This window comes from Nocardioides pollutisoli, assembly GCF_040045055.1.
GTDB lineage: Bacteria > Actinomycetota > Actinomycetes > Propionibacteriales > Nocardioidaceae > Nocardioides > Nocardioides tweenelious.
Map to the genome: position 1 here is coordinate 2,826,460 of NZ_JBDZDU010000001.1, position 109,723 is coordinate 2,936,182.

At 70.8% G+C, this 109,723-nt stretch carries 114 protein-coding genes, 3 tRNA genes and 1 other RNA gene (2 of these 118 running past the window's edge); 74 read left to right on the forward strand and 44 right to left on the reverse strand.

Annotated elements, in window-relative coordinates:
• From ABLE68_RS13810 to ssrA, 4 genes are all read left to right on the forward strand, one after another.
• Nucleotides 1–553 carry the end of a peptidoglycan DD-metalloendopeptidase family protein gene (locus ABLE68_RS13810; RefSeq protein ID WP_348872070.1) on the forward strand. Its footprint begins 707 nt before the window's first position, so 553 of the gene's 1,260 nt are visible here — the last part of the coding sequence; the start codon falls outside the window, past its left edge; it ends in the stop codon at nt 551–553.
• A gap of 146 nt (nt 554–699) precedes the next feature.
• The gene (gene smpB / locus ABLE68_RS13815; protein WP_348872073.1) at nt 700–1,179 is read left to right on the forward strand and encodes an SsrA-binding protein SmpB; all 480 of its coding nucleotides are present in this window, start codon (nt 700–702) and stop codon (nt 1,177–1,179) included.
• Nucleotides 1,172–2,092 (forward strand): amidohydrolase family protein, encoded by a 921-nt coding sequence (locus ABLE68_RS13820; protein WP_348872074.1) that lies wholly within the window; start codon nt 1,172–1,174, stop codon nt 2,090–2,092. Before smpB ends, ABLE68_RS13820 begins: the two co-directional genes overlap by 8 nt.
• A gap of 20 nt (nt 2,093–2,112) precedes the next feature.
• Nucleotides 2,113–2,483: a transfer-messenger RNA gene (gene ssrA, locus ABLE68_RS13825) on the forward strand.
• Between the two features lie 149 nt (nt 2,484–2,632).
• Here ssrA and pntB read toward each other — a convergent pair.
• Together pntB and ABLE68_RS13835 are read right to left on the reverse strand one after the other, a co-directional pair.
• Complete coding sequence (pntB, locus tag ABLE68_RS13830) at nt 2,633–4,102, reverse strand: Re/Si-specific NAD(P)(+) transhydrogenase subunit beta (RefSeq protein WP_348872075.1); 1,470 nt, start codon at nt 4,100–4,102, stop codon at nt 2,633–2,635.
• A gap of 4 nt (nt 4,103–4,106) precedes the next feature.
• Entirely contained in the window at nt 4,107–5,633 is a 1,527-nt protein-coding gene (locus tag ABLE68_RS13835) for a Re/Si-specific NAD(P)(+) transhydrogenase subunit alpha (protein WP_348872076.1), read from the reverse strand.
• Nucleotides 5,634–5,781: 148 nt separating this feature from the next.
• On the opposite strand from ABLE68_RS13835, the gene ABLE68_RS13840 reads away from it, so the two are divergent.
• From ABLE68_RS13840 to ABLE68_RS13895, 12 genes are all read left to right on the forward strand, one after another.
• Nucleotides 5,782–6,360: a TetR/AcrR family transcriptional regulator gene (locus tag ABLE68_RS13840; RefSeq protein ID WP_348872078.1), complete on the forward strand. Its 579-nt coding sequence runs from the start codon at nt 5,782–5,784 to the stop codon at nt 6,358–6,360.
• Complete coding sequence (locus tag ABLE68_RS13845) at nt 6,357–7,574, forward strand: cytochrome P450 (RefSeq protein ID WP_348872080.1); 1,218 nt, start codon at nt 6,357–6,359, stop codon at nt 7,572–7,574. Before ABLE68_RS13840 ends, ABLE68_RS13845 begins: the two co-directional genes overlap by 4 nt.
• The gene (locus ABLE68_RS13850) at nt 7,571–8,347 is read left to right on the forward strand and encodes an SDR family oxidoreductase (protein ID WP_348872082.1); all 777 of its coding nucleotides are present in this window, start codon (nt 7,571–7,573) and stop codon (nt 8,345–8,347) included. Before ABLE68_RS13845 ends, ABLE68_RS13850 begins: the two co-directional genes overlap by 4 nt.
• Nucleotides 8,344–9,681 (forward strand): cytochrome P450, encoded by a 1,338-nt coding sequence (locus ABLE68_RS13855; RefSeq protein ID WP_348872083.1) that lies wholly within the window; start codon nt 8,344–8,346, stop codon nt 9,679–9,681. Before ABLE68_RS13850 ends, ABLE68_RS13855 begins: the two co-directional genes overlap by 4 nt.
• Nucleotides 9,678–9,878: a ferredoxin gene (locus ABLE68_RS13860; RefSeq protein WP_348872085.1), complete on the forward strand. Its 201-nt coding sequence runs from the start codon at nt 9,678–9,680 to the stop codon at nt 9,876–9,878. The genes ABLE68_RS13855 and ABLE68_RS13860 overlap by 4 nt, the downstream gene beginning before the upstream one ends.
• Complete coding sequence (locus ABLE68_RS13865; RefSeq protein WP_348872087.1) at nt 9,875–10,498, forward strand: nuclear transport factor 2-like protein; 624 nt, start codon at nt 9,875–9,877, stop codon at nt 10,496–10,498. The genes ABLE68_RS13860 and ABLE68_RS13865 overlap by 4 nt, the downstream gene beginning before the upstream one ends.
• Complete coding sequence (locus ABLE68_RS13870; protein ID WP_348872088.1) at nt 10,495–11,964, forward strand: aldehyde dehydrogenase; 1,470 nt, start codon at nt 10,495–10,497, stop codon at nt 11,962–11,964. Before ABLE68_RS13865 ends, ABLE68_RS13870 begins: the two co-directional genes overlap by 4 nt.
• 70 nt (nt 11,965–12,034) lie before the next feature.
• A complete protein-coding gene (locus ABLE68_RS13875) occupies nt 12,035–12,766 on the forward strand; it encodes an SDR family oxidoreductase (RefSeq protein WP_348873277.1) in 732 nt (243 codons plus the stop codon).
• Entirely contained in the window at nt 12,763–13,620 is an 858-nt protein-coding gene (locus ABLE68_RS13880) for an NAD(P)-dependent oxidoreductase (RefSeq protein ID WP_348872090.1), read from the forward strand. Before ABLE68_RS13875 ends, ABLE68_RS13880 begins: the two co-directional genes overlap by 4 nt.
• Nucleotides 13,617–14,015 carry a carboxymuconolactone decarboxylase family protein gene (locus ABLE68_RS13885; protein ID WP_348872092.1) on the forward strand — a complete coding sequence of 133 codons (399 nt, stop codon included), beginning with the start codon at nt 13,617–13,619 and terminating at the stop codon, nt 14,013–14,015. Before ABLE68_RS13880 ends, ABLE68_RS13885 begins: the two co-directional genes overlap by 4 nt.
• Nucleotides 14,016–14,076: 61 nt before the next feature.
• On the forward strand, nt 14,077–14,589 hold the full coding sequence (locus ABLE68_RS13890) for a hypothetical protein (protein ID WP_348872094.1): 513 nt from the start codon (nt 14,077–14,079) through the stop codon (nt 14,587–14,589).
• Between the two features lie 76 nt (nt 14,590–14,665).
• Nucleotides 14,666–16,621: a clostripain-related cysteine peptidase gene (locus ABLE68_RS13895; protein ID WP_348872095.1), complete on the forward strand. Its 1,956-nt coding sequence runs from the start codon at nt 14,666–14,668 to the stop codon at nt 16,619–16,621.
• Between the two features lie 5 nt (nt 16,622–16,626).
• Here ABLE68_RS13895 and ABLE68_RS13900 read toward each other — a convergent pair whose 3' ends face one another.
• Nucleotides 16,627–17,568, reverse strand: coding sequence for a quinone oxidoreductase family protein (locus ABLE68_RS13900; protein ID WP_348872096.1), 942 nt, complete (start codon nt 17,566–17,568; stop codon nt 16,627–16,629).
• 74 nt (nt 17,569–17,642) lie between these two features.
• Between ABLE68_RS13900 and ABLE68_RS13905 the strand changes: the two genes are divergently transcribed.
• Complete coding sequence (locus ABLE68_RS13905; protein WP_348872097.1) at nt 17,643–18,074, forward strand: MarR family winged helix-turn-helix transcriptional regulator; 432 nt, start codon at nt 17,643–17,645, stop codon at nt 18,072–18,074.
• Here the strand turns inward: ABLE68_RS13905 and ABLE68_RS13910 are convergent.
• On the reverse strand, nt 18,071–18,643 hold the full coding sequence (locus ABLE68_RS13910; protein WP_348872099.1) for a dienelactone hydrolase family protein: 573 nt from the start codon (nt 18,641–18,643) through the stop codon (nt 18,071–18,073). The two genes, ABLE68_RS13905 and ABLE68_RS13910, sit on opposite strands and share 4 nt — an antisense overlap.
• 77 nt (nt 18,644–18,720) lie before the next feature.
• On the opposite strand from ABLE68_RS13910, the gene ABLE68_RS13915 reads away from it, so the two are divergent.
• From ABLE68_RS13915 to ABLE68_RS13940, 6 genes are all read left to right on the forward strand, one after another.
• Nucleotides 18,721–20,112 carry a M15 family metallopeptidase gene (locus ABLE68_RS13915; protein ID WP_348872101.1) on the forward strand — a complete coding sequence of 464 codons (1,392 nt, stop codon included), beginning with the start codon at nt 18,721–18,723 and terminating at the stop codon, nt 20,110–20,112.
• Between the two features lie 9 nt (nt 20,113–20,121).
• Nucleotides 20,122–20,538 carry an HIT family protein gene (locus ABLE68_RS13920; RefSeq protein ID WP_348872102.1) on the forward strand — a complete coding sequence of 139 codons (417 nt, stop codon included), beginning with the start codon at nt 20,122–20,124 and terminating at the stop codon, nt 20,536–20,538.
• Nucleotides 20,535–22,094, forward strand: a complete 1,560-nt coding sequence (locus ABLE68_RS13925; RefSeq protein ID WP_348872103.1) for a PP2C family protein-serine/threonine phosphatase — start codon at nt 20,535–20,537, stop codon at nt 22,092–22,094. Before ABLE68_RS13920 ends, ABLE68_RS13925 begins: the two co-directional genes overlap by 4 nt.
• Before the next feature lie 10 nt (nt 22,095–22,104).
• Nucleotides 22,105–23,274, forward strand: coding sequence for a TolB-like translocation protein (locus tag ABLE68_RS13930; RefSeq protein WP_348872105.1), 1,170 nt, complete (start codon nt 22,105–22,107; stop codon nt 23,272–23,274).
• A gap of 67 nt (nt 23,275–23,341) precedes the next feature.
• Nucleotides 23,342–24,112, forward strand: coding sequence for an SDR family NAD(P)-dependent oxidoreductase (locus tag ABLE68_RS13935; protein WP_348872107.1), 771 nt, complete (start codon nt 23,342–23,344; stop codon nt 24,110–24,112).
• Between the two features lie 101 nt (nt 24,113–24,213).
• Nucleotides 24,214–25,224 (forward strand): DUF3048 domain-containing protein, encoded by a 1,011-nt coding sequence (locus ABLE68_RS13940; protein WP_348872108.1) that lies wholly within the window; start codon nt 24,214–24,216, stop codon nt 25,222–25,224.
• Here the strand turns inward: ABLE68_RS13940 and ABLE68_RS13945 are convergent.
• On the reverse strand, nt 25,214–25,921 hold the full coding sequence (locus ABLE68_RS13945) for a TetR/AcrR family transcriptional regulator (RefSeq protein ID WP_348872109.1): 708 nt from the start codon (nt 25,919–25,921) through the stop codon (nt 25,214–25,216). The genes ABLE68_RS13940 and ABLE68_RS13945 overlap by 11 nt on opposite strands.
• A 134-nt stretch (nt 25,922–26,055) precedes the next feature.
• On the opposite strand from ABLE68_RS13945, the gene ABLE68_RS13950 reads away from it, so the two are divergent.
• Nucleotides 26,056–26,583 carry a hypothetical protein gene (locus tag ABLE68_RS13950; protein WP_348872111.1) on the forward strand — a complete coding sequence of 176 codons (528 nt, stop codon included), beginning with the start codon at nt 26,056–26,058 and terminating at the stop codon, nt 26,581–26,583.
• A gap of 125 nt (nt 26,584–26,708) precedes the next feature.
• Nucleotides 26,709–27,266, forward strand: a complete 558-nt coding sequence (locus ABLE68_RS13955; protein WP_348872112.1) for a YqgE/AlgH family protein — start codon at nt 26,709–26,711, stop codon at nt 27,264–27,266.
• Between the two features lie 12 nt (nt 27,267–27,278).
• On the opposite strand, the gene ABLE68_RS13960 is transcribed toward ABLE68_RS13955, so the two are convergent.
• Entirely contained in the window at nt 27,279–28,016 is a 738-nt protein-coding gene (locus ABLE68_RS13960) for a PIG-L deacetylase family protein (protein ID WP_348872113.1), read from the reverse strand.
• A 43-nt stretch (nt 28,017–28,059) separates the two neighbouring features.
• On the opposite strand from ABLE68_RS13960, the gene ABLE68_RS13965 reads away from it, so the two are divergent.
• The 4 genes from ABLE68_RS13965 to ABLE68_RS13980 are packed head-to-tail and all read left to right on the forward strand — an operon-like array spanning nt 28,060 to nt 31,339.
• Complete coding sequence (locus ABLE68_RS13965; protein WP_348872114.1) at nt 28,060–28,617, forward strand: PadR family transcriptional regulator; 558 nt, start codon at nt 28,060–28,062, stop codon at nt 28,615–28,617.
• Nucleotides 28,618–28,630: 13 nt separating this feature from the next.
• Nucleotides 28,631–28,882 (forward strand): DUF3039 domain-containing protein, encoded by a 252-nt coding sequence (locus ABLE68_RS13970; RefSeq protein ID WP_348873278.1) that lies wholly within the window; start codon nt 28,631–28,633, stop codon nt 28,880–28,882.
• A complete protein-coding gene (locus ABLE68_RS13975) occupies nt 28,879–30,666 on the forward strand; it encodes a DEAD/DEAH box helicase (RefSeq protein ID WP_348872116.1) in 1,788 nt (595 codons plus the stop codon). Before ABLE68_RS13970 ends, ABLE68_RS13975 begins: the two co-directional genes overlap by 4 nt.
• 34 nt (nt 30,667–30,700) lie before the next feature.
• Nucleotides 30,701–31,339, forward strand: a complete 639-nt coding sequence (locus ABLE68_RS13980) for an IclR family transcriptional regulator (RefSeq protein ID WP_348872118.1) — start codon at nt 30,701–30,703, stop codon at nt 31,337–31,339.
• Between the two features lie 9 nt (nt 31,340–31,348).
• Here the strand turns inward: ABLE68_RS13980 and ABLE68_RS13985 are convergent, their stop codons facing one another.
• Nucleotides 31,349–31,828 carry a MarR family winged helix-turn-helix transcriptional regulator gene (locus tag ABLE68_RS13985; protein WP_348872119.1) on the reverse strand — a complete coding sequence of 160 codons (480 nt, stop codon included), beginning with the start codon at nt 31,826–31,828 and terminating at the stop codon, nt 31,349–31,351.
• Nucleotides 31,829–31,911: 83 nt separating this feature from the next.
• Between ABLE68_RS13985 and ABLE68_RS13990 the strand changes: the two genes are divergently transcribed.
• On the forward strand, nt 31,912–32,544 hold the full coding sequence (locus ABLE68_RS13990) for an FMN-dependent NADH-azoreductase (RefSeq protein WP_348872120.1): 633 nt from the start codon (nt 31,912–31,914) through the stop codon (nt 32,542–32,544).
• Here the strand turns inward: ABLE68_RS13990 and ABLE68_RS13995 are convergent.
• Nucleotides 32,534–33,007: an Lrp/AsnC family transcriptional regulator gene (locus ABLE68_RS13995; protein WP_348872121.1), complete on the reverse strand. Its 474-nt coding sequence runs from the start codon at nt 33,005–33,007 to the stop codon at nt 32,534–32,536. The two genes, ABLE68_RS13990 and ABLE68_RS13995, sit on opposite strands and share 11 nt — an antisense overlap.
• Nucleotides 33,008–33,089: 82 nt before the next feature.
• On the opposite strand from ABLE68_RS13995, the gene hppD reads away from it, so the two are divergent.
• Nucleotides 33,090–34,298, forward strand: coding sequence for a 4-hydroxyphenylpyruvate dioxygenase (gene hppD / locus ABLE68_RS14000; protein WP_348872123.1), 1,209 nt, complete (start codon nt 33,090–33,092; stop codon nt 34,296–34,298).
• Here the strand turns inward: hppD and ABLE68_RS14005 are convergent.
• Nucleotides 34,295–34,960: an SIMPL domain-containing protein gene (locus ABLE68_RS14005; RefSeq protein ID WP_348872124.1), complete on the reverse strand. Its 666-nt coding sequence runs from the start codon at nt 34,958–34,960 to the stop codon at nt 34,295–34,297. The two genes, hppD and ABLE68_RS14005, sit on opposite strands and share 4 nt — an antisense overlap.
• 49 nt (nt 34,961–35,009) lie before the next feature.
• Between ABLE68_RS14005 and ABLE68_RS14010 the strand changes: the two genes are divergently transcribed.
• Nucleotides 35,010–35,699: an RDD family protein gene (locus tag ABLE68_RS14010; protein ID WP_348872126.1), complete on the forward strand. Its 690-nt coding sequence runs from the start codon at nt 35,010–35,012 to the stop codon at nt 35,697–35,699.
• On the opposite strand, the gene ABLE68_RS14015 is transcribed toward ABLE68_RS14010, so the two are convergent.
• Together ABLE68_RS14015 and ABLE68_RS14020 are read right to left on the reverse strand one after the other, a co-directional pair.
• A complete protein-coding gene (locus tag ABLE68_RS14015) occupies nt 35,696–36,943 on the reverse strand; it encodes an MFS transporter (RefSeq protein ID WP_348872127.1) in 1,248 nt (415 codons plus the stop codon). The two genes, ABLE68_RS14010 and ABLE68_RS14015, sit on opposite strands and share 4 nt — an antisense overlap.
• Complete coding sequence (locus ABLE68_RS14020) at nt 36,940–37,356, reverse strand: MarR family winged helix-turn-helix transcriptional regulator (protein ID WP_348872129.1); 417 nt, start codon at nt 37,354–37,356, stop codon at nt 36,940–36,942. Before ABLE68_RS14020 ends, ABLE68_RS14015 begins: the two co-directional genes overlap by 4 nt.
• Before the next feature lie 54 nt (nt 37,357–37,410).
• On the opposite strand from ABLE68_RS14020, the gene ABLE68_RS14025 reads away from it, so the two are divergent.
• Together ABLE68_RS14025 and ABLE68_RS14030 are read left to right on the forward strand one after the other, a co-directional pair.
• Nucleotides 37,411–37,938, forward strand: a complete 528-nt coding sequence (locus ABLE68_RS14025; protein WP_348872130.1) for a DUF1697 domain-containing protein — start codon at nt 37,411–37,413, stop codon at nt 37,936–37,938.
• A gap of 105 nt (nt 37,939–38,043) precedes the next feature.
• Entirely contained in the window at nt 38,044–39,879 is a 1,836-nt protein-coding gene (locus tag ABLE68_RS14030; protein WP_348872131.1) for a bifunctional metallophosphatase/5'-nucleotidase, read from the forward strand.
• 87 nt (nt 39,880–39,966) lie between these two features.
• Here ABLE68_RS14030 and ABLE68_RS14035 read toward each other — a convergent pair whose 3' ends face one another.
• Genes ABLE68_RS14035 through ABLE68_RS14045 form a run of 3 tightly spaced genes read right to left on the reverse strand, consistent with a single transcriptional unit; the run spans nt 39,967 to nt 42,603 of the window.
• On the reverse strand, nt 39,967–40,737 hold the full coding sequence (locus ABLE68_RS14035) for an enoyl-CoA hydratase (protein WP_348872133.1): 771 nt from the start codon (nt 40,735–40,737) through the stop codon (nt 39,967–39,969).
• On the reverse strand, nt 40,730–41,305 hold the full coding sequence (locus tag ABLE68_RS14040) for an isochorismatase family protein (protein WP_348872134.1): 576 nt from the start codon (nt 41,303–41,305) through the stop codon (nt 40,730–40,732). Before ABLE68_RS14040 ends, ABLE68_RS14035 begins: the two co-directional genes overlap by 8 nt.
• Entirely contained in the window at nt 41,302–42,603 is a 1,302-nt protein-coding gene (locus ABLE68_RS14045) for a nicotinate phosphoribosyltransferase (RefSeq protein WP_348872135.1), read from the reverse strand. The genes ABLE68_RS14040 and ABLE68_RS14045 overlap by 4 nt, the downstream gene beginning before the upstream one ends.
• Nucleotides 42,604–42,629: 26 nt before the next feature.
• On the opposite strand from ABLE68_RS14045, the gene clpS reads away from it, so the two are divergent.
• From clpS to ABLE68_RS14090, 9 genes are all read left to right on the forward strand, one after another.
• The gene (clpS, locus tag ABLE68_RS14050; protein WP_348872137.1) at nt 42,630–42,920 is read left to right on the forward strand and encodes an ATP-dependent Clp protease adapter ClpS; all 291 of its coding nucleotides are present in this window, start codon (nt 42,630–42,632) and stop codon (nt 42,918–42,920) included.
• Between the two features lie 10 nt (nt 42,921–42,930).
• On the forward strand, nt 42,931–43,515 hold the full coding sequence (locus ABLE68_RS14055) for a DUF2017 domain-containing protein (RefSeq protein ID WP_348872138.1): 585 nt from the start codon (nt 42,931–42,933) through the stop codon (nt 43,513–43,515).
• A gap of 180 nt (nt 43,516–43,695) precedes the next feature.
• Nucleotides 43,696–44,043: a hypothetical protein gene (locus tag ABLE68_RS14060; RefSeq protein ID WP_348872140.1), complete on the forward strand. Its 348-nt coding sequence runs from the start codon at nt 43,696–43,698 to the stop codon at nt 44,041–44,043.
• A gap of 1 nt (nt 44,044) precedes the next feature.
• On the forward strand, nt 44,045–44,512 hold the full coding sequence (locus ABLE68_RS14065) for an NUDIX hydrolase (protein ID WP_348872141.1): 468 nt from the start codon (nt 44,045–44,047) through the stop codon (nt 44,510–44,512).
• Nucleotides 44,513–44,531: 19 nt separating this feature from the next.
• Nucleotides 44,532–44,978, forward strand: a complete 447-nt coding sequence (locus tag ABLE68_RS14070) for a M67 family metallopeptidase (protein ID WP_348872142.1) — start codon at nt 44,532–44,534, stop codon at nt 44,976–44,978.
• Nucleotides 44,979–44,988: 10 nt separating this feature from the next.
• Nucleotides 44,989–45,261, forward strand: a complete 273-nt coding sequence (locus tag ABLE68_RS14075) for a MoaD/ThiS family protein (protein WP_348872144.1) — start codon at nt 44,989–44,991, stop codon at nt 45,259–45,261.
• Between the two features lie 110 nt (nt 45,262–45,371).
• Nucleotides 45,372–45,929 (forward strand): NYN domain-containing protein, encoded by a 558-nt coding sequence (locus ABLE68_RS14080; RefSeq protein WP_348872145.1) that lies wholly within the window; start codon nt 45,372–45,374, stop codon nt 45,927–45,929.
• Nucleotides 45,926–46,876: a PLP-dependent cysteine synthase family protein gene (locus ABLE68_RS14085; RefSeq protein WP_348872147.1), complete on the forward strand. Its 951-nt coding sequence runs from the start codon at nt 45,926–45,928 to the stop codon at nt 46,874–46,876. Before ABLE68_RS14080 ends, ABLE68_RS14085 begins: the two co-directional genes overlap by 4 nt.
• An 86-nt stretch (nt 46,877–46,962) precedes the next feature.
• Nucleotides 46,963–47,940, forward strand: a complete 978-nt coding sequence (locus ABLE68_RS14090) for a ribose-phosphate diphosphokinase (RefSeq protein WP_348872150.1) — start codon at nt 46,963–46,965, stop codon at nt 47,938–47,940.
• On the opposite strand, the gene ABLE68_RS14095 is transcribed toward ABLE68_RS14090, so the two are convergent.
• Together ABLE68_RS14095 and ABLE68_RS14100 are read right to left on the reverse strand one after the other, a co-directional pair.
• Nucleotides 47,937–48,959: an alkaline phosphatase family protein gene (locus ABLE68_RS14095; RefSeq protein WP_348872152.1), complete on the reverse strand. Its 1,023-nt coding sequence runs from the start codon at nt 48,957–48,959 to the stop codon at nt 47,937–47,939. The two genes, ABLE68_RS14090 and ABLE68_RS14095, sit on opposite strands and share 4 nt — an antisense overlap.
• 27 nt (nt 48,960–48,986) lie before the next feature.
• Nucleotides 48,987–49,844 (reverse strand): SDR family oxidoreductase, encoded by an 858-nt coding sequence (locus ABLE68_RS14100; RefSeq protein ID WP_348872153.1) that lies wholly within the window; start codon nt 49,842–49,844, stop codon nt 48,987–48,989.
• A gap of 102 nt (nt 49,845–49,946) precedes the next feature.
• Between ABLE68_RS14100 and ABLE68_RS14105 the strand changes: the two genes are divergently transcribed.
• The 3 genes from ABLE68_RS14105 to ABLE68_RS14115 are packed head-to-tail and all read left to right on the forward strand — an operon-like array spanning nt 49,947 to nt 51,977.
• Nucleotides 49,947–50,336 (forward strand): winged helix-turn-helix transcriptional regulator, encoded by a 390-nt coding sequence (locus tag ABLE68_RS14105; RefSeq protein ID WP_348872155.1) that lies wholly within the window; start codon nt 49,947–49,949, stop codon nt 50,334–50,336.
• A gap of 52 nt (nt 50,337–50,388) precedes the next feature.
• Complete coding sequence (gene murI, locus ABLE68_RS14110) at nt 50,389–51,210, forward strand: glutamate racemase (RefSeq protein ID WP_348872156.1); 822 nt, start codon at nt 50,389–50,391, stop codon at nt 51,208–51,210.
• Nucleotides 51,207–51,977, forward strand: coding sequence for an MBL fold metallo-hydrolase (locus ABLE68_RS14115; protein ID WP_348872157.1), 771 nt, complete (start codon nt 51,207–51,209; stop codon nt 51,975–51,977). Before murI ends, ABLE68_RS14115 begins: the two co-directional genes overlap by 4 nt.
• Nucleotides 51,978–51,979: 2 nt before the next feature.
• Here the strand turns inward: ABLE68_RS14115 and ABLE68_RS14120 are convergent, their stop codons facing one another.
• Entirely contained in the window at nt 51,980–52,645 is a 666-nt protein-coding gene (locus ABLE68_RS14120) for a response regulator (protein ID WP_348872158.1), read from the reverse strand.
• Nucleotides 52,642–53,796, reverse strand: a complete 1,155-nt coding sequence (locus ABLE68_RS14125; RefSeq protein ID WP_348872159.1) for a sensor histidine kinase — start codon at nt 53,794–53,796, stop codon at nt 52,642–52,644. Before ABLE68_RS14125 ends, ABLE68_RS14120 begins: the two co-directional genes overlap by 4 nt.
• Nucleotides 53,797–53,925: 129 nt before the next feature.
• Here ABLE68_RS14125 and ABLE68_RS14130 point away from each other — a divergent pair, with 129 nt between their 5' ends.
• The 7 genes from ABLE68_RS14130 (at nt 53,926) to ABLE68_RS14160 (ending at nt 59,178) form a co-directional block, all read left to right on the forward strand.
• Complete coding sequence (locus ABLE68_RS14130; protein WP_348872160.1) at nt 53,926–54,828, forward strand: ABC transporter ATP-binding protein; 903 nt, start codon at nt 53,926–53,928, stop codon at nt 54,826–54,828.
• The gene (locus tag ABLE68_RS14135) at nt 54,825–55,634 is read left to right on the forward strand and encodes an ABC transporter permease (protein ID WP_348872163.1); all 810 of its coding nucleotides are present in this window, start codon (nt 54,825–54,827) and stop codon (nt 55,632–55,634) included. The genes ABLE68_RS14130 and ABLE68_RS14135 overlap by 4 nt, the downstream gene beginning before the upstream one ends.
• Before the next feature lies 1 nt (nt 55,635).
• Nucleotides 55,636–56,430, forward strand: a complete 795-nt coding sequence (locus ABLE68_RS14140) for an ABC transporter permease (RefSeq protein ID WP_348872165.1) — start codon at nt 55,636–55,638, stop codon at nt 56,428–56,430.
• Nucleotides 56,431–56,500: 70 nt separating this feature from the next.
• The gene (locus ABLE68_RS14145) at nt 56,501–57,271 is read left to right on the forward strand and encodes an SGNH/GDSL hydrolase family protein (protein WP_348872167.1); all 771 of its coding nucleotides are present in this window, start codon (nt 56,501–56,503) and stop codon (nt 57,269–57,271) included.
• Entirely contained in the window at nt 57,268–57,990 is a 723-nt protein-coding gene (rph, locus tag ABLE68_RS14150; protein ID WP_348872170.1) for a ribonuclease PH, read from the forward strand. Before ABLE68_RS14145 ends, rph begins: the two co-directional genes overlap by 4 nt.
• Nucleotides 57,991–58,000: 10 nt before the next feature.
• On the forward strand, nt 58,001–58,606 hold the full coding sequence (gene rdgB, locus ABLE68_RS14155; protein ID WP_348872171.1) for an RdgB/HAM1 family non-canonical purine NTP pyrophosphatase: 606 nt from the start codon (nt 58,001–58,003) through the stop codon (nt 58,604–58,606).
• Nucleotides 58,603–59,178, forward strand: a complete 576-nt coding sequence (locus ABLE68_RS14160; RefSeq protein ID WP_348872173.1) for a lysophospholipid acyltransferase family protein — start codon at nt 58,603–58,605, stop codon at nt 59,176–59,178. The genes rdgB and ABLE68_RS14160 overlap by 4 nt, the downstream gene beginning before the upstream one ends.
• A 1-nt stretch (nt 59,179) precedes the next feature.
• On the opposite strand, the gene ABLE68_RS14165 is transcribed toward ABLE68_RS14160, so the two are convergent.
• The 3 genes from ABLE68_RS14165 to bcp form a co-directional block, all read right to left on the reverse strand.
• Nucleotides 59,180–59,253, reverse strand: a tRNA-Leu gene (locus ABLE68_RS14165).
• Between the two features lie 105 nt (nt 59,254–59,358).
• Nucleotides 59,359–59,949: a maleylpyruvate isomerase N-terminal domain-containing protein gene (locus ABLE68_RS14170; protein WP_348872174.1), complete on the reverse strand. Its 591-nt coding sequence runs from the start codon at nt 59,947–59,949 to the stop codon at nt 59,359–59,361.
• Nucleotides 59,949–60,425: a thioredoxin-dependent thiol peroxidase gene (gene bcp / locus ABLE68_RS14175; RefSeq protein WP_348872175.1), complete on the reverse strand. Its 477-nt coding sequence runs from the start codon at nt 60,423–60,425 to the stop codon at nt 59,949–59,951. Before bcp ends, ABLE68_RS14170 begins: the two co-directional genes overlap by 1 nt.
• A gap of 81 nt (nt 60,426–60,506) precedes the next feature.
• Here bcp and ABLE68_RS14180 point away from each other — a divergent pair, with 81 nt between their 5' ends.
• Genes ABLE68_RS14180 through ABLE68_RS14205 form a run of 6 tightly spaced genes read left to right on the forward strand, consistent with a single transcriptional unit; the run spans nt 60,507 to nt 63,488 of the window.
• Complete coding sequence (locus ABLE68_RS14180; protein ID WP_348872177.1) at nt 60,507–61,196, forward strand: energy-coupling factor ABC transporter permease; 690 nt, start codon at nt 60,507–60,509, stop codon at nt 61,194–61,196.
• Complete coding sequence (locus ABLE68_RS14185; RefSeq protein ID WP_348872179.1) at nt 61,193–61,447, forward strand: PDGLE domain-containing protein; 255 nt, start codon at nt 61,193–61,195, stop codon at nt 61,445–61,447. Before ABLE68_RS14180 ends, ABLE68_RS14185 begins: the two co-directional genes overlap by 4 nt.
• 1 nt (nt 61,448) lies before the next feature.
• Nucleotides 61,449–62,117, forward strand: a complete 669-nt coding sequence (gene cbiQ, locus ABLE68_RS14190) for a cobalt ECF transporter T component CbiQ (RefSeq protein ID WP_348872180.1) — start codon at nt 61,449–61,451, stop codon at nt 62,115–62,117.
• Complete coding sequence (locus ABLE68_RS14195) at nt 62,114–62,869, forward strand: energy-coupling factor ABC transporter ATP-binding protein (RefSeq protein WP_348872182.1); 756 nt, start codon at nt 62,114–62,116, stop codon at nt 62,867–62,869. Before cbiQ ends, ABLE68_RS14195 begins: the two co-directional genes overlap by 4 nt.
• Before the next feature lie 37 nt (nt 62,870–62,906).
• Nucleotides 62,907–63,161 (forward strand): DUF3618 domain-containing protein, encoded by a 255-nt coding sequence (locus ABLE68_RS14200; RefSeq protein WP_348872184.1) that lies wholly within the window; start codon nt 62,907–62,909, stop codon nt 63,159–63,161.
• A 27-nt stretch (nt 63,162–63,188) separates the two neighbouring features.
• The gene (locus ABLE68_RS14205; protein ID WP_348873279.1) at nt 63,189–63,488 is read left to right on the forward strand and encodes a GroES family chaperonin; all 300 of its coding nucleotides are present in this window, start codon (nt 63,189–63,191) and stop codon (nt 63,486–63,488) included.
• A gap of 6 nt (nt 63,489–63,494) precedes the next feature.
• Here the strand turns inward: ABLE68_RS14205 and ABLE68_RS14210 are convergent, their stop codons facing one another.
• The gene (locus ABLE68_RS14210) at nt 63,495–65,573 is read right to left on the reverse strand and encodes a phosphoinositide-specific phospholipase C-related protein (protein ID WP_348872186.1); all 2,079 of its coding nucleotides are present in this window, start codon (nt 65,571–65,573) and stop codon (nt 63,495–63,497) included.
• 72 nt (nt 65,574–65,645) lie between these two features.
• On the opposite strand from ABLE68_RS14210, the gene ABLE68_RS14215 reads away from it, so the two are divergent.
• Together ABLE68_RS14215 and ABLE68_RS14220 are read left to right on the forward strand one after the other, a co-directional pair.
• Nucleotides 65,646–68,045: a penicillin acylase family protein gene (locus tag ABLE68_RS14215; protein WP_348872187.1), complete on the forward strand. Its 2,400-nt coding sequence runs from the start codon at nt 65,646–65,648 to the stop codon at nt 68,043–68,045.
• A gap of 41 nt (nt 68,046–68,086) precedes the next feature.
• A complete protein-coding gene (locus ABLE68_RS14220; protein ID WP_348872189.1) occupies nt 68,087–68,632 on the forward strand; it encodes a GNAT family N-acetyltransferase in 546 nt (181 codons plus the stop codon).
• Here the strand turns inward: ABLE68_RS14220 and ABLE68_RS14225 are convergent.
• The 7 genes from ABLE68_RS14225 to ABLE68_RS14255 form a co-directional block, all read right to left on the reverse strand.
• Nucleotides 68,618–69,526: a S1 family serine peptidase gene (locus tag ABLE68_RS14225; protein WP_348872190.1), complete on the reverse strand. Its 909-nt coding sequence runs from the start codon at nt 69,524–69,526 to the stop codon at nt 68,618–68,620. The genes ABLE68_RS14220 and ABLE68_RS14225 overlap by 15 nt on opposite strands.
• 100 nt (nt 69,527–69,626) lie before the next feature.
• Nucleotides 69,627–70,934, reverse strand: a complete 1,308-nt coding sequence (locus ABLE68_RS14230) for a hypothetical protein (RefSeq protein ID WP_348872191.1) — start codon at nt 70,932–70,934, stop codon at nt 69,627–69,629.
• Between the two features lie 127 nt (nt 70,935–71,061).
• On the reverse strand, nt 71,062–71,478 hold the full coding sequence (locus ABLE68_RS14235) for a PPOX class F420-dependent oxidoreductase (protein ID WP_348872192.1): 417 nt from the start codon (nt 71,476–71,478) through the stop codon (nt 71,062–71,064).
• Between the two features lie 23 nt (nt 71,479–71,501).
• A complete protein-coding gene (locus ABLE68_RS14240) occupies nt 71,502–71,858 on the reverse strand; it encodes a hypothetical protein (protein ID WP_348872194.1) in 357 nt (118 codons plus the stop codon).
• A 27-nt stretch (nt 71,859–71,885) separates the two neighbouring features.
• Entirely contained in the window at nt 71,886–77,099 is a 5,214-nt protein-coding gene (locus ABLE68_RS14245) for a beta strand repeat-containing protein (protein WP_348872195.1), read from the reverse strand.
• A gap of 122 nt (nt 77,100–77,221) precedes the next feature.
• A tRNA-Lys gene (locus ABLE68_RS14250) sits at nt 77,222–77,297 on the reverse strand.
• Nucleotides 77,298–77,370: 73 nt separating this feature from the next.
• Nucleotides 77,371–78,714 (reverse strand): phytoene desaturase family protein, encoded by a 1,344-nt coding sequence (locus ABLE68_RS14255; protein WP_348872197.1) that lies wholly within the window; start codon nt 78,712–78,714, stop codon nt 77,371–77,373.
• Between the two features lie 178 nt (nt 78,715–78,892).
• On the opposite strand from ABLE68_RS14255, the gene ABLE68_RS14260 reads away from it, so the two are divergent.
• Together ABLE68_RS14260 and ABLE68_RS14265 are read left to right on the forward strand one after the other, a co-directional pair.
• A complete protein-coding gene (locus tag ABLE68_RS14260; RefSeq protein WP_348872198.1) occupies nt 78,893–80,854 on the forward strand; it encodes an ATP-binding protein in 1,962 nt (653 codons plus the stop codon).
• A gap of 25 nt (nt 80,855–80,879) precedes the next feature.
• Nucleotides 80,880–82,925 carry a penicillin acylase family protein gene (locus ABLE68_RS14265; RefSeq protein ID WP_348872199.1) on the forward strand — a complete coding sequence of 682 codons (2,046 nt, stop codon included), beginning with the start codon at nt 80,880–80,882 and terminating at the stop codon, nt 82,923–82,925.
• On the opposite strand, the gene ABLE68_RS14270 is transcribed toward ABLE68_RS14265, so the two are convergent.
• Nucleotides 82,912–83,778: a bifunctional helix-turn-helix transcriptional regulator/GNAT family N-acetyltransferase gene (locus tag ABLE68_RS14270; RefSeq protein WP_348872202.1), complete on the reverse strand. Its 867-nt coding sequence runs from the start codon at nt 83,776–83,778 to the stop codon at nt 82,912–82,914. The genes ABLE68_RS14265 and ABLE68_RS14270 overlap by 14 nt on opposite strands.
• A 67-nt stretch (nt 83,779–83,845) precedes the next feature.
• On the opposite strand from ABLE68_RS14270, the gene ABLE68_RS14275 reads away from it, so the two are divergent.
• Entirely contained in the window at nt 83,846–84,343 is a 498-nt protein-coding gene (locus ABLE68_RS14275) for a hypothetical protein (RefSeq protein WP_348872203.1), read from the forward strand.
• Here the strand turns inward: ABLE68_RS14275 and ABLE68_RS14280 are convergent.
• Together ABLE68_RS14280 and ABLE68_RS14285 are read right to left on the reverse strand one after the other, a co-directional pair.
• Entirely contained in the window at nt 84,331–85,515 is a 1,185-nt protein-coding gene (locus tag ABLE68_RS14280; RefSeq protein ID WP_348872204.1) for a cation:proton antiporter, read from the reverse strand. The two genes, ABLE68_RS14275 and ABLE68_RS14280, sit on opposite strands and share 13 nt — an antisense overlap.
• Nucleotides 85,516–85,528: 13 nt before the next feature.
• Nucleotides 85,529–86,476: a catalase family peroxidase gene (locus tag ABLE68_RS14285; RefSeq protein WP_348872205.1), complete on the reverse strand. Its 948-nt coding sequence runs from the start codon at nt 86,474–86,476 to the stop codon at nt 85,529–85,531.
• 233 nt (nt 86,477–86,709) lie between these two features.
• Here ABLE68_RS14285 and ABLE68_RS14290 point away from each other — a divergent pair, with 233 nt between their 5' ends.
• Nucleotides 86,710–87,726, forward strand: coding sequence for a DUF4331 family protein (locus ABLE68_RS14290; RefSeq protein WP_348872206.1), 1,017 nt, complete (start codon nt 86,710–86,712; stop codon nt 87,724–87,726).
• Between the two features lie 7 nt (nt 87,727–87,733).
• Here the strand turns inward: ABLE68_RS14290 and ABLE68_RS14295 are convergent, their stop codons facing one another.
• From ABLE68_RS14295 to ABLE68_RS14325, 7 genes are all read right to left on the reverse strand, one after another.
• Nucleotides 87,734–90,499, reverse strand: coding sequence for an AAA family ATPase (locus ABLE68_RS14295; RefSeq protein ID WP_348872208.1), 2,766 nt, complete (start codon nt 90,497–90,499; stop codon nt 87,734–87,736).
• Nucleotides 90,500–90,560: 61 nt separating this feature from the next.
• Nucleotides 90,561–91,472, reverse strand: a complete 912-nt coding sequence (locus ABLE68_RS14300) for a helix-turn-helix transcriptional regulator (protein ID WP_348872210.1) — start codon at nt 91,470–91,472, stop codon at nt 90,561–90,563.
• Between the two features lie 48 nt (nt 91,473–91,520).
• Nucleotides 91,521–92,432 (reverse strand): NADP-dependent oxidoreductase, encoded by a 912-nt coding sequence (locus ABLE68_RS14305; protein WP_348872211.1) that lies wholly within the window; start codon nt 92,430–92,432, stop codon nt 91,521–91,523.
• Between the two features lie 71 nt (nt 92,433–92,503).
• Nucleotides 92,504–93,829 carry an NAD(P)/FAD-dependent oxidoreductase gene (locus tag ABLE68_RS14310; protein WP_348872212.1) on the reverse strand — a complete coding sequence of 442 codons (1,326 nt, stop codon included), beginning with the start codon at nt 93,827–93,829 and terminating at the stop codon, nt 92,504–92,506.
• Entirely contained in the window at nt 93,826–94,179 is a 354-nt protein-coding gene (locus tag ABLE68_RS14315; RefSeq protein WP_348872213.1) for a hypothetical protein, read from the reverse strand. The genes ABLE68_RS14310 and ABLE68_RS14315 overlap by 4 nt, the downstream gene beginning before the upstream one ends.
• Nucleotides 94,179–94,985: an alpha/beta hydrolase gene (locus ABLE68_RS14320; protein WP_425475633.1), complete on the reverse strand. Its 807-nt coding sequence runs from the start codon at nt 94,983–94,985 to the stop codon at nt 94,179–94,181. Before ABLE68_RS14320 ends, ABLE68_RS14315 begins: the two co-directional genes overlap by 1 nt.
• Before the next feature lie 61 nt (nt 94,986–95,046).
• Nucleotides 95,047–95,796: an alpha/beta fold hydrolase gene (locus ABLE68_RS14325; protein ID WP_348872217.1), complete on the reverse strand. Its 750-nt coding sequence runs from the start codon at nt 95,794–95,796 to the stop codon at nt 95,047–95,049.
• A 585-nt stretch (nt 95,797–96,381) separates the two neighbouring features.
• Here ABLE68_RS14325 and ABLE68_RS14330 point away from each other — a divergent pair.
• Nucleotides 96,382–97,893 (forward strand): aldehyde dehydrogenase family protein, encoded by a 1,512-nt coding sequence (locus ABLE68_RS14330; protein WP_348872219.1) that lies wholly within the window; start codon nt 96,382–96,384, stop codon nt 97,891–97,893.
• Between the two features lie 98 nt (nt 97,894–97,991).
• Here ABLE68_RS14330 and ABLE68_RS14335 read toward each other — a convergent pair whose 3' ends face one another.
• Complete coding sequence (locus ABLE68_RS14335; protein WP_348872221.1) at nt 97,992–99,230, reverse strand: NAD(P)/FAD-dependent oxidoreductase; 1,239 nt, start codon at nt 99,228–99,230, stop codon at nt 97,992–97,994.
• A gap of 101 nt (nt 99,231–99,331) precedes the next feature.
• Between ABLE68_RS14335 and ABLE68_RS14340 the strand changes: the two genes are divergently transcribed.
• From ABLE68_RS14340 to ABLE68_RS14350, 3 genes are all read left to right on the forward strand, one after another.
• Nucleotides 99,332–99,703 (forward strand): hypothetical protein, encoded by a 372-nt coding sequence (locus ABLE68_RS14340; protein WP_348872222.1) that lies wholly within the window; start codon nt 99,332–99,334, stop codon nt 99,701–99,703.
• A gap of 106 nt (nt 99,704–99,809) precedes the next feature.
• Nucleotides 99,810–100,667 carry an alpha/beta fold hydrolase gene (locus ABLE68_RS14345; RefSeq protein WP_348872223.1) on the forward strand — a complete coding sequence of 286 codons (858 nt, stop codon included), beginning with the start codon at nt 99,810–99,812 and terminating at the stop codon, nt 100,665–100,667.
• Nucleotides 100,668–100,794: 127 nt separating this feature from the next.
• Nucleotides 100,795–101,166, forward strand: coding sequence for a hypothetical protein (locus ABLE68_RS14350; protein ID WP_348872225.1), 372 nt, complete (start codon nt 100,795–100,797; stop codon nt 101,164–101,166).
• Between the two features lie 134 nt (nt 101,167–101,300).
• On the opposite strand, the gene ABLE68_RS14355 is transcribed toward ABLE68_RS14350, so the two are convergent.
• A tRNA-His gene (locus ABLE68_RS14355) sits at nt 101,301–101,376 on the reverse strand.
• A 40-nt stretch (nt 101,377–101,416) separates the two neighbouring features.
• Nucleotides 101,417–102,073 carry an oligoribonuclease gene (gene orn, locus ABLE68_RS14360; RefSeq protein ID WP_348872226.1) on the reverse strand — a complete coding sequence of 219 codons (657 nt, stop codon included), beginning with the start codon at nt 102,071–102,073 and terminating at the stop codon, nt 101,417–101,419.
• 69 nt (nt 102,074–102,142) lie between these two features.
• On the opposite strand from orn, the gene ABLE68_RS14365 reads away from it, so the two are divergent.
• The 4 genes from ABLE68_RS14365 (at nt 102,143) to ABLE68_RS14380 (ending at nt 105,198) form a co-directional block, all read left to right on the forward strand.
• Complete coding sequence (locus ABLE68_RS14365) at nt 102,143–102,631, forward strand: MauE/DoxX family redox-associated membrane protein (RefSeq protein ID WP_348872227.1); 489 nt, start codon at nt 102,143–102,145, stop codon at nt 102,629–102,631.
• Nucleotides 102,631–103,374 (forward strand): DsbA family protein, encoded by a 744-nt coding sequence (locus ABLE68_RS14370; protein WP_348872228.1) that lies wholly within the window; start codon nt 102,631–102,633, stop codon nt 103,372–103,374. Before ABLE68_RS14365 ends, ABLE68_RS14370 begins: the two co-directional genes overlap by 1 nt.
• Nucleotides 103,375–103,386: 12 nt before the next feature.
• Complete coding sequence (locus tag ABLE68_RS14375; protein ID WP_348872229.1) at nt 103,387–104,415, forward strand: adenosine deaminase; 1,029 nt, start codon at nt 103,387–103,389, stop codon at nt 104,413–104,415.
• 123 nt (nt 104,416–104,538) lie between these two features.
• Entirely contained in the window at nt 104,539–105,198 is a 660-nt protein-coding gene (locus tag ABLE68_RS14380) for a response regulator transcription factor (protein WP_348872231.1), read from the forward strand.
• Between the two features lie 3 nt (nt 105,199–105,201).
• On the opposite strand, the gene ABLE68_RS14385 is transcribed toward ABLE68_RS14380, so the two are convergent.
• Both ABLE68_RS14385 and ABLE68_RS14390 read right to left on the reverse strand, forming a co-directional pair.
• Nucleotides 105,202–107,592, reverse strand: a complete 2,391-nt coding sequence (locus tag ABLE68_RS14385; RefSeq protein WP_348872233.1) for an SCO7613 C-terminal domain-containing membrane protein — start codon at nt 107,590–107,592, stop codon at nt 105,202–105,204.
• Nucleotides 107,593–107,641: 49 nt separating this feature from the next.
• Nucleotides 107,642–108,508, reverse strand: a complete 867-nt coding sequence (locus ABLE68_RS14390) for a LysR family transcriptional regulator (RefSeq protein ID WP_348872235.1) — start codon at nt 108,506–108,508, stop codon at nt 107,642–107,644.
• Nucleotides 108,509–108,640: 132 nt separating this feature from the next.
• On the opposite strand from ABLE68_RS14390, the gene ABLE68_RS14395 reads away from it, so the two are divergent.
• Nucleotides 108,641–109,723, forward strand: partial view of an NtaA/DmoA family FMN-dependent monooxygenase gene (locus ABLE68_RS14395; protein WP_348872236.1) — the 5' portion only. Its footprint extends 255 nt past the window's final position; the window shows 1,083 of its 1,338 coding nt (coding positions 1–1,083); it begins with the start codon at nt 108,641–108,643; its stop codon lies beyond the right edge, outside the window.

Genomic DNA, 109,723 nt, shown 5'->3' on the forward strand with positions numbered 1-109,723 from the left:
CGTGCAGGACCGCCGCGACGCCACGGAGCGCGCCAGGTCCATCAAGCGCCACGACCTCCGCCAGCTGCAGGCCGCGAAGACGCGCGAGCAGCAGATCCGCCAGCAGATCCTGGCCGCCGCGCGGCGCGCCAAGGGCGGCTACACCGGGTCGACCAACGGCCTGCTGATCAAGCCGGTCGACGGCCCGGTCACCTCCCCGTTCGGCTACCGGATCCACCCGATCTACCACTACTGGGGCCTCCACGACGGCACCGACTTCGGCGTCTCCTGCGGCGAGGGCATGCGTGCCGTCGCCAGCGGCACCGTCATCGAGCGCTACTACTCCGAGGTCTACGGCAACCGCCTCTACCTCAGCCTCGGCATGATCAACGGCAAGAACGTGACCGCGGTCTACAACCACGCCACCGGCTACCGGGTCGACGTCGGCGACCACGTCAACCAGGGCGAGATCGTCGGGTACGTCGGCTCCACGGGCTGGTCGACCGGCTGCCACCTGCACTTCACGATCCTGGTCAACGGCACCGCGGTCGACCCGATGAACTGGCTGTCGTAGGCGTCGTCCGTTGGTTGAGGAGGTTGCGCAGCAACCGTCCTCCTGTTGGTTGAGGAGGTTGCGCAGCAACCGTCCGCCCGTTGGTTGAGGAGGTTGCGCAGCAACCGTCTCGAAACCGTTTTGCCCGTCTCTGAGAGAATGGCCGGATGGCCAAGGAGACCGGGCAGAAGCTCGTCGCGCAGAACAAGAAGGCGCGGCACGACTACCTCATCGAGACGACCTACGAGGCCGGCCTGGTCCTGATGGGCACCGAGGTCAAGTCGCTGCGCCAGGGACGGGCGTCGCTGGTCGACGGCTTCGTCGACATCGACGGCCACGAGGCGTGGCTGCACGGCGTCCACATCCCGGAGTACTCCCAGGGCACCTGGACCAACCACTCCGCGCGACGCAAGCGCAAGCTGCTGCTCAACCGCGAGGAGATCGACAAGATCGAGCGCCGCGTCAACGAGAAGGGCCTGACGGTCATCCCGCTCTCGCTCTATTTCAAGGACGGCCGCGCCAAGGTCGAGATCGCGCTCGCCAAGGGCAAGAAGTCGTGGGACAAGCGGCACGCCCTCGCCGAGCGGCAGGCCACCCGCGAGACCGAGCAGGCGATCGGCCGCCGCGCCAAGGGCATGGGTGACTGACCCGTCGGTGGTCGAGGAGGTTGTGCAGCAACCGTCCCGACACCCCGACACCCCCGCCGTCCGGGACTTCTGGCAGGGGCTGGGTCTTCCGGGCCTCTTCGACGTCCACACCCACTTCCTGCCGCCGAACATCCAGCGTCGGGTGTGGGAGCAGTTCGACCTCGCCGGCCCGAAGATCGGTCGCGAGTGGCCGATCCGCTACCGGCAGTCGACCGAGGAGCGGGTCGAGATCCTGCGCGGCTTCGGCGTACGCCGGTTCTCGACGCTGCCCTACGCCCACCGGCCCGGCATCGCGACCTACCTCAACGACTGGGCGGCGGGCTTCAAGCGCGACGTCCCCGAGTCGCTGTGGTCGGCGACGTTCTACCCCGAGCCCGAGGCGGCGGCGTACGTCGAGCAGCTGGTCGCCGACGGCGTCGAGATCTTCAAGGTGCACGTGCAGGTGGGGGAGTTCGACCTCGACGACTCCCTCCTCGACCCGGTCTGGGGTCTCCTCGCCGACGCCGGGACGCCGATCGTCATCCACGCCGGCGGCGCCCCCGTCGGCAACGCCTTCACCGGTCCGGCCCCGCTCGCCCGCGTCCTCGACCGGCACCCGCGCCTGACGGCGATCGTCGCGCACATGGGCGCGCCCGACCTCGTGGAGTTCCTCGAGCTCGCCGAGGGCTTCGAGCGGGTCCGTCTCGACACGACGATGGTCTTCACCGACTTCTGGCCGCAGCCCTACCCGACCGAGCTGCTGCCGCGCCTGGTCGACCTGCAGGACAAGGTCCTGCTCGGTACCGACTTCCCGACCATCCCCTATCCCTACGCCCACCAGCTCGAGGGTCTGGCCCGTCTGGACCTCGGCGACGACTGGCTGCGGGCGGTCTGTTGGGGCAATGGGTTCGATCTGTTCGGTGCTGCCCCGTAGACTGATCCCACAACTCAAGAGGGGCTGATCGGTTTCGACTTGGGACGTTAGTTCCAGATGAAGCGGGTCGAGAAGCCAACGTCATCTCGTAAACGATCGTTGGAAACCTATAACTGCCAACAACCATCGCAGTTCCTTCGCTCTCGCTGCCTGAGCAGTGATCGAAGCGTCAGACCGGGCATCCGTCTCCGTCCCGGACCCTGGCGTCATCTAGGAGACTTGCTGCTCACTCCGTGTCGCGGAGGGTGAGCGGGACTTTTCCGTGACTGAGCCTGTCGGGGACGTGTCTGTGCGAGCCCCGGGGCTGAGAAAAGCGTCAATACAGACTGCACCCGGAGAAGACCTGGATCGACGCTCGAGGACCGGGGTTCGATTCCCCGCAGCTCCACCAACCGTGACGTCTTCGCAGCAGGAACGCGAAGCCTTCGCAGATCCACCGGTCACCGTGGCGTACGCCGCGGAGCCCAGCCCTCTTGGACGAGAGCCGCCCCGACATCCGTCGGAGCGGCTCTCGCTTTGTGCTGTCCCGGTCGCGCCGGGTCAGGCCGGCAGGTTGCGGATGATCTCCTCGACCTTGTCCTTGGCGTCGCCGAAGAGCATCTGCGAGTTCTCCTTGAAGAACAGCGGGTTCTGGACGCCGGCGTAGCCGGTGGCCATGGAGCGCTTGAAGACGATGACGTCGCGGGCCTTCCAGACCTCCAGGACGGGCATGCCGGCGATCGGGCTGCCGGGCTCGTCGAGGGCGGCGGGGTTGACGGTGTCGTTGGCGCCGATGACCAGCACCACGTCGGTCTCGGCGAGGTCGTCGTTGATCTCGTCCATCTCGAGGACGATGTCGTAGGGGACCTTGGCCTCGGCGAGGAGCACGTTCATGTGCCCGGGCAGCCGCCCGGCGACCGGGTGGATGCCGAACCGGACGTCGATGCCGCGGGCGCGGAGCCGGGCGGTGAGCTCGGCGACGGGGTACTGCGCCTGGGCGACGGCCATGCCGTAGCCGGGCGTGATCACCACCGACGATGCGTTGGCCAGGAGGTCGGCGGCGGCGTCGGCCTGGATCTCGCGGTGCTCGCCGTAGTCGCGCTCCTCGCCGGAGACCGCTCCGTCGGAGCCGAAGCCGCCGGCGATGACGGAGACGAACGAGCGGTTCATCGCCTTGCACATGATGTAGCTGAGGATCGCGCCGGAGGAGCCGACCAGCGAGCCGGTGATGATCAGGAGGTCGTTGTCGAGCAGGAAGCCGGCGGCGGCCGCGGCCCAGCCGGAGTAGCTGTTGAGCATCGAGACCACGACCGGCATGTCGCCGCCGCCGATGGCGGCGACGAGGTGGAAGCCGAGGAACAGCGCCAGCGCGAGCATCACGAGCAGGGGGACCAGCGCGGCGTGGTCGGTCGACCACCCGTCGTACGACATGAACCAGACCAGCAGCGCCAGCGAGGCCAGGATCACCAGCAGGTTGAGCAGGTGGCGGTGCGGGAGCACGAGCGGGGACGACTTCATCCGGCCGCTGAGCTTGAGGTTGGCGACGATCGACCCGGTGAAGGTGACCGCTCCGATGAAGACGCCGAGGAAGACCTCGACGTCGTGGATGGTCGCCTCGGCGCCCACCTGCGGAGCGTGCGGGTCGAGGAAGGAGTTGATGCCGACCAGCACGGCGGCCAGGCCGACGAAGCTGTGCAGGATCGCGACCAGCTCGGGCATGCCGGTCATCTCGACCGTGCGTGCCCGCCAGGCGCCGATCGAGCCGCCGGCCGCCATCGCGAGCACGACGATCAGCAGCGTGATGCCGACGCCGTTGAGGCGGTCGTCGTAGTCGAGCTCGGCGTTCTGCGCGGCCTTCAGCAGGGTGGCCACCAGGGCCAGCGCCATGCCGGTCATCCCGGCGAGGTTGCCGGTCTTCGCGGTCTCGTGCTTGGACAGGCCGGCGAGGGCTCCGATGAAGAGCACGCCGCCGACGATGTAGAGGCCCTGGATCAGGCCGTCGAGGTGGTCCCAGGTCAGGAAGTCGGACATGCGCTCAGTCCTTCCTGAACATCTCGAGCATGCGGAGGGTCACGAGGAACCCGCCGAAGATGTTGATGGACGCGACCAGCACCGCGAGGGTCGCCATGATCGCGATCGCGGGGTTGGTCGACCCGACCTGCAGGATGCCGCCGACCAGGATGATCCCGGAGATCGCGTTGGTCTCGCTCATCAGCGGGGTGTGCAGGGCGTGGGCGACGTTGGAGATCACGTAGTAGCCCACGAACACCGCCAGCGTGAAGACCGTGAAGTGGCCCAGGAAGCTGGGCGGCGAGTACGTCGCGGCCAGGATGAACAGCACGGCCGCGACCCCTCCGACGTACAGCTTGCGACGTGGGTCCGGCGGCGGTTTCGGCGCCACGGGTTCGCGTACGGCGGGGGCGGTGGTCGGCGCCGCGGAGACCTGCACCGGGGGCGGCGGCCACATCGACCCGCCCTCGTGGGCGACCGTGATGCCGCGGACGATGACGTCCTCGAGGTCCAGCACCAGGACGCCGTCCTTCTCGGGGGTCATCAGCTTGAGCAGGTTGACGATGTTGGTGCCGTAGAGCTGCGAGGTCTGCGCCGCGAGCCGTCCGGCGAGGTCGGTGTAGCCGATGATCGTGACGCCGTTGTCGGTGACGACGACCTCGTCGGTGCGGGTGAGCTCGGTGTTGCCGCCGTTGGCAGCGGCCATGTCGACGATGACCGAGCCGGTCCGCATCCCTGCGATGGTCTCGGCGGTGACCAGCTTGGGAGCCGGGCGTCCCGGGATCAGCGCGGTGGTGATGACGATGTCGGCGGCGCGCGCCTCCTCGTCGTACATCGCGGCGGTCGCCGCGACCTGCTCGGCGGTCATCTCCTTGGCGTAGCCGTCGGTCGAGACCTCCGACTCCATGTCGACGGTGACGAACTGGGCGCCCATCGACTCGACCTGCTCGGCCACCTCCGGGCGCACGTCGAACGCGCGCACCATCGCGCCCATGCTGCCCGCGGCGCCGAGCGCCGCCAGTCCCGCGACACCCGCGCCGACCACGAACACCTTCGCCGGCGGGACCTTGCCCGCGGCGGTGACCTGGCCGGTGAACTGCCGCCCGAAGGCGTGCGCGCCCTCGATGACGGCGCGGTAGCCCGCGACGTTCGCCATCGAGCTCAGCACGTCCATCGACTGCGCCCGCGAGATCCGGGGGACCGCGTCCATCGCCAGCGCCGTCACGCCCGCCGCGGCCAGGGCGTCGACCAGCTCCGGGCTGCGGGCCGGTGCCATCATCGAGACGACCACCGTGCCGGGGCGCAGCCGGGCGATCTCCTCGGGCGTCGGTGCGTTGACCTTGACCACGACGTCGCTCGACCAGACCTCGTCGGGGCTGCCGACCGGGACCTCGGCCGCGACGTACGCGTCGTCGGGCTGCGCGGACGCGATGCCCGCGCCGGACTCGACGACCACGTCGTACCCCAGCTTCTGCAGCTGGCCGGCCGTCGCGGGGGTCGCCGCGACCAACGTCTCACCGGGCCTGGACTCGCGGGGAATTCCGATGCGCACAGATGCTCCTTGATCGTGATCGCCGAAGCCTCGCCGAGCTCGGCGAGAAGCGGTGCTGGCGACGAGGTTGTCAGGTGCAGCCGCTTCCCGCAGCCCCTGGACGGCCAGATGCTTGCGTGATCTGCGTTGCGTACGACACACTAGACACATGTCCAGCCACGTGTCTGCCCTGCCTCGTCAGGGTCTCAACGCGCGGCAGGCCGAGACCGTCGAGCGACTGCTCACGGCGGGTCTCGAGGAGCTCCGGGCGGTCGGGCACGACGCGCTGACGGTGCGCACGGTCGCGACCCGGGCCGGAGTGTCGCCGGCGACGGCGTACACCTACTTCGCGTCGAAGAACCACCTCTTCGCCGAGCTGTTCTGGCGCTTCCTCGCCGAGGACGCCGATCGCGAGCCCGCGGGCGCGACCCCTACGGAGCGCCTGCAGCTTGCCATCCGCCACCTCACCCTCCGACTGGCTGGGGCGCCCGAGCTGGCCGCAGCGGTCACACCGGCGCTGCTCGGCACCGACCCGGACGTCGAGCGACTGCGTCTGCGGATCGGCGCGGAGTTCGTCAACCGCTTCCGGGCGGCGCTCGGGGACAAGGCCGAACCGGCGCTCGTCGAGGCCGTGACGCTCGCGTTCTCGGGAGCGCTGCTCCAGGGGGGCATGGGCCTGATGACCTACACCGAGATGGGCGACCGGCTCGACGCCGTGGTCGCCGTGATCATGAAGGGCAACGCATGAGTGTCGTCCAGAGCAGGCCGGTCCTGGACCCGTACGACTACGGGTTCCAGAACGACCCCTATCCCGTCTACGCCTGGCTCCGCGAGCACGAGCCGCTCCACCACAACCCGGACCTCGACCTCTGGGCGCTGACCCAGCACGCGGACATCGCCGAGGCGCTGCGGACGGAGGGCACCTACTCCAACTCGTACGGCGTCGCGATCGAGAAGTCGGCCTGGGGTCCGTCGGCCTACAAGGTGATGTCGATCCTCGGCATGGACCCGCCGCGGCAGAAGCGACTGCGCTCGTTGGTGTCCCGCGGCTTCACGCCGCGCCGGGTGCACGACCTGCTCCCGCGCATCCAGGCACTCACCGACCGCTATCTCGGCGAGTGCCTCGAGATGGGCAGCTTCGACTGGATCTCCGACTTCGCCGGCAAGCTCCCGATGGACGTCATCTCCGAGATGATGGGCGTCCCGGAGGAGGACCGCGCCGAGGTCCGGCGCCAGGCCGACATCGTCGTCCACCGCGAGGACGGCGTGTACGACGTGCCGCAGGCCGGCGCCGAGGCCTCGCTCTGGATGGTCACCTACTTCATCGACATGGTCACGCAGCGCCGGCGCCAGCCGACCGACGACCTCACCAGCGCGCTGATCGAGGCGGAGGTCGACGGCGAGCGGCTCGACGACGACGACGTCATCGCCTTCCTCTTCTTGATGGTGGTCGCCGGCAACGAGACCACGACGAAGCTTCTCGGCCACGCGGCCTTCCACCTGACCCGCCACCCGGACCAGCACGACCTCGTCTTCGGCGGTGCCGGCAACACCGACCTGGTCGCGCCGTGGGTCGAGGAGACGCTCCGGTTCGACACCTCGAGCCAGCTGCTGGCGCGCTACCTGCTGCGCGACGTCGAGCTGCACGGGCGGGTCGCCCCGCAGGGATCCAAGCTGCTGCTGTGCCTGGGCTCGGCCAACCGGGACGACTCGGTGTTCAGTCGGCCCGACGAGTACGACATCACCCGGGATGCCGACGAGCTGGCCAAGATCCTGTCCTTCGGCGGCGGCCGTCACTTCTGCCTGGGCGCCAACCTGGCCCGCCTCGAGGCGAGGGTCGCGCTGACCGCGCTCGTCGAGCGCGCTCGATCCATCGAGGTCGACCACGACGCGTGCCGCCGGGTCCACTCGGTCAACGTCCGCGGCTTCAACCTCGAGCCGATGACGGTGGTTCCGCGATGAACAAGTACGCCCAGCCCGAGCGCCGGCCGGCGGTCGTCACCGGCGCCTCGTCCGGCATCGGCGCGGCCACCGCGCTGGCCCTCGCGGCAGCCGGACACCCGGTGGCGCTCGGTGCGCGGCGTACGGACAGGTGCGAGGAGGTCGCGACCGCGATCCGCGAGGCCGGGGGAGAGGCCTTCGTCCACGCCCTCGACATCACCGACGCCGACTCGGTCGAGTCCTTCGTCAAGGCCGTGAGCGCCGACCTCGGCGACATCGAGGTGCTCGTCAACAACGCCGGCGCGGTCGGCCCGGGCATCATCCACGAGGTCGACAGCGAGCGGTTCGCCCGCGAGCTCGACCTCAACGTGGTCGGCGCCCACCGGATGGTGCACGCGATCGCACCCGGGATGGTCGAGCGGCAGCGCGGCGACATCGTCTTCGTGTCGTCCGACGTCGCCGTGCGGGCCCGGCCCTTCATGTCGTCGTACGCCGCGGGCAAGTGGGGGCTCGAGGGCATGGCGCACGCGATGCAGATGGAGCTCGAGGGCACCGGCGTGCGCGCCTCGATCGTGCGACCCGGTGGCACCTGGAGCGAGATGGGCAGCGACTGGGACCCCGAGGCCGGCGCCGACGTGCTCAACCACTGGGTGCGCTTCGGGTTCGCCCGGCACCCGCACTTCCTGAAGCCCGCTGCGATCGGCGAGGCGATCACGACGATCGTCTCGGCCCCGCGCGGCGTGCACCTCAACCTGGTCGAAGTGACCCCCGAGGCTCCCGTGGAGGACCGATGACTACCGAGCAGATCCCCGAGGTCTCGTACGCCGTGCCGGACGACGGCTACGGCCACCTGGCCGAGATGCGGGTCGACCCGATCGGTCTCTTCGAGCGGTTGCGTGCGGAGTGCGGCGACATCGGCCGCTTCCGGCTGGCCGACAAGGACGTCGTGCTGGTGTCGGGCGCCGAGGCGAACGAGCAGTTCTTCCGGGCGCCGGACTCGACGCTCGACCAGGCGGCGGCCTACCCCTTCATGACGCCGATCTTCGGCAAGGGCGTGGTCTTCGACGCCTCGCCGGAGGAACGCCAGCAGATGCTGAAGAACCAGGCGCTGCGTGGCGACATGATGCGCGGCCACGCCGCGACGATCGAGGCCGAGATCAACCGGATGGTCGGGCAGTGGGGCGACGAGGGTGAGATCGACCTGCTCGACTGGTTCGCCGAGCTGACCATCTACACGACGTCGGCCTGCCTGATCGGCAAGCCGTTCCGTGAGGAGCTCGACGGTCGGTTCGCTGCGGAGTACCACGAGCTCGAGCGCGGCACCGACGCGCTGGCCTACGTCGACCCCTACATGGACATCGAGTCGTTCCGCCGCCGCGACGCGGCGCGCGAGAACCTCGTTGCGCTGGTGCAGGGGATCATCGACAAGCGGATCGCGCGGGGCAAGGTGCCGCGCGAGGACCGCGACCTGCTCGACGTGCTGATCTCGATCGACATGACCGCCGACTACATCACCGGGATCTTCATCTCGATGATGTTCGCCGGGCACCACACCTCGTCGGGCACCGCCGCCTGGGGCCTGATCGAGATGATGCGCAACCCCGAGGTGATGAAAGACGTCGTCGCCGAGCTTGACGACCTCTACGCCGACGGCTCGGAGGTCTCCTTCCAGGCGCTGCGGTCGATCCCGCGGCTCGAGGCCGCTCTCAAGGAGACGCTGCGCCTCCACCCGCCGCTGATCATCCTGCTGCGCGTCGTGCAGGAGGAGATCGAGCTGGCCGGGCACACGATCGCGCCGGGCACCATGGTCGCCGCGTCGCCCCGGGTCTCCAACCGGATCGCCGAGGACTTCCCCGAGCCCGAGCTCTTCGACCCCTCGCGCTACCTGGACCCGCGCCAGGAGGACCTGCAGAACCGCTGGACCTGGATCCCGTTCGGCGCCGGCAAGCACCGGTGCGTCGGCAACGCCTTCGCGATGATGCAGATGAAGGCGATCTTCTCGGTGATCCTGCGCGACTACGAGTTCGAGATGGTCCAGCCGGCGGAGACCTACCGCGACGACACCTCCAAGATGGTGATCCAGCTCGCCAGCCCCGCCACCGTCCGCTACCGCCGGCGGCAGAAGTGAGGGTCGTCGCCGACCTGGGTCTCTGCCAGGGCCACCAGATGTGCACGGGCGAGGCCCCGGACGTCTTCGAGTTCGACGACAGCACCGACCAGGTGGTCGTCACCCAGGAACACCCCGACGAGTCCCTGCGTCCGCAGGTCGAGTCGGCCGTCAGGTACTGCCCAGCCATGGCGCTGGCCATCGAGGAGGAAGCATGACCACCCTGACCCGGGCGGAGATCGAGGAGTTCTGGGCCACCTGGCTCGACATCAACCGGAAGGTCGAGGCCACCGGCGACTGGCGCCCGATGGCCGAGTGGTACGCCGAGGACGCGACGTACGGCTGGATGTACTCCGTCGACGAGCACTTCATGGCGGTCGGTCGCGACCAGATCCGCGACTACGCCATCGGCATCGAGATGGACGGCCTCGACGGCTGGCACTACGACTACCAGGTCACCATGATCGACGAGGCCAAGTCGATGGTGCTGGGCTTCTGGAAGCAGCGGTCCGGGATCATCAACGACGCGACCGGCGAGGAGTACGAGATCCTCGGCATCGGCGGCTCGTGGTTCGGTGTCGAGCGCCAGGTCGGCGGCGCCGACGACGGGCTGATCAAGTTCGCCTGGCAGCGCGACTGGTTCGACATGCCCTCGACCGCGCACACCTTCGTCGAGATCATCAAGGCCGACAAGGCGCCCGACACGCTGCTCAAGCGGATGTCGGTGAGCGGCCTCGACGTGCCCGGCCACTACCGCTACCAGGACCTCCCGTCGAGCGTCTGGCCGCCGCCGGTCGAGCGCGGCGACTACATCGAGCAGAAGCCGCCGGGCGCATGAGCGACTCGATGACCCGGGTGCCCGCCGCCCAGCAGCTGATCGACGGCAAGCTCGTCGGGGCCTCCGACGGCACGACGTACCCGATCCTCAACCCGGCCACGGGTCGGGAGATCGGCCAGGCGCCGGACGGCACCGCGGCGGACGCCGAGGGGGCGATCGCCGCGGCCCGTCGGGCCTTCGACGAGACCGACTGGTCGACGAACACCGAGCTGCGGGTGCGCTGCCTGCGTCAGCTGCACCAGGCACTGCTCGACCACGCCGATGCGTTCCGGGACCTCACGACGGCCGAGGTCGGCATGCCCGGCTTCATGATGGGCGCGGCCGGCTTCGACGTCCCGGTCGAGGGACTCAAGTGGGTCACCGACCTGCTGGAGTCCTACGAGTTCGAGACCGACCTGGGCGTGGCCGCGCCGATGGGGATCAAGAGCCGCCGGACCGTACGCCGCGAGCCGATCGGCGTGGTGGCCGCGATCTCCCCGTGGAACGTCCCGACCCAGATCAACCTCGCCAAGATCGGTCCGGCCCTCGCGGCCGGCTGCACCGTGGTGCTCAAGCCCGCGCCGGACACCCCGTGGGTGGCCGCCGAGCTCGGGCGGCTGGTCGCCGAGCACACCGACATCCCGGCGGGCGTCTTCAACGTGGTGACCCCACGGTCCAACGAGGTGGCGGCGCTGCTGACCACCGACCCGCGGGTCGACATGGTGTCCTTCACCGGCTCGACGGCGGTCGGCAAGGCGATCATGGCCGCGGCCGCCCCGACCCTGAAGCGGGTCTTCCTCGAGCTCGGCGGCAAGTCCGCCGCGATCGTGCTCGACGACGCCGACGTCACCGCGGCGGCGGGCGCCACGGCGTTCACCGCGATGATCCACGCCGGTCAGGGGTGCGCCATCACGACCCGGCTCGTGGTCCCGCGGGAGAAGTACGACGAGGCGGTGCAGGTCGCGGCGGCGACGATGGAGTCCATCGGCGCCAAGGACCCGGCCGACCCGGGCGCGATCTGCGGTCCGGTCATCTCCCAGCTGCAGCGCGACCGGGTGGAGGGCTACCTCAAGCTGGCCGAGGAGGAGGGCGGCACGTTCGCCACCGGCGGCCACGTGATCGACCAGGACGGCTTCTGGATCGAGCCGACCGTCATCTCCGGCCTCGACAACTCCTCGCGCCTGGCGCAGGAGGAGATCTTCGGACCGGTGCTGGTCGTCATCCCGCACGACGGTGACGACGACGCGGTGCGGATCGCCAACGACTCGCCGTACGGCCTGTCCGGCTCGGTGGAGTCGGGCGACCTCGAGCGCGCGAAGGCGGTGGCGGCCCGGATCCGCACCGGCACGATCGCCGTCAACGGAGGCGTCTGGTTCAGCCCGGACGCACCGTTCGGCGGCTACAAGCAGTCCGGCATCGGCCGCGAGATGGGCGTCGCCGGCTTCGAGGAGTACCTCGAGACGAAGACGGTCGCCGAGCCCGCATGACGTTGGTTGAGGAAGGCGCGCTAGCGCCTGTCTCGAAACCTAGTGAGCCAAGAGGAGACAGCAAGTGAACATGCGTTTCGAGAACAAGGTCGTCGTCGTCACGGGGGCGGCCCAGGGCATCGGTGAGGCCTACGCACGTGCCCTCGCGGCGGAGGGTGCATCGGTCGTCGTGGCCGACCTCAACGTCGAGTCGGGCCAGAAGGTGGCGGCCGACATCGGCGGGCTCTTCGTCCGCTGCGACGTCTCGTCGCACGAGGACGCGGCGTCGCTGGTCGAGGCCACCGTCGCGGCGTACGGCGGGATCGACGGGCTGGTCAACAACGCCGCGATCTACGGCGAGATGGCGTTCGACCTGCTGATCAGCGTCGACTGGGACTACTACAAGAAGTTCATGTCGGTGAACATGGACGGCGCGCTGGTGATGACGCGCGCGGTCTACCCGGAGATCCAGAAGCGCGGCGGCGGCTCCATCGTCAACCAGAGCTCGACCGCGGCCTACCTCTACGCGGGCTTCTACGGTCTCGCCAAGGTCGGGGTCAACGGCCTGACCCAGCAGCTCGCGCACGAGCTGGGCGGCCTGAAGATCCGGGTCAACGCGATCGCGCCCGGCCCGACCGACACCCAGGCTACGCGCACCCAGGCGGGCGACGCGGCCAAGGACCTGGTCAAGGGCCTGGCCCTCAAGCGGATGGGTCAGCCGAAGGACATGGTCGGGGCCTGCCTCTTCCTGCTGTCCGAGGAGTCGGCGTGGGTCACCGGCCAGATCATCGCCGTCGACGGCGGACAGACGTTCCGCGCATGAGTCTCGACAAGCTCGACCACCGGAAGAAGGTGGGCTTCATCGGGCTCGGCAACATCGGCAAGCCGATGGCACTGCGGCTCGCGTCGTCCCCGGGCATCGAGCTCACGGTGTACGACGTCGCGCCCGATCCGGTCGCCGAGCTCCAGAAGGCGGGCGCCCGCGCGGCCGACAGCGTCGCCGCCCTCGCCGCGCAGGTCGACGTCATCTGCGTGATGGTGCGCGACGACGACCAGGTCCGCGACGTCCTGGGGGAGATCCTCGGGGTGTCGGGCGACGGGCAGACCGTGGTCATCCACTCGACCGTCGCACCCGGCACGCCCGCCGTACTCGCGGACACCGCGGCCCGGCACGGCGTCGAGGTGCTCGACGCGCCTGTGAGCGGCGGTTCCATGGGGGCCGCCGAGGGCACCCTCGCGATCATGGTGGGCGGCTCCGAGGAGGCGTTCGCAGCAGCACGTCCCGCCCTCGACGCGATGGGGTCGCTGGTGACCCACGCCGGACCGATCGGGGCCGGCACGAGGTTCAAGCTCGCGCGCAACGTGATGCACTTCGTGGCCTTCACCGCCGCGACCGAGGCGCAGCGCCTGGCCGAGGCCGCAGGTCTCGACCTGGTCGAGCTCGGCAAGGTCGTCCGCCACACCGACGCGATCACCGGCGGTCCGGGCGCGATCATGCACCGCGCCACGACCGCGCCGATCGACCCCGAGGACTTCTGGTACGGCGTGTTCACCCACGTCACCGCGCTGGGGGAGAAGGACCTGACGTTCGCGATCGCGCTCGCCGACGAGCTCGGGGTCGACGTACCCCTGGCCCGCCAGGCACTGCCCACACTGGGGAAGGGACTCGGAGTATGAGCAAGTTCGACGATCTGCCGGAGAAGCGCCGGATCGGCCTGGAGAAGATGGAGGACGTCTACGGCTTCGAGATGACCGACGGGGCCGGTGACTTCTTCGGGATCACCGCCGACCACCTCTTCGCCGACATCTGGACCCGGCCCGGCCTCTCCGACCGCGACCGCCGGCTGCTGCTCATCGGCCTCCTCGCCGGCACCGGCGGCCACGACGTGCTGACGATCCAGATCCCCGCGGCGTACAAGAACGGCGAGCTCGACGACGAGCAGCTCCGCGAGATCGTGATCTTCCTCTGCCACTACGCCGGCTGGCCCAACGGCGCCCGGATCAACTCGGTCGTCGAGGACACCATCGCCAAGGCGGCCCGGGCGAAGGCGAAGGCCGCCGACCAGTCCTGACGCTCAGAAGACACCCTCGCCTCGACGCAACCAAACCACGCGTCCGGTGCGTCAGAGGGGCATGAACCTTCGTCTCGGAACTGCCCACCTGCCCCTGCGACTGCTCCTCGGCGCCGCCCTGGCGATCACGCTGTGGTCCGCCGGAGGTGCGCCGGCCCATGCGAGCGCCGGCGACAAGCCCCATCTGATCGTGTACGCCGGGGGCGAGTCGCCCGGCGTCGAGGTGCAGTCGCGGGCCGACGCCAAGAAGCTGCGCGGGGCGCCGAAGGCCTTCAAGCGCTTCATCGGCAACAAGGCCCAGCGGGTCGCCGACCACTCGACCTGCTCCGGCGGCTACGTCGGGGTGACCGTCGAGCGGGTGCGCACCGACGGCTTCGCGGTCGGTGGCGTCAACGACTGCGGAGGCTACGAGGCCCTCTGGGCGGTCGTCGACGGTCACTGGAAGCAGATCGCCGGCACCCAGGAGATCTGGGGCTGCGGCGTCCTGGCGCGGCACGCGGTGCCGAGCAGCATCGCGGGCCACACGTGCTACGACTACCAGGCGAAGAAGACGCGGCACTACCACCAGCGCTGAGCAGCCGGGCTAGCCCAGCCGCCGCCGCGTTGTGCGTTCGGCGGCGGCTGGGTCCGGCGATCCCTAGCGTTGGACGATGGCTACTGACTGCGGGCGCTCACGCCTCGTCGTCGCGATCGCGGCGCTCCTCCTGCTCACCGCTGCGTGCAGCGGAGGCGGCTCCGACACCGACAGCGACGGGGACGCGGCCCCCGCCGGGCACACCGGCCGCGAGGGCGAGGGATGGACGGTCCTCCACTACTCGATGGCCGACACCAACCTCGAGCCGTTCATGGTCGCCGACGTCAACGAGCTCGGCGAGGTCGGCTCGACCGACACCCTCCACGTCCGCGAGTTCATGGACCGGTCGGCGGACTACGGCGACGACGAGCTGCTCGACCAGGGCAGCTGGGTCGGCGGCCGGGTGCTCGACCTCGGCGCACCGGGGACCAGCGAGGTCGTCGAGGACCTGGGCGACGTCGACTCGGCCGACCCGGACGTGCTCGCGGACTTCATCGCCGAGGGCATCAAGGCGCACCGGGCCGCGCACTACGCGCTGATCATCTCCGACCACGGAGCGTCCTGGCCGGGCATCGGACCCGACGAGGGGACCGCGCCGGACTACGACGTCCTCGACCTGGCCGAGATCACCGACGCCATCTCCTCCGGTCTCGACGCAGCAGGCGTCGACAGCCTGGACGTGCTCGGCTTCGACGCGTGCCTGATGGCCAACTACGAGGTGGCCAGCGCCGTCGCGCCGCTCGCCGACCGCCTGGTCGCGTCCCAGGAGCTCGAGCCCGGCCACGGATGGGACTACGGCGCCCTGCAGGTGCTGGCCGACAACCCGGACACGACCGCCGACGAGCTCGGCACGGCGTTGATCGACGGCTTCTCCGGCCAGGCCCAGGAACAGGGCACCGAGGACCAGATCACGCTCTCGATGATCGACCTGACCCAGATGGCCGACGTCGACGAGGCCGTCACCGACTTCGCGACCGCCCTGTCCGACCAGGTCGCCGACGTCGCGCCGGCCGTCGGCCAGTCCGAGGCGACGACCCTGGCGTTCGGCAAGAACCCCGACCAGACGCAGGACAAGCACCTGAGCGACCTCGGGCTGCTGGCGACGGCGATCGGCGAGTCCGCGCCGGAGGTGTCCGAGCAGGCCGACGAGGTGATCGCTGCCCTCGACGAGGTGGTCCTCGACGAGGTCTTCGGCACCGCGACCTCGGGCGCGACCGGTCTGTCGATCTACCTCCCGCCGGTCCGCGACCTCTCGGACGGCGCCTACGTCGACGTCTCGAGCGCCGGGGCCTGGGCGACGTTCCTCGACACCTACTACAGCGCCGGCGACGCGATCCCGCCCGCCGAGCAGCCCGCGTTCACCGAGCCGAGCGACGAGCCCGACGTCAGCTTCGACGAGGACGGGGTGACGCTCACCGGCGCCTTCGATCCCGCGGGCCTCGACAACATCACCCAGGCGACGATCAGCTACGCCCTCCTCAACGACGACGGCTCCATCACCTACTTCGGTGAGGAGGCCGCCGACTACGACGACACGGGTGCCGCGCCGACGGCGACCGGCACCTACGACCTGTCCTACATGGAGATCACCGACGGCGAGGACTCGGCGTACGCCTATGTCGACCTGGACATCAGCGACGACCTCAAGACCGCGTTCTTCGACGTCCCGCTGACCTACTACTCCTCGACCGACCCCGACACGGCGCAGGACGCGCTGCTCTCGCTGGTCCTCGACATCGACAAGCGCAAGTTCGACAGCGAGACGCTCTACGTCTACGACGAGCAGTCCGGCGGGTACGGCGAGCTCGCACCCGACCCCGACGGGATCATCGTCCCCGACGTGCTGACCATCGGTGCGGACGGCGAGCAGGTCTGGGAGCCCACGTCCGACGTCGGTCTCTACGCCGACATCGCCCAGCTGACGTACAGCTTCGTGCCGCTCGACTCCGGCACGCAGATCCAGACCGACCTGACGCTCTACGACTTCGGCGGCAACTCCAGCAGCCTCAGCACGGTCATCGAGGTGCCGTAGGTCGCCTAGGGCAGGAGCACGATCCGCTGGCGTGAGGCGGCGGCGTCGGCCCATGCCTGCTCGGCATCGGCCAGCGGCATGGTCCGAGCGTCCACCGCGAAGGTCCCGTTGCCGATCTCGGCGGCCAGTGCGGGGAGCTCGGCCAGGATGTCGCGGGTCGCGACCGAGCCCTGACCGCTGCCCACGATCGCCAGCCGCGAGGCCCGCAGCGCCGCCGAGGGGATCGCCGCGTCCGGGCCGGCGACCGAGCCGATCTGCACCCAGGTCAGTGGCTGGGCGTCGTCGGCGCGGTTCGGGATGATCGCCCGCAGCGCGTCGACGGTCGGCTCACCCCAGACGTAGTCGATGACGAGGTCGACGTCACGGCCGGTGCTGCCGAGCTCGGCCGGATCGAGGGAGACGGTGCGGTCCGCTCCCAGGGCATCCAGCCCGGCGAGCAGCCCGGCGTTGCGGCCGGCCGCCGTCACGTGGCTCGCCCCGAGTCGACGCGCGACCTGCACGGCCATCCGCCCGGCGTTGCCGGTCGCGCCGAGGACGAGCACGCGCTGGCCGGGCTGGAAGTCGATGCGCCGGCGCAGGGCCACCCAGGACGACATGGCCGGGTTCATCGCGGCGGCGATCGCGACCGGGTCGGCGTCCTCGGGCAGCACGACGCTGCGGCGTACGTCGATCACCGTGCGATCGGCCATCGCGCCCATCGCTGTGTCGGGCAGGACGAAGTAGCGCAGCGCGCCGTCCTGGGTGCGACCGACTCCGTCGATGCCCGGGACCAGCGGCAGCTGGTCGGAGCTCGTGTAGTGAGACCCGGCCGCCTGTGAGCGGACGCGGGGATGGAGCCCGGCCGCGAGCACCTCGATCAGCACGTCGTGCTGGCCGGAGGGAGCCGGGGTCGGGAACTCCTGGTAGCGCGGGCTCTGGTCGAAGGCGGTGACTACTGCCGCGTGCATGACAACCTCACAAGTAGTTGGTGTTACCAATCAAAGTAGTTGGTAAGACCAAGCAGATCAAGTAGGGTTGCGCCATGACCTCCGCCCCTGGGAGCGCTGCTGAGGACCGTGCGTTGACCGATGCGGTCGCTCAGGCCTCGTTCGCGATGACCGCGCTGCTCACCCGGGTCGGTGCGGCTCACGACCTCTCCCTGACGCAGGTGCGAGTCCTCGCGATCCTGCGCAACCACGAGCCGACGATGGCCCAGCTCGCCGACCACCTCGGGCTCGACCGGTCGACCGTGAGCGGCCTGGTCGACCGGGCGGCGAAACGCGGCCTCGTCGAGCGCGTGTCGAACGACGAGGACCGGCGCTCGAGCCGGGTGCGGCTCACCGCAGCCGGCCGGCGGCTGGCCGAGGACGGCGCGGACGAGATCAGCGAGGCGGTCGCCGCCATGGCCGTGGGCCTGGACGTCGACGAGCGGCGTACGTTGCGCGACCTGCTCGCGCGGATGCGCCCCGCCTAGCGGGCGTCGAGGAAGGCGAGCACCCGCTCGACGAGCAGGTCGGTCTGCTCGGGGGAGTAGGACGCGAGCGAGCTGTCGGTGAAGAGGTGCACGTCGCCGGGATAGACGAACAGCTCGGCGTCGGCCGACTCAGCCGCGAACGCCCGGGCGGCGTCGATGTCGCCGTCGCCGGCGAAGAACGGGTCGGCGTCCATCCCGTGGATCTGAGCCGGCACGCCATCTGGCCAGGAGCCGAACTCCGACGGCGGGACGAAGGACTCCAGGAACAGGCCGCCCACGGCGCCTGGTCGGGTCTGGGCGAGCTGCTGGGCGGCCATCACCCCGAGCGAGACGCCTGCGTAGACGATCTCGGACGGCAGTCCATCGGCCGCCTGGACGCCACGCCGGACGACGACGTCGAAGCCGACCTCGCGGGCGTGGGCCAAGCCGTCGTCGAGCGAGTCGAACGTGTGCCCGTCGTAGAGGTCGGGCGTGTGCACGGTGTGGCCCGCCTCGCGGATCCGGTCGGCGAGCGCCGTGATGCCGGGCGTGAGCCCCTGTGCGTGGTGAAAGAGCAGGATCTCCGTCATGGCACGATCCTGCATCATCGCGCCGACACACCGTCAGCCTCGCGATTGGAGTCGTCCCACCTGGGCACACTCGGGCCATGTCGCTCGGGTCCCGACTGCTGGTCGTGCTGTCCTCCATCGCGCTCCTGACCGGTCTCGGCTCGCCGGCGGGAGCTGCCGACGAGACGACGCCGACGACCGTGACGATCACGGCCGCACCGGCGTACGCCGACGCGACGACGACCCTCGTCGTCGACCTCGTCGACCAGTCGGGTGCTCCGGTCGCCGGTGCGTCGGTGCTGCTGGAGCGCAGCTCCGACGGCGCCTGGACCCCGAGCGGCACCGTCACGACGGGTGCGGACGGTCGTGCGACCAGCGACGTGCCGGTCGGTCGTGACCCGGCCGACAACGCCGTGCGCGCGACGTACGCCGGAGACGCGGTCCACTCGCCCTCGACCGCCGAGACCCGGCTGCAGATCCAGCGGCGCTCCAGCACGCTCGCGATCAGCGGCCCCAGGTCGGTCGTCGACGAGCGGCAGGTGACGCTGACCATCCGCTGGCGGACCGGCAGCGGGCAGCCGATCGCGGGCGCCGTCCGGGTCTACCGGGCGCTCGGCCGCGGCGACTTCAAGCCCTACCGCACGGTCCGCACCGGCGCCGACGGCCGCGCCGAGCTCCGCAGCACGCCGCGCAGCGACTCGCGGTGGCGAGCGCGTGCTCCCCAGCTCGCCTGGGTCGACGCCGCCCGGAGCTCCGTGCGCCGGATCGACAACCTCGCGCCCGGCGATCGGGTGACCCTGCCGAAGGGAGCGCCCAGCCCGAGGATCAGGTTGCCCCGGCAGCCGCACGCCACGGGCGACGGTGCCCACGTCGTCGTACGCCGGATCCCCGACGCCGTCTGGCGCCAGATGACCGGCGTGACCTGGCACTCGGGGTGCCCGGTCGGACGCACCCAGCTCCGGCTGGTGCGGGTCAACTACTGGGACTACTCGGGCTACCGCCGCCGAGGCGAGCTCGTGGCCAACGTCGACGCGGCCCGCGCGATGGGTGCCGCGCTGGCCGACCTCTACGACCACGAGCTCCCGATCCGGGCGATGTACCGCGTCGACCGCTTCGGCTGGGGAAGCCGGTCCCGCGGTGGCGACGACTACGCCTCGATGAAGGCCGGCAACACCTCGGCGTTCAACTGCCGCGACGTCACCGGTCGTCCCGGCGTCCGCTCGCCGCACTCCTACGGACGCGCCATCGACATCAACACCTGGGAGAACCCCTACCGCTCCGCGCAGGGCACCGTCCCGAACACCTGGTGGCAGCCGCGGTCCCATCCCCTGGTCGCCTGGCGCACCACGTCCCACCCGGTCGTCGAGCTGATGGCCCGTCACGGCTTCCGCTGGACCTACGGGACGGGCGACACCCAGCACTTCGACTACGTCGGCAGCCGGTCGCGCGCATCTGCCCTTCCGGAGGAATGCGAGCGCTTCTGCGACTAGCCTTCGGGCATGGCCGCCGGCGGGGATTGTGTCTTCTGCGCGATCGTCTCCGGTGAGCAGCCGGCCGACGTCGTGCTGGACGAGCCCGACTTCGTGGCGTTCCTCGACCGCCGCCCCGTCTTCAAGGGCCACGCCCTCCTCGTCCCGCGCGAGCACGTCGTCACGCTGCCCGACCTCCCGGCGGGGCTCCGCGACGGGTTCCTCGAGGCGGCGCAGCGACTCGCGACCGCGGTCGTCACCGGCCTCGGGGCCCAGGGCAGCTTCGTCGCGATGAACAACGTCGTCAGCCAGTCCGTCGCCCACCTGCACCTGCACGTCGTGCCGCGCACCAAGGGTGACGGCCTGCGCGGCTTCTTCTGGCCCCGGACGACCTACGCCGACGGCGAGGCAGCCGACTACGCCGCCCGGCTGCGGGGAGCGCTGTGACGCGTCCGCCGCGCTCGGCACGCGTCATCGTGCGCTGGGTCGCCGTCGCCGTCGCGCTGCTCAGCGTCGTGGTGGGGACCATGCTCGCGGTCACCGCCGTCCAGGTCGCCTCGGCGCAGGACCGGCTCGAGGACCAGCTCAACCCCGCGCGGGTCGAGCTCGGCACCCTCCTGGCCCTGTACGTCGATCAGGAGACCGCCGAGCGCGGCTACATCCTCACCGGGAAGCCCGAGTTCCTCGAGCCGTACGACGCCGCCGCTCCGGAGATCGAGCGCAACGTCGCGCTGCTCCGCAGGCAGGTCTCGCCGGAGGTGCGCGGCGCCCTGGACGCCATGACCGGCGCCCACGAGACCTGGCTGACCGAGTCGGCCGAGCCGGAGCTGGCCGCCGTACGCGACGGGGACCGTGCCGGGGCCGCCCGGCTGGTGGCGACCGGTCGGGGCAAGGAGCTCTTCGACGCCGTACGCGTCGCCCACACGAAGGTCGACGACCAGATCGCCGCCGAGCAGCTCGCCGCGACGCAGCGCGCCGACTCGCTGCTGCAGCGGCTCTCGTGGCTGCTGGCCCTCACGATCGCGGCCTTCCTCGGCACGACGCTGCTCGCGACGGTCGCGTTCAGCCGCACGGTGCTGCGGCCGCTGTCCGTCCTGGGCCGCGACTCGCGAGCCGTCGCCGGCGGCCGGCTCGACCAGTCCGTCGGCGCGCACGGGCCGCGGGAGGTCGCCCAGGTCGGGGAGGACGTCGACACCATGCGGCGGCACCTGCTCGACGAGCTCGACGCCTCCCGTCGCGCCACCGAGGCGCTCGTCCTCGGTGAGCCGGCGGTCGCTGCCCTGCAGGACGCGCTCACCCACCGTCCGCTCCAGCGTTCGGGGCTCGAGGTCGCCGGACAGATCGAGTCGGCGCTCGGGGTGCTCGCCGGTGACTTCCTCGACATCGTCGAGCTCGACGGCGACCGGGTCGGCGTGATCCTCGGCGACGTCTCCGGGCACGGACCGGCCGCCGCCCTGGTCGGCCTGCGTCTCAAGATCGCGATCGGCTCGATGCTCGGGCGGGTGTCGCTCGAGGAGCTGCTGCCGCGGGTGCGCGGCAGCCTGGCCGACCAGCCGGAGATGTTCGCGACCGTCTTCGTCGCGATCGTCGACCTCGCCGGCGACACCCTGTCCTACGTCAACGCGGGCCACCCGCCGCCGCTGCTGGTCCGACCGGCGGGCACCGGCGAGGGGCCGGAGGAGCTCGACCCGACCGGCCCGCTGCTCAGTGCCGTCCTCGCGGACGTCACCTGGGACACCGGGCTGCGCAGCTTCGGGTCGGGCGACTCGCTGATCGCCTTCTCCGACGGCGTCCTCGAGGCGCGCGACGGTGGGGGAGAGGAGTTCGGCGTCGACCGCCTCCTCGACGTGGTGGCCGGCGTCCGGGACCGCACGGCCACCGACGTCGTCGACCGGGTGCGCAGCCGGGTGCGCGACCACGCGGCGCGGCCGCGCGACGACGTGACGATCCTCGTGGTCCGGCGTGGTGTGCCCTCATCGGTGTCGCCCGGGGTGGCAACCTGAACGGTCGGTCGTGCGTCTCTCCTCAGACACCACCGCAGCCGTCCACCACTCGGGAGGAACCATCGTGATCCAGGTCCGTTCGCTCGTCGCAGCAGCAGCAGCCGCGCTCGCCGCCGCCACCACCACCCTCGGGGTGTCACCGGCGACCACCGCGACCGCCGCGCCGCCCACCCCCGGCGAGGGCTGGTACCTGACGACGATCGAGCACGGCAGGCCCGGCCCGTACGGCATCGTGGCGGACCGCCAGCGGCTGGTCCTGGTGTCGCCCGACGGTCATCGCACCCGGCTGCTCGACCAGCCGGCGCGCAAGGCCGGCCGGCTCGTGGACTGGTCGCCCGACGGCTCGGTCGCTCTCCTGGTGTCGCAGGACGAGAAGCACCCGCAGGCGACCCGGGTCGACGTCACGACCGGGGACACCACGGTCCTGCCGCTCCCGACCGACGTCGCCGACGTGGTGCTGGCCCCGGACGGAGACGGCGTGCTGGCCGTCGCCTACCAGGACGAGCACTCCGACCAGGCGCCGCTGTCGGAGATCACCTGGGACGGCACCCGCACCACGATCTCCGACGACGTCGACGGACCGGTGCTGCCGTCGCCGAACGGCGACAGCCTGGTGACCCACGGCGCGAGCTGGCACGCGAAGGTGATCCGCGTGCTCTCGACGAGCGAGGGCACGGTCCTGCAGAAGGTGAGGACGCCCACGCACTGCCTGCCCGTGCGCTGGTGGGACGACCAGCGGGTGCTGGTCGACTGCTCGGCGAAGAAGGGCACCACGACGCTCTCCCTGGTCGACGTCCACGCCGGCACCGTGACCCCGCTGACCGGGCGCACCGACCCCCAGCCCGAGGACCTCGGCCACCTCGACGCGCGCCGCATCGACAGCGGGCTCTACGTCCAGGTCGCCGGCCCGTGCGGCTACGTCTACCTCGGCCGCCAGCACCACGGCCGGGTCACCCAGGTCCGGGTCCCGGGGGCGGTCGGCAACGTGCTGCTGATCGACGGCAGCGGCAGCCGGCTCACGCTGGAGCACGCGATCAGCTGCGACGGCGCGACACCGCGCTCGGCCCTGACCCGGTTCGACCCGGTCACGAAGAAGGAGCGCACCCTCGTGCTGCTCCCGAAGCGCGAGGCCTTCGGCACCGTGCTTCCGTACGGCGAGCGCCGGGCCACCGGCTTCTGATCAGCCGCCCTGTCCTAATGTGTCGGTCGACAGGTAGCGAGAGTCACCGACACGAGGAGCCAGACCGATGGGTCGTTTTGACGGGCGAGTAGCAGTCGTCACCGGAGCAGCACGAGGCATCGGGTTCGGCATCGCCACCCGCTTCGCCGAGGAGGGCGCGTCCGTCGCGATCCTCGACCTCGACGAGGCTTCCGCTGCCGAGGCCGCCGCGAAGCTCCCTCTGGTCGACGGCGCCAAGGCGATCGGCGTCGGCTGCGACGTCAGCAACACCGAGGCCGGCGAGTCCGCCGTGGAGCGGGTCGTCGCCGAGCTCGGCGGGATCCACATCCTGGTCAACAACGCCGGCGTCACCCGCGACAACCTGCTCTTCAAGATGACCGACGACGACTGGGACATGGTCATGAACGTCCACCTGCGTGGCGCGTTCGTGATGACCCGGGCCGCCCAGAAGCACTTCGTCGCGCAGAAGTACGGCAAGATCGTCAACCTCTCGAGCGTCTCCGCGCTCGGCAACCGCGGTCAGGCCAACTACTCGGCCGCCAAGATGGGCATCCAGGGCTTCACCCGGACCCTCGGCATCGAGCTCGGCCGCTACGGCATCAACGCCAACGCGATCGCGCCCGGCTTCATCGCCACCGAGATGACCGACGCCACCGCAGCCCGGCTGGGCGTCGCCGTCGACGACTTCCGTGCGGCCGCTGCCGAGCAGAACCCCGTCAAGCGCGTCGGCTACCCCGAGGACATCGCGGCCGCCGCGGCGTTCCTGTGCAGCGACGAGGCGTCGTACATCACCGGACAGACGCTGTACGTCGACGGCGGAGCCAAGCTCGTCTCCTAGCCGTTCACCCGCTGTCCGGGCGCGCCTCCCCACGGGGTACGGTCGCGCCTGCACACTTGAAGTCGACCATGTCACATGAGTTTCACGAACGGAGCGTTCTCGTGCGCCGTGCCCACCTGACCACTGCCCTTCTCGCGGCGGCGAGCCTGGTTCTCGTCGGCTGTGGCGGATCCGACAAGCCGGCGGACGACGAGTCCCCGGCGGCCCAGCAGGTCGCCGGCTCCGACGAGGTCGCCTCGACCTGGCCACTCACCGGTCTGCCGGTCACCGGCGACGAGAGTGCGTCGACGACCCACCCGGTCCTCGTCACCAAGATGGACAACACCGAGTCGAGCTCGCCGCAGATCGGGCTGGGCTCGGCCGACATGGTCGTCGAGGAGCTGGTCGAGGGCGGGCTGACCCGCCTCGCGGCGTTCTACTACTCCGACCTGCCCACGCGGGTCGGGCCGGTGCGGTCGATGCGCGCGAGCGACGTCGGCATCGTGTCGCCGGTCGACGCCTCGGTCGTGACCAGCGGTGCGGCGTCGAAGACCATCGCGATCATCAAGGGCGCGGGCATCAAGTACTACCCCGAGGGCTCGGCCGGCATCTCGCGCGACACCACGCGCAGCGCGCCGTACAACGTCTTCGCCGACCTCACGACGATCGCGAAGACGGCGGAGACCGACGAGGCGCGACCGGCCGACTACCTGCCGTGGGGCTCCGAGGGCGACTTCCCCGGCGGCCAGGCCGCGAAGACGATCGCTGCGTCCTTCGGTGGCGGCCACACCACCAACTGGACCTACGACGGCAAGGGCTACGTCAACGAGAACACGTACGCCGACCAGGGTGACGAGTTCCCGGCCGACTCGGTGCTGGTGCTGCGGGTCCAGGTCGGCGACGCCGGCTACCTCGACCCCGCCGGCAACCCGGTGCCCGAGACCAAGCTGACCGGAAAGGGCCAGGCGATGCTCTTCCACGACGGCAAGGTCGTCCGGGGGACCTGGACCAAGTCCTCGCTCAGCGCCCCGATCAAGCTCTCGACGGTCGGCGGCGACCTGACGGTCCCCGCTGGTCACACCTGGATCGAGCTGGTGCCGGCCGCCAACGGGAACGTCACCTTCACGAAGTAGGTGCGTCCGGCACGCCGGTGACACCCGGCACCAGGTCGGTGCCGCTCTCGGCGAGCGCCTGGAAGCCGGCGAGGATGAACCCGATCGCGGTCTCGACGTTGGCCGCGGCCACGATCGGGTCCTCGGCACTCGAGACCGACTCGCCGGCCGACGACATCGCGCCGAAGAAGATCCGCGCGAAGGTCTGCTGCAGGGCCTCGTCGAGTTCCCACTGGCCTGCGGCGAGCACGGACCGGACGATGTCGAGGACGTTGGCGAACGTCGAGCGCTCCTCCTGCTCCCGGTAGCGCTCGTAGCCCAGCACCGACGGCCCTTCCTGGATCACGATCCGGCGGTAGCGCGCCTCCTGGACCACGGAGAGGAAGGCGCGGAGCCCGGCGGTGGCCTTCTCCCACGGGTCCTTGTGACCCTTGAGCGCCTTCTGGATGGCGCGCGACGCGTCGTGCTCGACCCGCTCGAAGACCGCCTCGAAGAGCGCCTGCTTGCCGCTGAAGTGGTGGTAGAGCGCACCCTTGGTGACCCGCGCGCCGGCGACGATCGAGTCGAGCGAGGTCGCGGCGTAGCCGTTCTCCGTGAAGAGCTCCTCGGCGACGTCGACCAGCGCCCGCTTGGTGGAGGCGGAGTACTGCTGGCGGCGGCTCGCGCCGGGCACGCCGGGGACCTTGGGCACCAGCTTCGAGACCGAGGACTTGCTCATAGTTCCGGCAGCCTAATACCGACCGTCGGTACGGGTGACTCGGATCACCGCGGGGGCAGTTGCATACCGTCGGTACGGCGGCATACCGTGAGTACGTACTTGCGGTATGCAAGTCCTCCCCGAAGGAGAAAACCATGACCTGGAAGTCCTTCCACAGCCGCGGAGAGATCCTCCGCGACGTGATCACGAGTGCGAACCGCCGCCGCGACGGGCTCCTCCCGATGGACGTCGACGGCGTGGCCGAGACGTTCGGCGACGAGCTCACGCTCCTCGGCGCCCTCCAGCTGCGCTGGCACACCCGACTCGCCGGCCGCATCGAGCGGGAGCTGATGCGCCAGCCGATGGAGCTCGAGGACGCCGTGGTCGCCGCCTGGCACGCCACTGCCGAGGAGCTGCCGGGTGTGCGGGCGATCGTCGACCGCCAGCGCGCCGAGCCGGCCGATGCGGCCATCGCCGAGGCGATGGCCAAGTCCGCCGCCAAGGAGCAGATCCTGCTCGCCATGATGTCCGGTCGCGTCAGCGCGCCGGGCCCGGACGCCGTCCGCGTGGGTGCGGAGATCGAGCGCCGCGCACGGGCGTCGTACGTCGCGACGCCGATCGTCGACGAGCCGACCAGCCGCGACAGCCTGCTCGAGCGGCTCAAGGCGGTCCTCGCCGCCTGACCCGCCCCACCAGACCAGACAGCCCCGGCGTCGACACCTCCCTCCCTCCCACGTCGCCGCCGGGGCTGTCGTCCGTCCCTGGCCACTGGCCGCCGTCGGAGAACGCGGTGGGAGATGATGGAGCCATGAGCGAGGCGCGAGCGGGCATGCTGCTCGTGGCGACGCCTGCGCTGGTGGACCCCAACTTCGCCGACAGCGTCGTGCTCCTCCTCGACGTCGACGCCGAGGGCGCGCTCGGCGTCGTCCTCAACCGGCCGTCCGGGGTGCCGGTGGGCGAGGTCCTCGACGCCTGGTCCCACGTCGTGGACGAGCCGGACGTGCTCTTCCAGGGCGGCCCGGTCGGCGCCGACGGTGCGCTCGCGGTCGCGCTCCTCCGCGATCCCGAGGTCGTCCCGGTCGGGTTCAGGCCGATCGACGGGCGGCTCGGGCTGGTCGACCTCGACGCCCCGGTCGAGCTGCTCGCGGGCAGCCTCTCCGCGCTGCGGATCTTCGCCGGCTACGCCGGCTGGGGAGCCGAGCAGCTCGCGGGCGAGATCGCCGAGGGGAGCTGGTACGTCGTGCCCGGCGCAGCCCCCGACGTGTTCCGGGCCGACACCGCCGAGCTGTGGCGCGATGTGCTGCGCCGCCAGCCCGGGGAGCTCGCCTGGAACTCCACGCGGCCGATGGATCCCGAGCTGAACTAGGGCTGGTGCGCGCTACCCCCGCAGCAGGTGGTCGCGGGTCAGGAAGTCGCGACGTAGGTCGTCGGGCAGTCCGTCGTACGGCGAGGTCTGGGTGCGGTGCAGGGCGATCGCCTGCTCGCGGACGGCGAGGTGGGCCGTGGTGTCCAGGACGATCGCGATCAGGTCGTCGGGTGTGCCGAGATCCGCGTAGGCAAGGTGAGCCATCTCGGGCCGGACGTCGATCATGTGAGCGACCCATCGTGACATCAGGCTGCGTGGCAGTGCCTGGAGGTATGCCGGGACGCTGCGCTCGACGGCGACCGTGACCGCGGCGTCCCGCATCCGGGCGTGGTCGCGGTGGCCGTCCGCGGCGTCCAGGCTGATGACGACGTCGGGGTCGACCTCGGCAGCGACCGCGCGGAGGGCGTCGGTCGCGGCGGCCGGGTCGGCGGCGCAGAGCGAGTTCGGCGGCGGGGTGCCGTCCATGCCGGAGTCGAGGAAGTCGAGGACCACCAGCCGCGACACCCCGAGCAGGTCGGCCGCCTGGCTCAGCTCCTCGGCCCGGGCCTCGCCGAGCGATCGGCCGCCCAGGTCGACGCCGGGGGTGAGCTCGCCGGCTTCTCCGCGGGTCGCGCACACGACCGTCGTCTCCCAGCCCCGGCTCGCAGCCTCCAGCAGCAGCGACCCGCATCCGAAGGTCTCGTCGTCGGGGTGGGCCACCGCGAGGAGGAGGCGGGGCGGTTCGTGTCGGCTGCTCGCGTCCGGGAACATGCGAGGAGTAGATACTGCCAATGACAGTATGTCAAGATGCGCCATGACCACCACCAGCTACGCACTGCTCGGGCTCCTTGCGGTGCGCCCGTGGACGACGTACGAGCTCGCCCAGCAGGTGCGTCGCAGTCTCAACTGGTTCTGGCCCCGCGCGGAGCGCCGGCTCTACGACGAGCCGAAGCGGCTCGTGGCGGAGGGCTACGCGACGGCTCACGAGGAGTTCACCGGACGCCGCAAGCGCACGGTCTACGAGATCACCCCGGCGGGACGCCTGGCGCTCGCGGCCTGGCTCCGTGAGGAGTCGTCGCCGCCGATCTGGGAGTCCGAGGCGATGGTGAAGGTGTTCTTCGCGGACGCGGGCGACCTCGATGCACTGCACGGCACGCTCGACCAGATGGCGGCGGCGGCGCGCTCGAACCTGGCCGAGCTGACCGAGATGGGAGCAGCCGAGCCGCTCTTCCCGGAGCGCCGCCACATCAGCGTGATCACGATGCGACTGCGGGTGCAGCAGGAGCAGATGACGATCGATTGGGTCACCTGGGCGAAGGCGGAGGTGGAGCGGTGGCGGGCCACCGACGACCCTGGCGTGACGTACTCTTGACCCCGTGACCACCATCGGATTCTCGACCGACACCGACGTCCTGGAGGACCGGCGTACCGTCCCGACCGACGAGGGTGACCACGAGCGGTTCTCCCACTACGTGGAGAAGGACAAGCTCACCGAGGCCATGGTGATGGGCACTCCCGTCGTCGCCCTCTGCGGCAAGGTCTGGGTGCCGAGCCGGGCGCCCGAGAAGTTCCCGGTCTGCCCGGAGTGCAAGGAAGTCTGGGAGTCCCTCAACGACGAGTCGGGCGCCGGCGAGTGACGGGTCGGCCCGAGGCCGACCCCCAGCCGAACGCGCTGACGCCTGCCTGGCCGGAGCGCGCCGCCTGGGGTACGGCGCCGTCGCTGCGTGCGTGGCAGACCGCGGCCATGCGGCAGTACTTCGACGGTCTCCCGCGTGACTTCCTCGCGGTCGCGACGCCGGGCGCCGGCAAGACGACCTTCGCGCTGTCGGTCGCGGCCGAGCTGATCGGGCGCCGGCTCGTCGACCGGATCACGATCGTCGCGCCGACCGAGCACCTCAAGCTGCAGTGGGCCGAGGCCGCAGCGCGGGCGGGCATCCCGATCGACCCGACGTACTCCGCGGGCAAGGGCAAGACCTCGCAGGACTTCGTCGGCATCGCCGTCACGTACGCCGGGGTCGCGGTCAACCCGCTCGCCATGCGGATCCGCACCGAGCGCTTCAAGACCCTGGTCATCCTCGACGAGGTGCACCACGCCGGCGACGCCCTGTCGTGGGGCGAGGGCGTCCGCGAGGCCTTCGAGCCGGCGGCCCGCCGGCTGGCGCTGACCGGCACGCCGTTCCGCTCGGACATCAACCCGATCCCGTTCGTCACCTACGCGCCCGGTGGCGACGGGGTGCCGCGGTCGGTGGCCGACTACTCGTACGGCTACTCCCACGCCCTGGCCGACCACGTCGTCCGGCCGGTGCTGTTCATGGCCTACTCCGGCGAGATGCAGTGGCGCACCCGCGCCGGCGACGAGATCGCCGCGCGCCTCGGCGAGCCGCTGACCAAGGACCTGACCAACCAGGCGCTGCGGACGGCGCTGGACCCCAAGGGTTCGTGGATGCCGTCGGTGCTGACCGCGGCGGACATGCGCCTCGACGAGGTGCGCCGACACGTCCCGGACGCCGGCGGGCTGGTCATCGCCACCGACCAGGACTCCGCGCGCGCCTACGCAAAGCTGCTGCGCCAGATCTCGGGCGAGGCCGCGGTCGTCGTGCTGTCGGACGAGAAGGCGGCCTCGAAGAAGATCACGGAGTTCAGCGAGGGCGACCAGCGCTGGATGGTCGCCGTGCGGATGGTCTCGGAGGGGGTCGACGTCCCGCGCCTCGCCGTCGGTGTCTACGCGACCACGACCTCGACGCCGCTCTTCTTCGCCCAGGCCGTGGGTCGCTTCGTGCGCGCCCGCAACCGCGGCGAGACGGCGACCGTCTTCCTGCCGTCGGTGCCGCACCTGCTCGGCCACGCGTCCGAGATGGAGATCGAGCGCGACCACGTGCTCGGCCGCAAGATCAACGACGAGGGCGACATCTTCGCCGCCGAGAACGACCTGCTCGCCCAGGCCAACGCCGGCGAGGGCGCCTCCGACGAGCTCGACATGTCCTTCGAGGCCCTGGGCTCCGAAGCCCGCTTCGACCGGGTGCTCTTCGACGGCGGCGAGTTCGGCCACGCCGGCGAGGTGCACGTCGGGTCGGAGGAGGAGATGGACTTCCTCGGCATCCCCGGGCTGCTCGAACCGTCGCAGATGCGCGAGCTGCTCCAGCAGCGCCAGACCGACCGGGCCAAGAAGCAGAAGGCCGCAGCCGACCCCGAACCCGACTCGGTGGCCGAGGTGTCGACGTACGAGCAGCTGGCCGTGCTGCGCCGCGAGCTCAACGGACTGGTGGCTGCGTGGTACCACCGCACCGGCCAGGCCCACGGCATCACCCACGCCGCGCTGCGCAAGGAGTGCGGGGGGCCGGCGGCCGCGGTCGCGACAGCCGAGCAGCTGCACGCGCGCATCGACCGCGTGCGCGAGTGGGCGACCCGCAAGTCGTCCTAGGGCACGGCTCCCTATCCATCCCTAGACTCGGCTCGTGCCGTCCGAGACCTCGCAGACCCTCGATCGCGGGCTCCGGGTCCTCGACGTGCTGGCCGCGTCTCCCGACGGGCTGACCGTCACCGAGCTCGCGGCCCGGCTCGACGTCAACCGGACGATCGTGCACCGGCTGGTCAGCACCCTCGAGCAGCACGCGCTCGTACGCCGGGACCCGCGTGGCCGCCTGCGCCTCGGGCTCGGCGTCCTGCGGCTCGGCTCCTCGGTCCAGCCGGTGCTGCGCGACGTCGCAGTGCCCGTGCTCCGCGAGCTGGCCGACGAGGTCGGCTGCACCGCGCACCTCACCGTCGCCGAGGGCGACGACGCGCTGGCGCTGGCCGTGGTCGAGCCGACCTGGACCGCCTTCCACGTGAGCTACCGGGTCGGCTCGCGCCACCCGCTCGCCCAGGGAGCCGCCGGCAAGGCGATCCTGATCGGGCGGGCGAACGACCCCACGCCGTACGCCGTGACGGCGGGGGAGCTGCAGGCCGGCGCCCGGGGGCTGGCCGCCCCGGTGCGGGGCGTGCCCGGTCTCGAGGCCAGCGTGGGCATCGTGACCCTGGATCCCGACATCGACCGCGCGACCATCGGGCCGGCCGTCGAGCGCGCCGCCGCCGAGATCGCCGAGCGCCTCGGCTGACCGGACGGCCTAGCCGCAGTCCCCGGTGCAGCCGGGGTCGTCGATCGCGGTGACGACCGCGCGCGCCGCGTCGCCCAGCACCGCCAGCTGAGCGGCGTCGAGCGTGTCGACGACCAGGCGGCGCACCTCGCGGACGTGACTGGGCGCGGCGTCCTCGAGCTTGGCGCGGCCGGCCGGGGTCAGGTGCGCCGCCGTACGCCGTCCGGCCTCGACGCAGGCCCGTCGCTCGACCCAGCCGGCGTTCTCCAGGCGGGAGACCGCGTGGGAGAGCCGGGAGGGGGAGCCCTGGGACATGCCGGCGAGGTCGCTCATCGGCAGCGCCTCGTGCTCGGCCTCGGAGAGGGCGGCGAGCACGTGGTACTCGAACATGTTCAGCCCGGTGTCGCGCTTGAGCTGGGCGTCGAGTGCCGCCGGCAGCGTCATCACCAGTGCGACGACCGACCGCCAGTCACGCAGCTGGTCGTCGTCCAGCCAGAGGTCGTCGGTCACGTCACCAGCGTACTGACTTGAACATTCAAGTCGAGGGGTTTACCGTGGAGTTGAACATTCAAATCCAACTCCGGGAGATTCCAGTGACCCTGCTCCGCATCGACGCCACCATCCAGGGGCCGGCCTCGGCCAGCTCGTCGCTCGCCGACCTCGTGCTCGACGAGTTCCGGATCGTCCGCCCCGACGTGCCCGTCGTCAGCCGCCACCTGGCGGCTGAGCCGTTGCCTGCCGACGCGTGGGCGACGGCGATCAGCGGCTACTTCAGCCCCGAGGACCAGCGCACCCCCGAGCAGGCCGCCGCCCTCGACCTCGCGGCGAGCCTGGCGCAGGAGCTGCGCGACGCCGATGCAGCCGTGCTCGCTCTGCCGCTCTACAACTTCGGTGTCTCGCAGCACGTCAAGACCTGGATCGACCTCGCCTTCGCCGGTGCACCGAACGGGACGCGGCTCCTCGAGGGGACGCCGGTCGTCCTGGTCGTGACCAGGGGTGGGGCGTACGGCGAGGGGACTCCCCGTGAGGGCTGGGACCACGGCACCGACTTCGTGCGCCGGATCCTCGTCGACGTCTGGGGCGCCGATCTCACCGTGATCGAGCGGGAGTTCACGCTCGTCGGCGTCAACCCGGCGCTGGACGAGTTCACCGAGCTCGCCGCGCTGATGAAGAAGGAGGCCGAGGAGGCCGCCGTCGTCGCCGGCCGGGAGCTCGCTAGCCGCTGAGCCCGGCGCGCGCGAGCGGCCGGACCCGGTAGGGGACCTGGGTCGCGAGCGCGATGACCGTCGAGGAGCGCACGATCGCCGGGGTCTCGAGGACTCGGTCGATGACGCGCTGGAGGTCGGTGTTGGAGCGGGCCACGACCCGCGCCCACATGTCGCCGGCCCCGGTGATCGTGTGCACCTCGAGCACCTCGGGGATCTCGGCCAGGTGGGTGCCGACCGTGTCGTGCCCGCCCTGGCTGGTCTCCTGGCGGATCTCGAGGGTCAGGAACGCGGTCACCGGGTAGCCCAGGGCCTCGGGGGAGAGGTCCGGCCCCCAGCCCGTGATCACCCCGGTCGCGGCGAGCTTGTCGAGCCGGGCCTGCGCCGTGCCCCGCGCGATGCCGAGCCGCCGTGACGCCTCCAGCACGCCGATGCGTGGGTCGTCGGCGAAGAGATCGATCAATCTGCCGTCGAGCTCGTCCATGATCGCCTCCGGGAGTGGACAGGTTGTGCAGCGTTTCCGCACACGATTGCACAGTCTGCGCTGTCCCGGCAGGGTTCGCTCCATGACGACGACCCACCACGCCCTCACCGCCGACGAGCTCAAGGCCGACCTCACGCTCGAGCAGCTCCAGCAGCTGGTCGGGCTGGTGGAGTACGACGAGGAGGGCGACGTCTTCCCGGTCACCGGGTGGGACGCGATCGTCTTCGTGGTCGGCAACGCGACCCAGGCCGCTCACTACTACCAGTCCGCGTGGGGCATGGAGCTCGTCGCCTACTCCGGTCCGGAGAACGGCAACCGCGACCACAAGTCCTTCGTGCTGCGGTCCGGCTCCATCAAGTTCGTGCTCAACGGTGCGGTCGACCCCGACAGCCCGCTGGCCGACCACCACCGCCGCCACGGCGACGGGGTCGTCGACATCGCCCTCGAGGTGCCCGACGTCGACAAGTGCATCGCCCAGGCCCGCAAGGCCGGCGCCACGGTCGTCCGCGAGCCCGAGGACGTCACCGACGAGCACGGCACGGTCCGGATCGCCTCGATCGCGACGTACGGCGAGACCGTCCACACGCTCGTCGACCGTGCGCGGTACGACGGTCCCTACCTGCCCGGCTACGTCGCGCAGACGTCGACCATCCAGCACAAGCCCGGCCAGCCGAAGCGGCTCTTCCAGGCCCTCGACCACATCGTCGGCAACGTCGAGCTCGGCCACATGGACGAGTGGGTCGAGTTCTACAACAAGGTCATGGGCTTCACGAACATGGCGGAGTTCATCGGCGACGACATCGCCACCGACTACTCCGCGCTGATGAGCAAGGTCGTCGCGAACGGCAACCACCGGGTGAAGTTCCCGCTCAACGAGCCGGCGATCGCGAAGAAGAAGTCGCAGATCGACGAGTACCTCGAGTTCTACCGCGGCGCCGGCGCCCAGCACCTCGCGGTCGCGACCAACGACATCCTGGCCTCGGTCGACGCGCTGCGCGCCAACGGCGTGGAGTTCCTGGCGACGCCCGACTCCTACTACGAGGACCCCGAGCTGCGCGCCCGCATCGGCAACGTCCGCGTCCCGATCGAGGAGCTGCAGAAGCGCGCGATCCTGGTCGACCGCGACGAGGACGGCTACCTGCTGCAGATCTTCACCAAGCCGCTCGGCGACAGGCCGACCGTCTTCTTCGAGCTGATCGAGCGGCACGGCTCGCTCGGCTTCGGCAAGGGCAACTTCAAGGCGCTCTTCGAGGCGATCGAGCGCGAGCAGGACGCCCGCGGCAATCTCTAGCTTGCGATGAACCGGGCGTCGACGGTCGCGGAGACCGCGATGTCCTCCGGCGTGAAGGCGAGTCCTTCGCCGCCGCCGGCCGAGGCGGCCCGGGCGTACATCGCGGGGCCGCCGCCGGCGCCGTGGGTCTGCTCGCCGAGCATGCCGGGGTCGGCGATCGCGATGCAGCGCAGGCCGGTGAGGTCGAGCGCGTCGGCGTACGCCTCGGCCTTGGCGCGCGCCTCCGCGACGGCCCGGGTGCGGACGGTCGCGATCGCGTCCAGCTTGGTCTGCTCGGTCAGCGCCCACTCGACGCCGTCGATGCGTACGCCGGGGTAGGTGGCCGCCCGCTCGACCCAGCCCGCCAGGTCGTCGAAGTCGCGGAACTTCGCCCGGGTCCGGGTCTGCGCGTGGTGCACCAGCGGCAGCTGCTCACCCTTGTTGTTGAACGGCCGGTTGGCCCACACCTGGATCCGGTCGGTGGCGTACCACGTGACCGGTCCCTGGGCCGGGTCGTGCCGCGCCGCGATCCCGCCCACCAGCGCGGTCGTGCCCTGCGTCGTCCGGGTGACGACCGCCGCCCGGTCGGGACCCTCGAAGCCGACGACGACCGTCACGGTCGCGCGCTCCGCAGGATGGAACTGGTCGTAGGTCCCCTGGACGGTGATCACGGTCTCGGCCATGTCGATGATTGTGCCCACCGGGACCCAGGCGAGCGCTAGCGTGCGAACCATGTCGACACCAGCTGGCTGGTACCCCGACCCGCAGGCGCCGCCGGGCGTGCCGCCCGCGCAGCGCTGGTGGGACGGCAACGCCTGGACCGATCACCTGGCGCCCGCGGCACCGGTCGCGCCGGTCTACCAGGCGCCGCTCCCGGCGACGACTCCCGATGGCGAGCCGCTGGCCAGCTGGGGCGTGCGGCTCGGCGCCTATCTGCTCGACGGGCTGTTCCTGCTGCCGTTCATGGTCCTGGCGAGCGTGCCGTTCTGGGGCCGGATCGGCGACGCCTTCGGCGACTACTGGGACGACCTCCGCGCATCGACCGACGCAGGAGCCGACGCGCCGTCGGCGACCTCGCTCCAGAGCGACCTGGCCGGCACCTTCCTCGCGATCGGGCTGATCTCGATCCTGCTCAGCCTGATCTACCACGTCGGCTTCCTGGTGTGGAAGCAGGCGACGCCCGGCAAGCTCTTGCTCGGACTGCGCGTACGACGTCGCGAGGTCCCCGGTCCGATGCCGCTCGGCACGATCCTGCTGCGCTGGCTGACGCAGTTCGGGCCGAGCGTGCTCGGGTCGATCCCGTTCGTCGGCTACTTCACCGGGATCTACAGCCTGGTCGACGGGTTGTGGCCGTTGTGGGACGACAAGCGACAGGCGCTCCACGACAAGGCCGCGAGGACCAACGTCGTCCGGATCCGTTAGGCGAGGTCGCCCACCAGCTCGGCCTCGGCCTCGGCCGCGCTGTGCGCCGCCGGGGCGTGCGTACCGGCGACGACCTTGCGGCCGGCGGTGAGGATCACGACGCCGACCAGGACGGCGCAGGCGCCGAACCAGAACGGCGCGTGCGGGCCGACGTTCTCGCCGAGCTTGAGCGCGACGTAGGGACCGACCGCGCCGCCGCAGAAGCGGAGGAAGGAGTAGGCCGCCGACGCGACCGGGCGCTCGACCGGGGCCGCACCCATCACGATCTCGGTGATCAGGGTGTTGTTGATGCCGATGAAGGCGCCCGACAGCACGATGCCCGCGATCACGACCGGCGTGTGCTCGGTGAAGACCGCGATCATCGCGAGGTCGAGCGCGAACAGCACGAGCATGGTGATCACGCTCGGCACGGTGCCGATCAGCTTCTGCACCTGCGGCGCGACGAAGACCGACGTGAACGCCAGCAGCAGGCCCCAGCCGAAGAAGATCCAGCCGATGTCGATGATGCTCGCGTCCGGAAGCGCGAACGGGCCCGCGGCCAGGATCGTGAAGAAGCCGATGTTGTAGAAGATCGCGGTCAGGCCGGTCAGCAGCAGCGCGGGGTAGCGCAGCGCGCGGAACGGGTCGGCGAGCGACGTACGACGTCCGGTCGGGGGCGTGCTCGGGAGGAAGACCGACGTCGCGATGAGCGCGATGACCATCAGCACCGAGACACCGAAGAACGGCGCGCGCCACGACTGCTCGCCGAGCAGCCCGCCGACCAGCGGGCCGGAGGCGATGCCGATGCCGAGCGCGGCCTCGAAGAGGATGATCGCGCGAGCAGTCGAGCCGGACGCGGCCGTGACGATCGTCGAGAGCGCGGTGGCGACGAAGAGCGCATTGCCGAGGCCCCAACCGGCACGGAAGCCGACGATCTGGCCGACGGTGCTGGAGGAGCCGGCCAGCGCGGCGAAGACGATGATCAGGACCAGGCCGGTGATCAGGGTGCGCTTCGCACCGATCCGGCTGGAGATCACGCCGGTGACCAGCATCGCGACGCCCATGATCGCCATGTAGCTGGTGAACATCAGCGAGACCTGGCTCGGCGTCGCGTCGAGCTGGGCGGCGATGTCCTTGAGGATCGGGTCGACGAGCCCGATGCCCATGAAGGCGATCACGCAGGCGAAGGCGACCGCCCAGACGGCGCGGGGCTGCTTGAAGAAGGAGCCCTGGTCGGGCTCGGTGGACGTGGCGTGGTGACTCACGAACTTCCTTCCGAAAGGATGCCCCGGAGCACGGCCACGGCCGTCGCGAGGTCATCGGTGGTGAGGTCGGGGTGGGCGGCGACGAGCTCGGCGACCCGCTCGCCGTGGCGGCGGCGGACCCGGTTGAGCTCGTCGCGACCGGCGTCCGACAGCGTGATCACGCTGCTGCGTGCGTCGTCGGGGTTGCGCTCCTTGGTCACCCAGCCCTGCTCGACCAGCTGGCTGACCGCGGCCGACATGGTCGGCTGCGAGCAGCGGTCGAGGTCGGCGAGCTGGGTGATGCCGAGCGGGCCGTACTGGTCCAGGAGCGAGATGACCCGTGTCCCCGCAGGCAGCTCGAGCTCGCGGCGTACGGCGCGCACCAGCCGGGCCGCGTAGACGACCAGGTCGCTGGCGAGCTCGGTGTCGGTCATGGCTCCCACATTACATAGGGAACCTATGTAAATCTAGTCCGGCAGGATGTGACCATGCCGACCTACGTGGCGTTCCTCCGGGCGATCAACCTCGGTGCGACGCGCAAGTTCCCGAAGGACGCGATCAAGGCCGCGGTCGAGGCCGCCGGCGGCACCGACGTCGAGACCTACATCAACACCGGCAACGTCCGCCTGACCACGTCGATGCGATCACGCGCGAAGGTCGAGGCGGCCCTGGAGAAGGCGTTCCTCGCCGACCGCGGGTTCGAGGTCCCGACGATCGTCTTCACGCCGAAGGAGCTGGTCGAGATCGCCGAGGAAGCGGCGTCCTTCGGGCACGGCGGCAAGCACTACGTCTCGCTGCTCAAGGAGGCACCGTCGGCGGCCGCGGTCGAGAAGCTGGGCGAGGTGTCGACCGCCGACGAGGTCGCGAAGGTCGGCGGCCGCGCGATCCACCTGCTGCTGGGCGAGAACTACCACGAGGCCAGGCTGACCAACGCGATCGTGGAGAAGCACTGCGGTGTCGCGACCAACCGCAACCTCACCGTCATCGAGGCGCTCGCGAAGAAGTGGGGTTCGTGAACTTCGCGTGTCGACACGCCTGAGGTCCTTGTCCTCGACGGACGCTCCGGGATAGAACGTCCTGTCAGTTGGTCCGTTCTCGGGAGGAACACCTTGTCTGAAGCCATGCCGTCGCGCCGTGCCGTCCTTGCTGGTGGAGTCACCGGAGGCGCCGCGCTCGCGGCCGCCGGCTACGCCACCCCGTCGTACGGCGATGCCTACGACCGGGCCAAGCCGAAGAAGCGCGTGCGCCTGACCGTGCTCGGGACCACCGACCTGCACGGCAACGTCTACAACTGGGACTACTTCAAGAACGCCGAGTTCGACAACGCCAAGCACGACGACATCGGGCTCGCGAAGGCGACCACGCTGATCAAGGCGATGCGCAAGGAGCGGCGCGGGGAGCCGATCCTCACCCTGGATGCCGGCGACACGATCCAGGGCACGCCGCTGGCCTACTACTACGCCAAGATCGACCCGATCTCGACGACCGTGAAGCACCCGATGGCGCGGGCGATGAACCTGGTCGGCTACGACGCCGCCGCGCTCGGCAACCACGAGTTCAACTACGGCATCGACACCCTGCGGACCTTCGAGGAGCAGCTCGACTTCCCGCTGCTCGGTGCCAACGCGGTCGACCCCGCGACCAAGCGCCCGGCGTTCCAGCCCTACGTGATCAAGACCTTCAAGGTCGGTGGCGGGCGCACCCTCAAGGTCGGAGTCCTCGGGCTCACCAACCCCGGCATCGCCATCTGGGACAAGGCCAACGTCGAGGGGAGGATGGAGTTCCCCGGGCTGGTCGAGCAGGCGAAGAAGTTCGTGCCCGAGATGAAGAAGAAGGGCTGCGACCTCGTCATCGTGTCGGCCCACTCCGGGGCGAGCACCTCCTCGTCGTACGGCGACGCACTGCCCTACCCGGAGAACGCCGCCTCGCTGGTCGCGGCCCAGGTGCCGCACGTCGACGCGATCCTGGTCGGCCACGCGCACCTCGAGGTCCCGCAGTCGTTCGTCCGCAACGAGAAGACCGGCCAGCAGGTGCTGCTGTGCGAGCCCTACTACTGGGGCATGCGGGTCGCGGTCATGGACCTGATCGTGCAGGAGACCTACACGAAGCACGGCAGGTCGAAGTGGCTGCTCGTCGCGTCCGGCTCGCAGCTGCTCAACTCCAACACCGTCGACGCGGACCCGGCCGTCGCGGCTGCGGTGCAGAGCCAGCACGACACCGTCGTCGACTACGTGAACTCGCCGGTCGGCACCTCGACCGAGGAGCTGCTGGCCGCGCGCGCCGTCGTCGAGGACGTGCCGATCATCGACTTCGTCAACTTCGTGCAGGCCGACGCGGTCAAGGCCGGACTGACCGGTGCCGATGCGTCGTTGCCCGTGCTGTCGATCGCGGCGCCGTTCAACCGGGCGGCGTCGTTCCCGTCCGGCCAGGTCACCGTGCGCGACGTCGCGGGGCTCTACATCTACGACAACACGCTGCTCGGCGTGAAGGTGTCCGGGGCCGACGTGAAGGCCTACCTGGAGTACTCCGCGCGCTACTTCAAGCAGGTCTCCGGCACCGGCCCGTTCACGATGGACCAGGTGACCAACGCGGTCACTCCGACCGCCCCCAACGGCACGCCCGACTACAACTACGACGCGGTCGCCGGCCTCGACGCCCCGCTGACCTACGACATCGACATCTCGAAGCCGGTCGACAGCCGGATCCTCGACCTGAAGTACGACGGCGTCGCCGTGACCGACGACCAGCAGTTCGTGATGGCGGTCAACAACTACCGCCAGTCCGGTGGCGGCGGCTTCCCGGCGGTCTCCACCGCCCCGGTCGTCTACAACCGGCAGAACGAGATCCGGCAGCTGCTCATCGACTGGGTCACCGCCAACGAGACCATCGACCCCGCCGACTTCGCCTCCGTCGACTGGCGGCTCGTCTCGGGGGGCGCCGCGATCACCGTCAGCTGAGTCGCGGCGGGCCGGGGTCCGTCGCACCTGACGTAGATGTCGCGGTTCCGGCCGGATCGGAGCACGTACGTCAGGTGCGACGCCGGCTCACTCGCCGCGGAAGACCGGCTTCCGGCCCCCGGTGAAGGCATCGAGCCCCTCGGCGAAGTCGGCCGTGGTGAAGAGGGCGCGCTGGCCGGAGTGCTCGCGGTCGAGGGCGGCCTCGAGGTCGGGGAGGGTGGCGGCGTTGATCGCCTTCTTGATCGCGCTCTGGGCGATCAGGGGACCGCGCGCGAGTCGGCGGGCCAGGCGAGCGACCAGGTCGGCGAACTCCGCGTCGGGTGCGACATGGGTGATCAGGCCCGCAGACAGGGCCTCGGCCGCCGAGAGCGGTTCGGCGAGCAGCGCCATCCGCATCGCGCGCGCCCGGCCGATCGACGCCGCGACGGTGTACGACGACCCGCCGTCGGTCATCAGCCCGAGGCGTGTGAAGGGCAGCAGGAAGGCGGCGGACTCCGCGGCCACGATGATGTCGGAGGCCAGGGCGGCCGAGCAGGCGACCCCGGCCGCGATGCCGTTGACCGCCGCAAGCACCGGGACCGGGCAGGAGACGACGGCCCGGATCACCCGGTTGGCGCCGTCCATCGTCTCGACCGGGTGCTCCGGTGCGAGCCGCAGCGAGGCCATGTCGGCTCCGGCGCTGAAGCCCGCGCCGGTGCCGGTGATGACGACGACCCGCACGTCCTCACGCCCGCGCACGCCCTCGAGCTCCGAGGCCAGCGCCACCATCATGGCGCCGTCGACGGCGTTGAGGATCTCGGGCCGGTTGAAGGTCAGCCACAGGGCGTCGTCCTCGACGCGGACCTCGAGGTCAGACAACGTCGACACCCGCCGCGCGCATCTCCGCGAGAGCGGTCGCGGTCGTGTCCGGAGCGACGCCGGCGGCCAGGTCGACGAGCAACCGGGTCGAGAACCCCGCGGCCACCGCGTCCAGGGCGGTCGCCCGGACGCAGTAGTCGGTGGCGATCCCGCAGACGTCCACCTCGACCACGTCGTGGGCGTGGAGCCAGTCGGCGAGACCGACGCCGTCCGGGTCGACGCCCTCGAAGCCGGAGTACGCCGCCGCGTGCTCGCCCTTGAGGAAGATCGCGTCGAACGGCTGCGGGTCGAGGTTCGGGTGGAACGCCTCCCCGTCCGTGCCGACCTCGCAGTGGACCGGCCACGACGCCGCGAAGTCGGGGTCCGCCGACCAGTGCGAGCCCGGGTCGACGTGGTGGTCCTTGGTCGCCACGACGTGGGAGTACGTCGGCGCCTCGGGTCCGGCCGCCACCCACGACCGCAGCAGCGTCCCGATGTCGGCGGCGACGGCAGCGCCGCCGGCCACCGGGAGCGAGCCGCCCTCGCAGAAGTCGTTCTGGACGTCGGTCACGATCAACGCGCGCGTCATGGTCCGACAGTAACCGTCGGGATGACGGGCTCCCCGCGCGACATCTGCTGGATCTCGACGGGCAGCTCGGCCCGCGCGGCAGCGTGCCGGTCCCGCGCCGCCTCCAGCGACTCGCGCCCGACGACCTCGCCGTCGCGCACGAGGGGGACCAGCAGCGGGCGGTCGTCGCCGTCGTCGACCGGAGGTGAGCCGACCCCGATCACCTCCGCCTCGGCCACCCCGGCGGCGGAGCGGCGGCGCAGGGCGTACTTCCGCCCGCCCGCCGACTCCTTGTCGACGCTGCGCTTGGCGACGGAGATCATCTCGCCCGACTCCGACTCGCGGGCGACGAGCTTGTAGACGAACCCGCAGGTCGGGTGGCCGCTGCCCGTCACGAGCTGGGTCCCGACGCCGTAGCCGTCCACCGGGGCCGCCGCCAGGGCGGCGATGGCGAACTCGTCCAGGTCGCTCGTCACGATCACCCGCGTGCCGGTCGCGCCGAGCGAGTCGAGCTGCTCCCGCACCTGCTGGGCGAGCACGCCGAGGTCGCCGGAGTCGATCCGGACCGCGCCGAGCCCGGGGCCCGCGACCTCGACCGCGAGCCGCACGGCCGCGGCGATGTCGTAGGTGTCGACGAGCAGCGTGGTCCCGACCCCGAGCGCGTCGACCTGCGCGCGGAAGGCCTCGGCCTCGGTGTCGTGCAGGAGCGTGAAGCTGTGCGCGCTGGTGCCGGTCGTCGGCACGCCGTACCGCTGCCGGGCCGCGAGGTTGGAGCTCGCGGTGAAGCCGGCGACGTACGCCGCGCGCGCGGCCGCCACCGCCGCCTCCTCGTGCGTACGACGCGAGCCCATCTCGATGCACGGGCGCCCGCCCGCGGCGAGGGTCATCCGGGACGCCGCGGACGCGATCGCCGAGTCGTGGTTGTAGATCGACAGCAGGACGGTCTCGAGCAGCACGGCCTCCGCGAACGACGACTCCACCATCAGCACGGGGGAGTGCGGGAAGTAGGCGTCGCCCTCGGCGTAGCCCCACACGTCACCGGTGAAGCGGTACGACGCGAGCCAGTCGAGCGTGGGCGCGTCGACCACGCCCTCCAGGGCCGCCAGCGTCGCCGCGTCGAACCGGAACGCCTCGATCGCGTCCAGGGCTCGGCCGACGCCCGCGACCACGCCGTACCGCCGACCCTCCGGCAGTCGGCGCGGGAAGAGCTCGAAGACGGAACGACGGCTCGCGGTGCCCGAGCGCAGGGCAGCCTGGAGCATCGTCAGCTCGTAGTGGTCGGTCAGGAGGGCACTGCTCGGGGCGGTGGAGTGGGCCACGACCGACAGTGTGCCAACATGGTTTCGTGTCTGCCCCCGTCGAGGTCGAGCCGACCCTCACTCCCGACGAGATCACCCTCACTGCCAAGCCGTGGGTGACGATCGTGTGGAACGACCCGGTCAACCTGATGTCCTACGTCACCTATGTCTTCCAGAAGTACTTCGGCTACCCCGAGAAGAAGGCGGAGAAGCTGATGATGGAGGTCCACGAGGACGGCAAGTCCGTGGTCAGCCACGGCACCCGCGAGGCGATGGAGCGTGACGTGCAGGCGATGCATGAGTACGGCCTCTGGGCCACGATGGACCGTCAAGAGTGAGCCGCCGAGGATGACCGGTTTCCACCGTCACCGCCGCAGCAGGCTGATCATCGCGAACTTCGCCGGATTCGAGGCCGACCTGCTGCGCTCGCTGGCCTCCCAGCTGGTCGAGCTGCTCCGCAACGAGGCAGCCGTCCCGCGCGAGGGCGTGGACCCCCTCGAGGCGATGCTCGACTTCTCCGGCCCCACCCAGGAGCCCGAGGACCCGGTGCTCGCCCGGCTCTTCCCGACCGCCTACCCCAGCGACGAGGAGGCGGCATCGGAGTTCCGCCGCTTCACCGAGGGCACGCTGCGCGACGGCAAGGCGGCCGCCGCGGTCGCGATCATCGACGGGCTCGAGGAGGCGGGGCTGCCGCCCGAGCTCAGCGAGGACGGTCTCGTGATCGACGTCGAGCTCGACGAGCCGACGGCCGAGACCTGGATGCGGTCGTTCACCGACCTGCGGCTCGCGCTCGCCACCCGGCTCGAGGTCGAGGAGGGTGACGAGCTGTACTGGCAGAACCTCCCGGACGACGACCCACGCGCCCAGGCGCACGACATCTACGAGTGGGTCGGCTACCTCCAGGAGACCCTCATCGGCGCTCTGACCGACTGACGCTGACCGGTTGGGCACGGTGCCCAGGCGTCTGCTTGACTCGGGCGCATGACCATGACCCGCAACGTCCTGGCCGTGACTGCAATCTGCGCACTTCTCGGCTCCGTGTCCGCCTGCAGTGGAAGTGACAGCGACGGCGACAGCCCGTCAGCAGCGTCGTCGTCCTCGTCCGGATCGGGCGTGAGCGGACGTGAGAAGACCTCGGACTGCACGGCCGACGTCACGCTGACCGGCGACGTGAAGGCGACGTGGTCCGGCGAGGCGACGTCGGCCACGAGCAAGGGCCGCGGGGCGTCGTACAGCACCTCCAGCAAGGACAGTGCCACGACCGTGTCGGTCCTGCCGAAGGAGCAAGACTTCCCGGCGACCGTCACCGTGTCCGCGGACGGTGCGACCTACACCTCGCAGACCGGCGACGGCATCAAGGCGGACAAGAAGGGAACCGGGGCGACTGCTGACGCGGACGCGGTCACCCTGGTCGACGGCAAGCAGAAGACCGTCCACGTCGTCGCCGAGTTCGACTGCTGACATGCCGATCCCGCCGTTCGTCGCCGCGCTCCGGGAGCTGGTCGGCACCCACGAGCTGTGGCTGCCCGCCGTCACGGCGGTCGTTCGCCGCGAGGGTGAGGTGCTGCTCACCCTGCGCGCCGACAACGGTGAGTGGGCGCCGGTCACCGGCATCCTCGACCCGGGGGAGGAGCCCGCGATCGGGGCGGCCCGCGAGGCCCTCGAGGAGACCGGCGTCGTCGTCACCGTCGACCGGCTGGTCTCGGTGAGTGCCAGCCCTCAGGTCGAGCACGGCAACGGCGACCTCGGCGTCTACCTCGACCTGACCTTCGACTGCACCTGGGTGAGCGGTGAGGCCCGGGTCGCCGACGACGAGAACACCGACGTCCGTTGGTGGCCGGTCGACGCGCTGCCCCCGATGGCGGACTGGTTGCGGGAGCGGATCGACGATGCGCTCGCGGGTGAGACCGCGGCGCGCTTCCGGACCTGATCCCCCTAGTCTTGTCGCCGTGCTGACCATCGACCGCGCGACGTACGACGCGATCGTCGCGCACGCCAAGCGCGACCACCCCGACGAGGCCTGCGGCATCGTCGCCGGCCCGGAGGGCAGCGACCGCCCGGAGCGGTTCGTCGAGATGGTCAACGCCGCGGGCAGCCCGACGTTCTACGAGTTCGACTCGACCGACCTGTTCCAGCTCTACAAGGAGATGGACCAGAACGACGAGGAGCCCGTGGTCGTCTACCACTCCCACACCGCCACCGAGGCCTACCCCAGCCGCACCGACATCGGCCTCGCGAGCGAGCCGGGGGCACACTATGTGCTGGTGAGCACCCGTGAGCACGGGAATAACGACGGTCCCGTGGAGTTCAGGTCTTACAGAATCGTCGACGGCGAGGTGACCGAGGAAGACGTCACCGTGGTCGACGATCTCGAGCCACGCAACGAGAGCAGCTGAGGAGCAACCCATGGCCATCGAGGTCCGGATCCCGACCATCCTGCGCACCTACACGGACGGGGAGAAGGCGGTCAACGGCGAGGGCGCCAGCCTGACCGCCCTGATCGACGACCTCGAGGTCAACCACCCCGGCATCAAGGACCGCCTGATCGAGAACGGCGACCTGCGCCGCTTCGTCAACGTCTACATCAACGACGAGGACGTCCGCTTCATCGGCGGCCTCGAGGCCGAGCTCAAGGACGGCGACCAGGTCGTCGTCCTGCCCGCTGTCGCCGGGGGGTAGCGAGGACGCGTCAGCGAACTCGCTGATGGTGGTCGAGCGAGCGGCACGGCTGAGCTTGCGAAGCCGTGACCCGCGTGTCGAGACCCAGTGACTGACAGGATCGAGCAACTATGAGCGAGCGTCGCACCTTCGTCCTCGTCGACGGCGAGAACATCGACGCGACGCTCGGCAACTCCCTGCTCGGCCGGCGTCCTGCTCCCGAGGAACGACCGCGCTGGGAGCGGTTGACGGCGTACGCCGAGCAGGTCCTCGACCAGCCCGCGACCGGACTGTTCTTCCTCAACGCGTCGGGCGGCCACATGCCGCAGGCGTTCGTGCAGGCACTGCTCGCGATGGACTACCGGCCGGTGCCGCTGGCCGGGTCCGGCGACGAGAAGGTCGTCGACATCGGCATCCAGCGCACCCTCGCTGCGCTCGTCGACCACGACGACGCCGACGTGCTGCTGGTCAGCCACGACGCCGACTTCGTGAAGTCGCTCGCGGGCCTGGTCGACGGGCACCGTCGGGTCGGCCTGATCGGCTTCCGCGAGTACATGAGCTCGCAGCTCACGGCGCTCGGCCTTCCCCTCTACGACCTCGAGGACGACGTCCGCGCTTTCACCCAGCCGCTGCCGCGGGTCCGGATCATCCCGCTGGCAGACTTCGACCCGGAGACCTTCCTGAGATGACGCGCTACGACAACCTCCTCGCCTCGGTCGGCGGCACCCCGCTGGTCGGGCTGCCGCGGCTGTCCCCCCACCCCGACGTGCGCCTCTGGGCGAAGCTCGAGGACCGCAACCCGACCGGCTCGATCAAGGACCGCCCGGCGCTGCGGATGATCGAGGAGGCGGAGAAGGACGGCAGCCTCCGCCCCGGCTGCACGATCCTGGAGCCGACGTCCGGCAACACCGGCATCTCGCTGGCGATGGCGGCCAAGCTCAAGGGCTACCGGATCGTCTGCGTGATGCCCGAGAACACCTCGGAGGAGCGGCGTCAGCTGCTGCGGATGTGGGGCGCGGAGATCGTGTCCTCGCCCGCGGCCGGCGGCTCCAACGAGGCGGTCCGGGTCGCCAAGCAGGTGGCGGCGGAGCACCCCGACTGGGTGATGCTCTACCAGTACGGCAACGCCGCCAACGCCCTCGCCCACGAGCAGGGCACCGGGCCCGAGCTGCTCGCCGACCTGCCGTCGATCACCCACTTCGTGGCCGGCCTCGGCACCACCGGAACGCTGATGGGCGTCAGCCGCTTCTTCCGGGCGGCCAAGCCCGAGGTCAGGATCGTCGCCGCCGAGCCGCGGTACGGCGAGCTCGTCTACGGCCTGCGCAACCTGGACGAGGGCTTCGTCCCCGAGCTGTACGACGCGGACCTGATCGACTCGCGCTTCTCGGTCGGTCCCCGCGACGCCGTACGCCGGGTGCGCGAGCTGCTCGAGCTCGAGGGCATCTTCGCCGGCATCTCGACCGGCGCGATCCTCCACGCCGCGCTCGGTCAGGCAGCCAAGGCCGTCCAGGCCGGCGAGAGCGCCGACATCGCCTTCGTGGTCTGCGACGGTGGCTGGAAGTACCTCTCGACCGGCGCCTACGAGGGCACCATCGACCAGGCCGAGGACCGGCTCGAGGGCCAGCTCTGGGCCTGATCCACCCCGGACGGACTATGGGCGGCAGACCCTCCCTCAGGTTACGTTGAACGCACCACGGCCCGGCCCTGCTTCCAGGAGCACCTTTGCGCGAGATCGTCGTCTTCAGCGGCAGCGCTCACCGTCCCCTCGCCACCGCGATCTGTGACGCCCTCGGCGTCGAGCTCTCCTCGGTCGAGATGACCCGGTTCAGCAACGACTGCCTCCAGGCCCAGCTGCAGGCCAACTGCCGCCAGCGCGACGTCTACATCGTCCAGCCGCTGTCACCGCCCACGCAGGAGCACCTCATGGAGCTCCTGCTGATGGTGGACGCAGCACGGGGCGCGTCGGCCGCCCAGATCTCGGTGGTCATCCCGTACTACGCCTACGCGCGCTCCGACAAGAAGGACGCATCGCGGATCTCGATCGGGGGTCGGCTGGTCGCCGACATGCTGGTCGCGGCCGGCGTCGACCGGGTGCTGACGATGACCCTCCACGCTCCACAGGTGCACGGCTTCTTCTCGGTCCCCGTCGACCACCTGACCGCGCTCGGCGTCCTGGCCGACCACTTCCAGGGCCAGGACCTCACCGACGCCGTCGTCGTCTCGCCGGACTTCGGCAACGCCAAGACCGCCACCCAGTTCGCCCGCCTGCTCGGCCTGCCCGTGGCGGCCGGCAGCAAGAAGCGGCTGGCCGACGACCAGGTCGTCATCGACGCGATCGTGGGCGACGTCGCAGGCCGCAGGGCGATCATCCTCGACGACGAGATCGCGACGGGCGGCTCGATCTTCGAGCTGCTCGACCGCCTCGCCGACCAGGGCTGCACCGATGCTGCCGTCGCGTGCACGCACGGCCTCTTCGTCGGCAAGGCGCTCGAAAGGCTCCGCGGGCACCCGATGATCACCGAGGTCATCACGACCGACACGGTGCCGCCACCCACGGACTGGCCCGAGCTCACGGTGCGCTCGGTGGCCGGCCTGTTCGCGCAGGCGATCGAGCGGATCCACGCCGGCGAGTCGGTGAGCAGCCTCTTCGACGGCGTCGACCCGTCGCTGGGACCGCCCCAGCCGCGTCTGTTCGACTAACGGGTCGGCTCGGCCGTCACGACCAGCGACTGGTCGGCGTCCATCTCGCTGCCCGGCACGGCCTCCAGCCCGAGCAGCCCCGCCGCGAGGTCGGCGACGTCGGCGTTGCGGACCGGCTGCCTCTTCGCGGCGTACGTCGGCCGCTTGGTGCCCGGGTCCTTGTAGGCGGGGTTGAGGTCGTAGAGGTCGCCCTGGGTGACGCCGGCACCCCAGACCAGGAACGGGATCCGGTAGTTGGCGAGCGTGGTCCTGCCCGAGTGGTCGAGCAGGCCGGGTGCGAAGCCGTGGTCGGCGGTGAGGACGACCACCAGGTCCTGGCGGAGCCCTGCGTCCTTGCGGATGGTCTTCAGCAGCCTGCCGAGCTGGGCGTCGGTGCGCTGCACGGCGGCGAGGTACTGCGGTGACATCCCGCCGTACTGGTGGCCGAAGCGGTCCGGCAGCGACACGTGCAGGAAGGTGAACGTCCGGTCGGCGCTGACGAGGTCGGCCCGCACGTCCTTCACCAGCTGCGCCTGGTCCTCGTCGACCTCGTAGCGGTCGATGCCGGCACGCCACGACCTCTCGTAGAGGCCGAACTTCTCCTTGGTCGTGAAGAGCGCGGTGGCACCGCCGGCCGCGTGCGCGACGGTGAAGACCGACGACACCGGGTGGCCTGCCGCCTTCTGCACGGTCATCGAGGTCCGGTCGTCGTCCCAGGTGACGCCGTGGCCGCCCCGGGCCGCGTCGACCCGGCGGCCGGTCATCATCCCGGTGTGGTTGGGCAGCGTGACCGTCTGCTCGTGCTCCGTGCGCGCGTTGAGGGTGCCGGCCCCCTCGTCGAGCAGGCGGTGGAACGTGGGTGCGCCCTCGGCGCCGAGCTCGCTGATCGCGTCGGTGTTGAGCCCGTCGACCGAGATCGCCAGCACCCGGGTCGTGCTCGTCGGAGCGGGGCGCTCCACGGGCTGGCTGCACGCCGCGCCTGCGGGCACGACCAGGGCGAGGGCGGCCGTCAGGGCCAGGGCTGCAGGAGTACGACGCACCCGCCCCACGCTACGGGGGAGCGGGGCTCAGCCGTCGATCCCGCGCACCGCGTCGGCGAGCCGGGTGGTCGGACGCCCGATCAACCGGGCGAGGTCGCCGGAGTGGTCCTCGAGCTCGCCCCGGGAGATGCCGTGGTCGGAGTCGGCGAGCACCTGGGCGAACGCCGCGGGCACGCCTGCCGACGTCAGGATCGCGGCGTACTCCTCCACGGGCAGGTCGGTGTAGCCGATCTCGCGCCCGGTCGCGGCGGAGAGTGCAGCGGCGTACTCGGTCATCGTGAAGGCCTCGTCGCCGGCGAGCTCGTAGACGGCCCCGCCGTGCTCACCGCCCGCGAGCACCACCGCGGCGGCCTCGGCGAAGTCCTGGCGGGCGGCGGCGCTGATGCGGCCCTCGCCGGCCGAGCCGATGACCTGACCGGTCGCGAGGGCCGGGGCGGCGTTCTCGGTGTAGTTCTCGAGGTACCAGCCGTTGCGCAGCAGCACGACCGGCAGGCCGCTCTGCTTGAGCAGGTCCTCGGTGGCGACGTGGTCCTCGGCGAGCGCGAGGGCGCTGGTGTCGGCGCGCAGGATGCTCGTGTAGGCGAGGAGGTCGACGTCCGCGCGGGTCGCGGCCTCGATCACGGTGCGGTGCTGGGTCAGGCGACCGCCGACGGCGTTCGAGGAGATCAGCACGGCCCGGTCCACGCCCGCGAAGGCCGCGTCCAGCGAGGCCGCGTCCTCGTAGTCGGCCCTACGGACCTGGACGCCGAGATCGGCGAGGTCCTGGACGGTGGCGAGGTCGCGGGCGGTGGCGACGACCTCAGCCGCGGGGACACCGCGGTCGAGGAGAGCGAGGACGGTGAGTCGGCCGAGGTGGCCGGAGGCGGCGGTGACGAGGACGGTCATGGAGGGATCCTTCGATCGGTGCGGAGCTGTCACCCGGTCCAACTATCCGTCGTGGCCCATACTTCCCTGGAGTTAGTACCCACTTTGAAGTAAGGTACTGGCATGGGAGTGAGTGTGGCGTCGGCGTTCCCCGACCAGGCCTTCACCCGCGGGTGCCCGACCCGCGAGGTCCTCGACCACGTGATGAGCAAGTGGGCGCCGCTCGTGCTCGCCTCGCTCTCCGACGGTGCGCCCCTGAGGTGGAGCGAGCTGCGGCGACGGGCGGAGGGGGTGAGCGAGAAGATGCTCGCCCAGACGCTGCGGACCCTCGAGCAGGACGGGCTGGTGCTGCGCGACGCGCGCCCGGTCGTGCCCCCGCACGTGGAGTACTCCCTCACCCCGCTCGGCCGCGAGCTGACCGACCAGCTGATGCCGCTGATGGTCTGGGTGGCCCACCACGCCGACCAGATCCTCGCGCGACCCGACGCCCAGGGTGACGACGAGCACGCGTGACCTGCGTCGCGACGCGGTGCGCCGGTCGGTGGCAGCCCCTAGCCTTGCCTTCGTGCCTGACCAGACCGCCGCGCTCCGAGACGCTCCGATCGGGATCTTCGACTCCGGGTTCGGTGGGCTGACCGTCGCGCGGTCGGTGATCGACCAGCTGCCGCACGAGTCGATCGTGTACGTCGGCGACACGGCCCGGCAGCCCTACGGACCCAAGCCGATCGGCGAGGTGCGTGAGTACGCCCTCGAGTGCCTCGACCACCTGGTCGAGCGGGGCGTGAAGGCGCTGGTCATCGCGTGCAACTCCGCCAGCGCGGCGATGCTCCGCGACGCCCGTGAGCGCTACGACGTGCCGGTCGTCGAGGTGATCTATCCCGCGACCCGTCGCGCCGTCGCGGCCAGCCGCACCGGACGGATCGGCGTGATCTGCACCCGGGCCACCGCGGAGTCGATGGCCTACGAGGACGCCTTCGCCGCCGCACCCCACGTCTCGCTGTCGGTGCGCGCCTGCCCGACCTTCGTCGACTTCGTCGAGCAGGGCGTGACCTCCGGCGACGAGCTGCTCGGCTACGCCCACGACTACCTCGATCCCCTGATCTCCGAGGGCGTCGACACGCTGATCCTCGGCTGCACCCACTACCCCCTCCTGACCGGCGTGATCTCCTACGTCGTGGGCGACAACGTGACCCTGGTCAGCAGTGCGGAGGAGTGCGCCAAGGACGTCTACAAGATGCTGGTGCACACCGACCTGATCCGGCCCGGCGGCGTGCCGACGTACTCCTTCCTCACCACGGGCTCGCCCGACGAGTTCGAGACGATCGGCCGCCGCTTCCTCGGGCCCGAGATGGTCGCTGCCTCCCAGTTCGTCGGGGGACTGGCATGAAGGTCACCATCGTCGGCTGCTCGGGGAGCTACCCCGGACCGGAGTCGCCGGCCAGCTGCTACCTGGTCGAGGCCGACGCTCCGACGCCCGAGGGCGACGTCCGCACCTGGCGGGTCCTGCTCGACCTCGGCAGCGGTGCGCTCGGTGCCCTGCACAAGTACGCCGACCCGCTGGCGGTCGACGCGGTGCTGCTCAGCCACCTCCACGCCGACCACTGCCTCGACCTCGCGGGCTACTACGTGCTCCGCAAGTACCACCCCGACGGCGCCCAGCCGCGGATACCGGTCTGGGGACCGGTCGGGACCGCCGACCGGATGGCCCGCGCCTACGACCTGCCGCTCGACCCGGGCATGACCGAGGAGTTCGACTTCCGGGAGTGGGAGGGTCCCGTCGAGCTCGGACCCTTCACGATCGAGCCCGTGCCGGTCGCCCATCCGGTGCCCGCGTTCGGCCTCCGGGTCAGCGCCGACGGCGCGACCGTCGCCTACACCGGTGACACCGGTCCGTGCCCGGCCCTCGACGACGTCGCCCGCGACGCCGACCTCCTGCTCGCCGAGGCGTCCTTCCGCTCGGCCGACTCCAACCCACCCGACCTGCACCTGACCGGCACCGACAGCGGCCAGGTCGCCGCCCGTTCCGGCACCAAGCGCCTGGTGCTCACGCACGTCCCGCCCTGGCACGACCCGCAGGACGCGCTCGCCGAGGCGGTCACGGCCTACGCCGGTCCGGTCGAGCTCGCCCGCGCCGGAGCGACGTACGACCTCTGAGGTCAGCTCGCGTCGTGGACCGTGATCGCGATCTGCACCCGGTTGGTGACCGCGAGCTTGTCGAATAGCCGGGAGACGTGCGCCTTCACGGTCGGGACCGAGAGGTAGAGCTCGCCGGCGATCTCCGCGTTGCTGAGCCCGCGTCCGACCGCTCCGGCGACCTCGCGCTCGCGCTCGGTCAGGGTGGCGAGGAGGTCCCGGGCCTGCTCGGCGCGTTCGCGCCCCGCCTCGTCGGCCTCGTCGGAGTCGGTGCGCAGTCGCCGGATCAGGGTCCGGGTCGCCGACGGGGAGAGCATCGGCTCGTCGTCGACGACCTTGCGGATCGCCTCGATGATCTGGGGCGGCGGGGTGTCCTTGAGCAGGAAGCCGTCGGCTCCCGCAGCCAGCGCCTCGACGACGTGCTCGTCGGCGTCGAACGTGGTCAGCACGATCACCCTCGGCGGGTCCGGCCGAGCGTGCAGCTCCCGGGTGGCGCCGAGACCGTCGAGGCGCGGCATCCGGATGTCCATGAGCACGACGTCGGGGTGCAGCTCGCCGGCGAGCCGGACACCCTCCAGCCCGTCGCACGCCTCGCCGGCCACCTCGATGTCGGGCTGGCCGCCGAGCATCAGCCCGAGCGCCGAGCGCACCAGCGGGTCGTCGTCGACGACCAGGACCCGAGTGATCATGCCGCCCACGGTATCCAGCCGTGCAGCACGAACGTCGGGCCCTCACGACCTGCAGTGAGCCGGCCGCCTCGCAGCTCGGCGCGCTCGGCGAGCCCGATCAGCCCCAGGCCCGACCCCGGCGTCCTCGTCGGTCCGAACCCGACGGGGTTGCACAGCAGCACCTCGAGCCCGTCGTCGGGCGTGCCGCTGATCCGGATCGTGAGCAGCGCCCCGGGTGCGTGCTTGCGGGCGTTGGTCATGCCCTCCTGCACGATCCGGTAGATCGTCCGACCCGCCGCCTCCGGCACGGCCTCCTCGACGAGGTCCTCGAACTCGGTCCGGAGCCCGGACTCCTGGGCCTCGGCGAGCAGGCACGAGAGGTCGGCGTACGTCGGCTGCGGGGCCAGCGTCGGCTCGCCGGTCGTGCCGTCGCGCAGCACGCCGAGGACGCCGCGCAGGTCGCTCAGCGCCTCGTGGGCCTTGTCGCGGATCACCTCGGCGCTGTCGCGGACCTCCTCCGGGGTCAGCCCGTCGCGGTAGGCGAGTGCGCCCGCGTGCATCGAGATCTGGGAGATCCGGTGCGCGAGCACGTCGTGCATCTCGCGCGCGATCCGCGCCTGCTCCTGGCTGCGGGCCTGCCGCACCCGCAGCTCCTGCTCGGCCTCGGCCCGCTCGGCCCGGTTGCGCAGGGTGTACATCAGCTCGCGTCGCGACCCGATGTACATGCCCGAGGCGAGGACGGCCGTCGTGGAGATGACGTTGACGGTGAGGGAGACCCACACCGTGTCGTCGCCGGTCGGCAGCACGGTGGCGAAGAACTGGCTGGCCGCGAAGGCGACCGACCCGACCAGGGCGATCTCCCGCCACCGCCGCCGGGTCGCCACGGAGACGACCGCGAGGACGGCCGGTCCCGAGGCGGTGCCCGACACCGCGCTGGCCAGGGTGAGCGCGAGGGCGACCGGGACCGGCCACCGGCGTCGGTAGAAGACCAGCACGACCGACGCCGCGCCGAGCGTGAGGTCGGCCAGCACCCAGAGCTCGGAGATGTGCGCCTGGTCGGTCGAGATCGGGAGCCAGGCCACGGCCGAGATGGCCAGGATGAGCGCGAGCCGCCACGCGTGGCTCCACAGCCGCAGCGGCGGCTGGTACTCCTCGGGTGCGGGGCGGTCCACCCCGCAAGGCTAGGCGTCGTACGACGCGGGCGGAGGCTGCTCCGGTCGCTGCCTGACCCCTACTTTGGTCGCCGCGTGTCGCGCCTCGGGGTCGATGCGCGACGTGGCCGGGTCAGGCAGGCTGGGGTCATGATCACGGTCGAAGGGCTCACCCGTAAGTACGGCACGTTCACAGCGGTCGACGACGTCAGCTTCGTCTGCCAGCCCGGCACGGTGACCGGTTTCCTCGGTCCCAACGGCGCCGGCAAGACGACCACGATGCGCGTCATGGTCGGCCTCACGCCCCCCAGCTCGGGGCGCGTCACCATCGGCGGGCACCTCTACAAGGACATCCCCAACCCGGGTCGCCACGTGGGCGTGCTCCTCGACGCGTCGGCGCAGCACGCCGGCCGCACCGGCCGGGAGATCCTCGAGATCGGCGCCCGGACGATGGGCCTGCCGGAGACGCGGGTCGACGAGATGCTCGCCCTGGTCTCGCTGACCCCGCAGGAGTCGAAGCGTCGGCTGCGCAACTACTCCCTCGGCATGAAGCAGCGGCTCGGGATCGCCCACGCCCTGCTCGGCGACCCGTCCGTGCTGATCCTCGACGAGCCGGCCAACGGGCTCGACCCGGCCGGCATCCGGTGGATGCGTGGCCTCCTGCGCGGCTACGCCGAGCGCGGCGGCACGGTGCTGCTCAGCAGCCACCTCCTGCACGAGGTCGAGCAGATCGCCGACGAGATGATCCTGATCGGCAACGGCAAGATCGTCGCCCAGGGTGACAAGAAGTCGCTGCTCGCCGGTGCTGCCAAGGGTGTCGCGACGTCGTTCGTCACCGCGCTCGACAACGCGGCGCTGAGCGCCGCGCTGTCCGCCAAGGGCATCACCGTGGCGAGCGCGGGCGAGGGGCTGCGTGTCGAGGCCGAGACGGTCGAGGTGGGCCGCACCGCCCTCGAGGCGTCCGTGGTCCTCACCGACCTGCGCAGCGCCGAGGGTGGCCTCGAGGACCTCTTCCTCGAGCTCACCGCCGAGACCCAGCGGGAATCGGCATGAGCGCCACCGCTCCCGCCGTCGGCCCGACGATCGACGTCTCGTCGACCGAGCCGACGCCGTTCCTCCGACTGGTCCGGGTCGAGATGCGCAAGGCGTACGACACCCGCGCCGGCATGTGGCTGCTGATCTCCACCGCCGTCCTGTGCGCAGCGGTCATGGTGATCCAGACGATCGTCGGGGTCGTCCAGGACGACGTCTTCCTGAGCTACAACAGCTTCCTGACCTCGACGAACTTCTCGATCGCGCTGCTGCTGCCGGTGATCGGCATCATGCTGCTGACGAGCGAGTGGAGCCAGCGCACCGCGATGGTGTCCTTCTCCCTCGAGCCGCGGCGACCGCGGATCATCCTGGCCAAGCTCGTCGTCGGCCTCGTGCTGGCCGTGGCCGCGGTCGCGATCGCCCTGGTGCTCGCGACGATCTGCAACGTGGTCTACGGGGCGCTGTCGACCGACCCGACCGTGTGGAACGCGAGCGTCGCCCACACCGCCGGCTTCGTCCTGTTCCAGATCGTCGGCATGCTGACCGGGTTCGCGTTCGCCGCGCTGCTCCTCAACACCCCCGCCGCGATCGTGATCTACATGGTCTACTCGTTCGTCCTGCCGGGGCTGTTCGCTCTCGGTGCGGCGCTGATGGACTGGTTCTCCAAGATCCAGCCGTGGATCGACTTCAACGACGCCCAGGGTCCCCTGGTCGACGCGACGATGACCGGCAAGGACTGGGCGCAGTTCGCGGTCTCCGGCTTCATCTGGCTCGTCGTACCGCTCGCCATCGGCTTCTACCGTGTCCTGCGCGCGGAGGTGAAGTGAGATGACGACGGCACAGCTCGGCGTGCTCGACATCTCGCAGACACCGCGCACGCCCTTCCACCGGCTGGTCATGGTGGAGCTGCGCAAGTCCTACGACACCCGGGCCGGCTTCTGGCTCCTCGCCGTGATCGGGCTGCTCGTCGTGGCCACCGAGGGCATCGTGCTCGCGATCACCGTGGTCCAGGACGAGGCCATGGACTACGGCACGTTCGTCGCGGCGGCGGCGTTCGTCACCTCGATCCTGCTGCCCGTCCTGGGGATCATGGTGGTCACCACCGAGTGGAGCCAGCGCACCGCGATGGTCACCTTCGCGCTCGAGCCCCGGCGGCCGCTGGTGATCGCCGCCAAGGCGGTCGTCGGCGTGATCCTCACCTTCGCGACCATCGCGATGGCGCTGGTCGTGGGGCTGATCTGCAACCTGCTGTACGGCGCGCTGCAGGGCAGCTTCGACTGGACCTTCGGGTGGGCCGGCTTCTTCGGCTTCCTGATCACGCAGAACCTCGCGATGCTCGGTGGCTTCGCGCTCGCGGCGATGCTGCTCAACACCCCCGCGGCGATCGTGGTGTTCTTCGTCTACCGCTGGGTCCTGCCCGGGCTGATCGCGCTCGGAGCGGCGCTGATGGCGTGGTTCGACAAGATCGCGCCCTGGATCGACTTCCAGTCCGCGCAGGGACCGCTCTACGACATGTCGCTCGACGGGTCGGAGTGGGGACAGCTCTTCGTCTCCGGCTTCATCTGGCTGGTCATCCCGCTGGCGATCGGCATCCGCCGGGTGCTGCGCGCCGAGGTGAAGTAGTTCATCGAGGGTTGCCCGACACGACACCTCGCGGCAGTGGCCGCGCACCGGGCCGGGCAACGCTGAGGGCATGTACCTGCGGCTGGCAGCCCTCGGTGACAGCACGACGTACGGCATCGGCGACCCGGTCCCGGGCGGGTGGCGCGGCTGGGCCAGGTTGCTCGCCGACGCGCTCGGGACGTCGTACGACGTGTCGTTCTGCAACCTGGCGGTCTCGGGTGCGACGTCCGCCGACGTCCGCCGCGAGCAGCTCGCCGACGCGGTCGCGCACCGGCCGGACGTCGCCTCGCTGATCGTCGGGGTCAACGACACGATGCGGTCGACGTGGGACCCGGAGCGGATCCGGGGCGACCTGATGACGTCGGCCGAGGCGCTGCACGACGCCGGCGCGCTGCTGGTGACCGCGCGGTTCCACGACCACGGTGCGGTCTTCGGCCTGCCGGGGATCCTGCGCCGCCCGCTCGCCGCGAGGATCGAGGCCGTCAACCGTGTCTACGACGAGGTCGTCGCGACGTACGGCGGGGTGCGGCTGGACCTCGCGACCCGGCCCGAGGTGCTCACCCGGCGGTTCTGGTCGGTCGACCGCCTGCACCCCTCCGAGCTGGGGCACCGGGCGCTCGCGCATCTGTACGCCGACCTCCTCCGCGACGAGGGACTGGCCTGCGGGGTGCCGAGCCTGGAGCCCGACGGCGGCTGCGACCCGAGCTGGCGTCGCGACGTCGCCTGGATGGTCGCCGAGGGTGGACCGTGGGTCGGCCGACGGGCCCGCGACCTCGCGCCGTGGGCGGTCCGGATGGCCGTCGCGGACCGGAGGGTGGGGCGCACTAGGGTCGGTGCATGACTGCACGCGAAGACGGCCGCGCCGACGACGAGCTCCGATCCATCACGATCACCCGCCACTGGCTCGACCACGCGGCGGGCTCGGTGCTCGTGGAGTTCGGCAAGACGAAGGTGCTGTGCGCGGCCTCCGCGTCCGAGGGCGTGCCGCGCTGGCGCAAGGGCTCCGGCCTCGGCTGGGTCACCGCCGAGTACGCCATGCTCCCCGCGTCGACGAACACCCGCTCGGACCGCGAGTCGGTCAAGGGCCGGATCGGTGGTCGCACCCACGAGATCAGCCGGCTGATCGGCCGCTCGCTGCGCGCCGTCATCGACTACCAGGCGCTGGGGGAGAACACCATCCAGCTCGACTGCGACGTGCTCCAGGCCGACGGCGGCACCCGCACCGCCGCGATCACCGGGGCGTACGTCGCCCTCGCGGACGCCGTCAGCCACCTGCGCTCGACCGGCGCGCTGAAGGGCGAGCCGCTCACCGGCTCCGTCGCGGCCGTCAGCGTCGGCATCATCGACGGCACACCGCGTCTCGACCTGCCCTACGTCGAGGACGTCCGGGCCGAGACCGACATGAACATCGTGATGACCGGCGAGGGCAAGTTCGTCGAGGTGCAGGGCACCGCCGAGGGGGCGGCCTTCGACCGCGCCGAGCTCGACGCACTGCTCGCCCTGGGCGAGAAGGGCTGCGCAGACCTGACGCGCATGCAGCAGGAGGCGCTGCGGTCATGAGGGGGCAGCTGTGAAGGTCTTCCTCGCCTCGCGCAACGCCAAGAAGATCGAGGAGATGACGCGCATCCTGCGTGAGCACCTCCCCGAGATCGAGGTGCTCGGGCTCGACGACGTCGAGCACTACGACGAGCCGGTCGAGGACGAGGCGACGTTCGAGGGCAACGCGCTGCTCAAGGCCCGCGCCGGCCTCGCTGCCACGGGTCTGCCCTCGCTCGCCGACGACAGCGGGATCTGCGTCGACGCGCTGAACGGCATGCCGGGCGTGCTTTCCGCCCGCTGGTCCGGTCCCCCCAAGAGCGACGACCGCAACAACGAGCTGCTGCTGGCCCAGCTGGCCGACGTACCCGACGAGCGGCGTACTGCTCACTTCAAGTGCGCCGTCGCCTTCGTCCACCCCGACGGCGAGGAGTGCGTCGTCGACGGGGTGATGCCGGGCCGGGTGATCCGCGAGGTCCGGGGGAGCGGCGGGTTCGGCTACGACGTGCTGTTCGAGGCCGAGGACCGGCCCGGGTTCACGACCGCGGAGCTCTCGCGCGAGGACAAGGACGCGATCTCGCACCGCGGCTGGGCGCTTCGTCGGATGGCGCCGATCGTCGCGCGGATGCTGACGTCATGAGGCGCCACTTCTTCGTCCGGCGCAACCTCGCCCGCCTGCTGCTGAAGCTCTCGCGCTGGAAGACCGTCGGGGAGGTCCCGCGCAAGGGCATCCTGGTCGGGGCACCGCACACGTCCAACTGGGACTGGGTGCTCACGATGCTGCTCGCGTGGGACAACAGCGTGCAGATCCGGCTGCTGGTCAAGGACTCGTTCTTCAAGGGGCCGCTCGCCCCGATCATGCGCGCCAGCGGAGCCGTCGAGCTCGACCGCGACAACCCGGGTGCCACGATCCGGGCGCTGCTCGAGGACGCCGAGACCGACGAGACCTTCCTGCTCGGCATCGCCGCCGAGGGCACCCGCAGCAAGGGTGACTACTGGAAGTCCGGCTTCTACCGGATCTCCCAGCAGACCGGCCTCCCCATCACGCTGGCCTTCCTCGACGCCCCGTCGCGCACCGTGGGCTGGGGTCCGACGTTCCCGCCCACCGGCGACGTCTCCGCCGACATGGACCGGATCCGGGAGTTCTTCGCCGACAAGACCGGCTTCAAGCCCGAGCAGACCACGATCCCGCGGCTGCGCGAAGAGGGCTGAGTGCGCCCGGCGAGAGTCGAACTCGCACTGGCCAGGACCTAAACCTGGTGCCTCTGCCAATTGGGCTACGGGCGCGCGGGAGCAGTCTCCCAGAGGCGCTGGTCGTCCGCGCACCTGACGTAGGTGTCGTGGGTCGGGCGATTTCGCGACACGTACGTCAGGTACGACGAGGCGCCCGGGTCAGACGATCGAGATCCCCGCGGTAGAGCGGCCCGTCGCGAGCCGGAGCAGGTCGACTCCCGACCCGGTGAGCACCGCGACCTCGGCCGCGAGCGAAACCGCCTCCGCGAGGGCATCCGGCGGCGGCGTCCACGAAGAGCTGGTGGCGGACGCGATGTCGAGCCCGTGCACGACCAGCTCGAAGGTGCGGGTGGGCAGGTAGTCGCTGAGCCGCATCCCGCCCGCGGCGGTGGTGATCACCGGGTCGCCGTCGACCGCGGCCAGATCGGCGGTCACCCGGTCCAGCAGGCCGTCGACGTACGCCGCCGGGTCGGCGCCCATCGCCTCACCCGCCGCCACGCCACGCGCCGTCACCTCCTCGCCGGCGGTCACCCCGGAGGACCCGAGCAGTGCGAAGTACGCCGCCGCGCTCTCGACCGCGACGTCGTCCACGGGCTGCTGCAGGTAGGTGATGACCGTGACCAGCGAACGGCTCGTGTGGCCGGCGAGCGCGCGCAGGTCCCAGTCGCCGAGCCCCGGACCGGAGAGGTCGTCAGGGAGCGCGCGGACCTGCGCCGCGAAGGCCCGCGCGGCCGACAGGTAGGTCGACATCAGGCGAGGTTGAGCTCGAGGTCCTTGCGGAGCTTGGCGACGTGGCCGGTGGCCTTCACGTTGTACTGCGCGAGGAAGACCTTGCCGTCCTCGTCGACGACGACCGTCGAGCGGATCACGCCGGTGACGGTCTTGCCGTAGAGCTTCTTCTCGCCGAACGCGCCGTACGCCTCGAGGACCTTCTTGTCCGGGTCGGACAGGAGCGTGATGGTCAGGCCATCGCGCTCGCGGAACTTCGCGAGCTTCTCCGGCTTGTCCGGAGAGATGCCGACGACCTCGTAGCCAGCGGCCTGCAGGGAGTCGAGGGAGTCGGTGAAGTCGCAGGCCTGCTTGGTGCAGCCCGGGGTCATCGCAGCCGGGTAGAAGTAGACGATCACCTTGCGACCCAGGAAGTCGCCGAGCGCCACCTCGGCGCCGGTGTCGTCGAGCAGGGTGAACTCGGGGGCGGTGTCACCGGGGGAGAGGCGCTGGCTCACGGTTCAGAACTCCTTGTCGCAAACGATGTGCAATAACGTAGGGTCGGCACCAATACAACCAGCCGTACTCCAGGAGACAGCATGCACGTCCCGGACGGGTTCCTCGACGCCCCCACGTCCGCCGCCACCGGCGCGGCCGCTGCGGTGTGCATCGGCGTGGCGCTCGCCGGCGCCCGCAAGGAGCTCGATGACAAGACCGCGCCGATGGCCGGCCTCGTCGCGGCGTTCATCTTCGCGACCCAGATGCTGAACTTCCCGGTGGCCTCCGGCACCAGCGGTCACCTGCTCGGCGGTGCGCTCGCTGCGGTCCTGGTCGGGCCGTTCACGGCCGTGCTCTGCATGAGCGTCGTCTTCCTCGTGCAGTGCCTGCTCTTCGCCGACGGCGGCATCACCGCTCTCGGCACCAACATCATGCTGATGGGCGTCACGACCGTCGTCGTCGGCTGGCTGGTCTTCAAGCTCGCCCAGATGGTCCTGCCCAAGCGGCTCTCCGTGGTGCCGATCTGCGCCGGCGCGGCCGCGCTGGTCTCGGTGCCCGTCGCGGCCACCTTCTTCGTCGCCCTCTACGTCGTGGGCGGCACCGCCGACATCCCGCTCCACAACTTGGCGACGGCGATGATCGGCGTCCACGTGCTGATCGGCATCGGCGAGGCCGTGATCACCTTCGCGGCGGTCGGGAGCATCATCGCGATCCGCCCCGACCTCGTGTACGGCGCTCGGCCGGTCCTCGCGCGTCGCGAGCTCGAGATCAAGCCGAAGGCCGTCGCATGAAGATGCGCTGGGTCCTCGTCGGGCTGCTGGGAGTCGCCCTCGTCCTCGCGGGCGTGGTGAGCCGCTTCGCCGACAGCGACCCCGACGGGCTCACCAAGGTCTCGCAGGACCACGGGTTCGCCCACACCGAGAAGGCGCACGGCGCGCTCTTCAGCGGCTACGGCAGCCTCACCGGGGTCATCGGCGTGCTCGTCGTCCTCGCCCTCGGGGCCGGGATCGCGTACGCCGTACGCCGCCGCGGGTCCGACTGACGTGGGTGCCGGGCACGGTCACAAGCTGCACTTCCACGGGCACTCGCCCGTGCACCGGGCACCCGCCCACCTGAAGGTCCTGACGCTGCTGACGTTCATGATCGTCGTGGTCGCCACGCCGCGCGACTGGTACGCCGCGTTCGCGGTCTACCTGGCGATGGTCGTCGCCGTCATCGCGGTCTCGCGGGTGCCGGTCACCTACATCCTGAAGCGGTCGGTCGTCGAGGTCCCGTTCCTCTTCTTCGCGCTGCTGCTGCCGTTCGTCGCGACCGGACCGCAGACCGAGGTCCTCGGCGTGAGCGTCAGCCAGCACGGTCTCGAGGCCGGCATCGCGCTTCTGATCAAGGGCACCCTCGGCGTGCTCGCGAGCCTCACCCTGGCCGCGACCACCGAGCCCCAGGCGCTGCTCGCCGGGCTGGAGCGGCTGCACCTGCCGCAACAGCTCGTGCAGATCATGTCCTTCATGGTCCGCTACCTCGACGTCGTCACCGGCGAGATGCAGCGGATGAAGGTGGCCCGCGAGTCCCGCGGCTTCACCGCCCGCAACCCGAAGCACTGGCCCGTCCTGGCCCGCTCGGCCGGCGCGCTCTTCATCCGCTCCTACGAGCGCGGCGAGCGGGTCCACCTGGCGATGCTGTCGCGGGGCTACACCGGGAGGATGCCCAAGTGAGCACTCCCGTCCTCGACGTCCAGGGCCTGGCCTACGCCTACCCCGACGGCCACCAGGCCCTCTTCGGCGTCGACCTGCACGTCCACCAGGGCGAGCGGGTCGCGCTCCTCGGCCCGAACGGCGCCGGCAAGACCACGCTGGTGCTCCACCTCAACGGCATCCTCACTGCCGGCGCGGGCACCGTCTCGGTCAGCGGGCTGCCGGTCGAGAAGGCCAACCTCCAGGAGATCCGGCGCCGGGTCGGCATCGTCTTCCAGGACCCCGACGACCAGCTCTTCATGGGCACCGTCCGCGCCGACGTCGGCTTCGGGCCGGCCAACCTCGGCATCAAGGGCGCCGAGCTCGACCGGCGGGTGATGGCGGCCCTCGACCAGGTCGGGATGGCCGACTTCGTCGACCGTCCGCCCCACCACCTCTCCTTCGGCCAGCGCCGCCGGGTCGCGGTCGCCACGGTGCTGGTGATGGAGCCCGAGATCCTGGTCCTCGACGAACCGTCGTCCAACCTCGATCCCGCCTCGCGCCGCGAGCTCGCCGACATCCTGCGCTCGCTCGACGTCACCGTCCTGATGGTCACCCACGACCTGCCCTACGCGCTCGAGCTGTGCCCGCGGTCGGTGGTGCTCAGCGGCGGCAGCGTGGTCGCCGACGGGACGACGTACGACGTCCTCACCGACGACGCGCTGATGCGCGCGCACCGCCTCGAGCTGCCGTTCGGGTTCGACCCGCGCACGGCAGGACCGCGCGCTGGTTGATAGCCTCCAACCCGGACCTGTCGACAGAGGAGAACCCGTGCCCAAGGACGAATCGCTGTCCGCTCTCGAGGTCGAGATCGAGGAGACCCGGGAGCGCCTGGCGACCACGATCGACGAGCTCATCTACCGGGCGCACCCCAAGACGATCGTCGGCCGCGAGGTGAGCAGCATCAAGGCTCACTTCGTCGACTCGCAGACGGGTCAGCCCCGCACCGACAACATCCTCAAGGCCGTCGGTGGCGTCGTCGGCGTGATCGCGGTCTTCGTGGTCATCCGCAAGGTCGTCCGCTGAGCGGTGACTGACAAGACCCCCATCAAGATGCTCCACGACCGGATCCTCGTGGAGGTCGACCGGGACGCCGGAGAGCGGCGCTCGTCGGGCGGCATCGTGATCCCGGCGACCGCTGCCATGGGCGCGCGCCGGCTGGCCTGGTCGCGCGTGGTCGCGGTCGGCCCGCACGCCCGTGCCGTCGAGGTCGGCGACAAGGTTCTGTTCGATCCCGAGGACAAGTCCGAGGTCGAGGTCCACGGCGACCTCTACGTCGTGATGCGCGAGCGCGACGTGCACGCCGTCGCCGCCGATCGGATCGCCGACGAGTCGACCGGTCTCTATCTCTAGGGATCTCTAGAAGCCGTTCATCGCGTCGACCGCGCCGAACAGGTCACCCTGGTCGTAGAAGTCGACCGCCACGTAGTTCGGCAGCCGGTCGCGCTCGGACGCGCACTCCTGCAGTCGGGGGAGCAGGACGTCGAGCGCGTTGACCTGGGCCGCGTTGGTGACCGTCGCGGTCTTGTCGTCGATCCAGTGGTTGACCAGGAAGACCGGCAGGTCCGGCGTGCCCCGGTTGAGGTCGCAGCTGAACTCCGACGGGTCCTCGAAGAGGTACGGCGTGTCCTGCACCTGCTGGAAGCCGTCGAGCAGCCAGGGGTACGTCGTGCCGCCGCCGTGGTTCTCCATGAGGACCACCAGCCGGTGGCCGGAGTCGATCATCGAGCCCAGCGTCGGCCAGCTGCCGTCGGCGGTCGGCGTGTAGACGTAGGGCAGCAGCCCGGCATCCTCGACGACCTCGGCGGTGTCGGCGGGACTCACCTCGTCCTGCACGAACAGCGTGACGACCTCGCGGGGATGCGCGTCCATCCAGGCCCGGACCTGCTCCATGAGCGGCTCCCACTTGGTCGAGCCGAGCTCGCACAGCGCGTGGCAGAGGTAGGGCTCGACCGGACCGGTCGGCGCGAGCTTCGTCGCGTCCCGTAGCCGCAGAGCGCTGTTGACCGCTGCGTCCCCGAAGGACTCGCGTGCCTCCGCGATCCCCGCAGCCCGGCTGCCCTCGCTCGTGGCGACGACCCCGGGCCGGGACGTCTCCTGGCCGTACCAGCTGTCGATCAGCAGCACCCGCACGCCGTGGTCGAGTTGGCTGATCACCCCGTCCGGCTGCTCGGCGAAGAACCAGCCCGGCTGGTCGGCCGCGGACATCGAGTTGTGGGTGGCCGGGAACGCGACCTCGTCGTACGTCCGGTCGCAGAGCTCGTCGTGGCCGTTGCAGGCGGTCCCGTCGACGGCGACGGCTCCGGCGAGGTCGTCGCTGCCCGGCCACGCGCCGGCCAGCAGCGCGGTCACGAGGGCGAGGACGCCGACGGTCCCGACCAGGATGCGGGGCAGGTGGTGCGTGCGGTCCTCCCGCCCCCGGACCAGGTCGCCGACAGCCGTGACGAGCGCTCCGAGCGCCAGCAGCACCAGGGCCGCGCCCACCACCCTCAGGACGATCTGGACGACCGCGAGCGGTTGGAGGAGGAGCGCGATGCCGAGCAGCAGCAACGTGACCGCGCGGCCGACGCGCGGCCACGGCTCCGGACCGGGGTCGACGATCCAGGTGGTCGCGCCGCGGAGCAGCGACCGTGGTGCGAGGTCGGTCCCCGGCCGGGCTGCGAGGGCGATCGCAGCACCGGCCACGGCCAGCACCCCGACCGCGACCCAGAAGGCGCCGGACAGCTCACCCCAGACGGCCTGGGCCAGTGCTCCGGACAACGTGCCGTCATCGGTGCGGCCGACCAGGAAGCCGACGACGACCAGGGCCAGGGCGAGCACCCCACCGGCGACGACCGACCCCCGCCCGGCGTACCGCGCCGCCCGGCGCACCCGTCCCGGGGCCGGGATGACGGAGCCCGCCGTCACGAGGAGGAGCACGCCGAGGAGCGGGGCCAGCCAGGCCAGGAGGTCGACGACGTGCACCTGGTGCAGGACGCCGTTGGTGTGGTCCTGTCCCGCGAAGTCCGACAGGCGTACGTCGAGGTCGGGCGGGAGCGTCGCGTGGACGGCGGGCGACAGCGTGGTCACCGTCGCGACGACGAGCGCTGCGACGTCGGCGAGCCGGAGGACCATCGCCCCGTCGCCGCCGTCGAGCACGTCGAAGGTCGGCGCCACCGCGAGCCCGACGACCGGCCCGAGCGCCGGACTCGCGACCAGGCTCTGGGCGGTCGACTCGAGCAGCGGGCGCAGCGCCACGAGATCGGGCTCGGCCGCGATGATCTGGTCGGCCACCAGCACACCGAGCTCGCGCGAGACGGCGTCGTCGGTGCGCACGGCCTCGACGTGCGCGGCGAACCGGTCGGCGTCGAGCACCTCCCGGTGGACGACTCCGGAGACCGCGCCGATCACCAGGAGGGCGACGCCCACGACGGCCAGCGCGCGCGACAGGTACCTCACGGGCCGACTATGGCAGGGAGAGGTGGTCCGTCGTCGGCATAACTCCGATGGTGGACGGGCCGTTGTCGAGGCATGCTCCGACGCTTGCTCGCCCTGTCCACGGTCACCGCGCTGCTGCCTGTCGTCGTCGCGGTGGCTCCGACCGGGGGCGCCGACGCCGTCGCAGCCAAGCCCGACCGCTACCGCGCCACGATCGCGATCACCCGGCACGGGATCCCGCACATCACGGCCTCCGACTTCGGCTCGCTCGGCTTCGGCAGCGGGTACGCCGCGGCCGAGGACTCGATCTGCACGCTCGCCGACACCCTGGTCACGGGGCGCGGCGAGCGCTCCCGCTGGTTCGGCCCGAAGGGCCGTTACAACGACCAGGTCACGCTCAATGCCTCCAACCTGCAGGTCGATGCCTTCGTCACCGACCTCCACCAGCGGCACGTGGTCGAGAAGCTGCTGAAGGACCCGGTCGCGGGGCCCGGCGCCCAGGCTCGTCAGATGGTCGACGGCTACGTCGCCGGCGCCAACACGTGGCTGCGCACCCACAAGGTCACCGATCCCGCGTGCAAGGGTGCGGGCTACCTGAAGCCCGACGTGAAGCCGATCGACCTCTGGTACGGCGTCTACCTCGCCAACCTGCTCGCCTCGAGCGGCGTCTTCGTGAAGGAGATCGTCGACGCGTCGCCGCCCAGTGCCGACGACCCGGGCCTGCCCGAGGTGCCGGTCTCCGCGGACGCCGTCGACCGCGACCGGCTGCTCAAGGCCCTCGGTCGCGACCCGGAGTCGCCGTTCGGATCCAACGCGACGGCCGTCGGCGGTGCGTCGTCCACGACCGGCAAGGGGATGCTGCTCGGCAACCCGCACTTCCCGTGGCGCGGTCGCTACCACTTCACCGAGCAGCACCTGACGATCCCGGGGAGGTACGACGTCGCCGGGGCCTCGCTGATCGGGTCGCCCGCGATCAACATCGGCTGGAACAAGGACGTCGCCTGGAGCCACACCGTGTCGACGGCCTACCGGTTCACGCCGTACGAGTACAAGACGGTCGGTCCCGGCACGACGTACCTCACCGACGCCGGTCCGCAGCAGCTGATGCACGACACCGTGAAGGTCACCGTGCGCAAGAAGAACGGCACGCTGGGCACCGCCTCCGAGGACCTCTACCGGACGCCGCAGGGCTTCGTGATCGACGCGCCTGCGCAGCTGATGCCGTGGGGCCCCGCGAGCGTCTGGGCGATCCGGGACGCCAACGCCGAGCACCTGCGCACCATCGACACGTTCCTGAACATGGGCAAGGCGACCGATGTCCGCGACCTGATCCGTCGTCAGGACGCGGGCGGCGGGATGCCCTGGGTCAACACGACGGCCGCCGACCGCAACGGTGACGTCGTGTACGCCGACCACTCGGTCGTCCCGAACGTCCCCGACAGGCTCGCCGCCGCCTGCATGACTCCCACCGGACGCGTCCTCGACGAGGTCGCCGGGCTGCCCGGGCTCGACGGCACCTTCGCCGACTCGACCTGTGCCTGGGGCGCCGACGACGACGCGGAGCGGCCCGGCATCTTCGGTCCGGCCAACCTGCCGATGGAGGTCCGTCGCGACTGGGTGATGAACGCCAACGACTCCTACTGGCTGCCCAACCCCGACCAGCCGCTCGAGGGCTACGCCGGGATCATCGGCTGCGAGCAGTGCGTGCGCACGATGCGGACCCGGATGGTCTCCCACTACGTGATCGACCGTCTTGCGAAGGGCAAGAAGGAGTCACCGGCCAGTCTGCGCGGCCACGAGCACGAGAACCGCGTGATGGCCGCCGAGGTGATGAGCGAGAACGGCGACCTCGACGCCGTCTGCGACGCCACCGGCGAGACGAGGGCCTGCGCCGTGCTGGAGAAGTGGGACCGGACGTCGAACACCGACGCCCGGGGCAACCAGATCTTCGAGGAGTTCATCACCCGGCTGCCGAGCCTGCCGGTGGACGCCGCTGACCCGGTGTGGCTCACGCCGTTCGACCCGAACGATCCGCTGAACACCCCGCGCGACCTCAACGTCTCCAACCCGCAGGTGGTGCAGGCCATGTCCGACGCCATCGCCGCGCTGCGCGAGAAGCACATCGCGTTCAACGCGACCTGGGGCTCGCTCCAGGTCGCGGGCGACCGAGGTGCTCCGCCCATCCCGCTGGGCGGCGGCACCGGCGACGCGGCCGGCAACGCCAACGCGCTCGCGTCGCGGTGGGCGAAGGACAACAAGGACCACTACCGGCCGATCACCTACGGCTCCTCGCACATCCAGGCGATCTCGTTCCTTCCGGGCGGGCGGGTCGATGCGCGCACGATCCTGACCTACGGCCAGTCGGAGAACCCGCGCTCGCCGTACTCCACGGACCAGACCCGGATGTTCTCGAAGAAGCACTGGGTGCACTTCGCCTGGACCGACGCGCAGATCCGCAAGGACCTGCTGCGCCGCTTCACGATCACCGGGTAGGCGCGGAGACTGCTCGACGGGCAGCATGCGACCATCCAGCGGTGGGTGCGCAGGAGATCAGGACCGAACGGCTGCGGTTGACCCGGCCCGTGGCGACCGATGCAGCGGGCGTGCTCGCGATCCTCGGGGACCCCCGCACCGTCGAGCACAACCCGTCCGACCGGCTCGAGGACCTCGCTGCGGCGACCGCCCTCGTGGCGCGGTGGGTAGACCACTGGGACGAGCACGGGTTCGGCTACTGGTGCGTGCGTGCTTCAGGTGCGGACCACGTCATCGGCTACTCGGGCGTGAAGCGAATGACGATCCACGGACGCCCCGTGCTCAACCTGGTCTACCGCTTCGTGCCGGAGGTGTGGGGACAGGGCCTCGCCACCGAGGCCGCCTCGGCCGTCGTGTCGGCCACCGTGGACGAGCTGCCCGCGGAGACGATCGTGGCGCGGGTGCGGCCCGACAACCACGCCAGCCGCACCGTGGCACTCAAGGCCGGACTGCACCGCGATGCCACGATGGACTGCCAGGGCGACGACGGCATCGACTGGGTCTTCACGAGCGCAGACCCGGCGGCACGAGGGTCAGGAGACGCCTGACGGGGTCGACGAGAAGGCCTTGGTGCCCTTCGTCAGTCGGAGTCCCTTGATGCCGGAGTGCTTCTTGGCGAAGGCGAGCTCCTTGGCCAGGTCGCCGATGTTGTTGGACGCCGGCAGCGGGGCGAGGCCGAGCGTGGAGAGCACGCCGATCGCCGTGCCGTCGGCGCTCAGGAAGCCGGAGCCCGAGTCGCCGGGGACGCCGGGGGAGGCGGTGTAGAGCGGGTGCGACCAGCCACCGTCGGCGGGCTGGTCACCGAGGCTGACGCCGGTGTGCGGCGAGAGGACCGTCGCGCCGCCGCGCAGGCTGGAGTTGCCGTAGGTGAAGACCTGGTCGCCGGCGGCCGTGCCGTCGGTGTCGATGCCGGTCGGTCCGCCCCAGACGGGCACCGACGGGTTGACGAGGTCGACGTCCTTCGCCCTCACCCGCACGAGGGCGAGGTCGTTGTAGGCGCAGGTGTTCTCGGCCTTCGTCCCGAGCTTCTGCATCGTCCGCCAGGACGAGTAGGCGAGCCGGCCGGTGGCCAGGAGCGTGCCGTCGTCGGCGACGCTGCCGCCCTCGCGGAAGGCGACCTTGGTGCCCAGCGGCAGGGACTTCGTGCTGCAGCCGTCGGTGTCGGTCGACTCGCCGAGACCGGCGCAGTGAGCGGCGTAGCCGACGAACACGTGACCGACGGCATCGGTGTAGACGAAGTTGGCGGTGCACTGGGCACCCTTCGTGTACATCATCGTGCCGGGGTGGAGCGTGGCCTTGGCGGCCGGCGCCCAGTCGTGGACCCGCCCTCCGTGGGGGTGGTGGCCCGCGGCGTCGGCCGGCGATGGCGCGGTGACGGCGAGCGCGGTGGCGAGCGCGGCGGCTCCGAGTGCGGCGGTGGTGCAGATCGTCCGTGCGGACATGATGCTCCCTCTCCTGTGGATGTCTCCCACCAGGCGAACGAGCCGTCGCCGCCCGGGGTTACGTGACCCCGGGCGGCGACGTGGAGCGTCGGCGTACTGCTCAGTGGACCTTGAAGGTCACCACGCCGCTGCAGCTGGTGCTGCCGTGCGAGGACGGCAGCGAGAGGCGGAAGGCGTAGGTGCCGGCCTTCTTGAGCTTCGGGAAGGTCACGCTGGCGATGCCGTAGTCATCGGCGGACACGACCTTGACCCGCTGCCAGGTGCCGTGGACGCGGCGCTCGAGCACCAGCGAGTCGGCGCCGTCGACGGTGATGATGCGGGCACTCGGCGCGCTGCCGCGGGCCACCGTCACCACGTCGTCGTCGAACCCACTGACCGACGCGGCCGGAGCGGGGTCGGCCGGAGCGGGGTCGGCGGGTGCCGGGTCAGCCGGAGCCGGGTCCGCGGGGGCCGGTGCCGCCGCGCCGCACGCGACGTCGCCCTGCCAGTGGTAGTTGGTGCCGCCGACCTGGGTCCACACGACGTGGTAGCTCGTGACGCCCGCGGGCCAGCTCGGGTGGCTCGTGTAGTCGAAGGAGTGAGCGCCCGACCAGGTGCCCGTGTTGTTGTGGAAGTTCAGGGTGAACTGCCCGACGTTGCTCTCGAAGCGGATGTTGGCGTCGTTCGCCTGGCCGCTCGGGATGTTGGACGGATAGGTCACGCCCAACGAGGTGCAGGTCGGGGTGGGGTACTGCCAGTTCCAGTCGAACGGCGTCTCCGGCGTCGTCGGCGTGGTCGGCGTCGTCGGGGTGGTCGGCGTCGTCGGGGTGGTCGGCGTCGTCGGGGTGGTCGGCGTCGTCGGGGTGGTCGGCGTCGTCGGGGTGGTCGGCGTCGTCGGGGTGGTCGGCGTCGTCGGGGTGGTCGGCGTGGTCGGCGTGGTCGCGCACGGTCCGACCCAGAAGGTCTTGGACTTGCTGTCGTTGCCGTGAGCGGCGCTGCCGTTCGCGCCGGTGGTGTTCGTGGTGACCTTCACGTGGTAGCCCTGGTTCGCCTGCGGCGTGCCCACGAAGCTCAGCGTGTAGATCTGGCGACCGTCGAGGTCGGAGTTGCCGCCCGCCGTGTCGTTGTCGAGCGTCACCTGCGTCGCGCCCGAGGCGACGGTCAGCACCGCGTCGTTGGTCGGCGCCTGGCTCTCGAACGAGACCGTCGAGACGGCCGCGGCGTCGAAGTTGTACCACTCGAGCGCGAAGGTGCAGGCGACGTGCGGGTCGTTGCTCTCGGTGCCGACGGCGTTGACCTCCGCCACCTTGATCGTCCCGTTGTTGCCGGGAGCCGCAGATGCGGGCGCCATGGCGAGCACGGCTGCGAAGGGCAGGACCGCGACGCCGGCGAGGCCGATGACCGCGGTGGAGATGAGACGACTGCGCACGAGGTTCTCCCTGGTGGAATGACGAGACACCCCGAGGGTTTCAGTCGTTCGCGCCGCCGTACATGGATGTTGACGAACCTTGTCCGCTCGCTGGAAGAACCTTGCGGATGCCTTGAGATTCGAGCTCTCAGACGGTCCCGTAGGCGTGTGTCGGGGTGATCCGGACGACCACACGCCGGTCGCGCACCATCGCCGCGCGGTAGTCGTCCCAGTCCTCGTGCTCGCCGCCGAGGGCGCGGTAGAGCTCGACCAGCTCGTCGACGGCGGCGTCGTGCGGATCGGCGGCGACCTCCGAGAGCTCGACGTCGCCCTCGACCACGGCGTAGGACCAGAAGCTCTCGCCGTTGACGTGGATCGCCGCCCACGGCGTACGCCGGAGGTTGGCGTACTTCGCGCGGTCGGCGGTCGTCGACACCCGCAGGACGCCGTCGTCACCGACAGCGACCACCACGTTGGACAGCTGAGGTCGCCCGTCGGACTTGATCGCGGTCAGGACGGCCTGGTTGTTGGCGCGCACGGCGCCGAGGGCAGCTTCGATCTCCATGGGACCAGCATGCCCCTCGTCGGTCAGAGGTGCCGGCGGATCAGGGCGTACGTCGCGCCCGCGACGGCGAGCCCCGCGAGCGCGAGCGCGGGAGCTCCGAGCCTCGGCAGGTCGCCCTGCTCGCGGGCGCCGAGCGCCGCGTCGTGGCTCTGCGACGACAGCACCGAGTGCTTCGACTGGTGCGACAGGACCGACCCGTCGCTCTGGAAGGAGAAGGCCGAGACCCGGCTCATCGACGACCCGAGCGAGAACATCGACGCGAAGGAGCCGACGCTGCCCAGCGACGCGACCGACCCGATCGAGCCGATGCTCAGCACCGAGCCTTCCGACCACAGGGACAGCACGCTGTTGCTCGACCCGATCGACCACCGGTTCGCCATGAGACGCAGCCTAGGCGGTCGCGAGGCTCACCGGGCGATCACGTCGTACGGCTGGGTGATCGCGCCACTGACGTCGGAGCTGCCCTCGACCCGGAGCCGGAAGCTGGTGCGCCCCTTCTCCGTGACCTTCGGGAAGGTCACCTGGGCGGTGCCCCGGTCGGTCGTCGGGACCGTCTTGATCCAGCGCCAGCCGTTGGACGTGAGCTGCTCGAGCTCGAGCGCGCCGTACCCGATCTGCTTGACCTCGACGGCGTCGCCGCCCGGCGCCTGCCCGACCTTGAGCGTGGTGGATCCGGTGCGCCAGCCCGTGATCTGCGTGAGCGCCCGCGACTCCTGCGCGGTCGGCGTGCCAGCACCGCCGCCACCGACGAGGCAGCGGACCGCCCCCTGCCAGTGGTAGTTCGTGCCGGCCACCTGGGTCCACTCGACGGTGTACGACGTGACGCCCTCGGGCCAGCGCGGGTGGGACAGGTAGGCGAAGCTGGTCGTGCCGGACCAGAAGCTCTCGTTGTTGTGGAAGTTGAGGGTCACCTCGCCCACGTTGGTCTGGATGCGGACGTTGATGTCGTTGGACTGCCCGCTCGGGAGATCCTTCGGGTAGGTCACCGTCAGCGCGTCACAGGTCGGCGGGGGGTACTTCCAGTCCCAGTTGAAGGGCTGGTCGGGATCCGTGGGCTCGTCCGGCGTCTCGAGCGACGGCGTCGGCATGGTGGCGGTGTCCTGGTCGGTCACCGTCGAGCCGTTGTAGCTGCCCGAGGCCGTCGCGGTGTTGTCGACCGAGCCGGCTGCGACGTCGTCCGCGGTCACCTGGTGGGTGAGCGAGCCCGACAGCAGCGGGCAGGTGGTGCTCGCCCCGGGGGCCAGGGTGGCGACGCAGGCGGCGCCGTTGAGGTTGAGCCGGGAGTCGGAGATCGTCACGGCCGACAGCGGCACGTTGCCGTTGTTGGTGACCGTGAAGCCGTAGGTCAGCGTCTCGCCGAGCGATCCGAGCACGTCGGGGTCGGCGGAGTCGCTGACCGACTTCGCGAGCGTGATCGCCGGGGCCGACACGTCGGTCGGGATCGAGGCGCTGCCCGAGCTGCCGACCACGCCCGCCGCCGAGGTCGCGCTCGTGGTGGCGGTGTTGTCGACCGACCCCTTGGCCACGTCGCCCGAGTCGACCACGTGGGTGCGGCCGTCGAGACAGGTGGCCGAGGCACCGACCGCGAGGCTGCCCGTGCAGGTCACGGCCTTGATGCCCAGCATCGGGTCGGTGATGGTCACGTTGGTGAGCGGCAGGTTGCCGTTGTTGACGACCTTGAATGCGTAGGTCAACGTCTCGCCGAGCCCAGCCGTCGAGCCGGCGTCGGAGGAGTCGCGCACGGTCTTCTCCAGCGCGACCCCGGGGAGCGCGGCCTCGGTCGGGAGGCTCGCGGAGTCCTGGCCGGTGACGTTGCGGCCCGTGCTCGACGTACCCGTGACCGTGGCGGTGTTCTCCACCGTCCCGCGGGCGAGGTCCTCGGCGGTGACCGTGTGGGTCCGGCTCCCGACGCAGGTCGCGGTCGCCCCCACCGGGAGCGCCGCCACGCAGGAGGCGTGGCTGAGTCCGAGCAGGGTGTCGTCGAGGGTCACGTCGCGGAGCGGCTGGTTGCCGTTGTTGGTGACCTTGAAGGTGTAGGTGAGCTGCTCGCCGAGTGAGCCCACGGAGTCGGCGTCGCTCGAGTCGGCGACGGTCTTGTCGAGCACGATCGACGGCGCGGCCGGGGTGTCGGTGACGACCCGGTCGTCGTCGGTCACGGCCGGTCCGGTCGCGGGCTTGCCGCTGGCGGTCGCGGAGTTGGCGACCGAGCCGGCGTCGATGTCCGAGGCGTCGACGACGTGGGTGTGGCCCGGCTGACAGGTGGTCGTCGCGCCGGGCGCCAGGGTGCTGACGCAGGTGGCAGCGACCATGGCGAGCCTCGGGTCGTCGATGGTGACGTTGGACAGCGCGACGTTGCCGGTGTTGGTCACGCTGAAGGCGTAGGTCAGCGTCTCGCCGAGGGAACCGACCGTGTCGGCGTCGTCGGAGTCGGAGACCGTCTTGTGCAGGATGATCCCGGTCGTCGGCGCCTCCGTCGCGATGGTCGCGCTGCCGCTGCCGGTGACCGATCCGCCGCCGGGTGCCGTGGCGGTGGTGGTGGCGGTGTTGCGCACCGCACCGGCCTCGATGTCAGAACCCGTGACCGTGTGGGTGCGTGCGCTCGGCGTACACGTCGCGCTGGCGCCGACCGCGAGGGTGGCGGTGCAGGAAGCGCCCTGCACACCCAGGCTCGGGTCGGACAGCTTCACGTCGGTGAGCGGCACGTTGCCCGAGTTGGTGACCGAGAAGCTGTAGGTCAGCGTCTCGCCGAGGGAGCCGAGCGCGTCGGCGTCGTTGCTGTCGGCGACCGTCTTGGTCAGGGCCACGGCGGGTACGGCGGGCGTCGCGATCGTCGCGGTGTCCTGGGCCGACACCTTGGTGCCGTTCTTGTTGCTGGCCCCGGCGGCCTTGGCGGTGTTGGTGACCGAGCCCGCCGCGACGTCGTCGGCGCTGACGGTGTGGGTCCTCGCCGGCAGCAGCGGGCAGGTCGTCGTCGCCTTCGCGGCGAGCTTGGCGACGCAGTCAGCGGCAGACAGCCCGAGCAGGCTGTCGGTGATCGTCACATTCTTCAGCGTGACGTTGCCGGTGTTGGTCACCTTGAAGCCGTAGGTCAGCTTCTCGCCGAGCGACCCGATCCCGTCGCCGTCCCCGGAGTCCTTGACCGACTTCACGAGGCCGATCGAGGGTGCGGACGCGTCGGTGATGATCCGGGCGGTGTCGCTGGCGCTGACGCCGGTGCCGGCAGGCGAGTTGGCGCCGGCGGTCGCGGTGTTGACGACCGTCCCGTCCTCGACGTCGTCCGAGGTCGTGGTGTAGGTCGCCGTCGGACAGGTCGCGCTCGCGCCGACCGCCAGGCTGGAGACGCACGCCGCCTTGTCGAGGCCGATCTTCGCGTCGGTGATCGTCACGGTGCTCAGCGGCACGTTGCCGGAGTTGGTGACGACGAACGTGTAGGTGAGCGTCTCGTCCGGAGATGCGACGCTGCCGGCGTCGGGGGAGTCCGCGACGGTCTTCTTCAGGGTGACCGCGGGCGCGGCCGGGGTCGAGATGGTGGCCGTGCTCGAGGAGGTGACGGTCTTGCCGCCCGACGTCGCCGCGGTGGCGGTCGCCGTGTTGTCGACGGATCCCTTCGCGATGTCGGCCGCGGTCACGACGTACATCGGCTTCTGCGGGCAGGTCGCGGTCGCGCCCGGTTCGAGGGACGCCACGCAGGCGGCGTTGGACAGCCCGGTCTTGGCATCGGTGACGGTCACCCCGGTGATCGGCACGTTGCCGGTGTTGGTGACCTTGAAGCCGTAGGTGAGCCTCTCGCCGAGGGAGCCGATCTGGTCGGCGTCGTCGGAGTCGGCGACGGTCTTGGCCAGCATGACTGCGGGCGCCGCTGCCTCGGTCGCGATCGCGGCCGTGCTGCTGCCGGTGACCTTGGTGCCGCTCGGGGCGGTGGCCGAGGTGCTGGCCGTGTTGGTGACCTCGCCGCGACCAATGTCGGCCGTGGTGACGACGTACGTCGGCTTCTGGGTGCAGGTCACGCTCGCGCCCACGTCGAGCGAGCTCGCGCAGGCGACGTTGCTGAGGCCGAGCATGGAGTCGGTGATGGTGACCGCGGACAGCGCCACGTTGCCGGTGTTCTTCACGGTGAAGCCGTAGGTGAGCGTCTCACCGCGCGAGCCGATCGTGTCGGCGTCGTTGGAGTCCTGCACCGACTTGGTCAGCTGCACTGCCGGTGCCGCCGGCGTCGAGATGGTCTCGGTGTCGCTCGCCGTCACGGCCGCCCCGGACGCCGGGGTCGCGGACGCGGACGCCGTGTTGACGACCGATCCCTTGGTGATGTCGGCGGCGACGACCTTCTTGGTGGTGCCCGTGAGCTGCGGGCAGGTCGAGCTGGCGCCCGCGGCCAGCGTCGACACGCAGGCGGCGTTGGTCAGGCCGAGCATCGAGTCGGTGACGGTCACGTTGCTGAGCGGGAGGTTGCCGGTGTTGGTGACCTTGAAGCCGTAGGTGAGCGTCTCGCCGAGGGAGCCGATGGTGTCGGCGTCGTCGGAGTCGGTCACGGTCTTGTCGAGGGCGAGACCGGGCTTGGCGACGTTGGTGGGCTGGAAGTAGGAGTTGTTGTCGGTGTTCGGGTCCTTGGTGTTCGCGGTGACGTAGACCTTGTTGCAGAGGTCCGAGGTCGGGCAGGTGAACCCGACGCCGCCCGGCTGGGCGCCCGACCCGGCGTACGCGTCGCCCGTGGCGTTCGTCGGGGTGCTCACCACGATCGTGATGGTCTTCGACGTCCCGGGAGCGATGGAGCTGATGCTGCAGCCCACGACCGTGCTGCCGAAGGCGGCCGACGAGGCGCAGGTGCTGCCCGTGCCGGTGGCGGACACCAGGCCCGTGGTGGCGTCGAGCACGTCGTAGACCGACACCGACGACGAGGTCACCGTCTGGGAGGTGTTGCGGATCGTCAGGTTGTAGGTGACGTTCTCACCTGCGCGGATCGGGTCGTTGACGTCGGTCTTGGTGATCTCGAGATCCGCGCCGTAGCCGCCCAAGCCCTCCGGGGTGACGGACTTCGTCGAGCTCCACGCGCTGCCCACGCCGACGACGTTCTTGGGCCCGCTCGTCGGGCCGTAGTGCCAACGGACGTCGTAGGACTTCGTCGAGTTGGAGTAGAAGTCGGCGGTGAAGGGACCCATGGTCGCTCCGACGACCATCGTGGTGCCGCCGCAGAAGTCGCCCAGCACGAGCGAGCCCTGGTAGGACGCCGAGTCCTTGGTGTCGTTGGACGGCATCCACGAGCTGGCGTGGTCGGGATACTCCTGGTGCCCGATCGGGATCGTGACCGACGTCTGGGTCGGTGTCCGGCCGTTCTTGCACGACACGGAGAGGACGGCAGACGCGTTGTCGACGACCGTCGAGGCCGCCTGGCCCGCGTTGAAGCCGTAGCCCGCGATCACGGTCATGCCCGGGGTGGCGTCGAACGACTGGTTGCCGGTCTGGGCCGGGATCGTCACGGTGCCGGTGGTGTCGTACGTCGCCTGGGCGGGGGCTGCGAAGCCCACGACCACGAGTCCGGCGGCCAGCACGGCGATGATCGCCAGCAGCGTGAGAGGTCGGCGTGCAGAAGGGCAGGCGGCAGTGAGCCCGGGACGGCTGGTCATGGTGCCTCGATCTTCGGTTGGAGGGAGCGCCCTCACCGTCTCACCCACGAGAGAGGGTGCCAACCCCCGTTGGGGTAAATGCAGCGAGAGCCGGACCTGTCGGACCGGCTCTCGCTGGGTGGTGGTACGGCATCAGGGACTCGAACCCCGAACCCGCTGATTAAGAGTCAGCTGCTCTGCCAATTGAGCTAATGCCGCGCGTGGTGAAGCGACGTGAACGATACCAGCGGGTGCCGCGCGGGAAAAATCGAGGTCCCATCCCGGCCCGACGTCAGATCGAGGCCAGCACGGCCTGAGCCGCGGAGTGCCCGCCTAGCCCGGCGATCGGGCCGCCGCGACGAGATCCGGAACCACAGACGAGGACCGACGCGACGTCGGTCTGGACGCCCCACTGAGCTGCCGGGGTGTCCAGGCGGGCCCGGTTCGAGGCCCACGGCCACTCGAGGTCGCCGTGGTGGACGTGACCGCCCGGCAGCGCCAGGTCGCGCTCGAGGTCGCGCGGGTCGCGCACCTCCACCGGGCCCGCGAGGTGGGGCCCGACCGGTTCGACGAAGAGCGCGTCGATCGCCGCCATCGCGCGCGTGACCGCTGCATCCCGGGCGGCGGGTTCGGCGTCGAGGAGGGAGACCGGCGCGCCCCCGCCGATGTAGGTCAGCGTGTGCTGTCCGTTCGCTCGGTCGAGCTGCGCCCGCGCCAGGCGGCCGTCGGCGTACGCCGAGAGGATGAGCCCCTCGGCGAGCGCGGCCTCCGGGTCGTGACCGGAGCGGAGCTGCGGGAGCCGGTCGAGCGTCAGCGTGACGGTGAGCTGCGACCCCTCGGGCTTGGTCGTGGGGTCCTCGGGCTCGCCGAGCAGGATCGACAACACCCAGGGTGCGACGTCGGAGAGCACGTGGCGCGCGGAGACGGTGTGGGTGGTGGTCCCGTCGTGCCAGGTGACCTCGGCTCCGTCGTCGGAGGCGTCGATCGTGCTCACCCCGGCCGAGGTGACGACCTCGGCGCCGGCCGAGGACGCGGCGCGGGCCAGCGCGTCGACGGTCGCGCGGTGGCCACCCACCGTCGCGCGCCGCCGGCCGGGGCCGTGCCCGAGCAGGTGGTGGAGGAAGGCACGGTTCTGCTGGAGGGACGGGTCGTGCGGCCCTGCGGATGTCGCGAGCAGCGCGTCGGTGACGGCGAGGCCGCGCTCGGTGTCGTCGGCGAGCCGTTCCTCGACCGTCTCGCCCAGCGGGGTCGTCACGAAGTCGCGCCAGAGCCCGGGGTCGACGAGGTCGCGGACCGCCCGCTCGAGGGGGAGCGGCTGGAGCAGCGTCGGCGACACGGCGTGCGCGAGGTCGGCGAGGTCCGCCTGGAGCTCGCGCCAGGCGATCCGAACGCGGTCGTCGAGGACGAGCGGTCGCGACTGCGTCGTGAGGTCCAGGCCGAGGTCGGCGACCACCTGGTCGGGCAGGGGAGCGACGAGCACGGACCCGGGTGCGGAGCGGATCGCGCCGCCGACCTCACCGAGCCGTTCGAGCACCAGGACGCGCAGACCGGCCCTGGCGAGATAGGCCGCGGAGACCAGTCCGTTGTGACCGCCGCCGACGATCACGACGTCGTACCCGCTCCGCGCTGAACCCATCGGGTCAACCTAGTACGCGGGTTGCCCGCCTCCACGACCGGCACGTCGCGTGCCAGAAGTCGTCGCCCACGCCAAGATAGGGGCGTCGGTCGACAGACCACTCGGGGAGGTGAGCGTGGCGACCAGGTCCTGGGTGCCCTCATTCGGGGGGTTGCTTGCGCTCACTGCACTCTTCGGGATGCTCGCCGTCTACGGAGCACCCGACGGGGCGTACGGCATCGGCGTGTGGCCGGTCGCCCTCGCGTCCGCCGTCCTCCTGGTGTCGCCGAAGCCGGGCACCCCGGTCGTGCTCGCCGCGATCTTCGCGATCGCCTACCTGACCATCTGGTCCGGCGACCGCCCCCCGCAGGTCGCTCTCTGCCTCGCGATCGGCATCACGCTCGAGACCTGGGTGGTGTGGCGGATCCTCGCGCAGGGCGTGCGCGCGCGGCCGACGCTCTACACCATCGTCGACCTGGCGCGGTTCATCACCGCGGCTGCTGCCGGTGCTCTGCTGATGGCCGGAGCAGGTGCCCTGACGAGCCTTCTGACCTGCTGGGGCAGCCCCGGGCTACTCGCACTCTCGGTCGGCGCCTCCAGCCTGGCCTCCCAGCTGTCGGTCACGCCGTTCTTCTGCCACCTGCGGGCGCACCGCGGCCAGGCGCCCGTCTATGAGCGCGTGGCGCAGTGGGCGATGATCCTGACCGTCACGCCGATCGTCTTCTGGCTCGACGACTTCCCGGCCATGGTCTTCATGGTCATCCCGCTGCTGGCCTGGGGAGCGCTGCGCAGCGGTGCCTACGAGTCGATCGCCCAGCTGTTCGCCACGCTCGGCATCGCGATCACCTTGACGACCCGGGGACACGGGCCCTTCGCGATGGTCAACCCCCGCTACGACCTGCCGCCCGACGTGCAGGGCATCGTCCTGTCCGTCTTCATCGTCGACTGCGCACTGATCGTGGTGCCGTTCGTGCTCAGCGTCGGCGAGCAGCTCGAGAACGCCAGCCAGGTCGCCGCGGAGCGCGACAAGGTGCAGAACATCGTCAACGGCATGACGGGCGTCGCGGTCATCGTCGCCGACGAGACCGGTCGGATCACGTTGTTCAACCCCGGCGCCGAGCGCCTGCTCGGCTACTCAGCCGACGAGGTCATGGGTCAGCTGACCCGGAGCTTCCACTCCGACGCCGGCGTCAGCGAGAAGGCCGCCGAGCTCGGCGTCGCCGACGACTTCACCGCGGTCGCCCAGGCGCTGATGGGCCGGGGCGCGAGCGACATGAAGTTCGTCCGCAAGGACGGCGTCGAGCGCAGCCACTCGATGTCGCTCAACCGGATCGTCGACGACCGTGGCCAGACCATCGGCTACGTCAGCACCTCCGAGGACATCACCGATCGCGTCGAGGCCGAGAACAAGCTGGTCGAGGCGCTCGAGACCGAGCGCAAGGCCGTCGAGCGGCTCCGCGACGTCGACCAGGTCAAGGACGCCTTCGTCTCCAGCGTCAGCCACGAGCTGCGCACCCCGATCACCAGCATCCTCGGCTACATCGAGATGCTCGAGGAGGGTGCGTACGGCGGTCTCGGGCCCGAGCAGCTCGATGCGGTGCAGCGCGTCGCGGCCAACAGCACCCGGCTGCTGTCCCTCATCGACGACCTCCTCACGCTGTCGCGGATCCAGGAGGACGGTCTCAGCTTCGTCGACCGGGTCGTCGACCTGCGCAAGATCGTGGCGGCCGGGTGCGGGGTCGTCGCCCCGACCCTCGAGCGCCGCGAACTCGAGCTCGACGTGGACCTGCCCGACGAGCCGATCCCGTTCCTCGGGGATCGCGACATGCTCGAGCGGGTCGTGATCAACCTGGTGAGCAACGCCGTGAAGTTCACCCCCGAGGGCGGCCACGTCGCGGTCTCCCTGAGCGTCCGCACCGGCTCGGTCGTGCTCGAGGTCACGGACACCGGCATCGGCATCCCGCTCCAGGAGCAGGACCGCTTGTTCACCCGCTTCTTCCGGTCCTCGCTCGCGCAGGAGCAGGCGATCCCGGGCAGCGGCCTCGGCCTCTCCATCGCCCACGCCATCGTCGAGCAGCACGGCGGGTCGATGTCGGTGGAGTCCGAACCCGGCGAGGGGACGACCTTCCGCGTCACGCTCCCGGTCCTCGCCGCAGCCTGACCCGCATCGGTTAGGGTCCCCTCACATGGCCGAGATCCTGCGCGACGCGTACGGCGTTCCGCACGTCCGGGCGAGCTCCGTCTCCGACCTCGCGGGCGGCCAGGGCGAGGTGACCGCCCGGGACCGGTCGTGGCAGCTCGAGCTCCTGCGCCGTCGGGCGACCGGCACCACGGCCGAGCTCCTCGGCGCGGCGGGCCTGCCCTGGGACCGCTTCGCGCGGCGCACCCGGATCGCCCAGACGGCGCGTCGCGCCCACGCCCGGCTGCGCCCCGAGACGGCCTCCTTCGTCGCGTCGTACGTCGCCGGGGTCAACGAGGGCCTGCACGCCGGGTCGCCCGAGTTCGAGCAGGTCGGCGCCAGGCCGGGGGAGTGGCAGCCGTGGACGCCGCTCGCGGTGTTCCTCGCGCAGCACCTGCTCTTCGCGAGCCTCGGCACCAAGCTCTGGACCGCTCGGGCGACCGAGGTGCTCGGCGAGGACGCACGTCTGCTGTCCCACGAGGGTCCGCACACCAGCGGCAGCAACGCGTGGGCGGTCGGCGGCGACCGCACCGCGTCGGGCTTCCCGCTGATCGGCGGCGACCCGCACCGCGCGCTCGAGTCGCCCGGGGTCTACCAGCAGGTCCGGCTGTCGTGCGACGAGTTCGACGTGCTCGGCTTCGCCTTCCCGGGTGTGCCCGGCGTCCAGCACTTCGCGCACGCCGGCGATGTCGCGTGGGCGATCACCAACGCGATGGCCGACTACCAGGACGTGTACGCCGAGCAGCTCCGCCGTACCCCGGACGGAGCCGAGGCCCTCGGGCCGGAGGGCTGGGCCCCTGCCGACCTCCGGGTCGAGACGATCGGGGTCGCCGACCGTCCCGACGAGGAGGTGGAGGTGGTCGCGACCGACCGCGGCCCGGTCTTCGACGGGTCGGTCGACGCCGGTCGCGGGCTCAGCCTCCGGGCGGCCTCGACGGTCCTCGGTGACCTCGGCTTCGACGCGATCCTCCCGCTCCTGCACGCCCGGTCGGCCGACGACGTGATGACCGCGCTCGACGACTGGGTCGAACCCGTCAACAACGTGGTCGCAGCCGACCGCGACGGCTCGGTCCGCTACCGCGTCGCGGGGCGGATCCCGGCCCGGGCCGACGCCAACCGCCGCGGCGTCGTCGACGCCGCCGACCCGGAAGCCACCTGGACCGGATGGGTCACCGACCTGCCGCACCACGACGTGCCGCCCGGCGGTCAGGTGGTGACCGCCAACGAGCGGCGTGGTCCGGAGAGCGACGCGATCGGTCCGGTCTTCGCCGCTCCCCACCGCGCCGTGCGGATCCACCAGCTCCTCGACGGACGGACCGACCTGACCGGTGCCGACTTCGCGGCCGTCCACGACGACGTCGTGCTCCTGAACGCCCCGCTCTTCCAGGACCTGGTCCGCGACCTCGAGCCGACGCCGGAGGGTGCCCGGGTCCGCGAAGCAATCGTGGAGTGGGACGGCCGGATGGACGCCGACTCCGCGGGGGCTGCTGCGTTCGCCGCCTGGCGGACCGCGTTCACCGTCCGGATCGCTGCCCAACCGGTGCTCGCACCCCTGGCCGAGCCGCTCGTCGACGACCCCGTGCTCGCGCCGGCGCTCGGCCCGACCGATCGGATCGGTCGGGCGCTCGAGTCCCTGGTGGTCGCGGGTACGCCGTACGGCATCGACCTGGTGGCGCTCGCACGGCTGGCGCTCGACGACGCCGCGCACCACCCTCCCACCTGGGGATCGACCCACGTCGTGCGACCGCTGCACGCCTTCGATGCTGCGGGAGTGGACCTCGAGCCGCCGGCGGTCCCTCGGCTGGCGGTGTCGGGTGACAACGACTGCGTGCGGTGCGTCGGCTCGCAGCCGGGGCTCACGGACGTCTCGAGCCGGGGATCGGTCGCCCGCTACGTCTGGGACCTCGCCGACCGGGACGCCGGTGGCTGGGTGGTCCCGCTCGGCGCCGTCGACGACGCACGCCACCCGCACCACCTCGACCAGCTGCCGCTCTGGGTGGCCGGTGACCTCGCCCCGATCACCACCGACTGGGAGCGGCTCACGCCGGAGTGACGTCCTTCGCGAACCAGGCCTGGGCGTACGGGTTGTCGTTGTAGCGCTCGATCGGGGTGTAGCCCGCGCGGCCGTACATCGCGATCGCCTCGGTGAGGGTGCCGTTGGTGTCCAGCACGACCCGCCGGTGTCCGAGCCGCTGGGCGAGCGCCTCGAGCTCGCGGAGGATCCGGGACCCGAGGCCGGCACCACGCCAGTCGTCGTGCACCCACATCCGCTTGATCTCGGCGGTCGCTGCGTCGAGGGGTCGCACTCCGCCGTACGCCACCGGACGGCCGTCGCTGGTCGCGACCACGAACGTGCCCGCGTGGTCCGGCTCGCCGGGGTCGAAGCCGTGGGGGAAGCGTCGGTCGAGCTCGGCGAAGTAGTGGCCGACCGCCTCGAGCGCCACCGGATCGGTCGGCGGCACCTCCCGCAGCTGGACCGTCGCCGCGCGGACCAGGAGGTCGGCCGTCGCGAGGGCCTCGGCGAGGCGGTCGCGCTGTCGCTCGGTCAGCGCTCCGACGAGGGTGCGCGCCAGGTCCTCGGACCTGTCCTCCAGGTCGTGCCAGGTGCGCCGGCCCGCGGCGGTGAGGGTGGCGACCCGGCGCCGACCGTCGACGGGGTCGGCCTGCAGGTCCACCAGTCCCTCGTCGGTGAGGCGGCGCAGCAGGCGGGTGAGGTAGCCCGAGTCCAGGTCGAGGCGCTCACGCAGCTCGCGGACGCCCGCGCCGTCCGGCCCGATCTCGAAGAGCAGCCGCGAGACGGCGAGCGGACGACCGGTGCCGAGGAACGACTCGTCGAGGGCGCCGATCCGCTGGGTGTACGTGCGGTTGAAGCGGCGCAGGGTGTCCGTGTGCAGGTCCGACGACATTCGCTGACCATAGTCAGATAATTCGGTGGGTGTCGACCCTCCGCCGGAAACGCGAGATGGTGAGCACATGCGCGCACACGTGACCGGCCTGGCAGGTTCGATCGTGCTGCTCGCGGCGGTGGTCTCGGGCTGCGGGTCGGACTCCGGAGCCGAGGCCCTCGACCCGAGCCCGTCGGTGCTCGACTCGGTGTCTCCGTCGGTCACCGACTCGCCCACGCCCACGCCGCTGGCCAGCATCACCCCGAACGGCAAGCCGGTGAGCGTCCAGAAGACCTGCGCCGAGCTCTACCACCCGCCCGCGCAGTGGATGCCGCGCGCGAACGAGTTCGTCAACGGCTCGCCCTCCGCCGACCCGGCGGCCGAGGCCGGCGAGATCGTCGAGGGTCTCGCCGACGTCGCCGGCCACGCGCTGGGTCCGCTCGCCGACGACATCACGATCATCCGGATCGCGGTCGACGACCAGCGGGCCAGCCTTGAGTCCGGGTCCGGTGCCGGCCCCGACGTCCGCGCCTTCAACGCGGCGGGGCGTCGTCTCGCGCACCACTGCGAGTTCTACAACGACTGACCCGCCACCGCGGCGTCCGCTGCGCGTCGCAGCATGCGGGTGCCGATCGCCGGGAACAGGCAGACCCCGAGCAGCCCCGCTGTGGTCATGGCGGCGGCGGTCGGCGCATCCAGCCGTCCTTGCGCCACACCGACCTGGGTCGCGGTGACGATGAAGGGCAGCGAGGTGGCGAACAGCAACCCGGACCCCACCGTGGTCTCGAGCGAGCCGAGCCGGAGAAGCACCGTCGGCGCTCCACGGGCGACGAGCAGGGTCAGGGTGAGCAGGGGCACGACCGCGAGCGCGTCGGGCCACCAGCTGAGCGCCGAGAGGTCGAGCCGAGCCCCGCTCACGATGAAGAAGACGGGCACGAGGAACCCGTAGCCGATCCCGTCGAGCCGCCCTCGGAACTCGCGGTCCCGCATCCCGTGGTCGAGCACGTTCAAGATGCCGCCGGCGAAGAACGCGCCCAGCACGACCTCGAGCCCGAGATGCTGCGCGAGCGCGGCGAGCCCGACGACCAGCGCGACGCTCAGGCGCACCCGCAGCTGCGTCGTACCGTCGGAGAGCCGGTCGATCGCGCTGGTGACCGCTCGGGTTGCGCCGAGCCGGCGGGCGGCAAAGGTGACGACGAGGGTGAGGGCGACCAGCAGACCGAGCAGGCTGAGGTTCAGCAGCGGGCTGTGTCCACTGCTGAAACCAAGGGCGAGGACGACGACGGCGGCGAACTCGGCGACGCTGGCCGCCGCCGCGACGGTCTGCCCGATCGGGGTGCCGAGGAGGCGGGCATCCCGCAGCAGCGGCACGACCAGCCCCAGGCCCGTGGCCGACAGTGCGACGGCGACCAGGACGGGAGAGGAGACGAGACCGGCCGCGTGGAGCGCTGTCGTCGCTGCGACTGCGAGGAGCAGACCGACGACGTAGGCGCTCAACGACCGCACGAGCAGCAGGCCCCGGATGACGCCGAGGTCGATCTCCAGACCGGCGAGGAAGAACAGGAAGGCCACCCCGAGAAGGGCAAGCGTGTTGCTCGGGCCGTCGATGCTGATCCAGCCCAGTCCGTGCGGGCCGACGACCAGCCCTGCGAGGAGCTCGACCACGATGCCGGGTAGGAGACCCCTGGGCGCCGCTCGGGCCACCAGCGGCGAGGCCGCGGCCATCGCGACGACGACTGCGACGTTGACCAGGCTCATCTCCGTCTGCGACTCATCCGCCGCTGTGGCGACGGGCCAGGGACAACGGGTAGGCCCGCGTGCGACCGACCAGCAGCGGGTCGTCGGACAGCGTGATGCCGTCGATGAGGCGGACCGGGTCGAAGAAGAGCCCCTGCTCGGCGTACACGCTGTCCGGCACGAGGTGGGTGAGGTGCAGGGTGCCGAGCTCGACGCGCCGCCGGTCGCTCGGCCACTGGGCGTTGGCGTCGTCGGTGACGTCGCCGGGCTCGGCCACCTGCAGCTCCAGCACGAACGAGATGACACCGCGGGTCAGACGGGTGCGCAGCTCGTCGGTCAGGAAGTCGTCGGACATGACGGCGGCTTCGTTCCCTTCGAGGACGTGGTGACCTGCGACGGGAGTCCAGATGTAGCGACCGATGCTCTCTGTGCCGTCGGCGGCCTGGAAGCAGAACGCGTTGACCGGGAAGTAGCTGAGGGTGGCGAAGCTCGCCGGGACACCATGGGTCTGGATGGCGTGCACGAACGCCGCGGCGGCAGGGTGGGTGGCGAGGTACGCCTCCGGCCCGGCTCCCCCGGGAGCGATGGCCGCGAGGAAGTCGACGAAGTCCTCCACGACCCGGCCGGGGAAGCCGTTGATCGAGTGGGCGAGCAGGTCCGTCGTCGAACCGTCGTCAAGACGGAACTGGACCGCGAGTCCGCGCGGGTTGCACTCCGGTGCGGCGTCCGGGTGGGCGAGGCCACCGGGGAAGCTGGAGAAACGCGCCACGACCGGGACCCGACCGGCGTTGAGGTGCGGCGCGCGGGTGACGCTCGCGGCCTCCGGGGAGGCGTGGAAGGTGCCGGTCAGCACGACGCCCTTGGCATGCGCGGCACGTCGGGTCGGGGCCGCCCCGAAGTTGGCGTCGAGGTTGTCGATGACACGCTCGTAGGCGTCGGCGTGGTCGATCTCGGGGGCCGGCTGGCCCAGCGTGGTCGTCATGGTTCCTCCGTCGATTCGGGTGGTGACCGTCGACCAGGACGCTAGGAGCCGGCGCTTCCTCGTTGCTTCGGTCATCTGACGCAATCGGCGGCTGACTCGCCGTACGGACTCAGTCGTGCGACTCAAGCCCCCCGACGCGACTCGGACCTACGTTCCTCGCACGCGATGGGTTGGCCGGGTGTCCTCGAACGTCACCGGCGTCACCACCCGATGAGCTGAGAGCGAGAACTCCCATGTCCCACCACCTCGAGCTGGCACCGGCACACCGGAACCGTCGCCTGGACATCGCGGACCTGTACGTCTTCGACGCGGGTGCGACGACCGTCCTCGTGATGAACGTCAGGACGCTCCTCGCTGACGAGGACCGGGACCCGTTCCACCTCGGAGCCCGCTACGAGTTCAAGGTCCACTTCGACCACCGCGAGCGTGAGGACCTCACCTACCGGATCACCTTCTCCCCGGCCGAGAACGACCAGCAGCCCTTCGTCGTGGAGCGACTGCTGGACGCCGATGCGGACGACGACGAGGCAACCGGAACCGTGCTCGCCCGAGGGCTCACGAACCAGGACACAGACACCCAGGAGGGTGGGCAGGTCTGGGCGGGGCGGGCAGTCGATCCGTTCTACCTCGACCTCCGGCAGCTGGACGACATCGACGCGCTGGTTCGCGACGGTGCGGATCTCGACAGGTCGCGATGGGTCCGTGGCACTGCCGAGGACAGCTTCGTGGGCTCGCGGGTCCAGTCGATCGTCCTCACCGTGCCCGTGGGATCCGACGGGCTCACCACTGGCCGCCAGATCGGCGCCTGGGCGACGACGAAGGTCGCGACCGATGTGCGCGGCTGGCGGCAGGTCGGACGCAGCGGCCTGCCCTTGATCTGCGAGATCTTCCGTCCTCTCGACAGTGAGGACGCCGCTCCCCACCAGCGGAGCCATCCGGCCGACGACGCCGTGACCTATGGGCCCGAGGTCGCCGACCTCGTCGCGTCCACCGTCGAGCGCCTGGGTACGTCGGACCGCCCCGGTGCGTACGCCGACAGCGTCATGGAGCGGATCATCCCTGACGTGCTCCGCTACGTGGTCGGCTCTCCGGCCGTTTTCGGGTTCGCCCGATTCAACGGTCGCGCGCTCGCCGACAACGCACCGGAGGTCGTGTTCTCCCTTGCGACGAACTCCGCCGTCACGACCGGGCTGAGAGCCACCGACGTGCGACGCAGCAGCGACACGTTTCCGTTCGTGCTGCCCGCCTAGGACACCTCTACTCCTGCCCACCCTCGGCGGGGACGGCGTCGTGCAGCTGGGCGCGCGCCGTGATCTGAAGCACGGGGAAGATCGCGTAGAGGTGGGTGCTGATGGTGCGCGGTGAGAGAAACAGTCGCTCGCCGATCTCGCGGTTCGTCAGGCCCGAGGCCGCCAGCCGCGCGATCCGCTGCTGCTGCGGTGTCAGCTGGCCGAAGAGGTCGGGGCCTCGCTCGGCCTGCCTGATGCCGGAGGCGCGCAGCTCGTCCATCGTGCGCTCGAGCGAGGGAGTGGCGCCCAGCCGCTCGAACGTCTCGCGGGCCGCCTCGAGCAGCGTGCGCGCCTCGATCACCCGCCGACGGCGACGGAGCCACTCGCCGTAGTCGAGCCGGGCCTGCGCGAGCTCGAACGGGACCTGCAGCTCGGCACCGGCGATCGCGCTGCGGAAAAGCTCCTCGGCAACGTCGTCGGACTCCGCCAGGAGAGCGCGCGCCCGGTCGACGTGCAGCTGCACCCGTGGCCGCATCGGGGCGGTGAGGTGGGGCAGAGCCCCCTCGACCAGCGACCTGGCCGCGTCGGTCGCCCCTGACCGGATCCCGGACGCAGCAAGGTCAGCCAGGGCGTACCAGGACAGCTGGTAGTGCGTCGGCGCACCGTTGACGGCGAACAGCTGGGACAGCTCGTGAAACGCATGAGCATGGTCACCGTCTGCGGCAGCAGCGAAAGCGGCCGCTTGCCGCGTCCGCGCCACGATCCCGCCCGTGTCGTACGGGTCGATGGTGGTGAGCACCGAGGAGATGCGACTCCGCGCGAGACGGACGTCGCCACGCAGTGCCGCGACCATGCCTTCGGCGGCGACGGCGTTGAGCAGGTGCATCTCCTGGCGTCCGGCGAGTGCGATCTGATAGCCCTCGCTCGCGATCGCGAGTGCCTCGTCCCACCGCCCGCGCAGGATGCACGACCACGCCAGACCGTTCAGCGTCGCCGCGCTGGCGTACCCGGTGCTGCGGCCCCGGTCCGCCGCCAGGGTGAGGAGGCGCACCGCTGCATCCGTCTCGTCCAGGACCTGTGCGGCCGCGCCCAGTGTCATCGCCACGTCCGGGTCCGTGATCTCGCCGCCCATCAAGGCGTGCAACCGGGCGACGAGCGGCCCCTGCTCGCCGGTGCGGGAGAGGGCAGCGTCGATCCACAGACGGGCTGTCGACACGATGGGGAGGGCCGCGGCCGGGTTGCCCATGAGCACCCGGTCCATCTCGGCCGCGAACTCCACGACCTCCTGCCGAGTGGACTCGTCCCCGGTGAACTGGGTGACGAGAGCCGCGGTCGTGAGGGAGCCCAGTGACGACAGGGGGTCCTCGGCCATGGAGATCCGGATGCTGTGCCGCAATGCCTGGCGTGCCGCGTCGTGGTCGAGAGTGGTGGCGAGCGCGAACGCTTCCATGTGCGCGGTCACCCGGAGGAGCTCGGCGTCCTGGGTCGATTCGCGCACCTGTGCGACGAGCTCTCGCACCCAGGCAGCGTCACCGGCCTGGATCGCTGCATCCACGGCCCGAACCAATCGGTGGGAACGGCTCGAGGCGTCCCCACTGAGCTCGGCCGCACGTTCGAGGGCCCGTGCCGCTGCGGCGTTTGCACCCCGGCGGCTGCTTTGGAGCGCACTCGTCTCGAGTCGCTCCGCGACTGCCTCGTCCGGTGCCACGGAAGTGACAGCGAGGTGCCAGACCTGGCGGTCGGGATAGTCGACAAGCAGGTCGGCGACGGTCCGGTGGGCGTCGCGCCGCTCGGCGGTCGACGCCGCGCGGTAGACCGCCGCGCGCACCATGGGGTGGCGGAACCTGACGACGTCGTCGACCGTGACCAGCCGGGCGTCCTCGGCCGGGCGCCAGTCCTCGGTCGGCACCTGGGCGGTCGCGACCTGCAGGACTGCTCGATCTCCGGCGTCGGCGACCGCGGCCAGCAGCAAGGCCCGGCGCGTGTTCGCCGGCAGCTCGACCAAGCTGTTGCCGTAGATCTCGTAGAGACGATCTGTCAGCGGCAGCGGCGTGAGCGCCCAGCGCAGCGCGGCGCTCGGCTTGGCGGACAGGGCGCGGGCCAGCTCCACCAGCGCCAGTGGGTTGCCGTCCGCCTGCGACAGCACCTCCTGGCGGTCGGAGCTGCGCAGGGGTGCCGACAGGCTGTCCAGGAGGCTGGCGCTGCTCCGTGGTCCGAGCGGCTCCAGCACGAGCCGTGAGAGGGGAGCGAGGGACCGCGGGGGTACGTCTCCACGCGCGCCCGCGAGCAGCACGATCGGCTCCTCCTCGGCGCGGCGTACGACGAACGCCAGCGCGTCGAGCGACGCGGAGTCGACCCACTGGGCATCGTCGACGACGAGGAGCAGCGGCGCCTCCGAGGCCACGGCCGACAGCAGCGACAGCAGGGAGACAGCGACGCGAAGTGGTGTCGGCTCGTCGTCGGACTCGAGGCCGAGCGCGGTGCGGAGAGCCGAGCGCTGGGCCTCGGGGAGCTGGTCACTGCGATCGAGCACTCCGTGCGCCAGCTGATGCAGACCGGCGAACGCGAGCTCTGTCTCGCTGCGCCCGCCACGGGAGTGCAGCACCGTCCAGCCGTTCTGAGCGGCTGCCTCCGCTGCGCTGTCCAGCAGCCTGCTCTTGCCCAGCCCCGCGTCGCCGACGATGACGAGGCTCTCGCCGGTCGTCCTGTCCGGGTCGAGCAGGCGCCGGAGGAGGTCGAGCTCGTCCTCGCGTCCGATGAGGGGAAGGTGTTGGTCAGCACGGTCGTTGCTCACGGCGCTTCGCACCTACCCTCGTTCGAGGCTCCAGGACCGTGCGCGGTCGGGACCGTTGAGTTCATCTTCGCAGATATGTGCTCCCGTCGAGCACGTCTCGGAGCTGCGATCTCGCGGCGACGCCGAGCTTGGGAAAGGCCCTGTAGAGGTGCGAGCCGATGGTCCGGTGCGAGAGGAAGAGCCGCTGTCCGATCTCGCGGTTCGAGAGGCCCTGGGCCGCCATCTGGACGATCTGGAGCTCCTGGGCCGTCAGCGTCTCGGCGTCGCCGAGGTCTCGGCGGACTCGTCGCTCACCGGTCGCGCGCAGCTCCCCGCGCGCCTGGTCGGCCCAGGCCGTCGCGCCGAGCCGCTCGAACGCGACCAGTGCCTCGAGCAGCGGGGCCCGCGAGTCCGAGACCCGGCGTTCGCGACGTAGGCAGACGCCCCAGGCCAGGTTGATCCGGGCTCGGTCGAAGACCCGGTCGACGGGACACGCGTCACGGGCCAGTTCGAACGTCGTGGCCGACGCCGACTCAGCGCCGCAGTGGAGCGCTGCCTCGGCCAGGTAGCTCTCCGCGGCTGACCGGATCCATCCCGATGACGTCGCCACGGTGTCGACGAGCTGACGCAGCTGGGCCCAGGCCTCGTCGTACCGGCCGGCACTGAGTGCCTCGACGCCACGACCGAGCTGCACCAGGTCGAGAAGGCCGCTGACGCCGCGTCGGGTGGCTATGCGCTCGCTCCGGTCCAGCAGGGCGCGAGCGGCGTCCGCGTCGCCCTGCACGGCGGCGACGATCCCGGCTGCTGCCTCGGCTCGTGCGACCGTCTCCGTCCGCCCCGTGGTCTCGGCGACCACCAGGTAGTCCTCAGCCGCCGCGCTGGCACCTGGCCAGTTGCCGACCGCGATCTCCGAGAAGACCGACCGATCGAGCAGCTCGACCTGATCGCCGTCGAACCGACTCGAGGCGGTGACTGGTGGTGTCGTGACGGACATGGTGACCTCCCGGTAGTGCGGCACTGCCACCGTAGGAAGTCGAGCGACTCAGTCGCGTACGTCATCTGACGTATATGTGCGATCTCGGACGACCAGGACGGTCTTGCCGGGCGCGCGCCGGGGACCGGAGCCGCTCTCGAAAGCCGCGCGTCCCTCGATGAGCGGGTATGCCGCCGCGACGGTCACCCGCAGCTGCCCGGAGTCGACCTCGGAAGCCAGCTGACGCAGGCTCTCGCGTTCCGGGGTGACGACGAAGAACGTGGCGGTGACGCCGAGCTCCGCGGCCCGATCCGCGGGTGCCGGCTCCTGGAGCGAGATGTAGGTGCCGCCGGGGCGGGCGAAGGCCATCGCGTCCCGCATGCCCAGACCGCCGACGGTGTCGAGGACGACGTCGTACGACCCGGTCGCCAGCGGCGCGCGGTGCGGTTCGTCCGGGGTGTGGATCCGATGGGCACCGAGCGCGGCGACGTACTCGTGGTCCTTCGCGAACGTGGTCGCGGTGACCCTGGCCCCGAGCCGGAGCGCGAGCTGGACGGCGAAGGCCCCGACGCCCCCGGCAGCTCCGATCACCAGGACGTCGTCCCCGGGACCGACGCCACCGTGGTCGACGAGCGCCTGCTGAGCGGTCAGACCGGCCAGGGGGAGGGCGGCCGCCTCGACGTGGGTGAGGGACACGGGTTTGGGTGCGACCAGCTCGCTGGGCACGACGACGTACTCCGCTGCGGCACCGTCCCGGTCGAAGGCGACCATGCCGAACACCTCGTCGCCCACCGTCAGACCGGACGTGCTGGAAGCGCTGCCGCCGAGGGCGGCGATCACGCCCGACCACTCGTGGGACGGCGTGCTGGGGAGGTGTGACCACGTCTCGTCCCAGCGCAGCTCGTCGAAGGTGATCGCGGCCGCGTGCACAGCGACCAGGACCTCGTCCGGGCCTGGCTCTGGTGCGACGGTCTCCTCCACGACCAACGCTTCGGGTCCTCCGCGTTGGTGCGCGCGGAGCGTGTGCATGGTTCGAGGCAGCTGGGCGCCGGTCATCGGGTCCTCCGTCGTAGGTCGCCGTGGTCGATCGAGTGATGGCCCTGGAGGGGCGTGGCGGCTCTCTCTGCTCGTCCGTTCAGCACGAACGTGACTGCCCAGTGCATCGTCACGGTCGCCCGGTTCCGGTAGCCGTTGAGGGTGACGAGGTGGACGCCGAGCCACAGCAACCAGGCAAGCGTCCCGGAGACCCGCAGCCTCCGAACATGGGCGACAGCCCGAAACCTCGCGATCGTGGCGAGCACACCCTTGTCACGGTAGAGGAAAGTCGTTGGTGGCGTTCGCCCGGCGAGTCTGTCGCGGATCACGGCGGCGGCGAAGCGCCCGCTCTGGATCGCCACCTGTGCCAGGCCAGGCACGCCCGGCACGCTCATCAGGTCGCCGACGACGAAGACCTCCGGATGACCCGGGACCGTGCAGTCCGGCTGCACGACGAGCTGCCCCGAGCGTGTCGGGGTACCGCCAGAGGCGGTGGCGAGCAGCCCTCCCAGGGGTGACGCCGCGACGCCGGCAGCCCACACCTTGGTGGTTGCCTCGATCTCGTGGTCGACCTCGCCGATCAGGTAGCGGACCCGGTGCTCGTCGATGTCGACCACCCGGGCACCGGTGAGGACCTCGACTCCGAGGTCCTCCAGATCAGTGCGTGCCCGGGCCGAGAGGCCCTCGCCGAACGCAGGCAGGATCGCCGCCCCTGCCTCGAGCACCACCACTCGGGCGTCGGCAGGGTCGACTGCCCGGAAGTTGCGACGCAGGCTGTGCTCCGAGAGCTCCGCGATCTGACCCGCGACCTCGACTCCTGTCGGACCACCGCCGACCACCACGAAGGTGAGGTGCCGACACCGCTCTTCGTGGTCCGAGGCGTTCTCGGCGAGCTCGAAGGCCTCGAAGATCCGGGCCCGGATCTCGAGCGCGTCGTCGATCGACTTCAGGCCGGGCGCGTGCTCGACGAAGGCCTCGTTCCCGAAGTGCGAGTGAGTGGCGCCGGCCGCCACCACCAGGCTGTCGTACGGCGTGACCGTCGTGCGCCCGAGCGCCGTCGACGTCACCGTCCGACGGTCCAGGTCGATGGAGTTCACCTGGCCGAGGAGGAACCGTGCGTTGCGCTGTCGGCGCAGGATCTCGCGCAGCGGCCGAGCGATCTCGCCCTGGGACAAGATGCCTGTCGCCACTTGGTAGAGCAGCGGCTGGAAGAGGTGGAAGCCGGTGCGATCGACCAGCACCACCTCGGCTGGTGCTCGGCGCAGTGCCTGGGTTGCGAAGAGTCCGCCGAAGCCGCCGCCGACGACTACGACACGATGTCTGGTCTGGGTCGCGTCACTCACGACGCACTCATCGCCATCTCGGTGCCGGGTGCCGCTCGGTGCTCGAGGCTGAGCAGCACGACGCAGTCGCCGCCGGACCACAACGAGCCACCGGCCGGGCCGACGATCAGGTCGCCCGGGTAGCCGACTGACACGACGCTCCCGTGCTGGACACGGATCCGTCCAGCGAGCACCTGCACGGTCCACGGCTGATCGAGCTGGACCGCCGAGACATCCGGGCGCAGCGCAAGGATGGACAGGCGTGAACGCCCTTCCTCGCCGACCAGCACTCGCTCGCTGCGACCCTGGGGAGCGTGCGCGGCGCGTGTCAGCTCCTGACGCGCGATCGTGAGCAGGCAGCGCTTCGACATCACAGGCTCCCGTTGAGCCCCTGCTTGTCGAGCCAGGCGAGCGACTGGTCTGCGACCTGGCGCCAGCCGCTGTCGATGGTCAGCGAGTGGCCGCGGTCCTCGAACTCCATCAGCTCGGTGAGGGCGTACGAGTGCTTGTACTGCTTGAGCGTCGACTTGGTGATCGCCTCGGGCACGGTGTGGTCCTGGCCTCCCATGACGAGCAGGAGCGGGCCGCGTTGGTCGTTCCTGGTGTCGACCTTGGCGGGGGAGTGCAGCGAGAAGTTCGCTGCCGCGGCCTCGAAGAGCGGCTTGCCCGGTGCTGGGATCGTCCACTTCTCGTAGAGCTCGTTGGACTCCTCCTCGCTGAGGGCGTTGCCGAAGGAGTAGCGGAACTGCTCGGCGGTGAGTGAGACCGCCTTGTTCTTGTTGGCCGGGTTCTTGAAGACGGGCAGCGTGGAGCGCAACGACGAGAGTGGGAGCGGGAGCACGCCCTTGATCTGGGCTGCGTCGATCGCGATCGCCGCGCGGGCGAGGTTCATGCCGAGCAGCTTCTCCGCGATCATCCCGCCGAACGAGTGACCGACCAGGATGGGCAGGGAGCCGAGCCCTTCGATGACCCGTTCGTAGCGCTCCACGACGTCGTCGATGCCGATGCCGCCGATGAGCGACTCGTGCTCACGAGCCTCGTCGACGGTGCCGGGGATGCCCGGCCAGCCGGGGGCGATCGGGTCGTAGCCCTCGCTGGCGAAGAGATCGACCCAGGGTTGCCAGGAGCTGGCGTGCAGCCAGAGCCCGTGGATGAAGATGACCGGGGTCTTGGTCACGTCGGACATGGTGGTCTCGCTTTCTGTGGGTGGAGTGCGTGGTTGAACGGTGTCGAGCAGGTCAGCTCGCGACCGTGGAGGCGCCCGCGACGGTGGTGACCGCGGTGCCGATGACGTCGGCGACGACGTCGGGGTGCGAGAGCATGACGGCGTGTGAGGAGTCGATCGAGCTCATGACAGCGTGGGCGCGCTCCGCCATCCAGGTCTGACCCGAGGCCGGGATCGCCCGGTCGTCGTGGCTGACGAGTGCCCAGCTAGGCAGGTCGCGCCAGGCGGGCCGTCCGGCCACACCGGTGCTCGCACCCACGGCGAGGGGACGCTGGGTGAGGGCCAGCACATGGGTCTGGACGGGATCCACGTCGGCAGCGAAGACGGCGTGGAAGTCCTCGGGGCGGATGAAGATGTCGAGGTCGTGTCCGTCCGGGGATGCGCTGTTGGTGCACGGACGTACGACCGTCGTCGTGGGTCCGAGCAGGGCGCCCGGATGCGCCGCTGGGTTCAGCACCGTCGAGATGCTCTCGCCCTCGTCGAGGATGTAGGCGGCGATGAACACCAGGCCGGCCACGTTGCTGGCCCCGCGCGCTGCCTCCCCGATCACGGCCCCGCCATAGGAGTGCCCGACCAGCACGACGGGACCGTCGATGCTCGACACGATCGAGCGGACGTAGTCGGCGTCAGCGACGAGCCCGCGCAGCTGGTTCGGGACTGCCAGCACCCGATGACCGTGGGCCTCGAGTCGGTTGATGGTGTCGTGCCACGAGGACGAGTCGGCGAAGGCTCCGTGGACGAGTACGACGCTCGGTTCTGGCATGGGTTACTCCTGGTGGTGGGTGACGGGTCAGCGGGGGGTCAGGGCGGCGGTGCTCATCGGACTCCTCCTGTGAGGACCGGCGACGAGGGCGTGATCGTTGTGCCGGCTCGTCCGGCGAGGACGGAAGCGGCCTCCGGAAGTGCCCCGATCGCGGCTCGCGCCACCGCACCGGCGTCGAAACCTGCACCGGCAGGGACGTCGGTCCCGAGGACGACGCGGTAGCGGCGGACGAGCGGCGCGAGTCCGAGCGCGATGTAGGGGAGCCGGGCATGGAGCCTGGTCGTGGACCGTGTGTCGCCCACCAGGGTCGCGCCGTCAGCGGCGATGACGACTGTCGGGCGGTTCCGGTCGCGGCGCCCACCAGTCTCTAGCGGTTCGAGCTCGGGGCGCTCGTCTCCACGGTTCATCGGTTCCTCCGGTCGTCGCTGTCCGATGGCGAAACCGTAGGGACGCCGACCCACCTCGCTCTTGAGTCGAGCGACTGCACTGATCAAGCAGTCGACCGACCGAAGACGACATGGGCGCGGGCTTCCTAGCGTCGAGAAACGCGAGCGGCGATCGCTCGCCTGGCTACCAGGAGGCACCATGACCACGACCACGACCACGACCGCGCCCAGCGCATCCGCCCACGACCTGCTGGCGGGATTCGGTCCGTTCGACTCGATGCCGATCGGAGGGCGATGGCGACCGGGCGGAGGAGAGGGCGTCCTGACCGATCACGACCCGTGGAGCGGCGATCAGCTCGCCGAGCTGCGGCCGGCGTCGGCGGCCGATGTCGAGGAGGCGTACGACGTCGCGCGACGGGCTCAGGTCGGATGGGCGCAGCGCCTCCCGGCAGAGCGCGCTGAGGTGATGCTGCGGGCGGCGGCGGTCATCGAGGAGCGTCACGACGAGGTGGCCGCGTGGGTGACAGCCGAGTCGGGCGGGACGGTGGGCAAGGTCGCTGTCGAGCTGGCGGTCACGCGGGCGGTCTTCCTCGAGGCAGCGGGCATGACCCACCACGCAGAGGGAGCGATCCTGCCCTCGGACATCCCGGGCAAGGAGAACCGTGTCTACCGTCGCCCGGTCGGCGTCGTCTGCCTGATCAGCCCGTGGGACTTCCCGATCTACCTGACCAGTCGAAGCCTTGCTCCCGCGCTCGCGCTCGGGAACGCGGTCGTGCTGAAGCCCTCGTCGGAGACCCCGGTGACGGGTGGTCTGCTCCTGGCTCGGATCCTCGAGCTGGCAGGACTGCCCGAGGGCGTACTCAGCGTCGTGGCCGGACCGTCGTCGGAGATCGGCGACGCGCTCGTCGCGAGCCGGGTGCCGCGGGTCCTGTCGTTCACCGGCTCGACCGAGGCAGGGATCGCGATCTCCCGCACCGCTGGTCTCAAGCGACTGCTCCTGGAGCTCGGCGGAAACGCTCCCCTCGTCGTCCTCGACGACGCCGATCTCCCGTACGCCGTCGAGTCTGCGGTCTTCGGGTCGTTCTACAACTCAGGTCAGATCTGCATGATCGCCAACCGGGTGATCGTCGATCGCACGCTCCACGACGACTTCGTCGAGGCGTTCGTCGAGCGAGCCCGTGGGCTCACGGTCGGTGACCCTTCGGACCCGAGGACCTTCGTCGGTCCGGTGATCAGCCGTCGACAGCTCGACTCGGTCCGCGACAAGGTCGATCGGTCGGTGGCCGCCGGAGCGCGGCTCCTCCTCGGTGGCGACTCGGTCGGGCCGGCGGGGCTCACGCTGCCGCCTCACGTGCTGGTCGGGGACAACACCGTGCCGACCGCCAGCGAGGAGGTGTTCGGGCCTGCGATCACCATCGTGCTGGCGGAGGGCGAGGCGCATGCCCTCGAGCTCGCGAACCAGACGGAGTACGGCCTCTCCTCGGCCGTGCACACCCGTGATCACCGTCGAGGCCTGGCGTTCGCGCTCCGGATCGAGGCGGGAATGACCCACCTCAACGACTCGCCGGTCAACGAGGAGGACAACACGGCGTACGGCGGCGAGAAGCAGTCGGGCCTGGGCCGGTTCGGTGGCCGGTGGTCGCTCGACGAGTTCACGACCCACCAATGGGTCTCGGTGCAGCACGATCCTCGTCCGTACCCCCTCTCGTGAGCGAGAGCAGCCGGGTGACACAAGCCCAGATCGCTCCGGTGAGGTCGGCCTCGAGGGCCGGTCTTCCCCCTGCAGCTCGCCCAGCTGGTGGGCTGGTCCTAGACAGCCTGATGATCCAGGCCGACACCCGAGTCGGCGAGCCGGTCGCTGTCGACCAGGGCCCGGGCCTCGACGAGCGTCCGGATGTCACCCATCGCGTCCCACTCGTTGACGTGCAGCCCGGCCGCCACCCGATCATCGCTCAGCCAGAAGACGGCGAAAGAGTCTGACGAGATGTCGCCTCGGACAACGGTCTCGTAGACCAAGCCGCGATCGAGGTGACCGCACATCTCCATGCCGAGCTCGAACTGGTCGGTGAAGAAGTACGGCGTACGTGCGTACTCCGCAGGCGCGGAGATCAAGTTGGCTGCTGCGAGCTCTCCCTGGTGCAGTCCGTTGTCCCAGTGCTCCAACCGCAGGTGGCGTCCGTAGCCGGGATGGAACGGGTTCGCCACGTCGCCGGCGACGAACACCTCGCTCGACGCGGTCCGGAGGAAGCGATCGGCGTCTATCCCGTCGCTGACCGCCAGCCCCGCGGCAGCCGCGAGCTCGGTGTTGGGCCGCGCGCCGATGCCGACGACGACCAGGTCAGCGACCAGGCGCTCACCTCCGACGAGCTCGACCACTGCTTGGTCGTCGCCGGCCTCGACCGACGAGACCGAGGTGTTGACCCGGACGTCGACCCCGTGAGATCGGTGCAGATCGGTGAAGCGGTGGGCCACCGGCCATCCGAGCGAGCCGAGCAGGGGCAATCGCCCGCGTTCCAGGACCGTGACGTCGCAACCAGCGAGCCGTGCGGCCGCGGCCACCTCCATGGCGATCCAGCCACCGCCGATCATCACGACCTGTGCTCCGGGGGCGAGTCGCTCGCGGATGCTCACGCTCTGGTCGATGGTGCGTAGGTAGATCAGCGCAGCGCCCGACGGTCCGTGGAGGACGCCTGGCGGCAACGGCCGCGGGCGTGCCCCGGTCGCGATGAGCAGTCGGTCGTAGGGGATGACCTCCTTCTCGACCTCGACGACGGATGCGGCCAGGTCGAGTCGGGTCGCTCGCGTCTCGGTCCGCAGGTCGACGTCGTTCTCGGCGTACCAGTCCTCGGATGCGACGAAGGCGCTGCTCGGCTCGCTGACAGGGTGCAGAAGCAGGTCCTTCGACAGCGGGGGCCGTTCGTAGGGCGCGTACCTCTCCTCCGTGACGACGATCAGCGAGCCGTCCCATCCGTGCCTGCGCAGTGCAGTGGTCGCCCGACCGGCGGCGATGCCACCGCCGACGATCACGATCTTCTCGACGTCACCCATGGCCTGACGGTAGAAGGCAGAGCGATGTCCTCGCCTCAGTCGATCGACTGACAGTCGGACGACCGAAGCGAGGAAGGGCCCGTCCGACTCAGCATCGGGGCATGCAACCACTTCCCGAGCCCGCGTCGATCTGGTCCCTGGTCGGCAGGGCGGACCTCGAGCTGGACGTCGTCAGTCGCCTCCTCGGGCACGCGACGACGGCCGCCCGCGGGCTGACCGGGGGCGTCGGGTTCGCCGACGACGGCGCGACGGTCGACCCGCTGATCGCCGCGATCCTCGTACGCGGAGTGACCAGGGCCCTGCAGAACCCGGAGATCCCACTGGCCGCGGTGCAGGACCCGTTCTCCGGACATCCAGGCAGCTTCGCCGACTGGAGTGACGCCGACCTGGTGGTGTTGGAGACCTTTCGGCGTCAACAGGGAAGAGGGGGCCGTGCGGGTCCCGTCGATCGCGGCCTTGAGTCGATCGACTGAATCGTCGGCGTTCGGGCCGACAAGCAGTCGACCGACTCAAGCCCACCCGTGGGTGTGGCTCCTAGCGTCTCGACGCACCAGAAACCGAGACTTGAAAGGCCCTCCCATGCCCCAGAACGCCGTGCTCCGTAGACGCCGACGCACCGCGCCCGTCGTCGCGCTCCTGCTCGTCCTCGGCTCACTGGTCGGCGCCTTCGCGCCGGCCGAGGCCCACCAGCCTGCCGCTGCTCAGTCGGCGACCAAGCCGACGATCGTCCTGGTCCACGGCGCCTTCGCCGACGCCGCTGGGTGGAGCCAGGAGGTCGAGCTGCTCCAGGCGGCCGGCTACCCGGTGATCGCGCCGGCCAACCCGCTGCGTGGACTGACCGCCGACGCCGACTACATACGATCCGTGCTCGCCACCATCGATGGCCCGGTCGTCCTCGTCGGTCACTCCTACGGCGGCGCCGTCATCACCAACGCTGCGCGAGGAGCGGACAACGTCGCGGCGCTCGTCTACCTTGCCGCGTTCATCCCCGACGAGGGCACGAGCGTCGCGACGTCGTACGACCCGGTCACCTACCCGGGATCGCTGCTCGGTCAGGACTCGCTGGTGGTGCGGCCCGTGCCGAACCCGTCGGCGCCCGGTGGGCAGGACGCGGACCTCTACATCCGCTCGGACCTGTTCCGCAAGATCTTCGCGGGGGACCAGACTGCCAAGACGGCCGCGATGATGGCTGCCACCCAGCGTCCGCTGTCGGCCTTCGCCTTCACCGAACCGTCGGGAGAGCCTGCCTGGAAGACCCTCCCCAGCTGGGACCTGGTCACCACCCAGGACCGCGCGATCTCGCCCGGCGGACAGAAGTTCATGGCGTCTCGCGCCGGCGCCCACGTCCGGACGATCGCGTCCGCGCACGACGTTATGGTCTCCCACCCGAAGGCAGTCGTCGCCCTCATCACGAAGGCCGCCGCGAGCGTCCACTGATCGCGAGGACGGGCCGGGCCGGGCGACCGGCCGGCCCTTCCGGCAAGGAACCCGTCATGAATGAGAACAGCAGGATCACGCAAGCCCTTGCCCGGGCCGCCGGTGCGGCATGAGCGCGGGAGCAGTCGTGCTCGTGCTGCTGGCTGCCGGGGCGGTCGTCGCGTTCGTGTGGTTCGCGAGCAAGCTCCTCGTCACGCTGACGAACCCGAACGACCGCAACAGCCGGCCCGGCGCTCACGTGCTGCGCTACCACCTGGTCACGGGCCAGGACTCACCGTCGGTGGCGGATGCCGTGCGTCGCGCCGGCTATCACGCCACCGCGGAGTACGACATGGGACAGGTGGACCTGCTGGTCGAGTGCACCGGCGACATCGAGGTCGAGCGCGAGAAAGTACGTCAGGCGATCGCCGGTGCTCCTGGCAGGGATGGCGGGGTGCGGGACTTCGAGATCCCGCCTGTCCGGTTCGTTGACGAGCTGGGCGCCGACGATCCGGCCTGACGGCGTGTCAGGCCAGGGCTCACCAGGTCTCCACGGCCCACCCCGATCGTCACGTCGACCGCGGCGAGGGCCTCCGTGCACCGCGAACGCATCAAGCCCCTGACCTGTCTGTGCAGGTCAGGGGCTTGATGATCTGGGGTGAGTAACGGGACTCGAACCCGCGACATCCGCCACCACAAGGCGGCGCTCTACCAGCTGAGCTATACCCACCAGGTCGGTCCTGTCGGACCGAGGAGAAAGTGTAGGGGAACTACTCCGCCTTCGCTGAATCGGGCTCGGGTTCGGACGCGGGTGCGTCGGACAGGCCGGTGAGCGCGCCGCCGTGGCGTGCCGCGATGGCCCGGGCGACCTCGGTCTCAGGTCCCGGGGAGGGCACGAAGACGGCCTCGCGGTAGTAGCGCAGCTCCTCGATGCTCTCCTGGATGTCGGCCAGGGCGCGGTGGTTGCCGCGCTTGGCCGGTGCCTGGAAGTAGGCCCGGGGGAACCAGCGGCGGGAGAGCTCCTTGATCGAGGAGACGTCGACGATCCGGTAGTGCAGGAAGGTCTCGAGGTTCGGCATGTCGCGGGCGAGGAAGGACCGGTCGGTCGCGACGGTGTTGCCGGCCAGCGGCGGGCGGCTGCCGTCGGGGCAGTGCTCCCGGATGTAGGCGAGCACGCGCTCCTCGGCCTCCTCGAGGGTGATGCCGGTGTCGAGCTCACGGGTCAGCCCGGACTTCTCGTGCATGTCGCGGACGAAGTCGTTCATCTGGTCGAGCGCCTCGGCGGGCGGCTTGATGATCAGGTCCACCCCCTGGCCGAGCACGTTGAGGTCGAAGTCGGTCACCAGGGCGGCCACTTCGATCAGCGCGTCTGCCTCGAGATCCAGGCCGGTCATCTCGCAGTCGATCCAGACAAGTCGTTCGTTCACGAGAGGTCACCCTACGCCGCCCGCAGCTGCTCTCAGCACTCGTTCAGTCGCCCCCTCTAGGGTCGGACCGTGAAGGAATGGGTGGGCTTCGTGCTGCGGCTCGTCGTCGGCGGCGTCTGGATCTGGGCGTCCGCCCTCAAGATCACCGATCCGGCGCAGAGCGTCGCCGCGGTCCGCGCCTACCAGCTGCTGCCCAGCAGCCTGATCTCCCCGGTGGGGCAGCTGCTCCCCGTGATCGAGATGGTGGTCGGCGTGACCCTCGTCCTCGGACTGCTCACGCGGGGCTCGGCGGTCGTCTCCTCCCTCCTCTTCGTCGCGTTCATCATCGGCATCTCGTCGGTCTGGGCGCGAGGCATCACGATCGACTGCGGCTGCTTCGGCGGCGGTGGCGTCGACCCGGACGCAGCCTCGAAGTACCCGTGGGAGATCGCCCGCGACGTCGCCCTGCTGGGTGCCTCGATCTACCTCGTCTGGCTACGGTCCACGAGACTGGCCCTGGACAACGTGCTCTTCCCCCGCCCCGCCGAGCTCAGTGCCGCTGAACCCGAAGGAACATGATGTCGAAGAAGAACCGCGAGACCGACCGGACCGCGCGCGCCGCCGCCGCGATGGAGGAGCAGCAGCGCGCCGAGCGCCGTCGCCGCAACACGATGATCGGTTCGGTCGTCGTGGGCCTGGTGCTCATCGTGCTCATCGGGTTCCTGATCCAGCGCAACCTCGACACCACCACGGACGTCAATGCCGACGCGGCGAGCTCGAGCAGCGAGTTCGGCGTCACCATCGGGCCCGACGACGCCCCCAACAAGATCGTCGTCTACGAGGACTTCCTCTGCCCCTTCTGCGGGGAGTTCGAGGCGGCGTCGCGCGACGACTTCGCCCAGCTCGCCGCCGACGGCAAGCTCCAGGTCGAGTACCGCCCGTTCGACCTGCTCGGTGGCGGCGACGCATCGAGCTACTCGGTGCGCTCCGCCGGTGCGTTCTCGATTGTCCTCGACAAGTCGGACTCCGCGATCGCCAAGAAGTTCCACGACCTGCTCTACGACAACCAGCCGGACGAGGCGGGCCCCTTCCCGGAGAGCTCCTCGCTCGCCGACCTCGCCGTCCAGGCGGGCGCCAAGGAGTCCGACGTCCGCGCCGCGATCGAGGCGGACCAGGGCACCCCGTGGGTCACGAAGGCGACCAAGGCCGCGACGGACGCCGGTGTCCAGGGCACCCCGACCGTGCTGCTCAACGGCAAGGTCTTCACCGACTACAGCACCATGCAGGACCTGGCCTCCAACCTCGTCGACAAGGTCTCCTGAGATGATCCGTCGGTGACCAACCTCGCCGACTTCATCGCCCGTCTGCCGAAGGCCGAGCTGCACGTCCACCACGTCGGCTCGGCCTCACCGCGGATCGTCTCCGAGCTCGCGGAGCGGCACCCGGGGGTCGTGCCCAGCGACCCCGAGGAGCTGCGCCGCTTCTTCGAGTTCCGCGACTTCGCGCACTTCGTCGAGGTCTACCTCGCGGTTGTCGACCTGGTGCGTACGCCGGAGGACATCCGCTACCTGACCTACGAGATCGCCCGCGAGATGGCGACCGGCCAGGGTCTGCGGTACGCCGAGCTCACGTGTACGCCGTACACGTCGGTCCTGCCCGACACCGAGGGCAAGGGCATGGCGATCGAGGCGTACACCGACGCGATCGAGGACGCGCGGGTCGCCGCCGAGCGCGACTTCGGCCTCGTGCTGCGCTGGATCTACGACATCCCCGGCGAGTCCGGGCTGCCGGCGGCCGACGCGACCCTCGACTTCGCGCTCCACCACCGCACCGACGCGCTGGTCGGCTTCGGTCTCGGTGGCCCGGAGATCGGCGTACCTCGCCCGCAGTTCCAGCCGCACTTCGACGCCGCCCGCGCCGCCGGGCTGCACAGCGTGCCGCACGCCGGCGAGACCACCGGTCCGGAGACCGTCTGGCACGCCCTGCAGCTGCTCGGCGCCGAGCGGATCGGCCACGGCACGTCGTCGGCCCAGGACCCCGAGCTGCTCGCCTACCTGGCCGAGCACGCGATCCCCCTCGAGGTGTGCCCGTCGTCCAACATCGCGACCCGTGCGGTGGCGACCCTCGAGGAACACCCGATCCGGGCCTTCCGGGACGCGGGCGTGACGATCACGGTCAACTCCGACGACCCGCCGATGTTCGGCACCACGCTCAACCGGGAGTACGAGATCGCCGCCGACCTGCTCGGTCTCGACGAGGCCGGCGTCGCCGACCTGGCGCGTACGGCGGTCCGCGCGTCGTTCGCGGAGGACGACGTGAAGACCCGGATCCTCGGCGAGATCGACGACTACGCGACGAGGTGACCCGAAAATGAATTGTGCCCCGCAGGCTCATACCAAGCGGGGCACTTCTTTTCTATCCTGATCAGCAGGCGGATCCCGGCATTGAGGCGCGTGTCGACCGGGTCACAGACGTAGGGTGAGGTTATGGGAGCGGGTCCGATCAGAGTGGCGATCGTCAACGACTACGAGATGGTGGTCGCGGGCGTGGCGGCGATGTTGGCGCCGCACCACGAGCGGGTGCACATCGTCGAGCTCGACTCGGGACTACCGGTCATCTCCGAGGTCGACGTGATCCTCTACGACACCTTCGGTCAGGTCCAGGGCGACGGGGTGGACCTCGAGGACCTCGTGCGCGGCAGCGACGCCCGGGTCGCGATCTTCAGCTGGAACCTGCAGCCCGAGCTGGTGGACAAGGCCATCCAGCGGGGCGCGTCCGGCTACCTCTCGAAGGGCCTGTCCGCCAACGACATCGTCGAGGCGATCGAGGCTGTGCACGCGGGTGAGACCGTCGCGCCGCGCGAGTCTGCGGCGTCGGTCGACCGCGGTGCGTCCGGGGAGTGGCCGGGCCGCGAGTTCGGCCTCACGGCCCGCGAGGCCGAGGTGCTCGCGCTGATCACCCAGGGGCTGAGCAACCAGGAGATCGCGGACCGCAGCTACCTCTCGATCAACTCGGTCAAGACCTACATCCGCACGGCCTACCGCAAGATCGAGGTGACCCGGCGGTCGCAGGCGGTCGCCTGGGGCATGAGGCACGGCTTCGAGCCGGACCGGATGCGCAGCGTCGCACCCGGCGCCGTGCACTGAGGATCAGCGCAGGCGTTCGACGTACGACGCCGCCTGCCGGAGCTCGCGCAGCCGGCTCTCCCAGGTCACGCCGACGACCGTGAGCAGCGTGCCGGCGACCCCGATGAGCGCCCACTGCGGGGTCTGCAGGGCGTACGGCGTGAGCTCGCGCAGCACCAGGAGCGTGCCGACGACCGCACCGACGAGCAGGGGTGCGTTCCAGCGCAGCGCTGAACCGACCAGGACCAGCGTCAGGCACGCGGCGCCGAGCACGACCGAGCGCACCGAGATCGGGTCGACCAGGACCCAGAGCAGCGAGGGCACCGTCGCGAGCAGGAGCCCGGGCGTCAGGGCGCGCCCGGTCGAGGCGTCCGGATCGTTGTGGAGGCGCTGCAACCCCACCAGGAGCAGGGCGATCGCGCTCGGCAGGGTGTAGGCCTCGGGAGCCGAGACCCCGATGTCGGCGAGCCGGACCCAGGTCGCCAGCACCAGCAGCAGACCGCCGAGCCAGCCGAGCTCCCGGCGACCCGGGTGCGCGAGAGCGCTGGCCGTGACCAGGACGCCGGCCAGGGTCAGGTGGAACGCGAGCGAGACCGACGAGCTCGTCCCTGCCGCCGAGACGGCGACGCACGAGCACACCAGTGCAGCGAGTCCGGCCGCGACCTCGATCTCGAGGCGGGGAACGGCGATGGCGAGCACCCCGAGCACCAGGACGACGGGCAGGGCGCGGTAGTCGACCCCGACACCGGCCGCCGCCGCACCGGACCACAGAAGACCGGTGATCGCGAGGGGCAGCAGGGCACCGCCCTCGAGCCGCCCGCGAACAGTGATCACCGCAGTGAGCGCCACCAGCACGGTGGTCGCCACCACGGTGAGGACGTCGCTCGACAGGGCCACTGGGACAGCCAGGGCGACGATCGCGACGCCCGCCGTCGCCCAGACGCCGCGGAGCGCAACGACGAGCACGGAGCCGAGCAGCACGAGTGCGGTCACGACCCCCCAGGCCGGGACGGGGTGGAGGGCGACGGCGCCGATCGCGGCGAGGGCGAGCGCGGTCGGTGCGACCGGTGCCGGGAGGGCGGCGGGCCTCGGCAGCACGGACACGACCGCGAGGAGCAGTCCGGCGACCCCGAGCACCAGCAGTGCGGGGGAGGCGGTCGTCACCGGGTCGCCGAGCCGGACGCCGGCGTCCTGGCTGAAGGCTGCGTGCACGCCGATGGCGTTCACCGTGGCCTGCAGAGCGAGCGTGACGGTCAGCAGGAACACGGGCAGCGCTGCCAGGACCATCGGCGCCCGCGGCACGACCCGCCAGGTCGGCGGGGTCGCGATCGCGACGGCCGTCCACCCGACCAGGGCCGCAAGAGCCACCCAGCCGACGGCGTTCGCTCCCTCGTCGAGGGCAGGCAGGGCTGCAGTCGCCGTGAGCATCGTCGCGGCGCCGGCGGCGAGCCCGCGCGAGACGAGCGTCTGCACCCGGGTGAACGGGACCGGGACGAGCAGCATCAGTGAGGCGATCAGCAGCGCGACCCCGTGGCCGTCGACCCAGAGACTATGCAGCGACAGGTGGTCGCTCGCGGTGCCGACGCCCCACAGGGCGAGGAGGACCCACCACGCAGCGGTGCCGACGCCGGCGGCGATCGGGAGCACCCGCAGCCTCCGGAAGCCGGCCCCGGCCACGAGGCCGGCGTGGGCGAGCACGACCAGCGCGATCACCACGGTGACGGACTCGGTCGCAGCGAGGACGCCGAGACCGACGACGGAGAGCGCAAGTGCGGCGAGCAGCTGAGGCGCCACGAGTAGGGTGCGGTCGCTGAGGGCGAGCGCCGCGACGAGGACGGCTCCGCCGACGGTCGCGACGAGTGCTGCGTTGTCGAGGTCGCCGAGCCAGCCGGCGTTGTCGGCTCCCACCACGTCGAGGGTGAGCAGCCCCAGCGACACCGTGGTCAGCGTCTCGCCCGCGACCCGGAGCCCGCGGCCCGCGAGCCAGACGCCGAGTCCGCCGCTGACCACGGTGAGGCCGACCAGGACCGCCGTACGCCCGCCGATGCCGAGCCACGTCCAGGCGACGGCCAGGAAGATGACGGCCGCGACCAGCAGGCACAGGGCGCCCAGGCCGAGCAGGATCCGCGGGATCGAGAGGGCGGAGAGGCCGCGCCGTTCGGCGGGCCGGCGCGCCGGCGCGGGGTACGACGGCATGGCTGGCGGCGGCGCGACCTGGGCGACCGACTCCGCACGCAGCTGGATGAGCAGGTCGTCGGCGTACCGCAGTGTCTGCAGCAGCTGCGAGGCCAGCGGGCTACGGAGGACCAGGCCGCAGGCCGGGCAGTCCGCGACCTGCACGGGAAGGCGGCTGCCGCAGTCCGGGCACAGGAACGGGTTCGAGTAGCGGGTCGTGCGGGTCGCCGTCTGGGTCATGCTGCCCAGGCTGTCCCACGGGTCGCAGGCAGCGGATGAGTGCGGGTACTCAGACCGCGACGGCGGCCTCGGTCGATCCGAGGAGCGGGCGGACGGTCGATGCGGCCAGCTGGGCGATCGCGTCGGGCAGTCCCTGGCGGGAGCAGATGTAGAGCTGGAGCGGCTCCGGCGTCGGCAGGTCGTCGCGCGGCACCAGGCCCGCCGGGGTCTGCCCCAGGGTCGCCATCAGCGCCACGCCGAGACCAGCGGCGACGGCAGCGTGCACGCCTGCGAGCTGGATCGCCTCGGAGGCGACGACAGCCGGGATCCCCTGGGCAGCCAGGGTCTCGAGCGCGCGGGTGCGCAGAGCGCAGGGGTTGTCGAACGCGACGATCGGGACCGCGGCCGGCGGCCGCGGAAGCGACCACGCGGGGGAGGAGTACCACGTCAGCTCCAGGTCGCCGACGGGGATCGCGGCCGGGTCGCTGGCGTTGAGGAGCAGGGCGAGGTCGATGCTGCCGTTGGCGAGGCCGTCACGCAGACGCGATCCGCGGTCGATACGGACCCGGAACCGGCGCCCCGGCGCTGACGCCTCGAGCGCCGCGGTCAGGGAGGGCAGCAGCTGAGCGGCCGCGTGCTCGGTGCAGCCGATCGTGATCGTCTCGACGGACTCGATCTCGAAGGCGCGCAGCGTCTCGTCGTGCAGGTCCAGGATCTGCCTCGCCCGGGAGACGAGCAGCTCGCCGGCGACGGTGAAGCGGGAGCCGCGGCCGTGGCGCTCGACGAGCGGTCGGCCGACGGCGGCCTCGAGGCGGCGTACGTGCTGGCTCACCGCGCCCTGGCTCAGGTGGAGGGAGGTGGCCGCCCTCTGGAAGCCGCCGCAGTCCGCGACGGCGACCAGGCTGCGCAGCGGTCCAATGTCGAGTACGGCAGTCATGTCCACCAGAGTAGTAGACATACCCATGAGCGGTGGTGATGGGTCGAGATCACGGACTGTCGTTGGATCTCACTGGTGTAAGTCTTGTAAATTACTCGACTAAGAAGGAATCAAGACACCAGGAGCTGATGCATGGCCTCGAAGCGGCAGATCCACCTGGGCGCCGTGCCCTACGGGACCGGCGGTCCGGGGAGCCACACGCTGTGGCTCGATCCCGAGATCCCGGGCGACGCGAGCGTCGACATCGACTGGTTCGTCGAGACGGCCCAGCTCGCCGAGCGGGGCAAGTTCGACCTGGTCTTCATCGTGGACAGCCAGTTCATCACGCCGTACTCGCCGCCTCACTACCTCAACCGGCTCGAGCCGCTGACGCTGCTCAGCGCCCTGGCGACCCAGACCAGTCGCATCGGCCTGGTCGGCACCGCGACCACCAGCTTCAACAGCCCCTTCAACCTGGTCCGCCGGCTCGGCAGCCTCGACCTGATCAGCCGCGGCCGCGCGGGCTGGAACGTCGTGACCACCGGTGACGCCGGCACCGCCGGCAACTACGGCCTCGAGGAGCACTACGACTACGACACCCGCTACGGCCGGGCGCAGGAGTTCGTCGAGCTGGCGCACGCGCTGTGGGACTCGTACGAGGACGACGCGTTCGTGCGCAACCGGGAGACGGGCGTCTTCCTCGACCGCAGCAAGCAGCACGTGCTCGACCACGACGGCACCTACTTCAAGGTGCGCGGCCCGCTCAACCTGGTCCGCTCGGCCCAGGGCCACCCGGTGATCTTCCAGGCCGGCGACTCCGACCAGGGCCGCGACCTCGGGGCGAGCGTCGGCGAGGGCATCTTCACCCACGCGCCGGACATCCCGTCCGGGCAGGCCTTCTACACCGACATCAAGCGCCGGGCCGTGGAGAAGTTCGGCCGCGACGCCGACGACCTGGTGGTCATGCCGGGCGTCAAGATCGTGATCGGCGACACCGACGAGGACGCCCGCGAGATCGAGGCGGCCAACAACGAGCGCGACCACACCTTCCAGGCGGCGCTCGAGGAGTTCGGCCGACCCTTCGGCTGGCACGACTTCACGCAGTACGACCTCGACCGGCCGTTCCCGGCCGAGGCCCTGAAGCACGGCGAGCGGTCGTTCTACACGCAGGCGCAGAAGGTGACCCAGCGCGCCGTCGACAACGGCTGGACCCTGCGACAGGCGGTCGAGGCCACC

Excerpts from the sequence above, each read along its gene's own strand:
- smpB (WP_348872073.1), top strand. The coding sequence starts at position 700 with ATGGCCAAGGAGACCGGGCAGAAGCTCGTCGCGCAGAACAAGAAGGCG.
- pntB (WP_348872075.1), bottom strand. The coding sequence starts at position 4,102 with ATGTCCGACTTCCTGACCTGGGACCACCTCGACGGCCTGATCCAGGGC.
- ABLE68_RS13840 (WP_348872078.1), top strand. The coding sequence starts at position 5,782 with ATGTCCAGCCACGTGTCTGCCCTGCCTCGTCAGGGTCTCAACGCGCGG.
- ABLE68_RS13845 (WP_348872080.1), top strand. The coding sequence starts at position 6,357 with ATGAGTGTCGTCCAGAGCAGGCCGGTCCTGGACCCGTACGACTACGGG.
- ABLE68_RS13850 (WP_348872082.1), top strand. The coding sequence starts at position 7,571 with ATGAACAAGTACGCCCAGCCCGAGCGCCGGCCGGCGGTCGTCACCGGC.
- ABLE68_RS13855 (WP_348872083.1), top strand. The coding sequence starts at position 8,344 with ATGACTACCGAGCAGATCCCCGAGGTCTCGTACGCCGTGCCGGACGAC.
- ABLE68_RS13865 (WP_348872087.1), top strand. The coding sequence starts at position 9,875 with ATGACCACCCTGACCCGGGCGGAGATCGAGGAGTTCTGGGCCACCTGG.
- ABLE68_RS13870 (WP_348872088.1), top strand. The coding sequence starts at position 10,495 with ATGAGCGACTCGATGACCCGGGTGCCCGCCGCCCAGCAGCTGATCGAC.
- ABLE68_RS13875 (WP_348873277.1), top strand. The coding sequence starts at position 12,035 with ATGCGTTTCGAGAACAAGGTCGTCGTCGTCACGGGGGCGGCCCAGGGC.
- ABLE68_RS13880 (WP_348872090.1), top strand. The coding sequence starts at position 12,763 with ATGAGTCTCGACAAGCTCGACCACCGGAAGAAGGTGGGCTTCATCGGG.
- ABLE68_RS13885 (WP_348872092.1), top strand. The coding sequence starts at position 13,617 with ATGAGCAAGTTCGACGATCTGCCGGAGAAGCGCCGGATCGGCCTGGAG.
- ABLE68_RS13890 (WP_348872094.1), top strand. The coding sequence starts at position 14,077 with ATGAACCTTCGTCTCGGAACTGCCCACCTGCCCCTGCGACTGCTCCTC.
- ABLE68_RS13895 (WP_348872095.1), top strand. The coding sequence starts at position 14,666 with ATGGCTACTGACTGCGGGCGCTCACGCCTCGTCGTCGCGATCGCGGCG.
- ABLE68_RS13900 (WP_348872096.1), bottom strand. The coding sequence starts at position 17,568 with ATGCACGCGGCAGTAGTCACCGCCTTCGACCAGAGCCCGCGCTACCAG.
- ABLE68_RS13905 (WP_348872097.1), top strand. The coding sequence starts at position 17,643 with ATGACCTCCGCCCCTGGGAGCGCTGCTGAGGACCGTGCGTTGACCGAT.
- ABLE68_RS13910 (WP_348872099.1), bottom strand. The coding sequence starts at position 18,643 with ATGACGGAGATCCTGCTCTTTCACCACGCACAGGGGCTCACGCCCGGC.
- ABLE68_RS13915 (WP_348872101.1), top strand. The coding sequence starts at position 18,721 with ATGTCGCTCGGGTCCCGACTGCTGGTCGTGCTGTCCTCCATCGCGCTC.
- ABLE68_RS13920 (WP_348872102.1), top strand. The coding sequence starts at position 20,122 with ATGGCCGCCGGCGGGGATTGTGTCTTCTGCGCGATCGTCTCCGGTGAG.
- ABLE68_RS13935 (WP_348872107.1), top strand. The coding sequence starts at position 23,342 with ATGGGTCGTTTTGACGGGCGAGTAGCAGTCGTCACCGGAGCAGCACGA.
- ABLE68_RS13945 (WP_348872109.1), bottom strand. The coding sequence starts at position 25,921 with ATGAGCAAGTCCTCGGTCTCGAAGCTGGTGCCCAAGGTCCCCGGCGTG.
- ABLE68_RS13950 (WP_348872111.1), top strand. The coding sequence starts at position 26,056 with ATGACCTGGAAGTCCTTCCACAGCCGCGGAGAGATCCTCCGCGACGTG.
- ABLE68_RS13955 (WP_348872112.1), top strand. The coding sequence starts at position 26,709 with ATGAGCGAGGCGCGAGCGGGCATGCTGCTCGTGGCGACGCCTGCGCTG.
- ABLE68_RS13960 (WP_348872113.1), bottom strand. The coding sequence starts at position 28,016 with ATGTTCCCGGACGCGAGCAGCCGACACGAACCGCCCCGCCTCCTCCTC.
- ABLE68_RS13965 (WP_348872114.1), top strand. The coding sequence starts at position 28,060 with ATGACCACCACCAGCTACGCACTGCTCGGGCTCCTTGCGGTGCGCCCG.
- ABLE68_RS13995 (WP_348872121.1), bottom strand. The coding sequence starts at position 33,007 with ATGGACGAGCTCGACGGCAGATTGATCGATCTCTTCGCCGACGACCCA.
- hppD (WP_348872123.1), top strand. The coding sequence starts at position 33,090 with ATGACGACGACCCACCACGCCCTCACCGCCGACGAGCTCAAGGCCGAC.
- ABLE68_RS14005 (WP_348872124.1), bottom strand. The coding sequence starts at position 34,960 with ATGGCCGAGACCGTGATCACCGTCCAGGGGACCTACGACCAGTTCCAT.
- ABLE68_RS14010 (WP_348872126.1), top strand. The coding sequence starts at position 35,010 with ATGTCGACACCAGCTGGCTGGTACCCCGACCCGCAGGCGCCGCCGGGC.
- ABLE68_RS14020 (WP_348872129.1), bottom strand. The coding sequence starts at position 37,356 with ATGACCGACACCGAGCTCGCCAGCGACCTGGTCGTCTACGCGGCCCGG.
- ABLE68_RS14025 (WP_348872130.1), top strand. The coding sequence starts at position 37,411 with ATGCCGACCTACGTGGCGTTCCTCCGGGCGATCAACCTCGGTGCGACG.
- ABLE68_RS14030 (WP_348872131.1), top strand. The coding sequence starts at position 38,044 with ATGCCGTCGCGCCGTGCCGTCCTTGCTGGTGGAGTCACCGGAGGCGCC.
- ABLE68_RS14040 (WP_348872134.1), bottom strand. The coding sequence starts at position 41,305 with ATGACGCGCGCGTTGATCGTGACCGACGTCCAGAACGACTTCTGCGAG.
- ABLE68_RS14055 (WP_348872138.1), top strand. The coding sequence starts at position 42,931 with ATGACCGGTTTCCACCGTCACCGCCGCAGCAGGCTGATCATCGCGAAC.
- ABLE68_RS14065 (WP_348872141.1), top strand. The coding sequence starts at position 44,045 with ATGCCGATCCCGCCGTTCGTCGCCGCGCTCCGGGAGCTGGTCGGCACC.
- ABLE68_RS14075 (WP_348872144.1), top strand. The coding sequence starts at position 44,989 with ATGGCCATCGAGGTCCGGATCCCGACCATCCTGCGCACCTACACGGAC.
- ABLE68_RS14080 (WP_348872145.1), top strand. The coding sequence starts at position 45,372 with ATGAGCGAGCGTCGCACCTTCGTCCTCGTCGACGGCGAGAACATCGAC.
- ABLE68_RS14085 (WP_348872147.1), top strand. The coding sequence starts at position 45,926 with ATGACGCGCTACGACAACCTCCTCGCCTCGGTCGGCGGCACCCCGCTG.
- ABLE68_RS14100 (WP_348872153.1), bottom strand. The coding sequence starts at position 49,844 with ATGACCGTCCTCGTCACCGCCGCCTCCGGCCACCTCGGCCGACTCACC.
- ABLE68_RS14105 (WP_348872155.1), top strand. The coding sequence starts at position 49,947 with ATGGGAGTGAGTGTGGCGTCGGCGTTCCCCGACCAGGCCTTCACCCGC.
- ABLE68_RS14115 (WP_348872157.1), top strand. The coding sequence starts at position 51,207 with ATGAAGGTCACCATCGTCGGCTGCTCGGGGAGCTACCCCGGACCGGAG.
- ABLE68_RS14120 (WP_348872158.1), bottom strand. The coding sequence starts at position 52,645 with ATGATCACTCGGGTCCTGGTCGTCGACGACGACCCGCTGGTGCGCTCG.
- ABLE68_RS14130 (WP_348872160.1), top strand. The coding sequence starts at position 53,926 with ATGATCACGGTCGAAGGGCTCACCCGTAAGTACGGCACGTTCACAGCG.
- ABLE68_RS14135 (WP_348872163.1), top strand. The coding sequence starts at position 54,825 with ATGAGCGCCACCGCTCCCGCCGTCGGCCCGACGATCGACGTCTCGTCG.
- ABLE68_RS14140 (WP_348872165.1), top strand. The coding sequence starts at position 55,636 with ATGACGACGGCACAGCTCGGCGTGCTCGACATCTCGCAGACACCGCGC.
- ABLE68_RS14145 (WP_348872167.1), top strand. The coding sequence starts at position 56,501 with ATGTACCTGCGGCTGGCAGCCCTCGGTGACAGCACGACGTACGGCATC.
- rph (WP_348872170.1), top strand. The coding sequence starts at position 57,268 with ATGACTGCACGCGAAGACGGCCGCGCCGACGACGAGCTCCGATCCATC.
- ABLE68_RS14160 (WP_348872173.1), top strand. The coding sequence starts at position 58,603 with ATGAGGCGCCACTTCTTCGTCCGGCGCAACCTCGCCCGCCTGCTGCTG.
- ABLE68_RS14170 (WP_348872174.1), bottom strand. The coding sequence starts at position 59,949 with ATGTCGACCTACCTGTCGGCCGCGCGGGCCTTCGCGGCGCAGGTCCGC.
- ABLE68_RS14180 (WP_348872177.1), top strand. The coding sequence starts at position 60,507 with ATGCACGTCCCGGACGGGTTCCTCGACGCCCCCACGTCCGCCGCCACC.
- ABLE68_RS14185 (WP_348872179.1), top strand. The coding sequence starts at position 61,193 with ATGAAGATGCGCTGGGTCCTCGTCGGGCTGCTGGGAGTCGCCCTCGTC.
- ABLE68_RS14205 (WP_348873279.1), top strand. The coding sequence starts at position 63,189 with ATGCTCCACGACCGGATCCTCGTGGAGGTCGACCGGGACGCCGGAGAG.
- ABLE68_RS14215 (WP_348872187.1), top strand. The coding sequence starts at position 65,646 with ATGCTCCGACGCTTGCTCGCCCTGTCCACGGTCACCGCGCTGCTGCCT.
- ABLE68_RS14225 (WP_348872190.1), bottom strand. The coding sequence starts at position 69,526 with ATGTCCGCACGGACGATCTGCACCACCGCCGCACTCGGAGCCGCCGCG.
- ABLE68_RS14235 (WP_348872192.1), bottom strand. The coding sequence starts at position 71,478 with ATGGAGATCGAAGCTGCCCTCGGCGCCGTGCGCGCCAACAACCAGGCC.
- ABLE68_RS14240 (WP_348872194.1), bottom strand. The coding sequence starts at position 71,858 with ATGGCGAACCGGTGGTCGATCGGGTCGAGCAACAGCGTGCTGTCCCTG.
- ABLE68_RS14245 (WP_348872195.1), bottom strand. The coding sequence starts at position 77,099 with ATGACCAGCCGTCCCGGGCTCACTGCCGCCTGCCCTTCTGCACGCCGA.
- ABLE68_RS14255 (WP_348872197.1), bottom strand. The coding sequence starts at position 78,714 with ATGGGTTCAGCGCGGAGCGGGTACGACGTCGTGATCGTCGGCGGCGGT.
- ABLE68_RS14260 (WP_348872198.1), top strand. The coding sequence starts at position 78,893 with ATGCTCGCCGTCTACGGAGCACCCGACGGGGCGTACGGCATCGGCGTG.
- ABLE68_RS14265 (WP_348872199.1), top strand. The coding sequence starts at position 80,880 with ATGGCCGAGATCCTGCGCGACGCGTACGGCGTTCCGCACGTCCGGGCG.
- ABLE68_RS14270 (WP_348872202.1), bottom strand. The coding sequence starts at position 83,778 with ATGTCGTCGGACCTGCACACGGACACCCTGCGCCGCTTCAACCGCACG.
- ABLE68_RS14275 (WP_348872203.1), top strand. The coding sequence starts at position 83,846 with ATGCGCGCACACGTGACCGGCCTGGCAGGTTCGATCGTGCTGCTCGCG.
- ABLE68_RS14280 (WP_348872204.1), bottom strand. The coding sequence starts at position 85,515 with ATGAGCCTGGTCAACGTCGCAGTCGTCGTCGCGATGGCCGCGGCCTCG.
- ABLE68_RS14285 (WP_348872205.1), bottom strand. The coding sequence starts at position 86,476 with ATGACGACCACGCTGGGCCAGCCGGCCCCCGAGATCGACCACGCCGAC.
- ABLE68_RS14290 (WP_348872206.1), top strand. The coding sequence starts at position 86,710 with ATGTCCCACCACCTCGAGCTGGCACCGGCACACCGGAACCGTCGCCTG.
- ABLE68_RS14300 (WP_348872210.1), bottom strand. The coding sequence starts at position 91,472 with ATGTCCGTCACGACACCACCAGTCACCGCCTCGAGTCGGTTCGACGGC.
- ABLE68_RS14315 (WP_348872213.1), bottom strand. The coding sequence starts at position 94,179 with ATGTCGAAGCGCTGCCTGCTCACGATCGCGCGTCAGGAGCTGACACGC.
- ABLE68_RS14325 (WP_348872217.1), bottom strand. The coding sequence starts at position 95,796 with ATGCCAGAACCGAGCGTCGTACTCGTCCACGGAGCCTTCGCCGACTCG.
- ABLE68_RS14330 (WP_348872219.1), top strand. The coding sequence starts at position 96,382 with ATGACCACGACCACGACCACGACCGCGCCCAGCGCATCCGCCCACGAC.
- ABLE68_RS14335 (WP_348872221.1), bottom strand. The coding sequence starts at position 99,230 with ATGGGTGACGTCGAGAAGATCGTGATCGTCGGCGGTGGCATCGCCGCC.
- ABLE68_RS14340 (WP_348872222.1), top strand. The coding sequence starts at position 99,332 with ATGCAACCACTTCCCGAGCCCGCGTCGATCTGGTCCCTGGTCGGCAGG.
- ABLE68_RS14345 (WP_348872223.1), top strand. The coding sequence starts at position 99,810 with ATGCCCCAGAACGCCGTGCTCCGTAGACGCCGACGCACCGCGCCCGTC.
- ABLE68_RS14370 (WP_348872228.1), top strand. The coding sequence starts at position 102,631 with ATGTCGAAGAAGAACCGCGAGACCGACCGGACCGCGCGCGCCGCCGCC.
- ABLE68_RS14380 (WP_348872231.1), top strand. The coding sequence starts at position 104,539 with ATGGGAGCGGGTCCGATCAGAGTGGCGATCGTCAACGACTACGAGATG.
- ABLE68_RS14385 (WP_348872233.1), bottom strand. The coding sequence starts at position 107,592 with ATGACCCAGACGGCGACCCGCACGACCCGCTACTCGAACCCGTTCCTG.
- ABLE68_RS14390 (WP_348872235.1), bottom strand. The coding sequence starts at position 108,508 with ATGACTGCCGTACTCGACATTGGACCGCTGCGCAGCCTGGTCGCCGTC.